The following is a 114613-nucleotide window of genomic DNA, read 5'->3' as shown; positions in this document are numbered from 1 at the left end:
CCCATTACGATCGCTAGCCTTTCTTCCTTGCTGATTGCGTCTGATGCATTTGCCGGTGCTTTTGCTGTTCGTGAGCAATCTGCGTGGTATCAGGGGCTCTCCTTTGCGGGAAATGCAACTGTCTCTAAAAGCCTCTCCAGCATGTACTGGAACCCGGCGACCATGACTGGTCATGATGGGGTGCAGGTGGAAACTTCGCAGACATTTGTGTTCCCACGTGCAACGATTGATCTGGATACGGCGACGATTGATGCGCTGAGCATTCCTGTAACCGGCGTGCCATATTCCTCAGGTGACATTGGCGTGGATGCCTGGGTGCCAGCAGGATATGGCACTTGGAAGATTAATGACCGCCTTACTCTTGGCGTCAGTTCCAATGCACCTTATGGCTTTGAAACCAAACCTCAAATTGAATGGGCGGGGCAGGTCTATGCGCGGTCTTCCCGTGTGCTTTCTGTCAATGTTACGCCGATGGCGGCTTATGAAGTCACCGAAAAATTCTCTGTTGGGGTTGGGTGGCAGCTTCAATATTTGCAAGTGAGGCTGAAGTCTGCGACGGGTGTTCCGCCAATTGCTGCGAATTCACCAACTGCGGAACTGCGCGGCGAAGACTACAATCTCGGATTTGGGGCAACCCTTGGAGCTCTTTTTAAGCCGTGGGAAGGCACTCAGCTTGGTATTGGGTATCGCTCGCCCATTGAGCACAACCTTAAGGGGCGGCTTGTGGTCGGTGGTGGCACGCCAACTCCAATTCGTTCCAACATCATTATGCCAGAGACTGTGACAGTTTCCTTCCAGCAGGTATTGAATGAGCGCTGGCGCGGGATGGGCACGTTTGAATGGACGCATTGGTCACGGTTTAGCACTTTCCCGGTGTTCAATCTGCAGGATCAGGTGGTTTCCGAGTTACCGTTCCAATACAACGACGGCTACTTCATCTCGCTTGGTACGGAGTATGATTTCACTCAGAACATCACTGGTCGGTTTGGGCTGGCTTATGAGTGGTCTCCAATCGACGAAGCGAACCGGACACCACGACTGCCTGATTCAAACCGGTTCTGGCTGAGTGCCGGGGTGAGTTACTTCTACGAGGACTGGCTGGAAGTTGATTTTGGCTACTCGCATATCTTTCCAGAAAGCTCAAACATCAACATCAACCCGGACCACCCGTTCTATGAGGGCATTACCATTCAAGGGCCGGTCAATGACACCAATGTTGACATCATCAGCTTTGGTGCACGTTTGAAGTTCTAAGACGCCGCAAAAGCTAAATTGGTTTGCCTCCCTGCAGGGTGACTGCGGGGAGGCTTTTCGTTTTTAGAAAGCGCTTGGGTAGAGGCCGCCGTCGAGCAGGAGATTCTGGCCTGTGATGTATCCAGCATGGGCTGAGCACATGAAGGCGCAGGCTTTGCCGAACTCTTCCGGATTGCCGAGACGCCTTGCAGGGATCTCTTCTGAAGACAGGCGTTTGGCTTCTTCGATGGAGATGCCGGTCTGCTCTGCCTGACGCTCGAAACCACCTTTCAGGCGGTCGGTGTCGAACTTGCCGGGCAGCACATTGTTGATGGTGACATTGTGCTGGGCGTATTGGCGGCAGACGCCTGCCAGGAATGCGGTAAGACCTGCACGGGCACCACTGGACAGGTCCAGCCCCTCGATTGGCATCTTCACAGACATGGAGGTTATGTTGACGATGCGGCCAAAACGGCGCTCTGCCATGCCATCAATGACTGCTTTGATCAGTTCGATCGGGGTGATCATGTTCTGGATGACACCGTCCTGAATTGCCTGACGATCCAGCTCTTTGAAGTCTTTGCGTGGCGGGCCGCCGTTGTTGTTGACGAGGATGTCCGGGTTTGGGCACGCTTTGAGAACGGCTTGCTGGCCTTCTGGTGAGGAGATATCTGCTGCCACGGGAATGACTGAGATATTGTGTTGTGCTGCCAGTTCGCTCGCGATTTGGTCTAGTCGTTGCTCGTTGCGTCCGTTGATTACGAGATCACACCCAGCCTCTGCCAGTGCTTTTGCTGTTCCCAAACCCAGCCCGCGGCTGGATGCGCAGACAATGGCTTTGCGCCCCTCAATACCCAAGTGCATTTCAACATCCTAATGAATCGGTGAATTGTGAAGGGCAGCCTACATTCTCAGAAAGGTTTGAGCCAGTCAGGATCAAGCTTAGCAAGCAAATAGAATATTCACTTGAATTGCAGGCACTTGATTTTCTCTCCCCTAATAAACGGGGAGTAATGTTACTTGAGGTTCAAGCAAGAAGCTGACAGGTTTGAGTATATACATCCTGTCATATTTGTTTCTTGTGAATCAATTTAAAGGAAAGAAGGTTTTCTTATTCCGGAGGCTTTGTGGTGACCGGGGATTCTACTAGTAAAAAATACAGAAGCTTGTTTTTGTCTGATGTGCATCTGGGCACACGCGGATGTCAGGCTGATCTCTTACTGGACTTTTTGAAGCAAAACGACGCTGACACGGTTTATCTTGTCGGCGACATTATTGATGGCTGGCGGCTGAAACGGTCCTGGTATTGGCCTCAGCTGCATAATGATGTGGTGCAGAAGCTCTTGCGCAAAGGTCGCAAAGGGGCACGGATCGTTTACATCCCCGGCAATCATGATGAGTTCCTGCGGGACTTCTTCGGCATTCACTTTGGGGGGGTCGAGGTTGTTGATCAGGTCATTCATGAAGGGGCCAATGGCAAGAGGTATCTTGTCATTCACGGTGACCAGTTTGATGTGGTGGTGCGCCATGCAAAGTGGCTGGCCTTCTTTGGTGACTGGGCTTATGTGAGTGCGCTCAATCTCAATACAGTGTTGAATTATTGCCGTCGTAAGCTTGGGCTGACCTACTGGAGCCTTTCTGCGTGGGCGAAGCTGAAGGTAAAGAACGCCGTCAACTTCATTGGCAAGTTTGAGGAAACGCTGGTTTCGGAGGCACAGCGTCAGAAGGTGGATGGGGTGATCTGCGGTCATATCCATCATGCGGCTGATCATGAGACCAACGGTATCCATTACATCAACACTGGTGATTGGGTGGAGAGCTGCACTGCCGTTGCTGAGAACTTTGATGGAACGTTTGAGGTTATTCATTGGGGCGATGGCAAACGGGGCGAGAGTGAGACTACCAGCGAGAGTTCTGACGGACGGGTGGCGGCATGAGCTCGATCCTGATTGTCACCGATGCGTGGAAGCCTCAGATCAACGGCGTTGTGCGGACGCTGGAGCGACTTTCAGTCGAGCTGCGCTCTATGGGTATTCGGGTTGAGTTCCTGACGCCGCAATCGTTCCATAGCATTCCTATGCCGTCTTATGGTGAGATCCGGCTGAGCCTGACGCTGCCGCATATCGTGCGTGGGTTTATTGAGAAGTATGACTGCGATCATCTGCATATCGCGACCGAAGGACCGTTGGGTCTTATGGCGCGGCAGGTGGCAAAGCGAGACGGGCGTGTCTTCACCACCAGTTATCACACGCGCTTTCCTGAGTATTTGCAGGCACGCTATCCGGTGCCGCTGTCCTTTAGCTATTCCTGGTTGCGCCGTTTTCATAACAGCGGTCAGGGGTGCATGGTTGCGACGAGTACTCTGGAAGCTGACCTGCGTATGCGTGGGTTTGACAATCTGCTGCGCTGGTCGCGCGGGGTGGATCATCAGCGGTTCCGACCAATGCGGACCAGCCTGCTGGATCACTTGCCAGGGCCGCGATTTTTATATGTGGGACGTGTGGCTGTTGAGAAGAATATCGAGGCGTTTTTGCAGCTTTCTTTGCCGGGAACCAAAGTGGTTGTTGGCGGAGGCCCGCAGCTGGAGGAGCTCAAGGTTGCTTATCCGGAGGTGTTGTTTACCGGGCCTGTCGTTGGTGATGAGCTGATTGAGTATTATGCAAACTCGGATGTGTTTGTGTTTCCGAGCCAGACCGACACGTTTGGCAATGTGCTGCTGGAAGCGCTTGCTTGCGGGACACCGGTGGCGGCCTTTCCTGTGATGGGGCCGATTGATGTGATTGGCAACAGTGGGGCAGGTGTGCTGAAGAATGATCTTCAGGCGGCGGCACTGGAAGCGCTGGAGGTCTCGCGGGATCATTGCCGGGATGTTGCCCTGCGATTTACGTGGCGGGCAAGTGCCGAGCAGTTTCTGGCCAATGCTGAACATGCCTATGACCCTGCATTTACTGCAGGATTCCGGCAGGACCTGTATGCGGGCGAAGGCTCTGTTGGAAATCACCTGAATGGTTGAGTGGATCTCCTTGAGCTGTGATCAGAATATCTGAAACCCTCGTAGATTTGCGTGCTATACAGGGCGGCATATTGCTGTTGCCGAGGTTCTTATGGTTTTAGATGTTTCCAGTCCAGTCGAACTCACTTTTTCCGAAATTGAAAAAGCAAGAACAAGGCTGCAAGGCTATGCCAGCCTGACACCGCTTCTGAACTTTCCGGTGTTGGATGAACAGGTGAATGGCCGTGTCTTTATTAAAGCGGAAAACCTGCAGCGCACCGGGTCTTTCAAGTTTCGAGGTGCGTTCAATCGCCTTTCCCTGATCCCGCAGGAACAGCGGCCCGCTGGTGTGGTTGCGTGCTCTTCCGGAAACCATGCGCAGGGCGTTGCAGCTGCTGCGAAGATCCTTGGTTTTCCGGCGGTGATTGTGATGCCTGAGGATGCGCCTCAGCTGAAGATCCAGCGGACGAAAGCGCTGGGGGCGGAGGTTGTGCTTTACGATCGTGAGAGCGAGGACCGCGAGGCGATTGCCCGTGGTCTTTGTGAGGAGCGCGGTGCGACGTTCATCCACCCTTACAATGACAGCGGTGTGATTGTGGGACAGGGTACGACCGGGCTTGAAATTGCGGAACAGTGTGAGGTTCTGGGTGTCACGCCTGATGTGTTGATCAGCTGTACTGGTGGCGGTGGTCTGACCAGCGGTATTGCACTGGCGCTGGAAACGAGCCTGCCTGAGTGTCAGATTTACACGGCAGAGCCTGCTGGTTTTGATGATTATGCGCGCTCACTTGAAGCTGGGACACGTGTTCGCAATGCTGCTCTGGGTGGTTCTGTGTGCGATGCGGTGCTGACTGAAATGCCGGGGGACAAAGGCTTTTCAGTTTTGAGCAGGCGTCGGGCAAAAGGTCTGCGTGTCACAGATGTCGAGGCGATGAAAGCGGTTGCCTTTGCATATTTTGAACTGAAACTGGTTGTTGAACCGGGCGCAGCTGTTGCTCTGGCTTCTGTGTTGTTTGGCAAGATTGACCTTGCCGGGAAGACGGCAGTGATCACGATCTCCGGCGGCAATGTGGATCCTGCTGTCTTTCAGAAGGCATTGAAGCAGTACTCTGCAGAGAAAGCGCCTGCATAAGAAAAAAGCCGTTTGCGCTGAAAAGGAGGCAAACGGCTTTCGAAATTCTGGTTTTCTGTCTCAATCACGAGAAGAGTGCAAGGCGCTCTCCTGTTGAGAGGTGATGGAGCGGGTCGGAATTGCTGCCTCTTGGGGAGGTGAGCGGAGGAGACTGCCCCTCGATCTCGATTGGTGCATCGTCCTGCTCTGTCGCGGTGTCCGTTTCGACTGGCGTGTCGTCGTTGGTGACGATGAGGTCGTCGTCCTCGATCAACGCGACCTGAGGCGTTTCAACAGCGTTCAGCTCGTCTTCCACATCATCAAGCTCAAAGACTTCAGCAGGTTCCTCGGCCGGCTCTTCTGCTTTGTCCTCTTCCTGATGGGCTGCTTCTGCTCGTGTTTCAGCAGCAAACTGAACGACATTTTCGTTCAGTGCTTCTTCGGTTGAGGCAGGTGTTGTGTCAAACATTGCATCGATGTCTGCCTGATCAACGCCTGCACCATCCATTTGCGGGCCGTTGAGCAAGTGGGCGTCCGGGCGCTTGTCGATGTGACGATCATCTTCATCACGCGGCTCATCCAAATTGATTTCCGGGCGATCTTCATCAGCCAGGTTTACACCCCAGATGCGGATCATCTTGGAGATGCGGCCTTCAAGGTAATGAAGGGCCTTCACCACTTTGTTGATGCGCTGCCCTGTCAGATCCTGGAAGGAACACGCCATCAGAATTTCCATGGCCATTTCTTCAATGGCATCGCATGGGGCATCTTCTGCGCCGGACGCACGGAGCTTGTCCACCAAATCCTGAATAGCTTCGGAGGACTCCAGAATGACCTGTGTTGCACTTTCTGTGGATGTGACGATTGCATCTAGCTCGTCAGAAGCGGCTGAAAAGCGATTATTGTCGGCATTTTCCAGCTTGATCTTTGAGATTTCGTCCTTCGTTCGCTCAATTGCCTCATACATTTCATAGGTGTGCAGGCGATATGTTTCCATCTCAGATGGCAGTTCGCGCTCAACCAATGTTTTTTCAAGTCGCCGCACAGCTTCCAGAAGGTCTGCTGTTTCGGCGGATCTGTTTAGTGTGAGGTGATCATGAAGGAAAGCGCGGCCTCTATCAGTCTCAGAGAGTGCGCTTTTGATGGCATCAAATTCCTCGGGGCTCAAAAGGACCTTTCGGTTGTTGCCAGCCATAAGTGGCTCCTTCATAACTAACTAAGATAATACTACAAGTTTATATAACAGATTCTACGGCTAATAATTGGTTTACATTGATTTGGATAGTCCCTATTAGCACAAGTGATAGGAGTATCCCTTCCCATCCACTTCCCCGGGTACTCTCCACCCCCATTTGTAGTGTTTTCCAATGACTATGCCCAGAAGAACTTCCTCATTAGGGAAAGCCAGTAACCTATTCTGGATTGCAACAGGCGTAAGTGGTTTGTTTGCAGCGTTTAATTTTGCGAACGCCTTCTTTCTTGCGTACTTTCCGCTTTTTCTAAAGGATATTAACTTCACCCCTGTGCAGATCGCATTTACGATAGCTTTGCCCAATATCGTGCGGATTTTTGCAACGCCGGTGATGACGAGTATTTCTGATCGTGCCGGTCGCAGGCGACATTCCATGGCCCTTTTCAGTGTCATTGCATTGATCTCGTTCTGGGTGCTGATCTACTCAAATGACTATTGGGTGGTCATCGGGCTGGTTGTTTTTCTCTCTATTTTTTACACGCCTATTCAGCCTTTGCAGGATGCATACGCATATGAAACTGTGAGCACACTCGGCCTGAATTATGGACCGATGCGGTCTTGGGGTTCTATTGCGTTTGTGGTGGCAACACTGATCGGTGGTTGGTATCTGACATTCGGAGAGCCTGCTGAACTGTTGTTTCTGACTGTTGGCAGCCTTGGAGTGTTGGCGCTGACGTCTGTTTTGTTGCCGGGCATGCCGTCCGAAAGCCGAAGCTCAAGCAAAGAAAGCGTTTGGGCCGCCGAGGAATTGCGCGATCCGCAGTTCCTGCTTGTGGTTCTGTCTGGCGGTTTGTTGCTTGGCAGCTTCTCTGCGCTTTATGCCTTCGCCAGCATCTTCTGGCTTTCTGTGGGTATCAGCGATGCGATGGTTGGTGGATTGTGGGCGATCGGTACTCTGGCAGAGATTGGGATCTTTGTTTGGGGGGGCTTCTTTATGCGCCACCTGGGAGCCTGGGGATTAATGGTCACTGGCGGTGTTGCCAGCATCATCCGCTGGATGCTGTTCCCTTATGCAACAGAGACGTGGTCCGCTGTTTTGCTTCAGCTTTTGCATGCTGGTAGCTTTGGCATGGTGTTTCTGGGCATGGTTGCCTACACGTCCAAACTGGTATCAAGCAAACGCCTTGGCACGGCTCAGGGGCTGACACAAACAGCCTTTGGTGTGGTGATGGGCGTGAGTGGTATTGCCAGCGGCTGGCTCTATGCGGTTGAACAAGCCTATGCCTTCTATCTGATGGCGGGGATCTGCTGTGTCGGTGTGCTGACGCTTATGCTGGTTACCAAGCGCGTTTAAAAACAAGGCGGCCTCGATTTGAGAACCGCCTTTTTCATGCTTGTGATTAGCCCCAAAGCTGCGGAGACGGCGGGTGCATCAGGCTGCCGTCAAACTGGATTGCGTGCTTGCGATCCTTGGCAAGTAATAGAGGCCCGTCCAAATCAACAAACTCTGCATTTTGCGCCAGCAGCATGGCAGGCGCCATGGCGAGAGATGTGGCGAGCATGCAGCCGACCATGATGACGTAGTCCATCTCTTCCGCCTTGCGCAGCAGTTTCAGCCCTTCTGTAATGCCGCCGGTCTTGTCGATCTTGATGTTGATGGCTGAGTAACGATTGCGGAGGCTCTCCAAGTCTGCAGAGGTGTGCAGGCTTTCATCTGCGCAGATCGGGATGAGGTGCTCTATTTCCGCCAGAATACCATCTTTGCCCGCTGGCAAAGGCTGTTCCACCAGCCCAACACCTGCCTGCTGACAGGCTTTGATGTTGGCTTCCAGATTATCTTCTGACCAGCCTTCGTTGGCATCGACGATTAGCTTGCTGTTTGGTGCGGCCTGTCTGACAGCTGCGATGCGTTCAACATCGCCATCACCTGCGAGTTTGACTTTGAGGAGCGGGCGGCTTGCTGCTTTTGCAGCGTCGGTCGCCATCTTCTCCGGTGTGCCGACGGAGATGGTGTAGGCGGTTTCCAGAATGCGCTGGGACTTGATGCCCACCAGTTCAGCTACAGTGGCGCTCTGGCGTTTGGCCGTGAGGTCCCACAGGGCGCAGTCCACTGCGTTGCGGGCTGCACCTGCGGGCATAAGGCTTTGCAGCTCTTCGATGGAGACACCCGCTTCAATAGCTCCACGCACCGCTTCTATTTGAGCGGTGACGCTCTCGACGCTTTCACCATACCGTGGGTAAGGGACACACTCACCGCGTCCTGTGTGACCGTCCTGTGTGAGTGTGGCGGTGAGGACGTTTACTTCCGTGCGTGAACCGCGGGCAATGGTAAAGCTTCCCGCAATTGGGAATGTTTCAGCTTCAATAGACAGGCGACAGGTCAAACCAGTTTAAACTCCGCGCAAATATGATCAATGATTGGATCTGTCCCAAAGCGGACAGGATCAGTTGCGGGCAGTTTATGCGCTTCCCCCAGCTCTTCAATCAGGTTTTTTGCATGATTTTCAGAAAGCATCATGGTGTTGATGGCTAAGCCGACACAGCGGATGTCCGGATTGGTAAGGCGGCCCAGTTGTATTGTCAGGTCAATGACGTCCTGAATGGATGGAATGGGTGCTGACACACCGCGCATGGTGGAGCGGGTTGGCTCATGACAGACTACAAAAGCGTCTGGTTGTGAGCCATGGAGCAGGCCGAGCGAAACCCCGGCGAAAGACGGGTGGTGCAGGGCTCCCTGACCTTCAATCACATCCCAGTGGTTGTCTTTGGTGGCCGGGCTGATGTGTTCTGCCGCACCTGAGATGAAGTCCGATACCACAGAGTCGATGGCAACGCCGCGTTCGGCAATGAGGATGCCTGTCTGGCCGGTTGCGCAAAAGTCAGAGCTGATGTTGCGGTCAGCCAGCCCTTTTTGCAGAGCAAGAGCGCTGTATTTCTTGCCAACGGAGCAGTCGGTGCCAACGGTCAGCAAACGCTTTCCGGAGCGCTTTTCGCCTTTGCCAGTTGGGAACGTGAGGTCCGTAAAGCGCAGGTCGTGAAGCTTGCGCTTGTTCTTAGCTGCAGCCTCTACAATGGCAGGGATGCTTGCCAGCTCGATATGCAGGCCTGCTGCGATGTCGAGGCCATGGTTGAGAGCGTCGACAATGGTTGCAATCCAGTGATCTGGCAGGACGCCACCGGCATTTACGCAGCTGATGACCATGGTCTTTGCACCTGCCTCGGTGGCGTCAGCAAGGCTCATTTCTGACAGGGTCGTGTGGGCTTTGCAGCCCGGAAGTGTAATTTGGCCAAGGCACCACTCTGGTCGCCAATCAAGTACGCCATGGGCAGTTTTTGCTGCCAACTCGTCTTTTACGTCCCCAAGAAATAATAGATATGGCTTAGAAATAGACATAATTTTTTCCGTTGTACTTGTGGCTGAATGAGGATTACTAGACGACACACTACAGAAACCTGTATAGGATCAATAGGATTTTTGGATTATAGGGCGCAGGGTCCCGTGATGAAGCTGACTGATAAAATGGATGCGCCGGACCTGGTAACTGCTGAAGACGGGGCGTTACTTTTGCTTACGGCTTCCGGTGCTTGGGGTATCCGGCAGGGATCTACTTGCGAAAAACTCATCAATCAAGCCGCGTCCAGACTGCGCCATTCCGTAATTTGCGTGGATTTAAAGGCGGTTAGTTTTCTCGATACGGCTGGTGCCTGGTTGCTGCAGCGGTTCCAAATGGAGCAAGCCGAACAGGGGCGAGAGGTCAAGTTCATCTATGAGGATGAGCGTTTTGACATTCTGCTGAAGGAAGTTGACCGGCAAGACGTCGACAATCCCACCGAAGAACACTCTGGTAACTCTTTCGTCAATTATCTGGAAGCCGTGGGTGAGGCGACACGCCAGCTGGGCCGTGATACGCGCGATATTCTGGCCATGCTGGGTGGGTTGACCGCGACAATCACAGCCGCCGCGACGCATCCAAGCCGGTTGAGGCCTATTTCCATCGGCGTTCAGTTTCAGCGCTCCTGCATGGGGGCGGTTCCGATTGTGTGCCTGATGAGCTTTCTGATTGGCGGAATTATTGCGCAGCAGGGCGGGTTTTATCTGAAGCAGTTTGGTGCTGAGATCTTTGTGGTGGATCTCTCCGGCATTCTGGTTCTGCGCGAGATTGGCGTTATTCTGACAGCCATTATGGTGGCTGGCCGGTCCGGTTCTGCTTACACGGCAGAGCTAGGTTCCATGAAGATGCAGGAAGAGATTGATGCGCTTCAGGTGACCGGTCTGCGGGTGACCGAAGTGCTGATCCTGCCGCGTTTGGTGGCGCTGATGATCGCGCTTCCGATCCTCGTGTTTCTGGCGAACATCGCGGCGTTGTTCGGGGCGGGGCTGACCTGTTGGTGGTATCTGGGCATTGTACCTCATTCTTTCATTGCACAACTTCAGGCGGCTGTTACTGTTGACACATTGATGGTTGGCATTGTGAAAGCGCCGTTTATGGCCCTGATCATCGGGCTTATCGCGTGTATGGAAGGTATGAAAGTTGAGGGCTCTTCAGAGTCGCTTGGGCGTCATACGACTGTTTCTGTTGTGAAAGCTATTTTTATGGTCATCGTGGTGGATGGAGTTTTTGCTGTGTTCTTCGCGTCTATCGGGTTTTAACCAGTATGGGACAAGGACAATCAGGACCGGTGAACGGATTGGGCTCAGGTCATCGTGCGGTTGATGATCGGGAGATTTTGCTTCGGGTGCGCGATGTTACGGTCGGCTTTGGAAGCAAACTGGTTCTTGAGAACCTGAACATGGATGTTTACCGCGGTGAAGTGCTTGGCTTTGTTGGTGCGTCTGGTATGGGCAAATCCGTGCTCATGCGTGCTGTGCTGGGGCTGACGCCGCGACGGTCCGGTTCCATTGAGGTGTTCGGGCAGGATTTTGACGAAGCAACTGATGCCATGCGCCGTGAGATTGAGCAGCGCTGGGGGGTGTTGTTCCAGCAGGGAGCATTGTTCTCCTCTCTCACTGTGAAGCAGAATATTCAGGTGCCGATGCGTGAGCACCTGAAGCTGTCGCCGCGTTTGCGGGATGAACTGGCTTTGCTGAAGATTGAGATGGTCGGGCTGCCTTTGGATGCGGCTGACAAGCTGCCCTCCGAGCTTTCTGGCGGCATGATCAAAAGGGCTGCTCTGGCCCGGTCCTTGTCGCTGGACCCTGACTTATTGTTCCTGGATGAACCCACTTCTGGTCTTGATCCGATCGGGGCGGCTGATTTTGATGATCTTATTGTAAAACTGAAAGAAACTCTGGGGCTTACGGTTTACATGGTGACCCATGATCTGGATAGTCTGCATAGTATTTGTGACCGTATTGCCGTTTTGGGCGAACGCAGGGTTCTGGTTGAAGGAACCATTGAGCAAATGATGCAGGTGGAGCACCCTTGGGTTAAGTCCTATTTCCGCGGGGCACGTGCCCTCAAACGGGTGTGAGGAGGATGCATGGAAACCCGCGCAAATAATATCGCTATTGGTGCATTCGTTCTAACTGTTGTTGGCATCGCCTTCCTGTTTACGTTCTGGCTGTTGAGTGCGGGTGACCGCTCAAGCCGTCGTGATATCAAAATCATTTTCCCCGGTGCTGTGACGGGTCTGCCGATTGGCGGTCAGGTGCTGTTTAACGGCATCAAGATCGGCGATGTGAGTGCGCTGACGTACGATCCTGAAAACCCTAAGCTTGTTGTTGCGATTGTGCGCGTTGATGCCAATGCTCCGCTGCGCCGTGACACTGTTGCGTCTCTTGGGTTTACCGGACTGACAGGCGTGGCTTATGTGGATCTGTCCGGCGGATCATCTGACAGTCCGGCACTGTTCTCCAAAGCAGCTGATACTATTCCGGTCATGTATGCACGCAGGTCCCAGTTTGAGGATTTGCTGGAAGGTGCCAAAGACATCATGCGCAAGGCAGATTCCACGCTGGCGCATATTGATGAGCTGGTGATGACTGCGCGGCCTGAAGTGGAAAAGACCATAAAGAACGTAGAGGTCTTTACCCAAGCGCTGGCAAACAATGCCAAGGGCGTTGATGATTTTCTTGCTGGTGTAACTGAGACAAGTAAAGCGCTGACGGGGCTCTCGGGCCGGATTGGCAAACTGGTTGATCGCGGTGAAGACCTGCTGGCGAATGTCCCCCCGGACAAACTGGGTGAGATCGTCACCAATGTTGAGGCCATGACCAAGAAACTGTCTGCCTCTGCAGACGGTGTTGGTGACATCATTGCCAACGGTAAGCTGGCCTCTGATCAGCTGGTGAACTTTACGACAGAGCTTTCCGATGAACTTGATCAGATTGAAGCTGTGATTGGAGCCGTCAAGCCTGAAGAGGTTGAGCGCATTTTGAAAGGTGCGTCTGATCTTGGTGGTGTGCTGACTGAGCGTCGCGGTGATATCAACACCATGCTTTCCTCTGCTTCTGTTGTTGCTGAAAACGCGCGGCAGCTGACTGTTGAACTGACCAAGAATAAAGACGCCATCGACCGTATCGTGAAGAATGCTGAGACGGCCTCCAACGAGATTGTGCTGACCACGAAGAATGCAAACCGTATCCTGAGTATGGTGAAGTCCGAGCAGGTCGGTAATATCGTGACCTCGGTTGAGACGGTGACCAAAACGCTTTCTGACAAAAATCAGGTGATCGCAAAAGTTATTGATGATGCAGGTGCTGCCACAGCGAACATTCGTGAAGTGAGCAATACCATTGCCGGTCGCAATAAAGAGATCGACAGTGTGATCGTTTCGGCCCGTGAAGTTGGAACGAACCTGAGCGCTGCCTCTGATCAGCTGAGTGAGACCATGGACAATGCGAATTCTTTGATCTCCAACACCAACGGTATTGTGGAAGCCATCGACCCTGCGAAAGTCTCCAATATTGTTGCTTCGGCTGACAAGGTGGCGACCACTCTTGCTGAGAAGACGCCTGACCTTGCTAAAGCAATTGATGAAATCCAGAATGCTGCAAAATCCGTCAATGACATGACCATGGAACTGAAGAAGAAGGTGCCGGACGTCGACAAAGTGATTGACCAGGCGAAGAGCATTGCGACAAACCTGAACGCTGCCTCCGTTCGTGTGAACACGATTTTGGAGAAAGTAGACGGTATGGTTTCAGCTGATGGGCAAGGCTTTATCAAGGAAGCGACTGAGGCTGCGGCCTCCATCCGCAAGGTTGCAGATGCGTTTGCCTTGCGGGCGGAGCCAATCTCTGCTGCCCTGTTGAAACTGAGTCAGCAAGGCGGACAGGACTTTACTGCAGCAATGCAGCAGTTAAACCAGACACTTATTGAAATTCGACGTGCTGTGAACAATTTCGACCGTAACCCAAATCGTGTGATTTTCGGCGGATCGGACACACCTGTCTTTAATGGTGCGCAGCGGCGTTGAGTTTTTTGAAATGTTTGACAAAAATGTAGATAAGCGACTCGAAAACGTGCGAGTGGCTAATGGCAGTAGGCTGGAGCTCGGCGTGTTCGGTTCGACACTTAAAAAAATCGTTGTTGGTGCCGTTCTGCTGGGTGGTCTTGCAGGGTGTGGGGCAAGTGGCCCTGAAGCTTTGTATGGCTTGACTGCGCCGCGCGATGTTCCTGTTAAAGTCCGTGCCTCTGATTATCAAATGCTTGTGGCGACACCTGTTGCTCTTCAGGCATTGGATACGAGCAATATTGCTGTGACACAGGGCGGTGGCCCAATTTACTCCTACTTCCCGAAGGTGGCATGGACAGACACACTGCCGCGCGTCTTTCAGGCGAAGCTCGTTGAGACGCTGGAGAACACCGGCAAGCTGCGTGGGGTTTCGCAACCGGGGCAGGGGTTGTTGATCGACTACCAACTGCAAACCACTCTGCGGGCTTTTGAGCTGCAGGTGGACGGTGGTGACAAAGCTTATGTGGAAGTGGCTGCACGCATCGTGGATGACCGGGATGGCCGCTCCATCGGCATGCGTGTGTTTGCGGCGAGTGTGCCGACAACTGGCGATACGGTCACTGATGCAATTCCGGCACTTAATGCTGCCTCAGACAATGTGCTTGCCCAGATCACCAGCTGGTCTATCAACACTGTCGGTCGCATCCCCCGCGCAAAGGCCGCTGCCAAACGCGCTGCACTGAACAGCCAGCAGGACGCAGGCAAGCGGCAAGTGGCTGCTGCTGCACCGGCTGCGATCGAGGTCGCAGGGACGACGAAGTAGGCGGGTTCAAATCCGGTGTTTATCGACGCGCTTCAAGGAGTTCAATTTCGACGAATGCGCATTCGAAGTTGTTGGCGTTGATGACATCGTGCTCTACGCCAATCTCTTTGAAGTATGGAACTCCGTTTTGCATAGCGGCTTCCACTGTTTCCCCATTGCCTAAATTGATTTCCAGAGTGCCATCGAAGAGCGGGACTACGATGTAGTCGTAGGCATGACGATGCCAGCCCGTGTTATCTCCGCGTTGTTTGAACCGCCATTCGGCGACTTTTACGCGGTCATTCTCGATCAGAATTGTTGGTTTTGCCGAGCCCGTTGATGAGCACATGACACTCTCCTTTGTTGTGCATGTGCTCATGGTAGGGACGGGTTGGAAAAGAACATAGGACCAGCGCTTGGTAGCTTGGATGTCAGCTTCGCTTAGGCTGGGCTTCTCTCTTTCTTGGTTTGCCCCGACAAGACATATTGCAAAACGAGATCATCTCGGTGCTTTGCCAGTTCTTGCATGGATGTGTTTTCCAATGAGGCTTTCACGCCGTCTTCCAGTGTATCCACCACCTCTGGTGTGATCCTTGGAGCGCCCAGATCGTCCCACCAGCTTTGGAAAGGACCGCCGAGGTGATCACAGAACGAACGGATACCGCCTTCACCGCCGCCCAGATGCAAGAGTGTGTTTGGACCCATAGCGGCCCAACGGAGGCCGGGGCCGTAAGCAACGGCCTTGTCTATATCCTCGACGCTGGCGACACCTTCCATCGCCAGGTGAATAGTCTCGCGCCAGATTGCTGCCTGTAGCCGGTTTGCAATGTGCCCGGGAACTTCTTTGTTGAGGCGTACGCAAACTTTGCCAATGCTCTCATAGAAGTCTTTTGCTGATTGGAGTACGCCAGCATCCGTTTTCTCATTGTCCATCAGCTCGACCAATGGGATGAGGTGTGGTGGATTGAACGGGTGAGCCAGAATGAAGCGACTTGGATTGTTAAATCCTGCCTGCATCTCAGAGAGCTTCAAGCCGGAGGTTGAGCTACCAATGATGACTTCTGGTTTCAGGTGTGGTTCGATCTGCTGGTAGAGCCCGTGTTTGATCTCCAGCCTCTCCGGCACGCTTTCCTGAATGAAGTCGGCGTCTGATACTGCTGCCACAGGGTCGTTTGTAAACCGTAATTTTGATGTGTCACCGGCATGTTGCCATCCAAGTGCAGCAAGCGTTTCTGCGGCATTTTTTACCAGAGCGGTCACCCGGTCTTCTGTTTCCGGTGAGGGATCATAAACTGTGACTTGCCGACCCGTGGCTGCAAACAGCGCTGTCCAACTCATGCCAATTGTTCCGGCCCCGAGAATTGCGATGTTTGGGTAGTTCATGTCAGCATTCCTTGCGTTGCCCGATGAGAAGGAGCTGCTCAGCTCAATGCGGAGGTGTGCCCGATACACTGACGCAGGTAAGGAGAACTACTATGATGTTGATTTCTGGGTCAATTTAACAATTTGTACCAAGGCGTATGTATCGTGCTCTGGAAAACAGAGATGCTTGTTCAGGCTACTCACATCTGGCCTTAGTCTGCCAGTGCTGATCTTGCTGCCTGGCGTATGGCTGTTGTGAGGGGAGCTATTGTGTGGGCTGTTGCCCGGCTTGTATGCCAGAAAAGTTTTGTGTCGTATGGCGTGTCCGGGATCAGCTCAATCAGCTTCCCTTGCTCAATGAGTGGATCGACCAGAATGCTCGGGTTCATGCCCCAACCGATGTGATTGACTGTGGCGTCGATAAACGCCTGAGGGCTTGGGAGCCAATGGGTGTTTGGGAAAATGCTCTCTCCAAATACTGCGCGCAACCATTCTGTCTGTAGCGTATCTTTGATGTTGTAGGTGAGCGCAGGTGCGAGCTTCAGTGCATCAAGGGTGACGCCTTTCGGGAACCATTGCTTGACGAAAGCCGGACTTGCTGTCGCCCGGTAACGCAGAGCGCCCAAAGGAAAGCAATCACATCCGCGTATGGGGGTAGGTTCCGCGCTGACAGCGGCCTGAACTTCCCCGCGTCGCAACCAGTTTGCGCTGTGGTCTTGATCGTCAATCTTCAGGTCGAACAGAAAACCATCCACCTGTGCGAGTGCATCTATGAACCACGTGGCAAGGCTGTCTGCGTTGACTGCTATCTGGAGGCTGGTCAGGTTGCTGGCCTCGCTCGAAAAGCCAATTTCCTCTTTGACCTGTTTCTCCAGCAATGCAACTTCGTTAGCGTGTCGAAGCAGCACTTCTCCCTGAGTGGTGGTGACACATGGTGTACCTCGTATTATGAGGACGCAACCAAGCTTCTCTTCAAGGGCCTTCAGGCGCTGAGATACTGCGGATTGCGTGATGCCGAGGTGTTGTGCTGCTCTCTCAAATGTACCAGTGGTGAGGATTGATGCGAATGCGGCCAGTTGTGCTCGGTCAAAATCCATTAGAATCTCTAATGTAGAAGAAGGTATTTGAATTTTACTAATGATGAAGGGCGAGGTAGTCAAGTTGGCAATGAGTTCCCAATTCCTCTCTTAGGAAACCCAATGTCAGTCTTATCAGTTGCCTTTTCCGGCTTTTCTCTTGGTCTTAGTTTGATCTTCGCAATTGGCTCACAAAACGCTTTTGTGCTGAGGCAGGGCTTGCGAGGAGAGCATGTTTTCCTGACCTGCATCACATGTGCTGTTAGTGATGCCTTTCTGATTACGGTTGGAATATCCAGCCTCGCGGCAATATCTGCGACAATTCCCGAGTTAGAGCCATTTCTACGGTATGGCGGGGCTGGCTTTCTGGCTCTTTACGGTGCTCGCAGTGCTTTGTCCGCGATCAGAGGAGGGGCGGTTCTCAGTCCGGATGAGGGCAAAACAGCAGGGATTGTCGGTACACTTGTTGTGGTGTTGTCGCTTACGTTTTTGAACCCACATGTCTATCTGGATACAGTGCTGCTTGTCGGGTCTGTTGCCAGTCGCCATGAAGGTGCTGAGTACATTTTTGGCATGGGGGCTGTCGTGGCGTCCTTCGTGTTCTTCTTCTCCCTGGGATATGGCGCCCGTTTGCTGAGACCAATATTTGCAAATCCCGCCTCCTGGCGGGTTCTTGATGGTGTCATCGCTGTTGTCATGTGGGCCATTGCGTTTGCTCTGGTGAGCTGATTGCCGCAACCGCTTCTGACGAGTTCATAGGGCATCTGATCGCTAACAGGTCTCATTCTCTCGTTTGTACAGGGAGGCCCGTGTCAGAGGCATCCCGGAGAAGCTTTTTGTTTTTCGGGTTGCGACGGTCTGGAATATTTGTGCGGAACCGCGTTCAAATGCCAGTGAGACTCCTGCCAGATACAGCGCCCACATTCTGAAGGTTTCTTCTCCCACCAGAGCGATCGCCTCCTCCTTGCGTGACATAAGCCGTGTTGCCCAGTGGGATGTGGTGTAAGCGTAATGTTCCCGCCAGCCTTCTACATCGTGCACTTCAAAGCCTGTGGCCTCGAGGTTGCGGAGGCTCATGCCGATGTGGTCGAGCTCTCCACCGGGAAAGATGTAGCGGATCAGTGCTTTGTATTCGGCAGGCTTTTTCCTGAATTTCTTCTCTGTGCGCTTGCCTGGTCTTGTTATGGCATGGTGCAGGTAGATCCCGCGCGGCTCCAGCAGACGCTTGACGGCTTGGAAGTATCCTTCATGATTGGCAAGGCCGACATGCTCAAACATGCCGATGGACGAGATTTTCGTGAAAGTGCCGGAGAGTTTGGAGAAGTCCTGCAGTTCGATTGAGACACGGTCTTCCAAGCCACGTTCTGCTATGATTTTGCGACCCAGCAGGACTTGCTGCTCAGAAAGGGTCACGCCCTTCGCTTTGACGCCGTAGTGCTCTGCAGCATGGCAAATGAGAGCACCCCAACCACATCCGATATCCAACAGGTGGTCTCCCGGTTCCAGTCGCAACTTTCGGCAGATCATATCCAGCTTGTCGCGCTGTGCCTGATCCAGTGTGTTTTCGGCCTTCGTGAAATAGGCGCAGGTGTAGAGCATTTGTTCATCAAGGAATAACGCGTAGAACTCATTTGAGACATCATAGTGGTGGGCGATATTGCGTTTGTTTGAGGTCTCGCTGCCATCACGGGCACCTTCTCCTTTTACCTCTGAACTAGCACGGCGTTTTGAGGGGGCGAACAGAAAGGGCAGGACTGCTTTTGCGAGTAGGCGACGGTTCAGGTTTTTGGCGAGCTTGCTTGCTTTTCCGGGTGGGCGCAATTCTGCCATCTCAAAGAGGTTTACCCCTTCGATATCGACCCGCTTTTGTACCCATGCATCAACAAGTGTCTCAATCCTGGGGCGTCGCAAAAGGGCCGAGATCACACCGGGATCATTGATTGCAATAATTGCTTGAGGCGGATTGGCAGGAACATGTGTGCCATCCCACAACCGGAACCCGAACTTCAGCTGCATTATTGAGTGGATGTGTTCCAATGCGCTTTTTAAGGAATTTCGCCGCCACGTTGCCTGCATCGCTCTTTTCCGCCTTTGCTCTTGTGAAGCACACCCTATCGCTTCCTCTGAGGATCAAACATCCCCGAGTTGTAGGATGCGATTGAGAGAGTTTTAGGGTCGGAGACCACAGGATCTGAGAGGTATGAGGGGGGGGGGCAAGGGCAACGAGTACGGAGACCGGTGTTATTGTGTCGGCCTAACAAAAAAGGCTCCTGAAAATCTCAGGAGCCTTTTTTGAGTTTGAATGTCAGCAGTGCTTAGTCGAAGCGGCCACTTGCGTGAGCAAGCATGGTGTAGACCTTGCCGGTATCAGAGGTCAGGTAGGTCTGACCGAGCTGATTGTCGCTGTCGCTTCTGGAGACCTGAGACAGGAGTTGCTCGAAGTCCTGAATGTAACGCTCAACTGCGCTGCGGAATTCAGGATCGCGACCGTACTTCTGGCGGATCTCGTCGAAGGTCTGCTGACCTTGCAGGGTGTACAGGCGACGGGTGAAGACATCACGTTCGCCACGCTTGTAACGCTCCCACAGATCCACAAAGGTTTCATGATCAACTGCACGAGCAATGTCCATGCTCAGGGAGTTGAGGGATTCAACCATGTGCTGCGGGGTGCGTGCGTTTGCTGTGTCACGCGGATGTCCGCCCATTGTGTCTTCATCGTCTGAAGCGCGGCGGAGCAGGTCGCTGATCCAGCCCTTGGATGTGCCGTTTCCCTGCGGTGCAGCCGCTGGTGTTGGCTGCGGACGCTTTGCGCGTGGAGCTGGTGCTTCCATGCGGCGAGGGCTTGGCGCCATACGTGCTGGCTTTGCGCCGGTTGCTGCAACTTGCTGCAGGGTTGGTGCTTCAGCTGCTGCGTACTGGCTGGTCGCTGCCACTGCTGCCGGAGCTGCATTGACTGCACGTGCCGGTTCAGCTGGCGTGGACACATCGAACTGAGAGGACTGGCGGGACACGATTGTGGAGAGTTCCTCCAGTGCCTTCACCTGTTCGCTCACGATACGGCGCAGTGCAGAGGTAGATGCTTCTGCTTCATCCGGCAGAGCCAGAATACCTGCATTCAGTTCAGAGCGGGTTGCTTCCAGCTCATGGTGCACTGAACGGGCAACTTCACGCATGCGGGATGTTGCATCGGTAAAGCGCTCGGATGCCTCAGTGACGGTGGACTTCATGTCATGAAGGATATCATCGTGGGCAGCTTTAACTGCATCACGTGCCTTCTGACCTTCCATACCAGCGGTCATGCGCATGCTTTCGAACTGCTCAGTCACAGACTTGGTCGCAGCTTCTGCAGCAGCACGGAGCATGCCGGAAACTTCGCGGGCCTTGTCGTCAGCAACTTCAAGCGTATCACCAAGGGTGTTGGTGTAGTTCGCCATGAGCACTTCAACATCAGAGGTTTTCTTGATCAGCGTGTCTGCAACCATTTCGATTGCCATACGGCGGTCTGTGAAGCGACTGTCAACATGGGTGTTGGTTGCTTCCAGATCTGCAATGGCCTGACCGAGAAGCTGGTTCTGGTCTTCCATGCGGCCCGCGATCTTCGCAGCGTCTGCAAGCACGGTATGTGTTGTGTTGCGGAGCTGGCCGACCTGGTTCTCGATGGTGGCGTTTGCTGCTTCAGTCTCGGTAACAGCACGGTCGATCGCGGTTCTGAACTCACCTGCACGGTTTGCGAGGTTGGTTTCAACTTCAGACAGGTTCTCACTTGCGGATGCAAGGATCTGACGAAGGCTTCCGTTGGATGCGTTGAGGCGTGTCAGGATTTCGGAGACATCTGTTTCCAGACGCTCTTTGGTACCTGTCATCACGTTCACAGCCATCCGGGTGCGATCTTCGATGGTGTTGCCGATGCCGTCGATGGTTTGTGTCAGAGCGTCGGTTGCGACTGCACCTTGACGGGTGACGGTCTCTGCAACTTCCTGACCCTTTGTGGAGACTGCGTTGAGCAGGACGTTCATGTCGGCCTGCATACGCTCGCGGCTGTCGTCCAGACGGGTTGTTGCGATGTTGCTGCGCTCATCGATTGCAGTCACAATCTTGTCGCCAGCTTCAACCAAATCGCGTGTTGCCTGCAGACCGTTCTGTGCAAAGCGGTCAGAGACTTCACGGCCCTTCACAGCAACCGCATCCAGAATTGCGTTCTGGACTTCGTTGACGCGTGTGGTGAGGTCATGAGCACGGTTTTCGATGGCAGTGATCAACTCGCTGCCGTCCTTGCCGATGATCTCTGAAAGCTCAGCAGAGCGGCTGCCGAAGGCATCGTTGAGGTTCTCGGCTTTAACCAGCAGCTCGTCTGCCACGGACTTGACGCGGGTGGACAGAGTGCCTGCTGCTTCTTCGATGGTGGTGAAGACGCGAGCACGAACTTCGTCGGTTTCGCCAGCCAGAAGCTTGCGGACGTCTTCTGCAGATTCTGCGAGGATCGTCTTGGAGCGTTCGCTTTCTGCGGAGAGGCGGCCAGTCACCAGCTCGATAGTCTGGGACAGATCACCACGGACCTTGTCGCTTTCGCCGGTGAGGGCGCCAGACATTTCAGCCAGGGTTGCGGTGTACATGGCGCGGGCGTTTTCGCTTTCCACGGCCAGAGCGTTAGCTGCCTGAGCCACAGTGCTGAGAACGCGCTGTGCGACTTCGTCGCCTTCCTTGGTGAGCGTACCGCGGACGGTTGCCATGGCATCGGAAACAGCTGCTGCTGCTTTCTCGCCTTCGCCTTCCAGAGAGTTGCGGGCTTCGCCGATGGAGTTGGAAACAATTTCCTGCAGACGCTCGCCTTCTTTGCTCAGTGTGCCGGACAGCTGCTCTACGCTGCTGACAACCTTCTCGGTTGTGAGGTCACGTTCCTGAGCAAGACGATCGGATGCCTGACCAACGACTTCGAGGATAAGGTCGCGAACACGGGTGCTTTCAGAGCCAAGGGAAGAGGTTGCCTCTGCCATTGCGCTTGTAAGCGTGGTTGCTGCCTTCTCGCTCTCGTCTCCCATGGTGGAGGAGATTGCTTCGAGGCGATCGTTGAGGATCGTTTCGAGAGCTTTGGAGCGGGTGTCGAGTGTTTCTGCAACTTCGAACACTTTGGAGCCAAGAGAAACGTTGATCTCTGCGACCTGCTCGGACAGAGCGTCGGTGAGGTTCTTGGACTGCTGAACGATGATGCTGCCAGCTTCTTCCAGACGACTGTCGAGCGCTTCGTTGATCTCGGTCTGACCGTCGTGGAATGCTTTGGCAATCTCGCGGGTGCGGCTGACCAGAGTTTCAGAGATCTGCTTGGCGCGTGCGTCCAGAGCCTGATCGATGCGCTCTGTGCCGGTGGACAGAGAGTCTGCAAGGTGTTCTGCACGGTCAGAGATGACAGTTGCAGCTGCTTCGACCTTGTCGCCGACTGCCTGATCGAAGGTGGACAGGCTTGTAGAGATTGTCTCTTCGATAGCTTCGGAACGCTGAGCGAGGATTTCGCCGATCTTCTCTGCACGATTGGAGAGAGAGACACCAACCTGTTCCACTCGCTCGGAGAGATTGACCGCAATGATGTCGGTACGATCTTCGAGGATTCTGGAGATGGATTGGGTTTTCTCTTCCAGAGTGCTTGCGATGATGCCAGTGCCCTGTTCGACCGCGTCTGCCAGCTTGGTAGTGCGGCTTTCGATGGTCTCAGTGAGGGCTGCTGCGCGTGTATCGAAGCTCTGCTCAAAGGTGTTGGTGCGTTCTTCGAGTTTCGCGTCGAGTGTCTCGATGCGGTTGTCGAAGGATTCGCCGATGTTCTGACTGCGCAAATCGAGAGACTGAACAAGATCGGAACCGCTTTCGGTAACAACCTGTTCCAGTTCTGCCAGTTTGCTGGCTAGACCATCGTTCAAAGCGCGACCACGGATGTCGAGGGTTTCGGTAATGCGATCGCCGATTTCGGTCAGATCAGCTGTTACGCGCTCACCACGAGAGCCGATGAGGTATGCAAGCTGTGTACCGGTGTCAGCCAGTTTGTCAGCCAGTTCCTCAGTGCGCAGGCCAAGTGCGCCGGTGATGTCAGTTGTTGTGCTTTCAAGAGCGGTCTTGAAGGCGGATGTCTGTTTGCTGATGGTGTCAGCAACTTCTGCACCGCGCTCTGCCAGACGCTGATCCAGCTCAGCACCGTTGATGGTGATGCTCTCATAGATCTGAGTGCTGACGTTGCCAAGACGGTCAGCCAGCTCGCCGCCGCTAACTGTGATTGTGGTGCCGAGTGTGTTTGCCGTGTCATCCAGACGGGTTGCGATGTCACCACCACGCAGAGACAGATCCGCAATGATGCTTTCACCAGCACCGCGCAACACTTCGGAAACCTCAGTGGAGCGGTGGGACAGTGTGTCGATGAAGTCGGTGCACTGAACAGCGATTGCTTCATTGATCTCGCGACCACGGTTTGCAATGCCTTCTGCTGCCTGTTCGCCGGTTGAGCGCAGGGCAGTGTCCAGATTGGTCACACGCTCATCAACGACACCCATCATCTCTTCGGTGCGGCCTGTGATCGTATCGATCAGGCGGCCACTTGTAAGAGACAGGTTGGCGTTGATTTCTTCACCACGGGTAAGGATCTCGTCGGAAAGACGTGTGCTTGCGGAGGTGAAGTGATTGGTGATGCCAGAGATAGAAGTTTCGAGCGTTTCATGCAGCTGCGCGTTTGCACTGCCGAACTGATCGGAAACTGTTGTGACTGTCAGGTTCAGCGTATCTGTCAGCTGAGTATTGGCGGTGTTTACAGTCTCGTTCAAGCTGCCAACACCGGTTTCCATAAGCGTTGAGATTTGTGTGCTTGCGGAATTGACGGTTTCGTTGAGGCTGCCGACGCCTGTATCCAGCGTTTCGGAAATGATCGTGTTTGCAGTTTTGACCGAGTCGGTCAGGCTGCCCACACCGCTGTCCATGATCGTTGAGATCTGGGAGCTTGCTGCATTGACGGTTTCACTGAGGTTGCCGACGCCTGTGTTCAGCGTTTCGGAAATGATTGTGTCTGCAGTTTTGACCGAGTCGGTCAGGCTGCCCACACCGCTGTCCATAATCGTAGAGATCTGGGAACCTGCAGCATTGACGGTTTCGCTGAGTGTGACAACGCCGCCCTCCAAAGCCTCGGAGATATGCTCTTTTGCACCAGAAACAGTGGTGCTGAGACTGGAGACGCCATCTTCCAGAGCTTCTGTGATGTTGGCGGTCGCGCCGGATACAGATGCTGTGAAGTTGGATGCGCTGGTGTCCAGTGTTTCTGTCAGCTGTGCGGATACGCCGTAAACACTCTCGTTGAGATTAGCTACGCCGCTTTCCATTGTCTCAGCCATAACAGAGGTTGTGTTGCTAACCGTTTGAGACAGAAGCTCAACGCCGCTGTCCAGAGACTGGGAGAGTTCGCCGCTAACGCCATCCACTGTACGGGTGATGGTATCGATGCCACCCTTCAAGGTCTCAGTCAGGTTGTCGTTTGCTGTGGTGATCTTCTCAGTGACTTCGCTGGAAGCGGTGAGAAGTGTCGTTGTCAGCTCGGAACCTGCGGTCTCGACACTCTGGTTAATGGAAACAACGCCAAGGTTCATTGTTTCTGTCAGGGTGTCGTTCGCACTGTTGATCTGATCGGTCACAGTGGAGGTTGTTGTTGCCAGAGCTTGTGAGAGTTCGGAGCTTGCACTTGTGACGCTTGTGCTCAACTCTGTAACGCCGTTTGAAAGAACAGCACCAATCTGCGAGCTTGCACCCTCAGCAGCAGAGCTGATGGACTGAACGGAAACATTGAGCGTATCGGTGAGGGACGCATTTGCTTCGGTCAGCTGCTCGGTGACGGTTGATGTGGTGATCACCAGTGTCTGTGCCAGCTCGCCGCTGGTTTGCGAAACGCTGGATGTAAACTCGGACAGACCGTTGGTCAGTGTGGAGTTGAGTTCTGTGTTTGCTGCACTGATCTGGCCAACAACTTCACCGGATGTGGTTACCAGAGTTTGTGTCAGGTCAGAGCTTGCTCCAACAAACTGTGCCGTTACAGAAGAGACGGTCTCTTCGATAGAGGCAGTCAGCTCAGTACCCTGTGCCTGCAGAACGCCTTTCATGGCCTCTGTCTGGTCTGTGATGGTTGCAGACAGTTCTGCGCCAGCAGCGCCGAGTGTTGCGTTCAGAGCGTCGCCACGTTCTGCCAACAGGTCGCTGATTTCATTGCCGCGAGTGGAAAGACCCTCAACAATTTCAGTTCCGGTGGAGGACAGGGATGCCGTGATTTCATCGCTGCGGCTTGCCAGATTGTCAACGAGTGCTTCTGAGGTTTCAGAAAGACGGGTGTTGAGGTCTGTACCGCGCTCGGTCAGGTTATCAATGAAGGAGTTTGCAGTAGAGGAGAACTCTTCATTGATAGAAGATCCGCGCTCGTGAAGTGTTTCAGAGAGCTTGGAGCCGGTGTCGGAGAGTGTTTCAACCAGCTCAGAGCCGGTAGAGGTGAGGCGCTCGACATAATCATCGGAGCGAACGGTCAGCGAGGAGACCATTTCGCTACCAGCTTCAGTGAAGCTGTCGGTCGCTTCTGTGACGCGATTTTCGATCTTGCTTGTCATCTGCTCAAGCGTAGCGTCGATCGAACCGGTTAGGCGTTCCCGGGCACGATCAACAGAGGAGGCGAATTCCTCTGATGTGTTCGCGAGCTGTGATGCAAGATTTTCGTGGGAGCCGGAGATGGTTTCACGAACCAGCTCTGCGTTTGCCTGAATGGCTTCACGCTGGCTGACAAGTTCTTCCACCAGACGACGAATTTTCAGTTCGTTGTCATTATAGGAGTTCTCAAGAGAAGAGACCTCCTTATGAATGAGCACTTCCAGCTCGCTGGCACGTGCAATCGCGCGTTCGATGCCGTCGCCCATGGCGGCAGCTTCGCGGCGGATTGCCTGACCAACGTTCAGGATGCTTTCTTTTGCAACATCCTCAGGCTCAGCAAGACGAAGAGCAACTTCTGTCATGCCGCGCGCGACGTTGCGCATTTCCTGTGCTCGCCAGAACAGGAGAGCCATAACCCAGACAAATGCGATTGGAACAACAATAAAGACGGAGATGAGAACCAATGTCGGGTTTTCAAATACGCCTGAGAAGGAGGATGATTTTTCAAGTTGAGCAGCGAATGAGCCCCAGGACATCGCCAAGCCAAGGCTGGCCCAGACAACGGAGACTGCAAATGCGAACCAGAATGGAGCTGCAGACGGCTTGCGTTGCAGAGCAAACATCAGTGAGCCAATGGACTGGCGGTCATCATTACTTGCTGTGGGCGGGCGGCCACCACGGCCACGTTTGCGAACCTGTCTCGGAGCTTGATTTTCTTCTACAAGCTGAGCCAGTTTTTTATCAGAGGAAGGAGCTGTTGTTACAGACTCCGTTGCAGGGCTAGCAGACATTTGCGGGGGTTCCGCAGTGGTGCTCTCCTGTTCACTGGATAAAATAGACTCTTGTGGAGCGCCAAAATCAGCCTGAAGGGCTTCTTCTACCGCTGACAGAGCCACTTCCGATGGAGCTTTCGCCTTCGGGGTGTTCGCCATATCTCGCCTCGCGTCCGTACTCTCTACTTGCCGGTCGTCAGCACATTTTTCGCCTTTTGTGCCGGCGCCGTCACCACAAGGTGTCCGTCCTACGCGAAATACACTCCTCCCAAACAAGAACGCATTTCAGACAACAATAGGTTTGGCCCCATGCAATCCAACAGCTCTGAATTGAGAGCACCGTCGAACTTCTAGGGCCAAAAACAGGGAGTTTTCAGAATCAAAGCGGACCGTTAATGTTAACGGTACCTTAAGATTTAGATTTCCCCACCTTGCAGCTACCCTTAACCTAATGGCACAATCCGGTGGACTGTACAACAGAAGTTGCCGGGATTTTTAGGTGCCCTACGATAAGTCACAGGCAGCAATTTTGGGGGGAACTCACTATGACTAATCGCGAAAATTCTCCAGTCAGTTCTAAAGGTTCCAATCGTCCGAGTCCCACACAACTCAAATGGTTAAGGCGAGGTCTTAACGAAGCAGGTGGAAAGTTACCGCTGTTCGATGAGAGCGGTCGACAAGTGCCAGCTGCAACTGTGCGGGCGTGTATTGCAGCAGGGTGGGCGGAGCCTTGGTTTTCCAACCCGTTGAAGCCGGATTGGCTCGTTTGTAAGCTGACCGATACGGGACGTGCGATGCTGGAGCGTGATGGTAATTCGAAAAATCTTGTTAACCATCTTTAACAGAGCGTCTTGTCAATTTTAACGTGTAATGGCAGTGAGAGCCGGTGACGGGGTCACGAGTCTAGATTTGAATCTGGGCGGTAGGATCTTGTTAACCATGAAATAAAAACCTGTGTTTTCTTTTGGGGACTAGATTCCGTTGCCTATGGAAAATGAGGGGTAGAGTCACTGCAGAGTCTTGGTGGTGGCAGGGTTTGAGTCACTCAAGCGAATCAACTTTCAGAATATCGCGATAACTTTGAGTCACTTGGCTGTATTTGGAGGCCTAACGTAAACTTAGCTATGGAACTACATAAAACTACAAGTGCTATATGTAGGTATCACTTCTCTTCTGTGACGTTTGATGACCCGGATTTGCAAGGTCAGATTCTGAAGATGTTTGCTGATCAGATAGAAGAGTTCCGTCGGGGATTGCACGAGACAATGGGAACAGAAACCCTTTGTGCTTTGCTGCATCGGTTTAAGGGTTCTGCACGCGGTGTTGGTGCGTTTGCGCTTGGGGAGGCTCTGGAGCAAGCTGAGCAGGAAGCTGCGAACGGAACTGTGCCATTGCTAATGACTGTTGAGAGTTGCCTTGCCGAGGTCTCGGCGGATCTCTCAGAGCTGCAGAATTCGTGAAGTATGATTGGCTGCGCGGGTTTGACCATAAGGTCTGGTCCAGAAGTTCTTGAATAGCTGGGCGCCTACATGTATCTGAAGGCAACAGAATAAGCCAATCAGGGTCGGGACGACTTTAAATATGCCAAAGATTACTTTCATCACCTCATCAGGTGAAAGCCATGAGGTGGATGCTGCTGCCGGTTCTACCGTTATGGAGAACGCGATTAAGAACATGGTTCCTGGAATCGAAGCGGAATGTGGTGGTGCCTGCGCTTGCGCGACCTGTCACGTGTACGTGGACCCAGCCTGGAATGACAAGACTGGCGATCCAGAGCCTATGGAAGAAGATATGCTCGACTTTGCTCAGGACGTTCGTGACACGTCTCGCTTGTCCTGCCAGATCCGTGTGACGGACGAGATGGATGGTTTGGTGGTTCACATCCCAGAGAGCCAGAGCTAATCAGCTGTAGAGTTTAAATGAAAAAGGCTGGTCCGATTGGGCCAGCCTTTTTTGTTGTGTGATTGGAAGCGTTTACTCAGCGCCAACTGCTTGTGGTTGACGGGTTGGAACCCAAACGGTTTCCATGCCAGGTTCCGGATTGCGCGGGATCATGCGGCTCAGGATCAGGCTGATGGCAGCCATGGATGCGCCTGCAATGAACACCAGTGCAGGGGAGAAGAGCCAGATCGTGCCGAAGACCACCGGAATCACCACAGCTGCGATGTGGTTGATGGTGAAGTCGACAGCGGAGGTTGGTGCGATGTCTGCCGGGTCTGCAATCTTCTGGAAGTAGGTTTTCATTGCGATGGCCATGGCGAAGAAAGCATGATCGATCACGTAAAGAGTGCCAGCCACGTAGACGTTGGTGACGAATGCGTAGGAGAGGAAGACGATGATCAAACCGACATACTCGCAAGTCAATGCAGTCCGCTCACCAACCCGACCGATGAACGCACCGATCTTTGGAGCGAGGAACATGTTGATTGCGCCATTCAGCAGAAACAGCGCTGCAACTTCATGCACTTCGTAGCCAAAGCGTTCGACCATCAGGAAGCCTGCGAAGACTGTAAAGATTTGACGGCGGGCACCACTCATGAAGGTGAGCGCATAGTAGAGCCAATAGCGTTTGCGCAGGATCAGCTTTTTATGCTGTTCCACGTGTGCTTTGTACTTTGGGAAGGCAAAGGTGGCAAAGATGGTCAGGGCCATGCCTGCCATGCCTGCCCACAAGAACACTTGCTCATAGGATAGGTCAAACGTTTTCCAGCCGATCATGATCGAGCCGTAGATGCACAGTGAGACCAGTGATGAGACCGCAATAATTTGTCCGAGCAGTGCTGGGGCATCCTTCTTTGGCAACCACTGTAGGGATAGAGACTGCTTGAGCGTCTCGTAGTAGTGGAAGCCGAAAGACATGATGAGGGTGGTGGCGTAAAAGCCGATCGCGGATGGGAAATATCCGGTGATTGCAATGCCGAAGCCCATCAGGCCCAAAGAGATCAACGTGAACGTTTGTTCTTTGAAGATCAACAGCATGAAAATGACTGTGAATGCCAGCAGGCCAGGGATTTCGCGGATGGACTGCTGAATGCCGATTTCCTGCCCCGTGAAATCGAGCGTGTTAACTGCAAAGTTATTGATGAGGTTCCACCACACAGAAAATGAGAGCTGTGAGGCGACGGTGAGGACCAACAAAAATACAAAGGGTGAGCGCCAGTCGGCTCTGATGTCTTTAATGATATTCAACATGGTGCTTCGTTCTTAGAAATGAGTTTTGCAATTAAGTAAGCGAAAAGTTTGTTTACGTGATAGCACTAGTTTGCCAAAAAATATCTTGAAGTCGCCAAGAGGTGTTTGATGCCCATTCATGCTGATGTTTTTGCAGACCCACATGAGGTGGATCGTCCGCAACCCATTGTTGCTTATGCGGTAGATATGCCCATCGGCGGGCAGGGGGAGCCGCATGCGCATTCACGCGGGCAGCTGGTTCATATCATGCAAGGGTCCACGACTGTGTTTACTGAGGAGGGGACATTTGTTGTACCGCCAGAGCGTGCAGTCTGGGTTCCCGGAGGTATGATGCATCGGACTGTCTATCCGATCAAAACACAGTTTCGGAGCCTGTATCTGCGAGAGGACTGGTCTGAGCGACTCTCTGATAAGCCTGTTGTGGTGCAAGTGACGCCGCTCTTACGCGAGCTGATACAGGAGATTATGGCAGCGCCCCGGGACTATGCGCTTGATGGGGCGACAGCGCGGATTGCGCAGGTGATTGTTGATCAATTGAAGAGTTTACCAGATGCGCCGCTGCAATTGCCGATGCCAGTCAACCACGTGCTTTTGAAAGAGCTTTGCCAGTCTATCCTGTCATGCCCTGCGCACCTGCCGAGCCTTGCGGATGCTGCGGAGCGGACGCTTATGTCCCAGCGCACGTTTGAGCGGCGGTTCTTTGATGAGACGGGCTGGAGTTATCGCAAATGGTGTGGGCAGGCCAAGCTGTTTCGTGCTTTGGAGCTGCTCTCAGCAGGCCGAAGTGTGGGTGATGTGGCTTTCAAACTTGGTTATGAAGGGCCAAGTCCGTTTATTTCTCAGTTCCGCAAAGCCTTTGGCACGACGCCGGGCAAATACTTCAAGACTGCGTAGCCTAGGTTATTTGCTGGCGCTGCATGCGCTGATGAAGTTGCGAACGTGCTTAGCGCTGCCTTTGAGGCTTACGTTGTAGATAGCATAGCCGCCCAGATTGATCTTCAACTCGTTGTCTCGCACCATTCGGTTCCAAAGTGAAGAGCCATTGTTCAAAGTGAGGAGTGGCAGGGAAACACCGGCTTCCTGATTCAACGAACTGCCGACGCCAACATAACTTTCCTTGAACCGTCTTGTGCTTAGCGAAATCAGGATACTATCGCCTTCCTGCAAAGCAGGGACGGTTGACTGAAACATGATCTCGATATCACCGCTTCCAGCCAGACAGCGGGCGTAAAAGTCGGTATCGTCTGTTTCAGGTACGCCATGAGCCAAAACTGCGCTCTTGTCGCCTGCGCCTGTTGGGAGGCCAGACACCCAGACATAGGGACCGTCAAATCCATTCAATGGAGCTTTTTCCTGAAGGAACTTGTCAGAGTTTGGCAGAAGGTCCTGTGTTATGAGGTCTGTGTTTTGTTCATGGAAAACAAAATGTTGGGCGGCTGTTCCGTTGCTGTTGAGCGCGCAGGAAAAGTTGAAGGGCACGTACATGCCCTGACTTTGGTAAACGCCGCGACCAGCGAGTTTGTCCCCTGTCCGTACCAGTACCGGTTTCTGGTTCATTTGCTGATTGGTGAAGGTGCCGAGGCCCAAATAGACAGGCGGCAACTCTGACAGGGAATTCTTGGTTGCAATGATCTTGCTGCCCAGTGTGGAGCAGGCGCGGCGGGCCTTCCAGAGTGGTTCGGCCACATTGATCGCCAGATCATCTTCCGGTGCAATCTGGCTGTTTTCCAATGGCGGCAAGTCTTGTGTCACAACTTGCGTTGGAGGCGCAGCCTGTGGAGATGTGCTATCCCGCTTCAGCTTGTAATAGCATGCTTTTTTCGAGGCAGGATCTGGGTCTCCGAAGAAATCGGTCCGGCAATGAACATCACCTTTCGCAGACTTCTCGTAAAATGCGCCGGGCCTGCCGAAGCGAACGGTTGTTGCGTAGGGCAGCTCGCAAACCTGAAATTCGAGAGCGCATTTACGCCATCCGTCCTTCGTAAATTCAGGAAGCTGCGGAATGGGGGTGATCAAACCACCTGAGCTGGCTGACTTGATCTGCTTCTTTAGAGAAGATGAACTGGCGCTTACCGTGTTTACGGTTTTGCGAGCGTACGGTTTGTTGCCAACATAAAAGATGCCAGAGCAGCCTTTATCCGTCCAAAGATGCGATGGGACGACGCCCCAGCTTTCATTGAGTTTGCAGAGTGCTGAGGAGGTCTGGCGCAGCAACTGGACGTAATTGCGGTTGGCGTTCGAGATCTTGCACTTGGTGTAACCAGCGTTCTCTGAGGCGCAAACAACCACGTTGGTGCCATCCAGACGATCTGGTGAGTTGGCGACATGGTTCGCTGTTGAAGGCCTGTGCGTCGGATCGCTGCTATGTATGTTATCGCCCTCAGGTTGTCTGGTGAGGGTGTTGGTCAGGCAGTCGATGAATTCCGGGCTATCCAATGCTGCGTCGGTTTTGTCGAGGCAGCTTTCAATTATGAGTGCTGGAATAAGCGAGTTAATCGGCGGAATAGTTGTTGCGTTGGCATTGGCAGCAAGGAACGGGGCAATGAAGGCGATAGTGCCTGCCGATGTCCTTGTAAGCAGTTGCCACAAAATAGATTTGCTCACAGCATAGCCTCTCTTAGCTCTTCTGGTGCACTTGTTGCCTAACGCAATCAGCTTGCGCCCAGCTGAAAGCTTGTTGCAGCTTCTTCCTTGATACAGGTGTGAGGCATGCTTTTTGCCAAGCGCAGTTGCTGTCTAGATCTCAATGCTACTTGCAGTCTAGTTGTAAAATTACAAAAAGGGGAGGTTAAATGCTCTGTGTTGTTAGAACTCGCTCTAGCGTACAAGTTCCTTCATGGCAGAATCCATGCCTTCCAGAGTGAGAGGGTACATGCGCTGATCAAACAACTCTTTCATCATGCCGATGGAATGAGTGTAATCCCAGTGCTTTTCCCGTACCGGATTGAGCCAGACTGCTTTTTGATAAAGGTCTGTCACGCGTTTTACCCAGACGTTGCCTGCTTCTTCGTTCCAATGTTCAACTGAACCACCGGGATAGGTGATCTCATAGGGGCTCATTGAAGCGTCGCCAATAAAGATCACTTTGTAATCGCTTGGATATTTATGAAGCACGTCCATCGTGTTGATGCGCTCAGTGTGGCGGCGATGGTTGTTTTTCCAGACGAACTCATAGAGACAATTGTGGAAGTAGAAGTATTCCATCACCTTGAACTCGGTTTTGGCAGCAGAGAACAATTCTTCGCAGACGCGGATGTGATCATCCATTGAGCCGCCGATGTCGAAGAACAAAAGCACTTTGACCGAATTGCGTCGTTCGGGACGCATTTGAATATCTAGCAGGCCTTTGTGGGCCGTGGATTTGATGGTGTTGTCCAGATCCAGCTCATCAGCAGCACCGGTTCTGGCGAACTTGCGCAGGCGTTTCAGGGCAACCTTGATGTTGCGGGTGCCCAGTTCAACTGTGTCATCCAGATCCTTGAACTCGCGCTTGTCCCAGACTTTGACCGCTCGGCGATGGCGGCTTCCGTCCTGTCCGATACGAATGCCTTCAGGGTTGTAGCCATACGCGCCGAACGGGGATGTGCCACCTGTTCCGATCCACTTGTTGCCGCCCTGATGGCGTTCTTTTTGCTCTTCCAGTCGCTTTTGTAGCGTTTCCATGAGCTTTTCAAAGCCGCCCATGGATTCGATAAGCTTCTTCTCTTCTTCAGAAAGGTGCTTTTCTGTGAGCTTGCGCAGCCACTCCTCTGGAATGTCTGTGGTTGCCACTTCGCTCATCAGGTCCAATCCGTTGAACGTGTGACCAAAGACGCGATCAAACTTGTCCAGATTGGATTCGTCTTTGACCAGCGTTGCACGGGCGAGGAAGTAAAAATCCTCCACCCGTTTGCCGGCCAGATCAGCGTCCAGCGCTTCCATAAGCGTAAGATATTCGCGTACGGATACGGGTAAACCAGCGGATTTTAGCTCTTCGAAAAACTGAATAAACATGGGGTCACATTATGCGATTGGGCGGTGCAGTGTCGAGAGTGCAATTGACACCTTAGGCAAAAGCATAGGGATCAATAAGAGCCTCTGGCCCAGTCAATCGCTTTGGCGAGATGAAGCTCAACAAAATCATTCTTGCCTTCTCGATATCCCTCGACATCTCCGTTGACCTCCTGTGCTGTTTTCTTCTTTAGGTGGGCATATTTCTCACGGATCTCAGGATGAGCTTTTAAGTAATCACGAAAGGCTAGATGCCTATAAACGTGCGGATCTCCTGATTTAAACGCGTGAAGGTGATGGGTGCGGTCGTCTCCACCTTTTTCAAAGTAGCGGCGGCCTGTAATGCCGTATTCACCTTTGGCGACATAGCCAAGATTGATCAGCTTTGCAGATTGAGCATCGAGTGCTGGGATGCTGGAGACTTCCAGCAGGATGTCGATAATTGGTTTGGCGGCGAGAGCTGGTACGGAGGTGCTGCCAATGTGGTGAATGTCTTCGACAATATCTCCGAGTAGCTCACGCAAAATTTCTTGCTCCAGCTGGAACCCCTCGGCCCAGTTGTCTTGTGCATCTACCACTTTGACTTTGCGTGTGATCATAGCTGTGTCTGCCGCCTTTGTTTTATCAGCCCTTTGAACATACCAAGAGATTGGGGGAAACATAGGGCTGGCGTGAGATATTCGTTAATCCTGATCTGCAATCTCATCTGGGGCAGATTTCGTGATCTCGCTCATGAGCTCCGTTAGTGATGGGCCTTTTGTGGCGATGAATGGTGCAGGGCGGCAGGTTTGAATTGCAGCAACGCCAATGCGTGCTGTGAGGAAGCCATTGACCAATCCTTCGCCAAGACGTGCGGAAAGTTTTGCTGCTAAGCCCTGACCAATGAACTGTTCCAGCAGGCTATCTCCTGCGGCCATGCCACCTGTGACGGCCAGGTGAGCCGCTATATCTCGTGAAAGGCGCCAGAAACCGAGTGCGCCGGGGCGGGCTCCGTAAAGACGGGAGATGCGGCGAACAATGCGCAGGTTTTCGTAAAGTACGATCAGGATATCAACGAGTGCACGAGGCGATAGTGCGGTAACTACAGAAACACGTTTTGCGCTTTCCATGACGATCAGGCGCGCACGGGCGTCCATCGGTGCCATCAGCTCGCGTTCTGCCAGTTTGACGAGATCTCGCCCATCGATGATTTCCTGCATATGACCTTTTAGCTGAGCGCGGCCATGAGCTGTTTCCGGACGGTCCGCGTAGAGCGCCATTAGCTTTTGTAGAGCTGCACGGGCTTCTTTATCGCTATCGTTGTCTGCAGCAGTTTGGAGGTCATCGCGTATATGGTCGATTTGCTCCAGTCGAGAAAGTGCCCGCCATTCTTTGAAAAACAAACCGATCAGTCCGAGAAAGCCGAGAGCGGTGAGGCCAACAGCTGTCCAGCCCAACCAGTCATAGCGAGCAAAGAGGTCTCTGATTAGGCTATCGACAGCCAAGCCAACGGCAAGTGAGACGAGGCCGCCACCGCCAATGGCGATGATCTTGCTCCAACGACTCTTCGCTGGTTTTGGCTCTGGGGCAACATTGTTCTGTGGCAGGGCCAACGCGTTTTCATCTTCTTCTGACACAACGGCTTCAGAGGAAAGTGGTTCGTGGGCAAACTCCCCCTCCAGCCGGACGGAGCTGTCATCCAGTTTGAATGCTTTGGGAGCGCGGCGTGCCTGAGGCTTATGTTGCTGTGTTTTCTTGTTGGTCATGCGAGTTTATCTCCCAGCAAGAACTCCATTGCGCTGTCCAAACGGATGTGAGGGAGAGATAAGGTCAGCCCCTCTGCCGTGCGTTCCAGCTTTGGAGGGCGGAAGCGCACATATTTCAATGCGGTCTGATCTTCCGGTGTGCCGTGGCTTTGCTCTGTAGAGAAAAGGTCGCTCAGATCGTCAGGAAGATCGCCGGGGAAAATGGCGGCTTCTTCTTCGCCGTCAAACCTCATGGAGCCAATGGTTTCTTCCGGCATTGGTGTGCCGAGGAGTGCAGGGGTTTCTGCACCATCGTGATGAACGGTTGCCTGCCTGGTGGCTCTGACGGATGCAAGGGCGAGCGTTTCAACTGAAGCGCCTGAGAACTCTGCACGGTTGATTGCCCGTTCAACCAGCTGCTTGAGGAGTAACTCCAAGTGATCGTGATCCTCGCGTCGCAGATGGTCTGCCTTTGTGGCTGCAAACAGAATGCGATCGATCTTGCGAGACACTATTGAAAATAGCCAGCTTGCTTTGCCGGGTCTGAACGCGCCCATAATCTCAGTGAGGGCACCGCTCAAATCATCCAAAGCCTCAGGGCCAGCGTTGATTGCCGTGAGTGCGTCCACCAGCACAATCTGTCTGTCCAGTTTGGCAAAGTGGTTTTTGAAGAACGGTCTGACCACGTGCTTGCGATAGGCTTCGTAGCGGCGCTCCATAATGGCGAGGAGCGTGCCTGCTTTGGGTTTGACCTGCGTATCACCCAGATTAAGCGGGGCGAAGGTGAGGGCTGGTGTGCCCTTCATGTCGCCGGGCATCAGGAAGCGACCAGGAGGCAACATGGATAGTGCGTTCTCATCATCCCGGCAGCGGCTCAAATACGTGGTGAAGGTGCTTGCCAGATCCTTTGCGATGTCCTCTGAAAACTCATCGTGCAGCTTATCTTGAAAACGTGCGAGTGTTGACAGAAACTCTTCTGACAAATCTGGCCTTGCTTTAGCGCGTCTCAGGGCTTCCTCTGAGAATTGCCGGAAATCCTGTCGTAGTAAAACAAGGTCGAGGAGCCATTCACCAGGGTAATCCACGATGTCGAGGTGCAGCTTGCCACCGCCTAACTGGCGGTTCAGGAATGTGGCTGACTCGTATTCAATGGTCAGGCGAAGTTCGGAGATCTGATGTGTGGACTCCGGCCAAAGGCGATCCTTTGTCAGCGTTTCGACATGCTGCTCATAGTTGAACCGTGGAACATTGTCATCGGGCTGAGGCTGAAGATATGCTCGCGCGAGCCGTCCTGTGCCCGCGGCATCCAGCAGAGGCAGGCGACCTCCGGCAATGAGATTGTGAACGAGGGCTGAGATAAAGACGGTCTTACCGGAACGTGCCAATCCAGTGACACCCAGACGGACAGTGGGGACTGTTAGGTCAATCGCTGATCCCGTTAGATTGTCCAATGCTGTTTGTGCATCAGTTAGGGCCAGCTTAGCGTTTTTAAATAATGAATTCAGTGGGCTCACAGATCATCCTCCAAGGAACGATGTGGTGCGTTCTTTGGAGGAATGCAATCGCAAATGCGCCAATAAATGTTGAATTGCGCAAAATTTTCCTAGTCAGGAGCCTGAAACAGCTTGCAGGTGCCGAGGCTGGAAGAATGAGACGATCCTTCCTTTCTTGCAGTCAATTTCTGACCAGCGGTGCTCTTCAAAGTCTATTACAGCGAGAGCTCCGGTTGGGTACTTGGATTGCATCTGGTGTATGTACTCAGGGTTGCCTTTGCCAGTGAGTTCAAGAGCTGTGTCCTGAATAGCTGTGTTGTGGCCAACAATGAGGATAGTGTCGAAGCCGCCGCCATAGGCGCGGATTGCATCTATGTAGTCACCTTCGCTCGAATTGTAGAGATCCCTGAGCAGTTGAATCCGCGTATCACTGCGCAAGTATGGCATTACTTCCATGAGTGTTTGCCGTGTCCGTAGAGCCGTAGAACATAAGATCAGTTTTGGATGCATGTGATGTTGGTGGATATGGGCTCCAACCCTTGCTGCGGCTTTCCAACCGCTGGTGTTAAGGGAGCGATCATGATCGTGAGCACCCTCATCACTCCAGTCGGATTTTGCATGACGTAACAACATCAGGCGAAGCATATGTTATCCTCCAGATATGCTTTATTACTTTATGTTCCTAAGAGGTAGAAACATTCTAAGTTGTATTTGTGCTGCTATGCGATATTGCGATGCAGCATAATCGGATGGACTTGTTTGTTTATTACTTGCTTTGTCTCTGTTTGAAACCTACATGTTTTCGATTGAATTTGGAAGGTGATAGTATTCCCCTAATAGTATGGGGTTTTTATCTCATAATTACTGAAATATTTATAAGTGATGCATGCATTCGTAACTGAGTTCATTTCAGTCGTGCCTATAAGATATTTAGTTGGCAGAATGGTTTAGGCAGCTGTTCTGGTCACTTACGACGCGGTGTGTTGTAATATGAGGGTTGCACTGATGTAGGTGTGCTGGGCGATCCGCCAATTTAGCCGCGCTGCGTTAGTTGCGGCGCTGTTCCTGCTCGACGCGAAGAGTAAGCTTTTTGAAAAGAATTCGGATCTTCTCAAGCTCGCTTACAGGAAGTTCATCTGAAATGGATGCCCAGACCGTATAGTCAGCGCTTGGGGCTGTGTAGGCGGTGAAACTCTCGACGCGGCCCATCCGCATTGTTGTTTCGGTTCGGAACGCAACCTCATTTTGCGGTGTCTTCAGATCCAGTGGTTTGAAGTGGCTTTGACGATATCCGCTTTTGAAGTTGTTTATGAGAGTTGTCGCCGTGTCTTTTTTGTGCCGGCGGAAGATGACTTTGATCTCGCCGTTCTCGGTTGCGTAAATGCATCCGATACCGAGTTCCTTCAGATCGGGAACGAGAGCTGATCGGGAAAGTTTGCTGATATAGTCCGGGCAAAACATGCCGGTGAAGTGCGTTAGTGCGTCCACATCTTTGCGCCAGCCGTTGTGCAGTGTATGCGGCTGGTAGAGGAGGCTTTCCGAGATGGTGCTGTTTGCTTGTGCGAGTAAGCTGCCTGTAAGAAGCAGGCAGCTTGCGAGAACTGCTTTTGATGCACTGGAAAGTATGTGCTGGCTCAAAAAACTGGTTTTATTGTTTTGCTTCATTTTCATGCCAGGCAATGCAGATACTAGCGACGATTCATAAAGGCGAGGCGCTCGAACAGATGAACGTCCTGTTCGTTCTTGAGGAGTGCGCCGTGCAATGGCGGGATAACTTTCCGGCTTTCGGTTTCGCGGAGGGTTTCCGGGGCGATGTCTTCGTTCAGAAGCAGTTTAATCCAATCCAGAAGCTCAGAGGTTGACGGCTTCTTCTTCAGGCCCGGCAAGTCTCTGAGGTTATAGAATGCGTTGAGTGCTTCCTTAAGTAACCGGTCTTTGATTTCGCCGAAATGCACATTGACGATCTCTGTCATTGTTTCTGCATCCGGAAACTTGATGAAGTGGAAGAAGCAGCGGCGCAAGAATGCGTCTGGAAGATCTTTCTCATTGTTTGAGGTGATGATCACGATTGGACGCTGTTTTGCTTTGATCGTGTCGCCAGTCTCGTAAACAAAGAACTCCATACGATCCAGCTCTTGAAGCAGATCGTTTGGGAACTCAATGTCAGCCTTATCAATCTCATCAATCAGAAGAACCGGGCGTTCATTCATTTCAAAAGCAGTCCAAAGTTTACCTTTGCGAATGTAATTGCGAATGTCTTTTACGCGCTCATCGCCAAGCTGGCTGTCGCGGAGACGGGAAACCGCGTCGTATTCGTATAGGCCTTGCTGAGCCTTTGTGGTCGACTTGACGTTCCACTCAAGGAAGGGGACGCCTAAACTCTGAGCGATTTCCTGCGCTAGGACAGTTTTGCCGGTTCCGGGCTCGCCTTTTACAAGCAGGGGGCGCTCAAGGGTAATAGCCGCGTTGACTGCGATCCGAAGATCTTCTGTGGCAACGTATTGGGAGGTCCCTTGAAATTTCATCGCTAAATCCTGCTTGAGTATCGTGATTTGGCGAAAACACTAATCTCTCGATTGGCAATGAGCAATCCCTGCAGGGTTGCGCCATTGGGCTTATCTAGTGGTTTCGATCTTTGCTCGGTTTCTTTTACTTCTCTGGGAATTATGTGCCGGGTAAGGCGAGTTATTTGCCGGGTTCAGGCAGAAAATCCTATGTTTAACAATAGGTTAAAATTTTAAATTATTGAAATAGTTGAGTAAATTGGGTTTTTTAGTTTGGCACGTAAGTTGCTTCTAGTGATCAAAGATCTGCGCAAGCATGAGCGAATTTGAATTCTAGGTGGGCTCGATGAGTATTTATGGTGCTATCAACGCTGCAACGACCGGTTTGGACGCACAGTCCAAGGCGTTGGAGAACATTTCCGGTAACGTGGCGAACTCTTCGACCACTGGCTATAAACGCCTTGATACAAGCTTCTCCGACCTTGTTTCCAGTACAGGTAGCCGGCAGGCCGAACAGGTTTCCGGTACTGTAATTGCGACTTCTCGTGCCACTAACTACTTGTCTGGCGATGTCACATCCGCTGACCGGAACACCTACATGGCGATCAATGGCCCTGGGTATTTTCTGGTCACCAATAGAGATGGTCTTACCCAGCAAGCGCCTGAAAGTTACTACACCCGTGCAGGCGATTTCGAGTTAGATACTGAGCGTAATCTCGTTAACTCTGCTGGTTATTTTTTGCAAGGATACCCGATTAATCCGGCCACAGGTGCTGTTAGTGATCGTCCTGAACCAATTCAGGTTTCTGACGCGCCGATGCCTGCAAAGCCATCTACTCAGATTGACTATCAAGCAAATTTGCCGTCTACGCCTACCACAGACAACTATGACACAACTGATGGTGTGCCAAATTCTCAGTATGTCGATCTGAGTGTGTTTTCAACGCCAGATACGCAAACAACTCCTGCGTTGGTGGATGCTGGCCCAACAGCATTGACGGAAACGAGTAAACTTACTGACTCAACGCAATTTGATGCGGGTGACACTCTTACATTGACAGTAGGCGGACACGCACCTGAAGTTTTCACTGTTGGGGCTGACACAACTGTTCAAGATTTGTTGGACAAGTTGAATGGTATGCATGGCGTTACAGCTGAAATTCTGGCTTCTGGTGAAATTAGCATTTCTTCCTTTGAGGATATGACTGTTGTTGAAACCGGCGGTGCGACTCCGATTAATATGACTCTGTCGGCGCAGCCGATTCCACCAGCTGCCGCGGTGGATCGTTCAGTTGTAACCGGCGATAAAGCTGATGATTTCATCAAATCATCAATCGCTGGCGGGCAAGAAACCGTCTACGATGAAAATGGTACGCCGGTTAATGTTGAGCTGCGTTGGGCTCTTAATGCAGAGAATAAATGGTCGCTCTACTACAATACAGATACCAAAGCGACAGGCGATGAAGTGGCTTGGAAGAAAGTAAGTGATATGTCGTTTGATGCGGCAGGTCGTTTAACTTCTCCAGCTTCGGGTGTTGTTGATATCACTGATCTGGAAGTAAATGGTGTTGGCTTGGGTGATATTTCTTTTAAGTTCGGCCAAGACAATCTAACTCAGTATGAAGACACGATTGGCAATGCGACTAGTATTGATTTGTCTCAAGATGGCTTCCCTTCAGGCACATTGCAGGATGTTTCCATTGATGCAGAAGGCAATGTGATTGGGAAGTACTCCAATGATAAGTCTCAGAAACTCTTTAAAATTCCAATTGCGACTTTTGCAGCTGAGCAAGAACTTCAGCGAGTTGATGGTGCTGCATTTTCTGAGACCTCTACGTCTGGTGAGCCAGATTTCCGCAATGGGGGGACTATTCGAGCCAAAGCGCTAGAGAGTTCCAACGCGGATATTGCAAAAGAGTTTTCCAAGCTGATCATTACGCAGCAGGCTTATTCGGCGAACTCTAAAGTTTTGTCGACAGCTAATCAGATGCTGGATTCAGTTCTTAATATCGTTCGATAAATTGTTGCTGAGGTAGGTTTTTGCCTACCTCAGCGCGTTTGGGAGTTTAGGGTATGAGTCTTGGGGCAGCTCTGAATGCGGCGATGTCGGGATTGTCGCTTACGAAGGCGCAGCTTGCGGTTGCATCGAAGAATGTCGCGAATGCAAATGTTGATGGGTATACGCTGAAAACGATTGTGGGCACTGAAGTCCACAATACATCGACTGCATCTTCTTCTGTTCTGACCAATCAAGTTCAGCGGCAAGTCAATACCCAGCTCCAGTCAGCTTATTGGGAAAGCCTGAGCGATACGGCTTATGCAACTCAATATAATGACTATATCACGCAGCTTGATCAGATGTTTGGGAAGGTTGGAGATCCTAGTTCGATCCCAAGCCTGATGAATAACTTCACAAATGCGCTGACATCTTTGGCTACCGATCCTAGCTCTCAAAGCGCTCAAGAAGTTGCTGTGAACGCAGCTGATGAACTTTCCAGAAGCATCAATAGTTCTGCAAAGCAAGTTCAAGAAATGCGCCGTGATGCGGATGCAGCAATCACTGATGAAGTGGGGCAAGTTAACTCTATTCTAAAGGAAATTGAGAGTTTAGAAGACAGCATTATTGTCGAGCGTTCCGCTGGTCGGGAGACAGCCCATTTGCAAGATCAAATGGACCGACAGTTGGAAGCTTTGACCGAAAAGATGGATGTGGATATCAAGCAGGGCAATGACGGCTTGCTGAGCATATCTACTAAGTCGGGAACAACGCTCTACAATGATCGCGCATCTGAGTTGCAGTTTACTCCAAGCCCAACGCTAGGTGTGGGAGTTGAGGGTAATCCAATTGAAGTAAAGTCGCGATCAGGCGCCGTTATGAAACTTTCATCGGCTGATTTAAAAAGCGGCAGTATGGGTGCTCTCGTGGAACTGCGGGACAATACTCTTCCAGAGACGCAAGCGCGCCTGGATGAGCTTGCAAGTCAGATGGCGCTGTCTTTGTCGCAGCAGACGTCTGAAGGTGTTGCCGCTGATGATGGTGGGGCACCACCCGCAGCAACGGGTTTGAGCGTTGATACGTCTAAACTGCAATCTTCTGGCGATACGATTGAGCTTGAGTTTGATGTTAACGGAGAAAGTCGGAAGGTCACTTTTGTTGCTGTGACTGACCCAAGTTTGCTTCCGCTTTCTTCGGATGTAACTGCAGACTCCAATGACATTGTGCATGGTATTGTAATTCCGGCAACTTCGACTGCACTGGAAAGTCAGATTTCCAGTGCGCTGGGTTCTGGTTTTGATGTTTCCGTTGATGCTGCTGGTGAGTTGAAAGTTCTGTCTCCGACCAGCCCAGGGACTATTGAGATTACTGGCCTTACAGCGAAAAACACGCGGACTGTCACGGCGGCTGATGGGGCAGAGATACCGCTCTTTTTGGACTCCAACGATGGCGGAGTGCCTTATACAGGAGCTCTTGAGGATGGTGGTCAGAAAACTGGATTTGCTCAGCGGATGGTTGTCAATAAGGCCGTCTTAGATGATCCAAGTCTGCTTGCTGGTGAGCCTGACAAGCAGAGCTCCGAGCGTGCAAACCTCCTGAAAAGTCGCCTGACTGAGACCGAATATACGTATGCGCCTAGCTCGGGGATCGGAGCAAAGAATGCTCCATATGTTGGGACGATCTCCGACTTTGGCATTGAGACTGTGGTTAAACAAAGTCAGATTGCGAGTGCGGCAACGTCAGCTGCGAGTAACTCAAAAGCTGTCACGAGCATCGCTAAGAATGCCTATGAAAACAGTTATAAGGTCGACGTAGATGAAGAGCTCGTTAAGCTAACTGAATTGCAGAATGCTTATGCTGCGAACGCTCGCGTACTATCCGCCATTGACGAAATGTATGATACACTTTTTAGAATCGCATAATGCTGCTTTAGGGATTGAGTTATTCAAATGAATACAATCGGTTATTCTAAATCTCATAGTTATATGCTTGATCTCCTTATGCAGCAAAAGACGCAGCTGGAGAATAAGTCTATTCAGCTGACTTCTGGACTGAAGTCGCAAACCTATGGTGGCATTAGCTCAGATTCTCGCATGGCTTTGGAACTGCGCCGTGAGATCTCGAATATTGAGGTTTATGAAGACTCTAATGCGATTGCGAGTATCCAGCTCGACTTAATGGGTAAGTCCCTTGAGCATATGGAGAAAATGCGCTCTGAAAGTGTGAGTGCAATTGATGAGAATAACTACACGCTGACCACCGACGGTCAGACGACCAGTCAGCAAGCGACCGAGATTATGTTGCATGAGACGATCTCGCAGCTGAATTCTGAAGTGAACGGATACTATCTGTTTGGCGGTAAGGATGCGACTGAACCACCCGTTGCCTCACTTGATGCCATAATGGACGGGCAGGGCGGTAAGCTTGGGCTTAAGGAGCTCATGAAGCGTTATGAGAATGCTCATGTTGGTGCGTCTGAAAATGGTCGCATCGAGTCGAGCGTAACGAGCCCACTCGGTGTTCCTACTCTCACTCTTCAGCAGGATAATGTTGAGGGATTTGGTTTTGAGATCACTTCCGTCTCTGCATCCTCTGCTGATGTCGCAGCAACGGTTACTCCAGAAGATTTGACGGATCCGTTTAATCCTCAAGGGAAAAAAGGAGCCTTCGCGTTCAATGACACCCCGGTGGTTGGGGATACCATTGAGGTTGAGCTGGAGCTTCCTGACGGTACCAAGTCTGTTGTAAAGCTGACTGCAACGGATGATCCTGATGCCGGTAACGGAACGTTCTTGATAGGGACGGGCGCTAATCCTACTCTGGAAAGTGCTCAGAACGCTCAAGCGGCCTTTGATGAGGCAATTAGTGATATCGCCAAGACTGAGCTTCGTGCGGTCGCTGATGTGCAGGCTGGTGAGGAATTTTTTGGTAATCACGGGCGGACTGATCCGGCGCCGAAGGTACCAAAAGCGGATGGCTCTGGTTATGAGACCGCACCTGACCTTCTGCTTGACTGGTATACCGGTACCGAGAACTCTGATGATCCGCGCTCAGACAAGGTTGTTCAGATTGATGACAATGTGCGCGTGGAGTATGGTGCGCGTGCCAACGAGTCTGCGTTTTCTGAACAGTTGCAGAACCTTGCCGTGTTTGTGGCAGCAGACTTTACAGCAGAAACTCCAGATGATGTTGAGAGTGAGGCGGTCGCAAAATCCTACTATGCTTCGTTAGCGCAGAAGAGTGATGATGCGCTTTCTTTTGCTGGTGACCGAAATTCAGGCATTCAAAGTGTTGCCTCTGAGATGTCGGTGGTAAACACCACTGTGAAACGTACTGCTGAGAGGCAAAAGCAAGCGTCTCTAACCTATCATAACACGTTGACCGGTCTCGAGAACGTTGACAAAACAGAAGTTGGTACTGAGATAGCCGTGCTAAAAACAGATTTAGATGCCTCGTTTCAGGCAACTTCGATATTATTGAATCTTACGATCACCGACTTCTTGAGATAACAAAAAGCCTCCGAAAAACAGAGGCTTTTTGTTATTATAGGCTTGCCTTTTGGCCTCTTAATCCGGATGCAAGAGACTTGTTGATGTTGATCATTGTCTCTAAGGCTTCTGGTTCCGCGCCACCCATCATTTCCATGGTTCTGTTGAACATAAACAGAGCCAGATTTGCGATGTTATTCTGAAGATCCAGAGGCAGTTCGCTGTACTCTGCGGTGGCTTCGGTTACAAAAATTGTCCAAAGTGTGCGGTTGAATATGAGCGTTTCGTTGCGTTCTTCTCGTGAAACTGTATCCCACTCACGTTGCAGCACAGAAAGGCGTGCTGCAGCTTTCATCAGGGCTTCAGCTTCCAGAGCCCTCGGATCCGCTGAGGCCGAGGTGTTTGCGGACTGCTGATATGCCTGAGTTGCTTGTTGATACATGACTTATCAAAGTCCTTTCATATTCAATCAATTTCTTGGCGAGCTTCAAGGCGCGATAGAGCTCTTCTCGCAAAATTGCTGTGCTAATCTCGCTGATAAGGTCGCGTGTGCTTGGTGCGGCCTGCAGGATCTTTCCGATCACATCGAAATACTCTTTCTGAGTAACCGTGATATCCTGCTTTAAATACATGACCTGCACTGCAAGGTAGACCTGCTGTGCCATGGTGCTGGCGTCTTCCGGAAGAAGGATATCCTTCTCTCGGAGAATAGGCGCATCTCCCTGAATGAAAAATCGTGCACGTTGCTTATCGTTAGTGATAAGTGTCTCACCAACAATCAATTTTTCTCCGGGTTTTAATTCGACCTTTAGTGCCATGCAGCCTCCTTCAAAGCACTCTTAACTATGATGGCAACCAAAAGGTTAATCTAGTTAAATCTTACGAGTTATTCAGCGATTTATTTCTAATTTTGCTTAAGTTTAGAGCTCTTCTGAATTGAATATGTAGAGTCGGCAATTCATGCAGCGCAACTTAAGCTATTGGATGGGCTGTGAAAGTACAAATAGGCGGAAATATGCACAGACAATATTACGTAGCTGTCTAGCTACCGTTGTTGAGTAAGTTTTTGACTTAATTATATAAAATTAAATTTATTTGCGAACTGGTGAGTGTGGTTGCTGCAATCCCTGATTTATTAAGTGCTTGTTAACACGTTCCCCCTTTACTCGCAGGACGGGTAATTGTACCCAATTAAAACTCAGTAATAATTTGCTGCGTTTGTGACCCAGGAAGGGTCATTCATTATCCTAGAAGGGACATATAAAATGGCTGATATTACACTCACCGCTGCGGTACGTTCTAACCTTGGTACTCTGCAGAACACAGCTACTCTTATTGCTGATACTCAAGAGCGCCTTTCCACTGGTAAGAAAGTTAACTCAGCTCTTGATAACCCGAATTCCTTCTTTACCGCGTCTTCTCTGAACTCTCGTGCTTCTGACTTGAGCAATCTTCAAGATGATATTGGGCAGTCTGTGTCTACCCTTGAAGCTGCTGACAAAGGCATTGAGGCGATTGATAAGCTTCTTGATGCAGCAAAAGGTAAAGCAAATCAGGCTCTTCAGTCCGAAGATGCTGAGACACGCTCAAAGTATGCAGCTGAGTTCAATGAGTTGCGCACTCAGATCGAAGATATCGCAAAGGATTCTGGCTATAAAGGTAAGAACCTACTCGGTGGTGATGGCAATGATCTGCTGGTGAAGTTCAATGAAGATGGTTCTTCAAAGCTGAACATTGGTGCGGTTGATTACACTGATCTCGATTCTGAAGATGCTGCGTTCCAGCTTGGAAAAATTGGTGAAACTGTTGCTGAACAGGACGCTGTTGACAACAAGGCTTCCTTTGATCTTGGCTTTGTTGCAGATGTCGATTCAACAAAAACCGTTGCTTTGGCTGGTTTAGCTCCAGGTGATGATACTTCTAAAACTTTCGATAGCTTAACGGACTTCGCTAACGGTGATACCATCACGCTTGTCAAGGAAGACGGCTCTACGGTTGATTTTGATATTAACTCTACTACAGTCGCTCTCGATGACTTCCAGACCTTTCTTCAGACTAATGTAGGCGCTTCTGCAAGTGTTGATGTTACCGGTGATGGCAATCTGAAAATTTCAGGTTTGGCTGAAGATGTTTCATTTAACTTTACTAGTGGTACGACTACTAGCGGTGCAGGGATCAACGGTCTTGAAGTCAAAAAGAGCCTTGTTGGCGAAACTGCGCTTTCTGACCTGGCTGCGTTCTCTGTTGGCGATCAGCTCACATTCAAGTTTGGCGATGGTCCTGCGACTAGTTTGACTGTAAGCGCAACCACCGATGTTGATGATCTTGTTGCAGCTATTGCGGGTACCGATAGTGACGTTACTGCAAGTATTGTTGACGGCAAGATTGAGATTGATAATGCTAGTATCGATGATCAGCTGACCTCAGAGATTGATGAAGGTAAAGAACTTTCTTTTACTTTCACAGGTAATGGTACCGGCGCTGAATTTGCGGATGATAGTAAAAACACTATTGGTGCGGATTTGGGCGTTATTGCTGGTCAGGGTTGGGGTTCCGATGAGCTGATCGAATCTTCTCTTGATCAGGTTCGTCAGGCTCAGCTTGATCTTCGTTCACAGGCTTCAACTTTTGGTACGAACCTTTCTGTTGTGAGTAACCGTCAGAACTTTACTGCTGATCTGATCAACACTCTGGAAGTTGGTGCTGGTAAGTTGACGCTGGCTGATTCCAACCTGGAAGGTGCGAACCTTGCGGCTCTGAACACTCAGAACCAGATTGCTACTTCTACTCTGTCTCTGGCAACTCAGGCTGGTCAGTCTGTGCTGCAGCTTATCCGATAAGCTTTGTTTCAGATTTAGATTTTGGGGAACGCGCTCTTTGGAGCGCGTTTTTCTTTTGTCTTTTTGGCTGTGCCATTGGTTGCGTTGGTATGCGTTTTTGTGGTGATGGGCACGTTGTTATGTGGTGGCCATTGGGCAGACAAAAAAAGAGCCATGCTGCGGGGGCGGCATAGCTCAAGGGGGATAAGTCTGGTTTGCAGGGAGGATAAAGCCTGTGTGGCTTAGGCCTGCTTTGCTTGTGTTGGCTCGACCTGCTTAGCTTCGTAGATCGCAGGATCAATATCCTTAGCTTCACCGCCCAGGCTGCGCTTTTCTTGTGCCTGAAGGACTTCATCCAGGAATGCGCGAATGCGGCGAGCTGTTTTGGATGGCAGCTCATAAATGACGTCGCCTTCTGGCTCTTGCGTCATTGAATAGATGAGCTCATCTGACTCTTCATCATAATTGTAACCGCGCTCAATGCGGCTCTGGTCGTCCTTAGGTTTGCTAGGGATGACGCCGAGACGGGAGTCTGAGAGGTAGGACTTTTCGGTGGCGGTTGAGTTATCCTCTGACTCAGAGGATGCAGTGACGGCCCGGGCGCCGGAGAGTTCGGTTTTGACCTGTTCGGTCTCCGATTTTACCGGTGCTGCCTGTGTTGTCAGTGCCTGATGTAAGAGTGTTGGTCTTTGTGTGACTATTTCCATAATGTCCCCCACGTGTTCAATCTCGGACAACTTTATGGGGAATGTTCTTAAATAAGATTAATCTTAACGCTCGGAATTTACTAAATATTTAGAGAAATGCGACTGAAAACCGCCAAATACCCCTATTTCTCAGGGAGGCTCCGGGCGGTCTTCAGGCTATTTCGTTAATATGCACGCTTAATATCGTGCCGTTCAGAGGGTTTGGTTAACGGCGATGCCCTGAGCGGATCTCTGGGGCGAACTCATCATTCCGTTGGCGCCGTAACCTCTTGTCTTCATTTGAGAACCAACGGCTTTGGCAACGGTCTCGATGACGTTGTCTGTTACTGAACGTGCCGTAGAGACCACTTGCAGGTTGGTTTGAAGAATTGGCCGCAGATTACCGTGGCGTTCGCGCATACGTTGAATGGACAGCGGAGCGAGGTTGCCAAGCGCGATGGCGTTTGCACTCGCGACGCGGATGCCGGAGAGATATGACTCGATGGCTGCATGTTTTTTGGGGGCAACGGTTGGCAGCTCAGAAATCTGCCCTTCGCGTAGCAGCTCTGTTTCTGCCTCGATGATGTGGACCAGATTGTCCATTGCTGTTTCAAAGCTTTCGCAGAAGACCTCGGCTTGCATCCGTGTCTGGATAGGTTCTTCTTCAAACGATACTGTACTTGGAACAGTTTCAGCGTCGTACTGGTTGGTCATACTGCGTTCTCTTGAAGTTGTAATAATTGCGAGTGAACTGAAGCTGCAATACCAATGCCGCCAGATTGAGACATTGTGTTGGCGTACTCGTTGATCAGCATGGATTTCCACGCTTCTGAGCCTTCGCCGTTGCCATAGGTCCCGCCTTCATCAAGGCCGGTGAACATGTTTTGCAACATCTCATTGAGGAATACGGTTTCAAATTCCTTGGCCTTTTCCATCAGCGGATCTTTGGCAGCTGATGGTTTGCCTGCCTGATTGGCGCCTGCGATCAGGTCTGCTGAGCTTGTCAGGGCAGGTGAGGGCAGTTGTGCTTGTTGGAGCATTAGAGGACCTCAATTTCTGCCTGAAGGGCGCCTGCGGCTTTGATGGCCTGTAAGATGGAGATCAGGTCTCTTGGGCCGATGCCCAGAGCGTTTAATCCATCAACAAGCTGCTGCAGTGTGATTGTTTCGTTGACGAGTGCCAGCTGGCTATTGTCTTCAGTCACCTGCACGTCTGTACGAGGCACCGCAGCCGTTTGGCCCTGTGCGAATGGCAGCGGCTGAACCACCTCTGGTGATTCTGCGATGGTGACTGTGAGATTGCCCTGTGCGACTGCGACGGTGGAGACTTTTACCTGCTGACCCATGACGATGATGCCGGAGCTTTCGTCAATCACGATCTTGGCTGGTAAATCAGGCTCTACGATCAGCTGTTCGATGTCAGTGATCAGATCGACAATGTTGCCATCGAACTGTTTTGGAAGTGTGAGGCGAACGGTGGATGGGTCGAGTGGTTCGGCAGTCGGTAGGCCAATCAGCTCGTTAATTGCCACAGCAATACGACGGGATGTGGTCAGGTCCGGATTGCGCAAGGCCAGACGAATGGTGCTGAGAGAAGAGAGTTTAAATTCAACCTCCCGCTCCACAAGAGCACCATTAGGAATGCGGCCAGATGTTGGGACGCCGCGCACAACAGAAGCCGCGTCGCCCTGTGCTGCAAAGCCTGCGATTGCCACCGGGCCTTGCGCAATGGCGTAGGCTTCTCCGTCTGCACCCATCAGTGGGGTCACCAGCAGTGTTCCGCCCTGAAGGTTCTTTGCATCGCCAAGTGCACTCACGGTCACGTCGATGCGGGTGCCTTGTGTTGAGAACGCTGGCAGGTTGGCAGTCACCATCACGGCGGCGGTGTTTTTTGTGTTCAGGTCTGCTTCGTTGGTGTTGACGCCAAGGCGTTCCAGCATTGCCTGCAAAGATTGCCGGGTGAATGGTGAGGCATTGAGAGAGTCACCTGTGCCCTGAAGGCCGACGACGAGACCGTAACCAATGAGCTGGTTGTCCCGGATGCCTTCAAAGTCAGTGATGTCTTTGATCCTTGAGGCTGCGTTTCCCTGAAGGGTCGCGCCCATAAGGACGATCAGTGCCGCTGCGGCGATTCTACGTAAGTTTGCGAAAGAGCGCATTGGTACCCGGCTGTTCAGTTCACACATGCCGGAAATATGCGAATTTTGTGCCAGTTTCAGTGTTGCGTTTGCTAATTTTTAACCTGCTGAATTTACTGGGTATTTTTAGTAGGGGGTGGATAAAAGTTAAAGCACTGCAAATTTTAATGCGGCAATTGTTGCCTGCTTGGTAAAGTTTTACGTGATCAGCTCGGCAAATGCGTTCGGGTTTAAGCTTTTGTCCAGTTCCACAGCTCTGAGGGTAAGGTCTTGCTTGTACGCAGCACTCCAGTTTCTGGTTTGAACTCCACGAGTAAAGTGGGCACGAAACGTCGCAAAGGTTCTGAAGGCGAGCAGGCGGGTGCGTTTGCCGTTGAGGAGGAGACCACCAGCGTTGCGCAGTCGCAGGCTGGTGTTCCAACACCGTCGCTGCAAGGTGTGGATTCTTTGCTGGCTCTTCAGCAGATGGAAGTGCAGGTCGATGACAAGCAGCGCGCTGTGCAGCATGGAAATAAACTTCTGGATCAACTAGATGCGCTGCGGATCGATTTGCTGCAAGGCAAAGTGCAGCCAGAGCGCCTTGAGCGGCTTGTTGGTAACCTGTCCATGCAGGTCAAAAGTGGTAACCCCGGTCTCGACAGAGTGGTCGAAGATATTGAATTGCGTGCAAGAATCGAGCTCGCAAAGCTGGGTCACTACGTAGAATAGCCTATCCATTTGCGATAGTATCAAAGGTTTCCAACCGTATAAGTTGCTGAATACACTGAATAATTGTGTTCTTAGACAATTTCATCTTTTTAGTAGATTGTTGTTTCAGGTTCCTCTCGCTATATTCCAGCCGCCCATATAAATAGGCGGAGTTTCAGATGGCAGTTGATGTCGCAATTGATTATCGTCCAACACAGGATGAACCATTCATGAACGACCAACAGCGCGAGTACTTTCGTAGAAAGCTTCTTGCGTGGAAGGAAGATATTCTGAAAGAGAGCAAGGAGACCCTTGCTGCGCTTCAAGAAGAAAGCACTAATCACCCAGATCTGGCTGACCGTGCTTCTTCTGAAACCGATCGGTCGATTGAATTACGTGCGCGTGACCGGCAGAGAAAGTTGATTTCCAAAATCGACGCTGCTCTTGCTCGCATTGAAGACAAATCCTACGGCTACTGCGAAGAGACTGGCGAGCCAATCTCTGTTCGTCGTTTGGATGCACGACCTATCGCAACGCTTTCTATTGAAGCCCAAGAGGCTCATGAGCGGCGCGAGAAAATCTATCGGGATGACTGATCCTCAGGGAGACAGGATATCGCCTTTCAAGCTGTGGTCCTAAGTTTTTAGGCTCTAGTACTTGAAGTATGACTTTACGAGGGAAGCACGGCTTAGCTGTGCTTCCCTTGTTTTGTTTTGGCCGGACGTCGGTGTGCGGTGTTCTGGTGCACAAAAGAAAACGAGCCCGGCATGCTGGGGAGCATGTTGCCGAGCTCGCTTTATGTACCGCTCAAGCTGGGGAGCTTATTAAGCGGTTTTGGGTTCTTTGATTTTTTGGAGCACGCCGCGTTCATTTACAGTCACGCATCGCGCTCTAACATCTTTGTTGGAGCGAATTCTTGCCGTTTGACTGAAGCCAATCAAACGGAACACGCTCTAAAACGGAAGCACGATGTCCAGCACCTGACTGCCGTATTTAGGTTGTTGGGCAACGGAGATCTGGCCGCGGCCGCCGTAGCCGATGCGTGCCTCTGCGATCTTGGTGCTCTCAACAGTGTTGTCGGATGCAATGTCCTGCGGACGAACGACGCCCGCTACGATTAGCTCACGGACTTCGTGGTTTACACGCACTTCCTGACGGCCCTCGATGACGAGGTTGGAGTTGGGGAGTACCTGTGTCACGACAGCTGCGACGGTGGTCTTCAGGCTTTCTGTGCGGTCGATAGAGCCTGTGCCCTGAAAGTTGTCGGAGCTGTTGATTGATGCCAGAGCGTCAGCTGAAGCGCTGGCAGGAAGTGCCAGTGTGTTGATCGCGCCGCCGAGTGCGCCACCAGCTCCTGAGTTCTTCGCATCACTGCGTGAGCTCTTCGAGGTGTTCTCAAAAGCTGCTTTGTCGGAAATGGTGACGTTTACCGTTACGATGTCGCCAACACGTTTTGCGCGCTGGTCCTGAAAGAAGGCTCTGTTGCCGGTGCGCCAAAGAGAGTTCGCGTTGTAGCGCTCTACTTCCTTAATTGGCATTGGCATTTGTACCGGGCGATAGCCTGGCTGCGTGCGTGGGTCCTGAATCGCGGTCAGAACAGGTTCTTGACCAACTTTGGAAAGTTTGTCGGCTGTCTCGCAGCCGACGAGTGCAAACAGGCCAATCGTGAGCGCAGCATATTGCTTGATTTTGGTTGCTGAAGGTATTCTCGGCATCAGCGGTTCTCCAATACGGCTGCGACCTGCGTTTTTGCGGTGGTCACGATGGCGATGTCTCTGCCGATGACTTCAGCAAGGATCGTTTTCTTTGAAATTGGGTTCACAATCTCAATCAGGTCATTTTTGCCGCCTTCAGACTTGGCTTTGCCCTGAGTTGTGATGTTCATGCCGGGGATCTTGTAGATCACTGTTACTTTTGCGCCGCGCTTGACGAGGATCGGTGCGCTTACATCCCTTGGGGTGATGGTTGAGCCAGAGCGCATGTTACGGCGCACTTCCATTCCAACAAGATCAGCAGCTGCAAGAAACTCACGTCCGGCATAGCGGGAGGCTGGCTTGCGCTCCTCGCGAATGTCCTTGGCTGTGATGACCGTGCCGCGTTGCAGATTGCGAGCCAGAGTGGTGATGGGCACCATCTGAGAGGCGTTGCCAATGACAGAGATTGGCTTACTTTGGCCTTCCTGCACCACATTGAGGATGGCTTTGAAGCGTGCGGTGCGCGGTGACCAGTTGATGTGCCCGATGGTTAGCGGAGAAATGGAGTTGGCGTCTGCCTGCATGTTCACCGGAAGTGGTGAATGGTAGGAGATTTCAATCTCGTCCGGCTGCACGCTTGCGCGCTCCGCAAGTGCATTGCGCAGGATGTCTGAGATGAGTGTTTCATCTACCGGGATGGAAAGGCGGTGCACACTCACAGTTGTCAGGCCGTTGGTATCGGCCTGAATAAAGCCAGCGGCCTGTGCCTGCTGTGCGATGATCAATGCAGACACGTTGCCAGTGGTGCCAAGGTCCGGGCTGCGAAAGATTGGTGTTTGAGCCAGCTCTCCCGCTTCGGTGTAGAAGTCACCAATGGTGACGACTGGTCCGGTTACGTTGACCGTTGGGCGCAGGGTTGAGGCCGCAAATGCGCTGCTGGCTGTCAGGGCCAGTAGTCCTGCAATGAGTGTGGTTGCCAACTTTCTCATCAACTCAACTCCTTAGCGAAGATTCGTTGTGGTGGAGTACATCTCATCGGCTGCTTTGATGATCTTGGAGTTCATCTCGTAAGCGCGCTGAGCAGAAATTAGATTGGAAAGCTCGGTCACAGCATCGACGTTAGATGATTCAAGATGGCGCTGAAGGATGTTGCCAAAGCCTGCGTTGCCTGGGTTGTCGGTCTGTGGCGGGCCGCTTGCCGGAGTTTCCAGGAAGAGGTTGTCGCCGATTGCCTCAAGGCCAGCTTTGTTTGTGAAACGGGCGATTTCGAGCTGTCCAAGGTTGAGGACCTGGTCGTTGTCGTCCATGGCCTGCACGAGGCCTTGGACGTTGATTGTCAGATCGCGGGCGTTGTCCGGAATTGTGATTCCAGGCTGAACTGTATAGCCGTCTTTGGTGACGAGCTGGCCTGTCTGGGAGCGTGCGAAGGAGCCGTCACGGGTGAAGCCGGTTGTGCCGTCCGGACGCTGGATCTGGAAGAAGCCTTCGCCGCGAATTGTAATGTCGTACTCGTTGCCCGTTTGGGTCACTGAGCCCGGTGACATGATGCGCGTGGTTGCTGCTGTGCGTACACCGGAGCCAATTTGCACGCCGTTTGGAACGATTGTGCCTGCGTCTGAGGTTTCGGTGCCCATGCGGCGCTGGTTTTCGTAGAGCAGATCCTGAAAGTCTGCGCGCTGGCGCTTGTAGCCAGTGGTGCGCATGTTGGCCACGTTGTTCGAAATAACTTCGACATTCAGTTCCTGAGCTTTCATGCCGGTTGCGGCGATGTGAAGGGCTTTCATTGGGCTGTTCCTTAAGCTTCAACCGATCCAAGTTCGCGGATGGAGCGCTGACGAAGTTCGTTGCGCTGCGACATCATCTTGGACACGCTTTTGTATTGACGGGTGATTTCAATCATGCGGGAGATTTCCTGAATGCCTTCCACGTTGGAGCCTTCAAGGGCGCCCTGGACGACAGTCGGGTTATTTGCTGGGATTGGGTTCAAGCCGGAAAACAGGTTTGTGCCAACGTGCAAAAGCTCTTGGCGGTTGTCGAAGGTGTAAACATCCAATCGGCCAAGTTGAGCCTGTGGGGTGGAGATCACGCCTTCTTTGGTGATGGTGATTTCACCATCTTCTGGATTGATTTGGATTGGAGCGCCGTCAGCGAGAACTGGCAGGCCTGCATCTGTTACGAGCGTGCCCTCAGGATCAATGGCAAGGCTGCCTGAGCGAGTGTAAAGCTGCTCACCGCCTGCACCAGTCACAGCCAGATAGCCGTCACCTTCAATTGCGACGTCGAGCGGATTGCCTGTCAGCTGGATCGAGCCCTGTGTCAGAACTGTTGCTGTCCCTACATCCTGCGTAAAGGACAAAGGGCGATCCGGGCGCTGAAATTCAGTCGCCTGCGCGGTTGGCATCAAGAATTCTTCAAAGATAAGCCTTTGAGCCTTGTAGCCAGTCGTATTGATGTTAGCCAGATTGTTGGCCACCACATCCAAGTTCCGACGAAGGGCACTTTGGCGTGATAAGCCGATCAGCTGTGCGTTTTCCATTTTATGCTCCCCAGCATTGCAACAGGTCTCCCCAGACCCGCAGCGCCAAGGTTCTTGCAGGAGTTGTGCCAGTTTGAAACTTTGGCTGAATTCTGCTGTTTTGATGGAGGGAAGCGCAAATTATCTGTTAAGTATTTGATAAAATATGCCTACTTTAATTTCCTAGTGGGCAAAAATTGCTTAGTAATGACGTATTAACCATTCGGTAATCAGTGTTAACCAACTAGGTTGCATTATTAGTTACTAAACTTTTAATTGCGATTCACCGGGACGCAAAAATGGCAGATGCGGAACTGCAAAATACTGAGGATGACGGCAAGTCCGGCAAACGCAAGATCGTTATAGGAGCGATTGCTGGCGTCTTGCTGTTAACCCTTGGTGTGGGCGGTGCATATGTAATGGACTGGATCAATCTGGGCAACACAGCCACTGTCAAGCGGGCGGATGGCACTGTTGAGCAGATCCAAACCAAGCCTGTCGTTTTTTACGATCTGCCAGAAATGACGGTGAACCTTTCTACCCAAGGCCGCACGACCTACCTGAAAGTTCGCATTGCTCTTGAAGTTGAGAGCGACAGCATGGTTTCTCAGGTGGAGCCTTATCTTCCGCGCATTCTTGATGCTTTCCAGATTTATCTGCGTGAGTTGCGCCCTGCTGATCTGGAAGGATCTGCCGGACTGTTCCGCTTGAAGGAGCAACTTCTGCGCCGCATCAACTCTGCAATCTATCCAGCCAAGGTTGAAGGGGTTCTCTTTAAAGAGATCCTGATCCAGTAGGGGGGGCGGCATATGTCAGATACCGATACTCTCCCTGAAAATATGGATGATGCCTGGGACACCGCTCTTTCTGAAGCTGAGGGTGGTGACAGTGATGAGGATCTTGCCGCGGCCTGGGGCGCTGCGCTTCAGGAGCAAGGCGTAGAAGGCGGTGAAGAGGCCGCAGCTCAATGGGCTGCGATGATCGACGACAGCGAGCCGGATGTAGAGAGCGCGTCTCGTGGTGCTGACCGTATTCTGAATCAGGAAGAGATCGACAACCTTCTGGGCTTTACGCTAGATGGGTCTCTGGCTGGTGATGAAGGCGGTATTCGTGCGCTGATCAATTCGGCAATGGTGTCTTATGAGCGCTTGCCGATGCTGGAGATCGTGTTTGACCGTCTCGTACGTCTCACCACGACATCGCTGCGTAATTTCACATCGGACAATGTTGAAGTCTCTTTGGACTCCATGACCAATGTGCGTTTTGGTGACTACCTGAACTCAATTCCACTTCCTGCAATCCTTGGTGTTTTCAAGGCCAAAGAATGGGATGGGTTTGGGCTTGTTACTGTTGAGAGCTCTCTGATCTATTCCATCATTGATGTGTTGCTTGGTGGTGGTCGTGGATCTTCACCAACGCGCGTTGAGGGGCGGCCATATACCACGATTGAAAGCAATCTGGTGCGCCGGATGATCGAGATTATCCTGCTGGATGCGGAGCAGGCTTTCGGTCCTCTGTCCCCTGTGAGTTTCCCGCTTGAGCGTTTGGAAACGAACCCACGCTTTGCTGCGATCTCCCGTCCTGCGAATGCTGCCATTATGGTTGAGCTGCGCATCGATATGGAAGATCGCGGCGGTAAAGTTGAGATTGTGCTGCCTTACGCGACCCTTGAGCCAATCCGTGATCTGCTTCTGCAGATGTTCATGGGTGAGAAGTTCGGGCGTGATCCTATTTGGGAAGAGCACCTTGCCACCGAGGTTTATTCCTCAGAAGTACAGGTTGATGCTGTCCTTTATGAAAACACCATCCCGCTCCAGCGGGTGTTGAATCTGGAAGTTGGTCAAACCTTGCTGTTTGATACCGGCCCTCGTGATCCTGTTCAGGTGAAGTGCGGGGGCGTGGCTTTGACAGAAGGCCTGATGGGCCATGTTGATGACCGAATTTCCATCGAAATTTCAAAGAAGCTGAAGCAACCGAAAATGACGCTCGCCGCTTTTGAAAAGTCCCTGCAAAGCGAACTGGAGACAAACTAAATGTCCCTAGGTCTTATTATTGAATGCATCGTTGCGGTTCTTCTTGTGATTACCATTGGGTATTGCTGGACGCTCAACCGTCGCCTAAGTCGTCTCCGATCTGACGAAGAGTCCTTGCGCGCAACCATTTCGGAGCTAATTACAGCGACTGAAATTGCAGAGCGTGCGATTATGGGTCTCAAGTCGACGTGTGGAAATGCGGACCGTACTCTTGGTGTGCGTTTGGGCGAAGCTGAGGCGGTTTCCCGCAAACTGACTAATCAGTTGGGAGCAGGTGAGGATGTGCTGGACCGCATTGGCGGTGTTGCAGATCGTGCACTTGCTGATCGTGACACCCGTGTGGCCGCACCAGCAGGCCCGGTGTCCCGCACGTATGAAACCGCAGCGGAGGGACTTGCTGCCGGGATCATTGCGGAACAGGAAACGATGCATCCGGCTGAAACACGTAGCGCTCCAGCCCCTAAAGCTGCGACCCGCTCCGTGACCCGTGACATTCGTGAAGCTGCAAATGAATCAGCTGCGCGCCTTGAGCGCTTCCGTAGACAAGCGCAGGACCGCGTAGCATGAAACTAAGGCTCCTTCCGATTGTCGTATTTGCTGGTAGCGCCCTTCTGGTTTTGAAACTGCTTGGTTTGTTTCTGGGTGATACTTATCCAATTGGTGCTGTTCGGGTTGCTGATGCGCAGCAGTCGGAAGTGGCGAAGGCTGAGGAAGAGGCACCTGCTACTCCAAACGTTCTTCCCAATCCATCTGGCGCACGGAAGATCCAGGTCGCTCAAAATACAAGTGGTGTGAAAGAAAGTGGTGTTCCAACGAACTCCGTTTCAGAACTTGCCGTTCTCAATAGTCTTGGCAATCGCCGCGATGTGCTGAACCAGCGTGAAAGTGATCTGGAGCTTCGCGAGCAGGTTCTTGCAGCTGCTGAGGCGCGTTTTAATAAGCGTTTTCAAGAACTTAAGGCGCTTGAAGCGAAGATCAATTCTGAAGTTGAGCGCAAGGAAAAACAGGCTGCAGAAGAGATCCTGGATCTGGTGAAGATCTATGAAAGCATGAAGGCCAAGAATGCAGCACGAATCTTCAACCGTCTGGACCTGGACATCATGCTGAAGGTGGTGAAGGAGATGCAGCCGCGGAAGATGGCGGATGTGCTTTCTGAGATGGATCCGGAAATGGCAGAGCAGCTGACAATTGCACTGGCAGCAGGCGAGAGCCGCAATGTGAAGACGACTTCCACAATTCTTCCGAAGATTCAGGGGAATTAACTGACCAAATTGGCGGTTTTTCGCTCTTGGCTCAGGAGTCTGTAAGCTTGCGTTAATAGCCAATTGTTACAGATACCTAATTAATTTTAGGAGTAAGACTCAGGCATGGGCGATTTTGGGGGCGACCTTAAAGATAAGCAGAAGCGTTCCTTTCTGCGCGCCACTTTACCTTTTTTGCCGCGCCGTGCATTGCATGGAGCACGCATTGTGAGGGTAAAGGGTAAGGCTTGGCTTGTCTCCTTCATGCTCGCCACAACTGCTTTGGGTGGCAGTGTTTTAAGTGCCTGGGCCGAGCCCGCTTCTGCTGTGCTTGAAGTTGAAGACACCGGCAACTTTGCCCGCATGGTGATCACGTTTCCGGATCGCTCGTTGTTGCCGCCCTATGAAGCTTCCATTTCCACCAGTGTTTTGCGCATTTCCTTTCCGGAAGGGATTGCAGCGGATGTTGATGATGTGCCGGAAGCGTTGATGGATTACGTCTCCATTGCTCGTGCTGATCCTGATGGCGCTGCGCTGCGTTTCGCATTGCGACAGCCGGTTAACATCAACAGTATGGAAGCTGGAGAGAAGCTCTTTATTGATCTGCTTCCAGCCAGTTATGAAGGTCGGCCTCCATCCTTACCGCAGGATGTGGTTGATGAGCTCGTCCGGCGGGCTGCGGAAGCGCTTGAGCGTATTCGTGTGCTGGAAGAGGCGAACGCGCTTGAAGATCAGGAGATCAAGGTCAAGCTGCGGGTTGGTAGGCATCCAACATTTACGCGCCTGATCTTCGATTGGAATGTGCAGGTTGGTAGCGCGTTTGAGCGCAACGGAAACAACATCCGCGTCAAGTTTGATCAGGCTGCTGATCTGGATTTGTCTCAGTTCAAAGCAAGTCTACCGGGTACTGTGTTGGATGTTGGCTCCCAAACCCGTGATAATGATCTGATCTTCAACATGATTGTTGATCCGAGTGTTGATGTGCGATCTTTTCAGGAGGGGAAGCAGCTTATTGTTGATGTCACGCCTGAAGACATCGGCCAGCTGGATCCGCGTGTCACCGAAGTTAGAGATGAGCTTTTTGGCAATGATGATGTGCCGCAAGGTGTGTCAAATGTTATAAATACGCTTGGCACTAAAGATGCTGCACCTTCTGCAATTGCGCCTGCCGTGTCTGCTGTTGTTGATCAGGCTCCGGTTGCTGCTCCGGGAAGTCTGTTTCCGACGCCTCAACCTGTTCAGACGGCTCAAACCAGCGTGAATGATGGCCTTGATTTTCCGCAGATGCCGTTGCCGGTTGCAAAGCCGGAATTGGAACGCATTGGTGATCCGGTTGACCGGCTTGCTCCAGCTGACATTCCTCAATCAAAGCCTTCGGAAGAAGACTTGCAGGCTGAGGTTGGCAAGGAGCCTGAGCCCGTTGAAGCTGTTGTTGTAAATGCGCAACCTGTTCGCCGTGTGAAACCTGAGCCAGCGCCTGAAACTGATGTGGCACCTGTTGCTGAGGTGATTCCAGAGACTGATCTCATTGCTGAGGTTGTGAATGCAGGGGGGCAGACCTCGATACCAGTAACGCCTGCTTCTGAGCAGGATGCACGCGCGGCTGCTGCTCCGGCTGCCGCAGCTGTTGTTGCTGATGCGGAAGAGGAGTTGCCGATTGCGCGTCGTGCTTCTGCTGAAACAATTATTCAGGAAGAGAACGACGCTGCAGCGCGTGTTGTTGGTGTTGAGACGTATCGTATTGGTGATACTGTTCGTCTGGTGTTTCCGTTTGAGCACGAGGTTGGTGCTGCTGTTTTCCGCCGAGATGAAAAGGTCTGGGCGGTATTTGATAGTGAGGAGCATCTGGACGGGCGCGGTATTCCAGCCGTTTTGAGTGATCTTGCGCGCAAGGTGGAACTTGATGAAGTTGATGGCGCGCAGGTGCTGCGGTTTGACCTGAAGCGGACCACGTTGATCTCCATTGAGTATCAGGATGATGCATGGGCGATCACTCTAGGGCCGTCGATCTCGACAAAGACTGAACCGGTTGATGTTGAGCGGAATGTGCAGGGTGATGGCTCGAATGTTCTGCGCTTGCCATTTGGTGCGAGTGGGCGATTGCATGTGCTGACTGACAAGAGTGTCGGCGACCGGATTTATGTGGTCAGCGGTCCTGCGCCTGTTCGTGGAATTTTGAAGTCGCACCGGTTCCCTCAGGTTCAAATCCTGCGCAGCTCTCAGGGACTTGCCGTCGTTCCGAGTGCTGATGGTATTGATGTTGAATTGTCGGGCGAAGATCTTGTGATCTCCAGGCCTGACGGATTGAAGATTTCGAACCGTGGTCTTTCCAAAGGCACGACGATTGGTGCTCATGTTAAAGACCCGACACAGCCCGGCCTGATTGAGTTTGCACAGCTGGACCAGCAAAAGCCTGAGGATTACATGCAGGGCCTTCGGGCGCATGAGGATGCGATTGCGAAGGCTGATCCGGAGCAGTTGAGTGGCCCGCGGCTGGACATGGCACGGTTTTTCCTCTCCAGCGGGTTTGCGCAGGAGGCTATTGGCACCTTGCGCATCATGGAAGAGGATGATCCTCTCATTGAGAAAGATGCCACTTTCAACGTGATGATGGGTGCCGCGCAGATGTTGGCGTCGCGACCGGGTGAGGCACTCGAGTATCTTGCGGCTCCTGAACTTGCCAGCAGTCCTGATGCTGCGGTATGGCGGACCTTTGCGCATTCCTCACTGGGGGACTGGCAGGGTGCTCATGCAAATCTTGGGCGTGGGTTGGCTGTTATGGCCAATTATCCGGTGATGTTGCAGGTGTACTTCAACCTTGCAGCTGCCAAGACGCATCTGGCTCTTGGCAACTATGGTCGGGCGCTGGGGGCTTTGTCGCAGATTGAGCCTTCTGATGTGAATGAAGAGCAGGCCATTCAGTATGACTTGCTGCGCGGGCGGATTGCCGATGCTTCTGGCCGCTCACAGGAAGCGCTGGATGTGTATGATCTGGTGGTGCGCTCCAGTGATGGGCCGGAGGCTGCTGAAGCCAAGTTCCTGAGTGTGAAGCTGCGGTATCGGGATGGTTTGATTGATGCGGATGAAGCTCTCTCCGAACTGGAGGGGCTTGCTGCGTCGTGGCGTGGTGATGAAACTGAGCTGAAGACTTTGCGGCTGATGGCTCAGCTGCATGCGCAGGAAGGCAATTACCGCCGGGCCTTTGAGGCGATGTCTCAGGCTGTGCAATCTGATGCAGGCGCAGAAATCACCTCGAACATTCAGCAGGAAATGGGGTCTGTCTTTGCGACACTGTTCCTTGAAGGCAGGGCGCAAGCTCTGGAGCCTGTGAAGGCGCTTGCGCTGTTTTATGATTTCCGAGAGTTGGTGCCAGCTGGCCGTCAAGGTGATGAGATGGCGCGGATGTTGGCCAGCCGTCTGATTGATATGGACCTGCTGGATCAGGCTGCTTCTGTTTTGCGACATCAGATCGACAAGCGTCTGAAAGGTGCTGCGCGGGCGCAGATCGCTGCTGATCTGGCTGTTGTTTATCTGCTGAACCGGAAGCCGGAAGAAGCGCTGCGGGTGCTTTCGCAAACGCGTCAGGGGCAATTGCCGGCTGCTTTGCAGCGCCAGCGAAACATTGTTGAGGCGCGTGCTCTGAGTGAGAGCGGGCGTCCTGATCTTGCTCTGGAGCTGGTGCGTAACATGTCTGGCTCTGACGTGGATCGTTTGCGGGCTGATACGCTTTGGTCGGCACGATCCTGGCGGAAGGCTGGTGAGCAGCTGGAACAGATGAACGGCAGTCGCTGGTCTGATGAAGTGCCGCTTGCCGACCATGAGCGTGTTGATGTCATCCGCGCGGCGATTGCCTATACGCTGGCTGAAGATAGCTTAGGTCTTGAGCGGCTGCGGCAGAAATACTCGCAGAAAATGAGCGAGTCTCCGCAGGCTGAAACATTTGAGATTGTGACGCGGCCCATTGATGACCGCGGCGTTGAGTTCCTGAATGTTGCCAAGTCGATTGGTGGCGGGGATAGTCTGGTGTCCTTCCTTGAGGAGTACAGACGCCAATACCTCTCAGCGACGCCGATTATTCCGACTGAGGAAGCTTTCCTCTATCCCGAAGATACCAAAGAGGGATCTGCATAAGCAGCCTCGTCGTGAAGCAGTTTTAACACCGCATGACCTTTCATGCGGTGTTTTTGTTTGGTGTCTGACTGATCGGGGAAGAGGCTAACCGCCGAAACTTCGGACCAGGCTGCCTGCGATCAGTTGCCAGCCGTCTACGAGCACAAAGAAGATGAGTTTGAATGGCAGCGAGATCACGATTGGCGGCAGCATCATCATACCCATGGACATCAGGACTGATGCAATCACGAGATCGATGATGAGGAATGGCAGATAGAGCAGGAAGCCGATTTCAAAGGCGCGGCGCAACTCGCTGATCATGAAGGCTGGTACGAGAACGCGCAGGCTCAGCTCTTCAGGAGTTTCCGGGGCAGGGGCCTTTGCGAGTTCCTGAAAGAGCAGGAGATCAGTTTCGCGTACTTGTTGACGCATGAACTCGTGAAAGGGTTCGGATGCCCGATTGAATGCTTCTTGCGGGTCGATGGTGCCTTCAATCATGGGCTTTGCGCCCAGATCCCATGCAGTTTCAAAGGCTGGGGCCATGACGAAGGCTGTCAGGAACATGGCAAGGGATAACATGACCGCATTTGGTGGTGCAGTCTGAAGCCCGATTGCAGAGCGGAGCAGTGAAAGAACCACAACGATACGTGTGAAGCTTGTCACCATAATCAGGATGCTCGGTGCCAGTGAGAGCACTGTGAGCAGCATGACCAGCTGAACAGCACGCTCTGTTACCGAGTTGCCTTCTCCGCCTCCAAAATCAATTGAAATGCTTTGAGCAGCAGCAGGACCGAACCAGAAAAGCAAGAGAGCGAAACCCAAAAGCCCCAATCGGCCTTTGTTTTCGCTCAGCTTTGCTTTCACCATTCCTGCTAAATTATTTTGTGTTGGCCTCAATGTCATCTAGCAGGTCTGCCATTTCCTTTGCGATGCCATCTACAGCTTCGCTGGGATCATCTTTAGGTGATGTTTTCTCTGCTTTTTTAGGAGCAGCTTCGGAAGCTACCGGCTTTTCTGCCTTCACTTCCTGCTTTGCTGGTTTCTCAGCTTCAGGTGCCTTTTCCGGCTTAGCTGGCTTCTTGGCTTTTGCTTTGCTGGCGGCTTTTTCCTTTGCCTTGGCTGGCTCGGGCTTCTGCTCTGCAGCAGGTGTTGGCGTTGCCTCTGCTTTTTCAGCTGGAATAGCTGCTGGTGCTGCGTCAGCTTTTGTCTCTTCTGGCTTCAGCGCAGGCTTTTCAGCAGCAGCTTCAGCTTTTGCGACAGGCTTTTCGGCAGCAGCCTCAGGTTTTGGCGCGTCTTTCTTCTCTTCCTGCACTTTGGCTGGCGTCTCAGTTACCCGAGGGCGCATGAAAGCACTTGCTGCGTTCGCTGCCGGACCGTTCAAAGGCGGTTTCATTGCCGCTTTTGGAATAGGCTTGGATGCTGCCGGTGCTTCTGGCTGTGGCGCTTCCGGTTTAGGCGCAGACTTTTCTGCAGGTTTCTCTGCTACTGGTGCGATCGGCTCCGCCTGCTTCACGGCTGGGCTTGGCTGAGAGGGGCTGAGTGAGCGTGGTGAGGCTGGACGAGCTGGAGACGGGCGTGCTGTTATTGGGCGTGCCGCTACTTTTTGAACGCCGCGTGCGCCGCCAATGGTTGGCGTCTGCAAAGCAGCTGGTCTTACCGGACGCGCAGATGCCATGTGCCCTGCTGCTGCAGCTTGAGGAATTGGCGCTGCCTGAGGCACTGCAACAACTTTTTCTTTGATTGCTGCTGGCGCCGGGGCAGGTGCTGTCGCTACAGGTTGTACAGGTGCCTTTACTTCAGGCTGCTGCTTTGGAACAGGGCGACTTGCAGGTGCAGGTTTGACCTCTGCCGTTACTGGTGCGGTGTCTTCACCCCAGTTCAGGCGTGCTGTTGGTTCTTCTGAAGAGGGCGTTTGTTCTGGTGATGCCGGTGTGGTGCCGACTTGCCCATTGCCTGTAAACATCTGTCCGCGAGGCGGGGCCGAGACCGGCATGCCACGAATGATGCCTTGCTCAACAACAACGTCATTAGCGCCCCCGATCATGATGAGGTGCTCAACATTGTCTCGGCGGACAAGCAGTAATCTGCGCCGCGCGTCGATATCGGTCGCATCCATGATTGCAAGACGAGGTTGGCGACTTCGCGACCCCTTGTAACTGGTTCTTGCTAAGCGCTTCAAAAGCGGAATGCAGACCGCGATGAGAACCGCGATAATCAACATCGCCAGTACGACAGCAAGAAGCTGTGCGCTTCCCTGCGACATACCAGTGGTTTGGGCCAGCCAGTCAGGCATGAATGTTCCTCAACTCGTATTCAGCATTCAGCGGACTGCTCTTTTGATAAAACAGCCCGGAATTGGGGTACGAATCCCCGCATTAACTCATGCGCGCATTTGTAACCTATAGTTTATGTAGAATGAACAGTTCACAGGGATGAAGTTGGTGGCGTTACCCGAGTTTTTACGCGAAAATCACGAAATTGCACTTTTGGACGGGTGAATTTTGCTGGCTCGGCAAAATTTTCCACTTCTCAGGCCACAATTCTTAATAGGTGCTAAAGCCCATGATTCTTTTCAGTGCTCTGATGTGCTCGGAATTTCGGTAGTGCTCTGCTTTTTAAGGATTCTTCGGTGCGTAAATATTAATAGAACCTTAATGTTAACTTTTTGTTAACCATTGCCTAGGCACTTTCTACCTAGTTTAATTTACCAAATCTGTTCTCATAGGTTGTGCTGTCAGATGGCCTTAACTGATCTTCCGATGTTTCAGGCGTTGCGCCAAAAGATGCAATGGCACCAACAACGTCAGGGTGTACTGGCTGAAAATGTTGCCAATGCAGATACGCCTGGTTACCGCAGCAAGGACCTGAAGGATCTGAGCTTTGGTGACATGGTCCAGGCCGAGGCTGGATCTGGTGCGTTGCGTCCTGTGGCGACAAATGCCGGGCACATTACAAGTGGCGGGATCAGCGCTGGTGTCGGGACGAAAGTAAGCAAGGCTTCCAGCTTTGAAAGAACTCCAGACGGCAACAGTGTGGTTCTTGAAGAGCAGATGATGAAGATCGCCGAGAACCAGATCGACTATCAGACAGCAACAAGCCTTTATACGCGCAGCCTTGGCATGTTCAAGACCGCGCTGAGACGATGAGTGAGAGCAGTTGCCTTGGTGTGATGAGCACTGAGGTTAATGTGGGAGGAACCCATGGATTTTATTAAGTCGATGTTTATTGCGGCGTCCGGGCTGAAGGCTCAGACAGGTCGCATGCGGGTGATCGCAGAGAACATTGCCAACGCTGATTCCACCGGCCAGACACCGGGTGAGGATCCGTATCGCCGCAAGGTTCCCACATTCACAAACAGTTTTGACAGCAAGGTGGAAGCTGAGCTGGTGAAGCTTGGCAAGGTGCGTGAAGACCAGAGCGAGTTCAAGCTTCGGTATGAACCGGACCACCCGGCTGCGAATGACAAAGGCTACGTGAAGATGCCGAATGTGAGTACGCTGGTTGAGATGGCGGATATGCAGGAAGCGACCCGCTCTTATGAAGCGAACCTGAATGTGGTGAAGTCTTCACGTTCCATGATGCAGAAAACGCTCGATATTCTTAGAGGTTGATGACCGGTTGGCTGATACCGGAAGGAGATACAATCATGTCTAATGCTTCTATTGCTGCAAGTGCTTATGCAAACACAGCAAAACTGAGCAATCCACTTGAAGCTGCCAGTGAGAGCGGTGACAAAAGCGGTGCTTTTGGCAATATGGTGCAGTCTGCGATCAGCGAGATCAATGAGGGTGGTCAGGTTGCTGACGTGCAGTCCCTTAACCTGTTGCAGGGCAAAGCCAATGTGGTGGATGTGGTGACAGCGGTTGCCGAGACTGAGCTTGCTCTGGAGACCGTTGTTTCGGTTCGTGACCGCGTTATTTCTGCGTATGAAGAAATTATGCGGATGCCAATCTAACAGCTTGGCTATATGTGTCAGTGCCAAGGTGATGAGCGAGAGGGTGGTTAAAGCAGGATGAGCGGAGCAGAAGTGCTGGATATTGCCAGCGAGGGCATATGGACGCTTATTCTGGTGTCGTCTCCTGTGATGCTTATCGGGCTTCTGGTTGGTGTGATTGTAGCGCTGTTTCAGGCGCTGACACAAATTCAGGAACAGACGCTGGTGTTTGTTCCTAAGATCCTGAGTATCTTTATTGCGTTGCTCGTGACACTTCCTTTCATGGGGGAGTTGATGAATTCTTTTACAAACCGCATTGCCGGGTTGATTATCTCCGGATATTGAGCGAGATACAGCGCAGGGCGGCGCGCATTCTGGGGGCAAATTTGTGACGGTCAATCTGGATTTTCTACCGGTGATCGTTATGGGTTTCCTGCTGATGTTTGCGCGCATCGGCACAATGTTTATGCTCGTGCCCGCCTTTGGCGAATCCTTCATTCCAGTCCGTGTCCGCCTGACCATCGCGCTTTTGATGACTTACGTGCTAGCGCCCATCAATGCTGATCTTTATCCGCCAGATGCCATGAGCAGTCTGCCACGTCTGCTGGGTTTGCTGGGCGGGGAGCTTTTGGTGGGGTTCTTCATCGGTCTGTCGATGAAGCTGATTTCCTACGCCCTTTCTACTGCTGGTACGATCATGGCCAACCAGTCGGGTCTTGCCTTTGCGATGGGCGGTGATGCGACGAACTCTGGTCAACAAGGCGCGCTGATGGGCAACTTTCTGAACGTGCTTGGCATCTGCATGGTGTTTGTCACCAACCTGCATTATGTGATGATTGCTGCCATGCAGGACAGTTTCACGCTGTTTCCTCCCGGTAATCCGTTGCCGGTTGGGGACCTCTCAGCGCAGGCGATTGCGACGGTGTCGCACATGTTCTCTGTTGCCCTTCGCATGGGTGCGCCGTTCATTGTTGTCGGGATCGTGTTTTACTTCAGTCTGGGCCTGCTGAATAAGCTGATGCCACAGATGCAGATCTTCTTCATCGCCATGCCGGTCAATATTCTGATCGGGTTTGGTATCTTCCTGTTGCTGCTTTCAACGCTGATGGGTTTTTACCTGACGGAGTTCCGAAATGCGCTTCAGCCGTTCCTGCTGAATTAACGAGGGATGTGATGGCTGAAGATACCGACGATTCGGAGAAAACCGAGGACCCCACCCAAAAACGGCTCGATGATGCATTCGAGAAAGGGGACATACCGAAATCGCAGGAAGTGAGTGCCTGGTTCTCGTTGCTGGGGACCGCTTTGGTGATTTCTTTCCTCGCGCCTGCGATGGTTGGGGGCATTTCTACCATTTTAAAGGGCTTTTTTGCCCATGCTGACACGATTGCTGTTGATCCGGGTGCTCTTGTTTTCCTTTTAGAAATAACTGGGCCTGAAATACTTGGTGTGGTGGCACTGCCTTTGCTCACACTTCTGGTGCTCGCCGTTGTTGGCAATGTGGTTCAACACAAACCACTTTGGACAGCTGAACGGTTGAAGCCGAAGTTGAACAAGATCTCGCCGCTTTCAGGAATGAAGAGGTTGTTCTCTAAAGACAGTCTTGCGAACTTTCTGAAAGGGCTCGTAAAGATCATCGCGGTTGCTGTGGTTGTCTTTCTGGTGCTGTGGCCGGAAAGAGACCGTCTGGATACTGTGGTGTTCAGAGAAACGGGCCTTGTGCTGGAGGAGGTCCGCGAACTTGCTATTATGGTGATTGGAGCAATTCTTGCGCTTATGACTGTTGTTGCCGGAGCCGATTTGGTGTGGCAACGGAAAAAATGGTTCGAAAAGCAAAAGATGACCCAGCAGGAAGTTAAAGAGGAATACAAGCAATCTGAGGGTGATCCCAAGATTAAAGCCAAAATTCGAGAGTTGCGCCTTCAGCGTTCACGCAACAGAATGATGGCAAGTGTGCCGGATGCGACGGTTGTTATTACAAACCCGACCCACTACGCGGTTGCCCTGAGTTATGAAGAGGGCATGGGAGCACCGCAATGTGTTGCGCTTGGGGTGGATGAACTGGCGCTCCGCATACGAGAGGTTGCGAAGGAATCCGATGTGCCGATCGTGGAGAACCCACCGCTGGCACGTGCGTTGTATGCAACGATAGAATTGAATGATTATGTGCCTGAGGAGCACTACGCCGCGGTTGCGAAGGTGATTGGTTATGTCATGCAACTGCGTAAAAAGAAGAGCTGGCGGTCTTAACGGCACATGCGTGCCGGAGTGTCGGCTTTGGAGCGGACTATTCTCATGGCGCGATGGAGTCAAATCGTCTGCGGGGCAGCCGTAGAGAGGGTAAGATGACGAAGACCGAAGCGCGGCGACCTGAGCCGGTGATAGACAGGACAGACAAGGGAGGCAGCCTTGGGGCCTTGATGCTGCTTGCATTAGGACTTGTTGCAGCGACAGCCGCCTTCGCGTTGATGCGCAAGGAACAGGCGGAGCCCTATATTTTGGGGCTCCTGGGTGTTCTGGCCGTTGTCGGGGTGTTCTCTCTCTTTGCTATGGCCATTGGCCTTTTACGGTTCATCTCCAAAACCCATCGCAATCCACTTGCTGAATCCTTCATGAATTCGCTGGATGATGGTGTTCTGCTTGCTGATCATAATGGCCGTATCATCTATGCCAACCAGTCCTATGCTGAGTTGACGGGTGCGCGTGGACCTGCGGATGTGCGCACGGTGGAGCGGGTGTTTTCGTCAGACCCGGATGCTGCTGATGCCATATTCCGGCTGTCGCAAGCGGTGCGGAGCGGACGATATGCAACAGAAGAAGTGCGCCTGCCGAATGCGGTTGGTGAGGTTGCCAGCGGGGCTCGTTGGTATCGCATCAGTGTTCGGCCACTGGATCAGGATGCAGCGGTTGGCGTTGAAAGCGGCATCACCATCTGGCAGGTCTCTGATATTACGCGTGACCGAACCGAACAGGAAAACTCCTTCCAGGAGCTGCAGAGAGTTATCAACTTCCTTGACCATGCGCCCTGCGGGTTCTTCTCCTCTGACAGCACAGGCAAGCTGGTCTACTTGAATGCGACACTTGCTGACTGGCTTGGCTATGATCTGACCCAATTCATCTCCGGCGAACTGTCTTTGAAAGACATCGTGCGCGGAGAAGGGGCAGCTCTTGTTGAGGCGCTGCTGGGCTCTGAGGGTGAAGTTAAGACCGAGAGCTTTGATATTGATCTGGTGACCCGCAATGGCACCGGTCTGCCTGTGCGCCTTGTGCACCGTGTTCCGTTTGGAGCTGATGGGCTTGCTGGTGACAGTCGTACGCTTGTGATCAATCGCTCTGCGGGCAATGATGATGAAGAGGCGCTGCGGGCTGCAGAGGTTCGCTTCTCACGCTTCTTCAACAACACACCTGTCGCGATTGCCTCTATCGACAAGAATGGCCTTGTGGAGCGCACCAATGGCCCGTTCATGCGTTTGTTCGAGCAGGGTGAAGGCCTTGGCAAGGATGTGAAGCTCACCGAGTTCGTCGTTGAAACTGACCGCGTTGCTCTGCAAAGTGCGCTGGAGGAAGCTGCGCTGGGCAAGAGCGAGATTGCGCCGCTTGATGTCTCGCTTAAAGGAAATGGCGATCCGCGCTCCGCGACCTTCTACGTTTCTGCAGTGCAGGACAGTCAGGCCGGTGAAGATGCTGCGGTGATCTATGTTCTGGAAACCACCCAGCAGCGCGCGCTTGAAGCTCAGTTTGCCCAGAGCCAAAAGATGCAGGCGATCGGTCAGCTGGCGGGTGGTGTTGCGCATGATTTCAACAACGTTCTGACTGCTATTATCGGGTTCTCTGATCTGCTGCTGGCAAGCCACCGGCCTACAGATCCGGCGTTCCAGGATATCATGAACATCAAGCAGAATGCGAACAGGGCCGCCGGTCTTGTGCGTCAGTTGCTCGCGTTCTCCCGCCGTCAGACCTTGCGCCCGCAGGAGCTCGCACTTGCTGATGTGCTTGCTGATGTTTCTATTCTTCTGGACCGTCTGCTTGGCGAGAAGATTGAGCTGAAGTTGGTACATGGCCGGGAGCTGTGGCCTGTGATGGCGGATGTGAACCAGCTTGAGCAGGTGATCGTCAACCTTGCTGTGAACGCCCGTGATGCGATGGAAGGTGGAGGCGAAGTCTCCATCCGCACGCTTAATGTGGAAGAGGCTGTTTCCAAAACCTATGAGAACACGCGCGGTATGCCACCGGGTGAGTATGTGCTCATTGAAGTTGCCGATAATGGCCATGGCATGTCGCAGGACGTGATGGACAAGATCTTTGAGCCGTTCTTCTCGACCAAAGATGTTGGTAAAGGAACGGGTCTTGGGCTTTCCACTGTTTATGGCATTGTGAAGCAGACTGGTGGCTATGTGTTCTGCACCAGTGAAGTTGGTGTGGGTACGACGTTCCGCATCTTCCTGCCGCGTCACATCTCCACTGAAAAGGAAGAGGTGGTTGAGGTTAAGCCGGAACAGGAAGTAACAGAGGCTGACCTGACTGGTTCGGCAACCATTCTTCTTGTTGAGGATGAGGAGGCTGTGCGAGCCTTTGCTGCGCGCGCATTAGGTGGCCGCGGCTATGAGGTTTATGAAGCAGGTTCCGGCACTGAGGCATTGGAAGTGATGGAAGAAACAGGCGGGGCGATTGACCTTGTGGTTTCTGACGTGGTGATGCCGGAAATGGATGGGCCAAGCCTGCTTATTGAGCTGCGCAAGACGCGTCCTGACCTGAAGATCATCTTTATCTCTGGCTATGCTGAGGATGCCTTTGAGAAGAACTTGCCTGCTGAGGAGAGTTTCACCTTCTTGCCGAAGCCGTTCACACTCAAGCAGCTTGCAACAACCGTGAAAGAAACTCTGGAAGCCAAGACGCAAGAACGCGCCTAAAGCAGTTCGCATTTAAGTTGAAACATCTGAACTGCTTTAGCCTTTGTTTTTGCGTATCTTTATCCGAAAACCGGTTTCCACTTTTCGGAGATACGCTGTAGTTTCTTACTCTTTAATGCAAAAGGCCGGAGAGCTGTGAAGCTTTCCGGCCTTTTTTTGAATTCTTGATGCTTAGCAGCCTGCAGATGATTCCGCATTGGACTTCAAACGTTGAAGGCTCTGCATGGAACCCGGATTTCCTGGAAGTTGGAAAGACTGTTCTTGCGGGGTGTAGATGTTGTTGACCAGTGCAAGGTCCTGAACAACATTTGTACGGCACTGTGCGCCAGAGAAGCGCACACGAATGCGGTAGGCGCGCTCACCGGAGTCAGAGGCGCCGAACTCGTTATCTAAAACAGCGTTTTCGCCGCGTACATAGCTTTCCATCACCACCATGTTTTGTTCGTTCTGCTGCACGATGGTGCCGCGTGCGCTTGCGCTATCGACCAGTGTTTTGCGAACAGTTTCAGGAGACGCGTTGATCTGAATGGTTTGAGAATCTGCGTCCGCGCGAATAGTTGGCTGACCACTGCGATTGGATGGGCCGCTTTGGCAAGCCGCGAGAGCTGCAGTTAATCCGATAAAAATGAGTTTCTTCATAGCGTAAATCCTGCGGGTGACAAAAACAGAAGCAGCTGCCGCCAACCGCGCAATTCTGTTTGGCGTGATTTCAATGGAGCCACCCATTAAATGGGATCGGCCTTTCTCGCATATGCCCGCCTGATGGCGTTTTGATGAGCACTATATGACCACAAGATGCAGATGCGCCAATAGAAACACAGAGATGTAAAATTCTATAGCTTTAGAACACCTAAAATAATCGGGACCGAAAAACAACGGAATCTTTCGATCAAAGAGATGTGAAAGCCTCTGCATGATTTGAGTTGACTACACGTGTTGAGGTGCTTTTGAAAAATGGTGCTGATCGTACATAAAAAATCCGGGCTGGAAGGACCAACCCGGATTTGCATCATTGCTTAATTTGAGAGCTGCTTACGCAGTCAAACCACAAGCGATTTTCGTAGCAAGCTTTGCGTTGTTTTTAACCAGCGCAATGTTGGTTGCGAGGCTGCGGCCATTGGTGCGCTCGAAAATGTCTTGCAGCACAAATGGAGTGACTTCCTTGCCGGTGATGTTCTGCTCTTCTGCTGCCTGAATGGAGGCATCAATGAACACCTGCATTTCGTCAGATGGGATTTCATCTTCAACAGGTACCGGGTTGGTGACGAGCATGCCGCCGTGGTCGCCAAATGTTTCGCGGAACTTGATGAGCTTGGAGATGTCTGAAGCATCGTCCAGGCTGTAAGGCGCTTTGATCTTTGAATCGCGGGACCAGAAAGCAGGTACGTTTTCACAGCTGAAACCAATGACTGGCACGCCGCGTGTTTCCAGAACTTCCAGTGTCTTTGGAATGTCGAGCAGGGCTTTTGCACCTGCGGAAACAACACAAACTGGAGTGCGGGACAGCTCATCCAGGTCTGCTGAGATATCGAAGCTGGTTTCTGCGCCTTTATGGACACCGCCGATGCCACCGGTTGCGAACACGCGGATGCCAGCTGCGTGCGCCGCCATCATGGTTGCTGCTACGGTTGTGGAGCCGTTTTTACCCAGCGCCATAGCGAAGGAAAGGTCTGCGCGGGAGCACTTCATGACGTCTTTGGCGTTTGCCAGTTCTTCCAGAGTGCTGTCTTCCAGACCCACATGCAGCTCGCCATTCAACACAGCGATTGTCGCAGGGACTGCGCCACCGTCACGGATGATCTGTTCTACTTCGCGGGCAGTTTCAACGTTTTGCGGGTACGGCATGCCATGGGTAATGATGGTGGACTCCAGCGCAACAATAGGGGCGCCATTGCTCAGAGCATCTGCAACTTCTTTTGAATGATGGATTTTAATTGAACTTCCCATGGTTTTCCCAGTCTTTCGTATGTTGTTGGTGCTTAGGCATGTTCTAATAAACGAGCTTTAAGCGATTGGGGTGAAAGCGTTTCTGGCGCAGCGCCGGTCGCTTCCACTGTAATTGATGCAGAGGCAAGACCGCTTTTTACTGCTGAAACCGGGGCTTCATTGAGGCAACTTGCATAAAGAAAGCCTGCAATGAAGGCATCACCGGCACCGGTGACATCTACGGGAACAACAGAAAATGGAGTGTGCGAGCTTGTGCTGTCTGCACAGTGAAGAGCCAGTGGCTTGTTGGAATTGCTGACCAGAACAGTAGGAATGCCCGCAGCTGCCAGCTTTCGAGCTAGTTCTTCTGCTGAGAATTCTCCTGGTTTGCACTCCAAAAGAGCTGTGGCTTCATCTGTGTTGGTAAAAAGAATGTCGATGTTTGAGAGGAGGGGACGCAGTTTGGGCGCCTTCGCAATCGAGACAGTGTCTGCTGCGAGAAGGTGATGCTCCTTGGCATTGGCAAGTGAGAGAAGCGTTGCTTCTTCCAGATTGGTTTCACAGAGCCAGATATCGCAGTCCAGCAGAGCCTGCGGGATTGGATTTGCTTCTGAGAAACTTACCTTTGCTGTGATCTCACTGTCTGAAATTGCGGAGAACAATGTGCCATCCGGATTGTGAAGTGCCAGATAGGATCCTGTTCGACCGTCTGCGACAGTGGTGATACTGGAGGTATCAATCCCGCAGTCTGTCAGACTTTTTGCGAGGAATGCTCCGTCTGCATCGTCCCCCAGACATCCATGCATTGTTGGTTGCATGCCCAGCCGGGCCATTGCGCGTGCAATGTTTGCTCCAACACCTCCAGCACGGGACATAATTTTCCCGGGTGTTGAGGTGTCCGGCTTGAATGGTCGATCTGCATGGGCAATCCTGTCCAGATGGATTGCTCCGATTACTCCGACCTTTTTAGTGGACATAACCAATTCTCCTCCCGACATCGAAAGACAGTTGATATGCAATGTGGTTGGCCAAAGCAAGCTACGAGCAAATACAGACTGTGGGTGATGTATCAAAAGTGCATTTTGCTGTTTGATTCCAGAAGCGGTCCTCCAAACAGGTGTCGGGAAAAGTTATCTACATGTTGAACAATAAGAGAACACATTGAAATTAATCCATTTTTATTAGTTAGTTATCAGGTATTGCGAAGTTGGAACAAAATGAGTACAAATAACTGACTTTGAAACTACGCGTCCATCGTGGAATAAGGGATGAGAACGTATGGCACAAACTTCACTTCGCCTTGTTGAGGGCAATCAGATGGACAAGAATAAAGCACTGGATGCAGCGCTTTCCCAAATTGAACGAGCCTTTGGTAAAGGCTCCATTATGCGCATGGGCCAGGGGCAGGCCGTAGAAATCCAGAGCGTCTCGACTGGTTCTCTCAGTCTTGATATCGGCCTTGGAATCGGCGGGCTCCCAAAAGGGCGTATTGTTGAGATCTATGGACCTGAAAGCTCCGGTAAAACCACGCTGGCTTTGCACACAGTTGCCTGTGCGCAGCAAGGAGGCGGGATTTGCGCCTTTATTGATGCTGAACATGCGCTGGATCCGATTTATGCACGCAAGCTTGGTGTGAATATTGATGACCTGCTCATCTCTCAGCCGGATGCTGGTGAACAGGCACTTGAGATCGCCGATACGCTGGTTCGCTCTGGTGCGATTGATGTGCTGGTGATCGATTCCGTTGCTGCGCTGACGCCAAAAGCAGAACTTGAAGGTGAGATGGGCGATTCGCTTCCTGGCCTGCAGGCTCGTTTGATGAGTCAGGCACTGCGCAAGCTGACCGCTTCCATTTCCAAATCCAACACCATGGTGATCTTCATCAACCAGATCCGCATGAAGATCGGTGTGATGTTTGGTTCGCCTGAGACGACAACCGGTGGTAACGCGCTCAAGTTCTATGCTTCTGTGCGTTTGGATATCCGCCGTATCGGTGCGATTAAAGATCGTGACGAAATTGTTGGTAACCAGACCCGCGTGAAAGTGGTGAAAAATAAGCTGGCGCCTCCATTCAAACAGGTTGAGTTTGACATCATCTACGGTGAAGGCATCTCCAAAATGGGAGAATTGCTGGATCTTGGTGTGAAAGGCGGCATTGTTGAGAAGTCAGGTGCGTGGTTCTCCTACAATAGCCAGCGGCTGGGGCAGGGGCGAGAGAACTCGAAAACCTTCCTGAAAGAGAATCCTGAACTGGCGGATGAGATTGAACTTGCTATCCGACAGAATGCAGGTTTGATCGCTGAAGCGATTGATGATCCGGAAAAAGCTGCGGAAAACCAATAGAGTTTAGAGGGGCTGGATTTATCCAGCCTCTTTTTTTGTAGGGTTTTATGGACAGATTTGCTGCATATGGCTAAAACGCGGCAGATACTAATTTTTTGTTGCATCGTTTTTGATGCGCATACCCTGCAATTTGGCGGCTGTGATTGTTGAAGTAGCTGCCCACTAGAAAACGAGACGGACATCAATACCTATGAGTGGCGTCAACGAAATTCGGTCGGCTTTTCTCGACTACTTTGCAAAGAACGGACACGAAGTTGTTCCTTCCAGTCCACTGGTGCCACGCAATGATCCGACATTGATGTTTACAAATGCGGGTATGGTGCCATTCAAGAACGTATTCACCGGTTTGGAAAAACGGGATTACGTGCGTGCAACATCTTCGCAAAAGTGTGTCCGCGCTGGCGGCAAGCACAACGATCTGGACAATGTTGGCTACACTGCGCGCCATCACACCTTCTTTGAAATGCTGGGCAACTTTTCCTTTGGAGATTACTTCAAGGAAAACGCTATTGAGCTGGCATGGAATCTGATCACCAAAGAATACGGGCTGCCGGCTGACAAGCTGTTGATCACCGTTTATTCCGAGGATGAAGAAGCATTCAAGATCTGGAAGAAGTTGACTGGCTTTGCTGATGAGAAAATCATCCGCATCCCAACCTCAGATAACTTCTGGGCCATGGGTGATACAGGTCCTTGTGGCCCATGCTCCGAGATCTTCTACGATCACGGCGAACATATCTGGGGTGGCCCTCCAGGATCTCCTGAGGAAGATGGTGATCGCTTTATCGAGATTTGGAATCTCGTGTTCATGCAGTACGAGCAGCTGCCAGAAAAGCGCATTGATCTGCCGCGTCCATCCATCGATACTGGCATGGGTCTTGAGCGTTTTGCTGCGATTATGCAGGGCGTGCATAACAACTATGAGATCGACCTCTTTAAGGCTCTGATTGCGAGCTCTGAGCATCTCACTGGTGTTGAAGCTGTTGGCAAAGCACAGGCGAGCCACCGGGTGATTGCAGATCACTTGCGATCCATGGCCTTCCTGATTGCTGATGGTGTTCTACCGTCCAATGAAGGTCGTGGTTACGTTTTGCGCCGCATCATGCGCCGCGCGATGCGCCATGCAAACCTTTTGGGTGCACAAGAGCCGGTCATCTTCAAGATGCTGCCTACTCTGGTTCGTGAAATGGGTCAGGCGTTCCCTGAGCTGCCACGTGCGGAAAAGCTCATTGAAGAGACAGTTCAGCTGGAAGAAAAGCGTTTCATCAAAACTCTTGAGCGGGGCCTTGGCCTGCTGGAAGATGCGACCAGTTCTTTGGGCTCCGGTGATCAGCTTGATGGTGAAACAGCGTTTAAGCTATATGACACCTTCGGCTTCCCGCTCGATCTGACACAGGATGCATTGCGCAGCCGTGAGATTGCGGTTGATACCGATGGGTTCAACACTGCCATGGAGCGCCAGCGTGCTGAGGCTCGTGCGGCGTGGTCAGGTTCCGGTGATGCTGCAACAGACGCCATCTGGTTCTCCATCAAGGAGAAAGCAGGCGCGACCGAGTTCCTCGGTTATGAGACTGAGAAGGCAGAAGGCGTTGTTTTGAACCTTGTGAAGGATGGTGAAGAAGTTACTTCTCTGAAGCAGGGTGAAGAAGGGTCTTTGATCCTTAACCAGACGCCGTTTTATGGCGAATCTGGTGGTCAGGTTGGCGACTGTGGTACCATGGTTGCAGATGGTGTTTCCCTTGCTGTCACCAACACGCAGAAGAAAGCTGACGGTCTGTTCGTCCATTTTGTTCGTGTTGAGAGCGGTGAAGTTAAGGTGGACGATGCGCTTGAGTTGGTTGTTGACCATTCTCGCCGCAGTGCTATTCGTTCCAACCACTCCGCAACGCACCTGGTTCACGAAGCATTGCGTGAAGTGCTTGGTACTCACGTTGCTCAGAAGGGCTCTCTGGTTACGCCAGAACGTCTGCGTTTTGACTTTTCGCATCCAAAGCCTGTCAGTGCTGAAGAAACTGTACGAGTTGAGGCTCTGGCCAACGAGATCGTGCTGCAGAACGGTGCTGTTGAGACTTCTTTGATGGAAGTTGATGAGGCGATTGAAGCTGGCGCGATGGCTCTGTTCGGTGAGAAGTATGGCGATGAAGTCCGTGTGGTTTCCATGGGTACGGCAACCACTGGCGAGAAAACCGGTAGGTCTTACTCCGTGGAACTTTGCGGTGGTACGCATGTGAAGCGCACTGGTGACATTGGTCTTGTGACTGTTGTTTCTGAAGGTGCTGTTGCTGCTGGTGTTCGCCGTATTGAAGCGCTTACTGGTGATGAAGCACGTAAGTATCTGGCAGAGCAGGATGCGCTGATGCGTGAGAGTGCTGGTTTGCTTAAGGTTGCTGCAGCTGACGTTCCTGCTCGCATTGCAAGCTTGCTGGATGAGCGCAAGAAGCTTGAGCGTGAACTGACGGACGCGAAGAAGAAACTTGCAATGGGCGGTGGCAGCTCCGATGGGGATGCCGGTGTTACTGAAGCGGGTAAGTTCAAGCTTATGGCTCGTGTTCTTGAAGGCATCAATCCGAAGGATCTCAAGTCTGTTGCCGATGAAGGCAAGACTGCGATTGGTTCCGGTGTTGTCGTGCTGATCAGCAAAGCGGAAGACGGAAAAGCTGCGATCGTTGTTGGCTCGACCAAGGATGTGAGTGAGACGGCCAGTGCGGTTGAGCTTGTTCGCATTGGTTCTGCTGCTCTTGGTGGTCGTGGTGGCGGTGGCCGTCCGGACATGGCGCAGGCTGGTGGCCCGGATGCAAGCAAGGCTGATGAGGCGATTGCTGCGATCAAGGCTCACCTTGAAACGCTGTAATACCGAACCAAAGATCTAAGAGTTGCAAAGGGGGGATTTAATCTCCCCTTTATTTTTTGCCAGTTAGTTTCGCCGGGTACCTCTTTTTACGGTTTGCGTGGGCCTGCAAAATGGTGAAGGGAGGTTTGTTGCTGTTGGGATTGCTTTATCTGTTTCTTCAAGTGCCTGGGAATTTTATTGGGGGCGTTGGTGGCACACTCCATCAAGTTGAAAGTTTATAATCTGCTGGAGCGCAGCAGTGCTGGTAACCGGCTTGCCAAGCAGATTGATGCTATTCTCATCATCTTTATTGTTGTGAATGTGGGACTTGCAGTCCTTGAGACGGAGCCAAGCATCGGAGAAGTGTATGTCTGGCAGATTTTTCTGCTGGATTTCATTGCTGGCTCAATCTTTGCCGTTGAATACCTGTTGCGGCTTTGGGTTTCAGACCTGCATCCTCCTTTGAGGAAATATGGTCCGTTCAAAGCGCGTGCTGTTTATGCGATGCAGCCGCTCTCGCTGGTTGATTTTGTGGCTGTTCTGCCTTTCTGGCTTTCGCTGTTCTTCGCCAGTATCAGTTGGAAATCGCTTGTTATTTTGCGTCTGTTGCGATTCCTGAAGATCGCGCGATACTCACCTGCTGTACGCTCTCTTATTTCTGCAGTTGTTGCTGAGCAGAGGGCGATTGTTGGCAGTCTGGTGCTGATTTTCGGGGTTGCTCTCGTGTCTGCAACGCTGCTTTACAGTGTTGAGCATGCCGCGCAGCCGGAGCATTTTGGTACTATTCCGAGTGCATTGTGGTGGGCGTTTTCAACTCTCACTACGGTTGGTTATGGTGACGTTGTGCCTGTCACAGCGATGGGTAAAACCATTGCCAGTCTGGTGATGTTGATGGGGTACTGCCTGTTTGCGCTGCCAGTTGGAATTGTTGGCACTGCGTTTGCGCGTGAGATCCATAGCAGAGATTTTGTGATCACCTGGGGTATGGTGGCCACCATACCGCTGTTTGAGCGCCTGTCTGCGATTGAGATCGCTGCAGTGACGGAGCTTTTACATTCGCACAGTGTGCCTGCTGGACAAACCATTTGTGAGAAGGGCGAGGATGGAGACAGCCTTTACCTGATTGCATCTGGTGAAGTGGAAGAAGTGTTTTCTGACCACCGTATTTTACATGGTGAGGGTGAGCATTTTGGCGAGGCATCGTTGTTTGCTCACCGCAAGCGAACGGCCAGCGCTGTTGCGCGAACACCCGTTCAGCTCATGGTCCTCAAGATGGAAGACCTGCGCCGCTTCATGGACCGTAAACCGGCTATAGCAAAGAAGATTATTGATGAAGCCATTGATGAGCGGAAGAGCCATCATACGGATGTGGAGTTCACTTCGTAATCTGGCCTTGGATGTACGGTGCGAGCACTTCGATTTTGTCCGTCCAGATGTATCCGTCGAAACTATCTGGCACCGCAGCAAGTTGTTCCGGTGTGTCTATGCCGCCACCGACCCCCTGTAATGTGAATGGGCCGGATGCGATGACCTCGCTGCCATATTCTTTGAGCCTTTGCTGGAACTTATGCGGCCAGCCCCATACAGCCCATGTGTAATTTGAGGGAACGCCGATGACCGTGCCTCTACACTCTTGCGGGACGTAACCACTCCAGCCGAGAGCAATGTATGCTTTTAAGCAGGCTTTGGTTTGGCGTTTGTCGAAGCCTACGATTTCCTCCGCGCTGTCTGCAATGCTCCAGGTGGGGGCGGATGCCCCATAGACGCCCCAGACTTGCGCTTTCCACTCAGGGTGCTTGTCAAGCTTCTCCTGCAGGAGTTCTGCCGAGAGCAGTTCTTTCTCCTTGAAGTTGATCAGGAATTTCTTGCCGGGAAGAGCACGGAAAACCTCTTCAAGTTCTGGCATTGCACCTATGCCGGTTCCTCTTAGAGGGTAGGTTTCTCCGCCATCTGCGGTGTAGCCATAGGCGATGTCCAGTGCTTTGAGTTTTGCAAGTGAATGAGATCTGGTGATGCCCAGTCCATTGGTGCGGCAATCCAGTGTCCAGTCATGAAAGACGGCAAGTTTGTTATCTGCGGTTGGATGTACATCCAGCTCGACAATATCTGCGCCAGCTTCAAATGCAGCCCGCATGGAGGCAATTGTGTTTTCCAAAAAGGAATGGGTAGGCGTGTTAATGCGCTCTGCTGTGCAAGTTTGGTTGGTCAACTCGTTGCGATGATAGGTCTGGTGGACGCCGCGATGAGCAATGAATCTGGGTTTGCCGGATGGAGTTTGGCTTGAAAGCCATGAAGCGTTGTAGAGATAGACCCCAGCAAATGCGAGGAGGAGCAGCAGAACAATCTTTTTAAACATAAGAGGCGCCGGATTGGAAACAGTGACCGTCCGCCTAGGTTGAAAGCGTAATGTGTTCTCACTTAGGCGTTGTTTTGGCGTACTCAAGATTTCGGCAGCGAGGGGCCGGTGAAGTCATGGGGAGCTTTGCGGCAATCAGGCAGATGCATGTCGAGATCTGGCAGGGAGCGTCAGAGCGGCTGTTCCGCTCCCTGTGAGCCTTATTGGTCTGAAGCGCAGCTTAGGGTCACTTGCTTATCTGCGGGGGAGTAGAAGTAGTTGCAGTGTTCGAAAAACAGCTGACCGCTGTTAAATAGCATCGGGCTAACATCCTGATGCCCTAAGGACCATCTGGCTGAGTGGCCGAGAGCCTGATTGCTCCCATAGCTTAGTGTCACCAGCGGTTCTTTGCTTTGCTTATTTACGTAAAGCTGCATCTCATAGTCTGACGTTTCAATCTGTCCGCTGTTAGGGCTGGTAGTGCAACACGGAGGCGTGGTCTTAGCTACTGAGACTATTCCATATGAAATACCAGTATCGGGGAGAACGCGGGTTGGTTGGGGACCGGTTGGCGGATAAACGACCTCGCCATTGGATTTGCTTGTGATTGCAAAGGGGAGGATAGGTGCGACCAAAGCCGTTGGATTTGTTGGTGATGCCGATAATGGAAGCGTAAGCGTTTTGCCCAGATTGGGGAGCGGGTTTTGAGTGGATGCCAGATAGACATCTATGCTGCTGTTGTTTGAGTACGTGCTTGTGAGGGCATAATTCTGGTTCTCGAAAGGGACGCCGTTGTCGTCTACCAGGTTAAGGAATGGATTTGTGGGATTGGCTTGATCTGCATCCACCTGGGAAATGCCATGGGGACTGTCAAAACCAACTCCCATCATGAAAACCTTAGGGTTGTGGTTACAGGTGGGGGCAGGTGTCTTTGAGCAGGTGGGCTTGTTCTTACTGTTTGGGCAATGCTGTACGGCGGCAAAGACCGGAAAGTTTTTGAGGTGTTTTGTAAGAGCCTTACCGGGCGTGCCAAACGAGAGATCACGATTGATTATGTATCCAGCATAGGTGTTCCCTGAGCTGGAGTAGGACAGGGTTGAGCAGGTGGAGCTGGCCAGCTCTTCAGCTGTGGGAATAAAAAAGCCAGCGGAGCCAACGATGCCGGTTGATCCTGTATCCATCACAAAGATCGAGTTCTTTTCTTCTCCTGATGGGGCTGTTGTTTGTATTTCCAGCTGGAAATACGGGCCAATTTTCTTGGCGGTTATGGCGTCATTATCCTGAGCTTGAGCAAAGTTTGCCAATCCCGCGCCGAGCAGTAACAGTAAGAGTTGTGGTTTCATCGACTGGATCCTTTTTGATTACGGTAGGGCCGTATTCGTGAAGGATGCATTGTTCGGTACTCCCTTGATTTAAAGGGAGTAGCAGACTTTCAATCGGTTTGCCCGACTGGCCTACGCAATTGTTTCGCCCACAAAAAAGGGTGCCTGGAGGCACCCTTTTCATAAATCAGCGCTTTGGCAGAACTTACGCAGCCGCCATAGCTTTCTGAAGGTTTTCGTCGACTTTGTCGAGGAAGCCAGTGGTGGTGAGCCACTTCTGTTCTGGACCTACGAGAAGAGCCAGATCTTTGGTCATGTGACCGCTTTCAACTGTATCGATACAGACCTGCTCAAGAGTTTCAGCAAACTTCTTCAGCTCAGCATTGTCGTCGAGTTTCGCGCGGTGCGCAAGGCCACGGGTCCATGCAAAGATAGATGCGATAGAGTTTGTGGAAGTGTCTTCACCTTTTTCATGCTGACGGAAGTGACGGGTCACTGTGCCGTGTGCAGCTTCTGCTTCAACGGTTTTGCCGTCTGGTGACATGAGAACGGAAGTCATCAGGCCAAGGGAACCGAAGCCCTGTGCAACGGTGTCGGACTGAACGTCGCCGTCGTAGTTCTTACAAGCCCAAACGTAACCACCGGACCACTTCATGGATGCAGCAACCATGTCATCGATGAGACGGTGCTCGTACCAGATTTTTTCTGCTTCGTACTTCTCTTTGAACTCAGCGTCATAGATTTCTTGGAAGATGTCTTTGAAGCGACCATCGTATACTTTGAGGATGGTGTTCTTGGTGGACAGGTAGCAAGGTACCTTACGGCCAAGAGCATAGTTCATGGAAGCACGGGCGAAGTCGCGGATGGAATCATCTAGGTTGTACATCGCCATTGCGATACCCGCTGAAGGAGCATCGAATACTTCGTGTTCAATCTCAGCGCCGTCGTCACCAACGAATTTGATGGACAGCTTGCCTTTGCCAGGGAATTTGAAGTCAGTCGCGCGGTACTGATCACCATATGCGTGACGGCCAACGATGATTGGCTGTGTCCAGCCTGGAACCAAACGTGGAACGTTAGACATGATGATTGGCTCGCGGAAGATAACGCCACCCAGGATGTTACGGATGGTGCCGTTTGGAGAGCGGTACATACGCTTCAGGTCGAATTCTTCAACGCGTGCTTCATCTGGAGTGATGGTTGCACACTTAACGCCAACGCCGTGTTCTTTGATTGCGTTTGCAGCATCAACGGTGATCTGATCGTCTGTTGCGTCGCGGGACTCAATGCCGAGGTCGTAGTACTTCAGATCGATGTCCAGGTAAGGATGGATCAGCTTGTCCTTGATGAACTGCCAAATGATGCGAGTCATCTCATCGCCGTCGAGCTCGACGACTGGATTTGCTACCTTGATCTTCGCCATATTAGTAGACCTCGTGTTTTTAGGTACATGAAAATGGAGCCTGAAGCGGCTCGAATTGCCATGTGTATACACATGTGCGCAATTTAATGCCAGTGGAAATGCTAGCTCGGTTGGCTTGTAATACCAAATTCGTATGCTGCACAGAAGTGGTGTTTGCTAACAAACTGCAATTTCAACTGTAATTGCTCTCATGCATGGTGTGAGATGCTGTCCATAATCTTGCTGTACCTTTCTCCTTTCCGAGTGGATTGTCGAACATTCTGCTTAGGGCGCAAAAACTGATTACTCCGCAATCCCAAGATGTTATCCACTATGAGTTGCAATTGTGCAGTTTGTTCTTAACTCTCAAAACATATCCAATTACTCTGGCGACCTGATGGCGTCATAATTGGGACGCGAGCATTTTGTAGAGCGCGCAGGAGTCGGTTGCTGCGTTCTTTGACTTAGGAGTAAGGGAAGATGCGGATTGTTGTAACCGGTATGGGGGTTGTTTCGCCCCTAGGTGTTGGGATCAACCCGTTTTGGAAGAGACTGGTAGCTTCTGAAAGTGGTATTCGCGCTCTTACCAGATTTGATGGAAGCGAGCATGCTTGTCAGGTGGCAGGACAGGTTCCAACCATCGACGAAGATGAATTTGGCTTTGATGCCAGTGTTGCTATTCCTTTTAAAGACCAGAAGAAGATGGATTTGTTTATCCATTATGCTCTGGTTGCAGCCAAAGAAGCCGTTGAGCAAGCTGGCTGGCGTCCTGAAACGGACGAAGAGAAGGAGAGTACCGCGACGATCATTGCATCCGGAGTTGGTGGCTTTCCAGCGATGACCGGAGCTACACGCACCGTTGAGACCAAAGGTCCGCGGCGTTTGTCGCCGTTTATTGTGCCGAGCTTTCTTGCAAACCTTGCAGCGGGTCAGGTTTCTATTGCCAATGGGTTTAAGGGCCCGTTGGGAACGCCTGTGACCGCATGTGCTGCCAGTGTGCAGGCCATTGGTGATGCGGTACGCATGATCAAGAGCGGTGAAGCAAACGTCGCCCTTGCTGGCGGTGCTGAGGCTTGCATTGACGCTGTCTCGTTTGCCGGCTTTTCTGCTGCCCGTGCGCTGTCGAGCGGGTTTAATGATGAGCCTAGCAAAGCCTCTCGTCCTTTTGATAAAAACCGTGATGGATTTGTCATGGGTGAGGGGGCTGCGATGTTGGTGATTGAGACGCTTGAGCATGCCCTGGCTCGCGGTGCGACGCCGCTTGCTGAGATCCTGGGGTATGGCACGTCAGCTGATGCCCACCACGTGACGGCTTCTCCTCCGGATGGTGCAGGTGGGCAAGCTGCGATGCGTAAAGCCTTGAAGCAGGCAGGGATTAATCCTGACGACATTGATTATATCAATGCCCACAGTACATCCACACCAGTTGGGGACGCAGCAGAGATTGCAGGCATTCAGGCTGTGTTTGGAGATCGTGGGAAGGATCTGGCTGTTTCTTCAACCAAATCGGCGACGGGGCACCTTTTGGGGGCTGCCGGTGCTCTTGAGGCAATCGCTTCTATTATGGCACTGCGGGAAGGCGTGCTTCCTCCGACACTGAACCTGGAAGAGCCTGATGATGAGGCTTCCCAGTTTGATCTGGTGGCGAATGCATCCAAAGAGAAAGACCTGAAATACGTCATGTCCAATGGCTTTGGTTTTGGCGGGGTGAATGCCTCTGTGATCTTTGGTATGCCGAGCTGACAGCTAGCGACAACATAGTTTTGGAAAAGGCTCAGGGGTCCTCTGAGCCTTTTCTTTTTGCCACATTGTTCTTTTAGCTGCACCTTACTGACTTAATTCAACTCACGTTTCTTGCAGTTTTCGTTGATTGATTTAGGCGTTGCTTATATACGCAGGCTTGTTTGAAGGTCCTGTTCATCCTTCGCGGATAAGATTTTAGTTCCTGCTCATTTTGAAAGTTTGATTGATGCTCAACCGTTTGAACAACAAGCACTATGCTTTGATCACCGTTTTGTTGCTGATCGCGACTGCCGCTATCCTTCTTGCTATGGGGCGGGAACCAATCTGCAAATGTGGGGTGATCAAACTTTGGGCGGGCAATGCCAACAGTGCTGATAGCAGCCAGCATATATCTGATTGGTACACGCCGTCTCACATTATCCACGGCATGCTGTTTTATGCTTTGTTCTGGTGGATGGGCCGTCTCTTTACGGGTGGGGCAGGCTGGCCAATGGGCTTCCGGTTGGTTCTGTCGGTTATTGTTGAGGCGACATGGGAGCTTGTCGAAAACTCCAGCTACATTATCAATCGTTACCGCGAAGCGACCATCGCCCTAGATTACTTTGGTGACAGTGTTCTGAATTCCGTTTTTGATATTATCTGGATGATGTTCGGGTTCTGGCTTGCTGCACGGTTGCCGGTCTGGCTGACTGTTGTGCTCATTCTTGCCATGGAACTGATTGTTGGAGCGATCATCAGGGACAACCTCACACTCAATGTGATCATGCTGGTTTATCCGTTGGATGCCATCAAAGAATGGCAGATGCAGGCCTATTGATTACAAAATTGTGCCGCGCTCATTTTAGATTGCGCGGCACGCTGTTTTTTGAATTCAATCTTCCGATCAAGTTCTCATTTGAAGCGCATTATGCTTTCTTATGCGCGGCCAGCGCGATGGCCACATAACTCCAGCCGTTGAACATGATGGAAATGCCAGCCACAAGGCCCAGAGCCCAACCGGTTGAAGCAGGGAAGTCGAGCAGGATCATCAAGCCAGCTGCGATTGCTATGACGCCAGAGGCCAGAATCCAGCCCCAACTGGTGTGAGGTCGTAAACGGAATGAGAACAGCGCCTGTGCAATGCCTTGCGCTATGAAGACAGCAGAGAGCACGAGTGTCAGCGCTTCTGTGCCGGCGACAGGGTTATAATAGATTGCTACCCCACCAACCAGCGCGATGATGCCGACCAGTGATTGCCCGAGGAAGCCTCCCCATTCTTTTACCTGCATGGCGTGCCAAAGTTGAAGAACCCCGACGACTATCAGAACCAATCCAATAACCAGTGCTACTGCGATGGAGGACGCGTATGGTATGACCAACACAATCGTACCACCAATCACCATCAGTACTCCGAGCACCAGAAACTTCAACCAGTTGTCACGCACTAACTGCGTGAGGTCCGGGACATTTGGAGGCGGGGTGCCACCTGCGTTGGGTTCTTGTCCAGACATTGTCGTCGGGGTCTCCTTCGTAGAGGGTCATGCCATTCAGAGGCTGCATTGAAATGGCTAACACTCTAGGTAACAGCAAAACACAGCTTTACTCTTGATTGAATTCGCCGAATTTTACCCTCTTTACGTGATTGGTCAGAGTTCCTACGCCATATCATGTGACTGAGGTGCAGGTGGTGACTTGTCGCCGAGGGAAAACAGCAGGCTTATTCTGATAGGAATTTGCGTTTGCTGAGACGGCTGGGAGGCAAAACGGCTCTGGTAATTTCCGGTGTGATCGGCTAGAGGATCCGCATGTCTGAAAGCACTCCTGAAACAAACAATGCCATTCCTCCTGTTGTCGTTCTTTGTGAACCTCAACTTGGCGAAAACATCGGTATGGTTGCTCGTGCTATGGCCAATTTTGGTCTGCACGACCTGCGCCTGATCAACCCACGCGACGGTTGGCCGAGTGAGAAAGCACGCTCAGCTTCCAGCCGGGCACATCATGTTATTGATGCAGCACGGGTTTTCGACAGTGTTGAAGAAGCTGTTGCCGATCTGAAACTCGTTTTTGCAACGACCGCACGAAGCCGTGACATTCCAAAACCTGTTGTTGGACCTGATGAGGCCGCGACTGAGAGTGTTGCCCAGGGCGTACGCGGGATCCCGTCCGGTTATATGTTTGGCCGCGAACGCTGGGGCCTGAACAATGACGAGGTGGCGCTTGCAAATAAGATTGTGACCCTTCCGGTTGATCCAACCTACGCGTCCTTGAATATTGCCCAAGCTGTTCTGGTATGTGCCTATGAATGGCGCCGTGTGGCGACTGCTGGTGCACTGCCTTTCTCCTTGGACGATTATGATGGAGAGCTTGCAACACAAGAGTCCATTCAACGGATGTTTGAGCATCTGGAAGCAGGGCTGGATTCTCGCGGGTTCTTTCGTCCTATTGAAAAGAAGCCAGTAACAATTCGTAGGCTGCGCAACATCTTTCAGAAAGCAGATCTCACCGAAAATGAAGTGCGTATCATGCGTGGTGTGATTTCCTGCTTTGAGAAGTATGGCGTGAAGGACAAAGATTGATGCTGACCGGCTCCCCAGTCGTTCCATTTCAGCAAATGCATATGCGGGCGGATACGTCTGGTCGTGTGTTGGTGTTGGATAGTGGTATCGGGGGGCTGTCGGTGCAGCGTGAGATCAAGCGAATGCTTCCTGATGCTGCATTGTTGTATCTGGCAGATCGTGCTGCTTTCCCTTATGGCGACTGGGATGCGGCGGCACTGCGTGAGCACATCTGCGCATTGGTGCAGACTGTCAGTGAGGCGTGGCAACCGAGCGCGGTTGTGGTGGCTTGCAATACGGCCTCGACGCTTGTGCTCAAGAGCTTACGAGAGATGTTGAGCGTTCCTGTGGTTGGGACAGTTCCAGCTATAAAGCCGGCTGCCGAGCAAACACGAAGCGGCGTTTTTGCAGTGCTTGCAACGCCGGGGACTGTGAAGCGCGACTACACGCAGGATCTGATCATCGAGTTTGCGGCTGAGCACCATATTGCACTTGTTGGGGCGACTGGTCTTGCTGCACTTGCAGAAGACAAGCTGGCAGGCCGCGCAGTTGACCTTGATCGCTTGCGGCAGGAAATTGAGCCTTGCTTTGTCAAGAAAGACGGCCAACGCACCGACTGCGTTGTGCTTGGATGCACTCACTATCCTTTTTTGCAGGAAGAGATGGAGCTGGTGGCTCCCTGGCCCGTCACGTGGATTGATCCGGCGCCCGCAATTGCCAGACGGCTGGTTCAGGTAGTGGGGTCGAAATCTGTGGCGACTGGGTGCGAGGATCTGTTTTTCCTGACCAACTGAGGTTCTCTCTTGTAAGCGTATAGGTTGCTGGAGTGTTGCCTGCCTTGGCTCAAATCCTCTCTTATTTAATTGGTTGTTCTAGGCGGATCTTGAATTTGTTTTGATAACCAGTCGGCACCTGCGGATTTGCTGGAGTCGAAGCCTTGGATATCATCAATACTGTTGTCGATTACACCAATACCATCCTTTGGAATTACGTTCTGCTTTATGGCTTGCTTGCCGTTGGTGTGTTTTTCACGTTTCGATTAGGCTTTATCCAGTTTCGTTATTTTGGGCAGTGTTTCAGCGTTCTTCTCAAATCGAGGCATGAAGATCGCAACGGGATTAGCCCGTTTCAGGCTTTGTGTACCAGTCTGGCGTCCCGTGTTGGCACCGGCAACATCGCAGGGGTTGCTGTTGCGTTGACGCTGGGCGGGCCGGGGGCGATCTTCTGGATGTGGATGGTTGCTTTGGTTGGTATGGCGACAGCTTATGCAGAAAGCGCGTTGGCCCAGCTGTATAAGGTTGAAGATGACGACGGCCAGTTTCGCGGTGGTCCGGCGGTTTACATGGCCGCTGGTCTTAAAAGCAAATTGCTTGGTCATATCTTTGCAATTGCTTTGATTTTTGCTTTTGGCATCGTGTTTTCCGCCGTGCAGTCCAACTCCATTGCAGATGCTATGAATAGTGCATTTGATATGCCGGAAATCGTCACTGGTGTTGTGCTCGTTTTAGCCGCTGGGCTGGTCATCTTTGGTGGCCTGCGGAAGATCGCGCACTTTGCAGAGGTTGTCGTTCCGTTTATGGCGATTGCTTATGTGGTGATCGCGTTTGGTATTCTGGCTGCAAATTACGAAGAAGTGCCCGGTGTTCTGTGGAGTATCGTCGCGCATGCCTTTGGCCTTGAAGAAGCGGTTGGCGGGATATCTGGTGGTGTGATGGCAGCGCTGCTGAACGGTGTCCGCCGTGGTCTTTACTCCAACGAAGCTGGCATGGGGTCTGCGCCAAACATTGCTGCGTCAGCTGTTCCTGATCCGCATCATCCTGCTTCACAGGGCTTTGTGCAGGCGCTGGGTGTTTTCATTGATACGATCGTGATCTGTACTGCGACCGCATTGATTATCCTGCTTTCCGGCATCTACGACCCAACAACAGGTGTGACGGGTATATCGTTGACACAATCTGCGGCGGAAGCACATGTGGGCGACTTTGGTGTCTACTTCATCGCTGTTGCGATCCTGTTCTTTGCATTCACCTCGATTGTGGCGAATTACTCGTATGCGGAAAATGCCATGATTTATCTGGAGCATGGCTGGAAGCCGGGGCTCACAATCCTTCGTGTTCTTTCGCTGGCAATGGTGTTTTGGGGTACTTTGCAGACAGTCGATACTGTATTCAACGCAGCGGATGCCGCTATGGCTGTGATGGCGACAATCAACCTGATTGCGATTGTGCTTCTGGCGCCAAAGGTGTCCTTGATTACCAAGGATTACATTAAGCAGCTTAAGGAAGGGAAGGAGCCTATGTTTGATATTGCCGAACATCCTGAACTTGCAGATGGTGTTGATGCTACGATCTGGAGCAAAGAGCGTGGCGAAGAAGCGCAAAGGCGCTATTGATAGTGCTCTTATTTCTCAGCTGTTTGCTGTCATATTCCGTTGACTCTTGCGAGCAATTTCAATAGGAATGCGCTGTTCATGGCGGTTCCTATGGAGCCGCTTTGATTTTACGCACCCGTGTGGTTCGGCATGCGCTATTTGCCAGGACCGCTGTCAGTCTTTGTGAGCCTTTGGGTTTATAAAGGAAAAGGAGGGCGCGTTTCCTTTAAAATTACAGATAAACGCTAAGGAAACTGCGATGTCTAAGCGCCAGAGCGCCAAGTATAAACTAGACCGTCGGATGGGTGAAAACATCTGGGGTCGTCCTAAAAGCCCTGCGAACCGTCGTGAATATGGCCCAGGCCAGCACGGTCAGCGTCGTAAGGGTAAGCTTTCTGACTTTGGTGTGCAGCTGCGCGCTAAGCAGAAGCTGAAAGGCTACTACGGCAACATCTCTGAGAAACAGTTCCGTAAGACTTATGATGAAGCTTCCCGTCAGCGCGGTGATACTTCTGAAAATCTTATCGGTCTTCTTGAGTGCCGTCTTGACGCAATTGTTTACCGCGCAAAATTCGTTCTCACTGTGTTTGCTGCTCGTCAGTTCATCAACCACGGCCATGTGAACGTTAACGGTCGCCGCGTAAACATCGGTTCTTACATGTGTAAGCCAGGTGACGTTATTGAAGTTCGTGAAAAGTCTAAGCAGCTGGCAATCGTACTGGAAGCAGTACAGTCCGCTGAGCGTGACGTTCCTGACTATCTTGACGTTGACACCCACAAGCTGACCGCGACTTATGCTCGCATTCCTGCTTTCGGTGACGTGCCTTACCCAGTTCAGATGGAACCAAATCTGGTTGTGGAATTCTATTCCCGCTAATAGATTTGATCTTGATGATTTGATTTGGGCTGCCCTTTGGGTGGCCCTTTTCATTTGGTGGTGCTATTTCTCGCGCACTAAAAGAGCATTCGCCATTGTATGATTGAGAACGAGTGAAGATAAGATAACGCCATGAGCCAGTTAAGCGCAGAACACGCCACTGATACAGCCGCTGAGGACAAGAGTTTTGATTCACAGTGTCATCCACTTTTCCGTGAGGTGCCAAGTTCGGTTGAGTTCAAAAAACTGCGTAAACGGTTGCTGCGTGAAACTCGTCAGGCAATCTCTGACTATAAGATGGTTCCGGATGGGGCGAGCCCGGAGAAAACCAAATGGCTCATCTGTCTTTCTGGTGGTAAAGACAGCTACACTCTGCTTGCTGTTTTGATGGATCTGAAGTGGCGCGGTCTTCTTCCTGTTGACCTGATCGCCTGCAATCTTGACCAGTCCCAGCCGGATTTCCCGCAACACATCCTGCCCGAGTTCTTTGAGCGCTACCAGATCCCGAACAAGATTGTGCGCGAGAACACCTACGGCATTGTGACCGACAAGCTGCCTGAAACGTCTACTTATTGTTCCCTGTGCTCTCGCCTGCGCCGCGGTATTTTATATCGCACTGCGCGTGAGCTAGGCTGTGAGGCAATTGTGCTGGGGCATCACCGGGACGATGCTTTGGAAACCTTTATGATGAACATGTTCTTTGGTGGTCGTATGGCATCCATGCCGCCAAAGCTGGTGAATGATGAAGGTGACCTGATGGTGCTGCGTCCGCTGATGAACTCCTCTGAAGCGGATATCGAGAAGTTCTCCAAGGCAATGGATTTCCCAATCATTCCTTGCAACCTGTGTGGCTCACAGGATGGCTTGCAGCGTGTTCAGGTGAAGAAGATGTTGCAACAGTGGGAGAAGGAGACGCCAGGCCGGCTGGGCATTATGGCTCGTGCTCTGGCGCATGTGCGTCCATCTCATTTACATGATGCACAGGTGTTTGACTTTGTTGGCCTGCGTCCTAATACGGGTGAGCAGGGAGAGAGTGATCAGGAACCTTGCTCCGCTGCTGCTGCGATGACTGAGAAACTGTTTGGCAATGAGTTTTAGTCATTTGGCTTAACTGCTGTAATTCTAAACCGCTGCATCCTTTGATGGAGCGGTTTTTGCTTTTTTCCGATAGATTGATCAGTTGGATTGGATAGAGACATGACACCACTTCGATTTCGGGCACGCAACACGGCTTTGGTTTTGCAGAACGTCTTTACCGCGCTGATGTTTGTGGTGTTCTCACAGTTGCGAGGGTTTGCAGATCTCTCTCCGTTGCTTGAAGAGGTGTTTGGCATAAGCATCACCACATTCTTTCTGATTGGCATTACCATTGCACTTGGCACTGCTTGCATCTTTCATCTTCCTTCGCTCAATTATACCGAGATTGGAAAAGACGGGATTGTTTATCACCGTGCTCTCATTAAGCGCAGATTGGCCTGGAATGAGATTGAGAGTGTGGATGTAAAGCAACTCAGCTTTATGGGGTTTAAGCTGGCCAAACGCGTTGTGCTCGATTTGAAGGGGAAGCGGAAGTTTCCCTATGCTCAAGCCGTGCGTGGATTGGGCGTTGATGGGGTGTTGCCAGGCACCTACAAGCAATCTCCAGAAGAAATGGCTGAGCAAATCAACCAGTTTCGTTGTCTCAATGGTGTTTGATTTTCAGTGTTCCCGGAGATTCCCTGCAGTATTTTAAATTCTTGTTAGGTAATAAAAATACGTAAATCGTGAGAAATAATTGCAAAAACTACGCGATTTTACCTATTCAATAAAGATTGTATCCAGATCCTGTAACTAAAGTCGAATTAAGACAGAATTTCAGCGATTAAGCTGCGGTTTAACGTGGTGATATTTTTTTAGTTTCTCGATGTGAATTTTCCACGAAAGGCATTGGAGGTAACTATGAATATGGTCATTGATGGCTTGAACGGTATTGGATGGAAAAAGCAGAGAGATACTGCTGATCAATCCTGTCAGTGCGGTTCCTGGAAGTTGCACTGGATCAGGCATTCAAAACGTGACTGGCCATCTACCTGCAGCAATGCAGAATGTCATAAAAAACCCACCCAAGGATCACACCTGAGATGGCTGAGCGGAAGTCGCGCTCAGATCGTTCCACTGTGTGATAGCTGTAGCAAGCTGACTGAGCGCTTTAACTTACGAGACGGTGTTATCACCGTGGTGAAGCAGCAGTATGAGTGCAGCTGAGTTCTCACTTCATCCCCCCATAGTACTTACAGGCGTCAGGGCCGTTTAGTAGAGACGGCTTTTGGAACACGGTTATGTGGTTGCACTCGTAACGGGCGAGGCCTTCCTTCGTGGTTGGCGTAATAGCCGCGGCGACTGCACCCATCGTGGTGCCTGTGATTACGCCTAGGAGCAAAACTCTCAGATAAACTTGCATCTCTCATCCCCCGATGAACTGTTGATGAGACTGTTTTAGCAAGGGGAATGTGAGAGAGCTCTGAGAGGTGTGTTCATTCAGCGTTCAGGAAGGTTAAGCGGTCAGGCTACTCCAGTTAACCTCTAAGCACTCTGCCTGCGCTATTGCTTCTGTGAAGTTTTTGAGGGGTAGGGCATCTGCTTTTTGATCGTGGGGAGCAACATGGAGTGCACTCCAACCTGCTTCGCGGGCGGGCTTGATGTCTTTTTCCAAATTATCGCCAATGAACAGAGCTGTTTCCGCGATAAAGTCGTGTTTGTTCTCAAGCTTGCGAAGAAGGGATACGCTTGGTTTGCATTTCGCCGGGAATGTATCACCACTGGCGTACGCAAAGTCGACGTGATCCAGAATTCCAAGTTTGCTCATGACAGCCCATTGGAAATTTGAAGGGCCATTGGTCATGACACAAATCTGGCAGTCAAAGTTTGCCTCCAAAAGTGCGATTGCTTCAAAAATGCCAGAGAAAGGAGTTTGTGCCTCCGCCCACCTCTGGGTGAACGTTGCCAGTGCATGCTCCTGTTCGTCAGCCCGCATGTCTGGGAAACAGGACTGCACAGCCTCCAACCCGGTGTGCTCGCCATTGTGCAGCATGTGGCGTAGCCAAGTGTCGCTGTGCTTGTTGAACTGCTCACCAAAAATCTCAAAGAACATTTTCGGGTAGGATGCTTTGTGATGACAAATTGTGCCATCCAAATCGAAAACAATGGTCTTAAACATATGCTGCCTGCTTTGGAGGAATGCTTGCAGAATAACCTAATGGTTTTGAGTGCCTGACAACAAAAAACGGGCCTCCGTGTGAAGGCCCGTTTTATAAATTTTATGGTCAGCAGAGATTTATGCAGCTGGTGCGATCTCGATGCCTTTTTCTGAGAACAGAGCCTGAAGTTCCTGAGACTGGAACATTTCACGGATAATATCACAGCCACCAACGAACTCGCCTTTGACGTAGAGCTGTGGGATTGTTGGCCACTGGCTATAATCTTTGATGCCCTGACGGAGGCTATCGTCTTCCAGAACGTTATGACCGACGTATTTTACGCCGATGTAATCCAAAATCTGCACAGACTGGCCGGAGAAGCCACACTGTGGGAAGTTTGGAGTGCCTTTCATAAAGAGCACTACATCGTTGTTTTCTACTTCGTTTTTGATCCAGCTTTGGATATCGCTCATGTCGTCGAGTTCCTTTCGCTCGACCGGGGTCAAAGCCCGGTGACCGTGATTGTATATTGTTCGTAGTGCGGCACTCATATGGGAACTTGCAGGGATAATGCAAGAGAAAGGTCGCACTGCCTTAGTTTTGTTATTCCGGAGCAGAGGTCTGCAACGCCAATGCGTGCAAATCGTCGCCCATTTTACCCTTAAGAGCCTGATACACCAACTGGTGCTGCTGTACGCGGGATTTGCCGCGGAAACTCTCCGAGATAACGACAGCGGCGTAATGGTCGCCGTCACCTGCCAGATCTCTGATTTCCACGTGTGCGTCTGGCAAAGCCTCTTTGATAAGGTTTTGTAGTTCGCCTGCGTCCATGGCCATGGGTATGCCTCCTTGCCCGACTGGGTTGCTTCTGTTTGGCTGCTTCCCTCACCCAAATGAGGAGGGAAGCGAATCTTATTTAGAACTCAGTTTAGCAGTTCGGTGGACGAGTATCAGCTCGCCTGCATAAAATGCGGGAACCATCCCTCGAAAGCATTGTTCAGCTCTTCAACTGATGCACTGATTTTCTCACCAAGAACAAGAGTATCACCTCCAGTCTTACCGATTTCTTCCGTGCTGATACCAGCGTCGATCGCATCTTCCAAGAAGGCAGCGAGCTTTTCCTCTGCCACAGTCACAACATAGCGACTTTGATCTTCGCCAAACAGAATGGCATGAGGATGTTCGCCGGTGATTTTTACAGTAGCACCGAGCTTGCCTTTGATGGCCATTTCCGCAAGAGCAACAGCAAGGCCGCCAGACGAGATGTCATGAGCTGCTGTGATGCGGCCCGCGGTGATGGCTTCACGTACGAACGTTCCGGTAAGCTTTTCAGCTTCCAAGTCCACTGAAGGAGGGGCACCTTCATCGCTGCCCAGAACTTCCTGCAGGTACTGAGATGAACCGAGGTGCTTGCCTTTGCCACCCAGCACGATGATGGTTTCACCAGTGCTGACAAACGCACTGCCAACGCGCTTGGTCACGTCTTTAAGCAGGCCAACACCGCCGATTGCAGGTGTTGGCAGAATGCCTTCGCCGTAGGTTTCATTGTACAAAGACACGTTACCGGAGACGATCGGAGTTTCCAATACTTCGCACGCTTCACCGATGCCTTTCAAGCAGCCAACGAACTGGCCCATGATCTCAGGCTTTTCGGGATTGCCGAAGTTCAGGTTGTCGGTGATTGCCAGCGGAAGGGACCCAACTGCGGACAGGTTGCGGTAGGTTTCTGCAACTGCCTGCTTGCCGCCTTCATATGGGTTTGCGTAGCAATAGCGCGGGTTCACGTCTACGGAGAATGCCAGACCCTTGTCTGTTCCGTCCACGCGGATTACGCCAGCGTCACCGCCCGGAGTTGCTGCGGAGTTGCCCTGAATGAGGGTGTCGTATTGCTCGTAGACCCAGCGGCGGGAAGACCCGTTAGCGCCACCGATAAGCTTCAGCAGAGCTTCTTTGTAGTCTGCTGGCTCTTCAACATTGGCTGCTGCAATTTCTTCCGGCTCAGGCCACTGTGTCCATGGGCGATCATACTCAGGCGCTTCATCGCCGAGTTCCTTGATTGGTAGATCGGCCATGACTTCACCGTGCTGCTTCACAACAAAGCGCAGGGTATCTGTGGTTACGCCGCAGATTGCGAAGTCCAGTCCCCACTTGGTGAAGATGGCTTCGGCTTCTTTTTCCTTGGATGGCTCTAGAACCATGAGCATGCGCTCCTGGCTTTCAGAGAGCATCATCTCATAGGCACTCATGTTCTCTTCGCGGGCTGGGACTTTGTCGAGATCCAGATCGATGCCGAGGTTACCCTTTGCGCCCATTTCAACGGCTGAACAGGTGAGGCCAGCTGCGCCCATGTCCTGAATGGCGATGACTGCGCCGGTCTTCATCAGTTCAAGGCAGGCTTCCATCAGGCACTTTTCAGTGAATGGATCACCAACCTGAACAGTTGGACGTTTCTCTTCAATGGAATCATCAAACTCAGCGGATGCCATTGTGGCGCCGCCAACACCGTCGCGACCTGTTTTGGCACCGAGGTATACGACCGGGAGGCCAACCCCTTTTGCTTCAGACAGGAAGATCTTGTCAGAATCGGCAAGGCCCGCTGCAAATGCGTTGACCAGACAGTTTCCGTTATAGGATTTGTGGAACTCAACTTCGCCGCCCACTGTCGGGACACCGAAGGAGTTGCCGTATCCACCTACACCGGAGACAACACCGGACACGAGGTGGCGGGTGCGCGGATGATCTGGCTCACCGAAGCGCAGAGCGTTCATGGCTGCGACCGGACGTGCCCCCATGGTGAACACGTCGCGCAGAATACCACCAACGCCAGTTGCTGCGCCCTGATATGGCTCGATGTAAGACGGATGGTTGTGGCTTTCCATCTTAAAGACGACTGCCTGCCCGTCATCGATGTCGACAACGCCTGCATTCTCGCCCGGTCCCTGAATAACACGAGGTCCGGTGGTCGGGAGTGTCTTCAACCATTTCTTGGAGGATTTGTAAGAGCAATGCTCGTTCCACATTGCGGAGAAAATTCCCAGCTCGGTGAAGGTTGGCTCTCTGCCAATCAGCTCCAGGATGCGAGCATATTCATCTTCCTTAAGACCGTGGGCCTCAATGAGTTCGGGGGTGATCTTGACGCTATTTTGGATCATCACACTCAGAAAATTTGGGCGCAGTGCGCCGGGGCCAAATGTCACGGGCTGCTTAACAGGATTCATAGGAAAATGGAAACTGTAGACACCGTTTTTTTGGTTTTTTTGCTGCCAGGGCATGGTTTTTTGCAGCTTAACGTCAAGTCGCTTTGTTGGAAAATAAGCAGGTTGTAACTTCTTGAATTGACTGAAAAAATTTTCACCTCTGATTGGCGATTTTGGGGTTGTCAGAAGGTTATTTCGCCCTGAATTGTGGTGACGGACATGGACTTATTGGGAAGGGCCATTCTGCTCCATGTGCCGTTGCCTTTGGCTGTGTCCCATTTTTGATCACCGCCAAGGATTGCCCAGTTGCCGGAGTAGGTTCCACTCTTAACTGTCGTGATTTCATAACTGAGAGCGAAGGGCGTTCCATTCTTATCTTTTAAACTGCAGACGCCACCGCCTTGGACCTGCATGTTTTTGACGACAGCGCCTCCGAAGCAACTGCCTGATACAAAGTCAAAAGGGTCCTCTGGGTTATCGCTTAAGAAGATATAATCAGCGTTGATGCGCTTAAGATTGAGCTGATCCGTCACAATTGCGTTGTTGTAGAGGCCAAAGGTGGCCAACTGGCCTGTGTGGGAGAAGCTTGCGGCTCGAGCATTAACCTGTGCTGCATTGGCGCTGAGTGTTGTCGCTGCAAACGTGGTGGCGAAAACGGTTCCGAGGACGGCAATTCTTTTCGCGAGGGGGGGCATCACAGATAGTCCTTTGCAGGTTTGCCTGACAACTGGGCCAAGCCTATGCGTTTTCGCGATGCAACCACACCTGCTGATCCCCTTTCAACGACGACCTTTTGAACTGGTTAGGTTTTTGTTTCGCGTTCTGCAACGAGCACGTGTAAAAACTTCATATTTCAGAAATCTTCGTTAACTTACTGTATTTACTACCTACTTTGAATTTAGAGGGATGGTTTTCATGATTTTAAAACCCTCATTTGCGATGCTTTCTCGTGCCTCCAAATGGGCGCCTTTTGCCAGTGTTTGACGCTGGTTTGTCTAACAAGAATTCGCCGATACTTATGTTTTGCGTAGTGTCAGGTGAGCGGAGATAAAGGGTGCCTGGAGGCATTTATCATATAAGTGGTCCGATCAAGGTGATCTTAGGCGCATGCGCCTTGATCGGCGCTTATATGATCATAGATTATTTCTTCACCTACACTGCTGATGCTTATGTTTCTGCAGATGTGGTTTTGGTATCTCCTGAAATCTCTGGGTTTGTTACCGAAGTTCCTGTTGACCGGAACCAGAAAGTAGGGGCCGGTGAGCTGTTGATGCAGATTGACCCGGAACCATTCGCTCTGGTGGTTCAACAAGCGCGTGCGGATGAAGCAACTGCTCTTGCAAACCTTCGTCGTTCTGAAGCGGAAGTTCAGGTCGCCGAAGCATCTGTGACGGCTGCAGTTGCGAAGGTTGCTAACCTTTCTGCACAACAGCAGCGTTTTGAAGAGCTGACAGACAATGGTTTTGTGACCCAGCAACGTCTCGACAACATTACACTTTCGCTGGAAGAGGCGAATGCAGAAACAGATTCTGCCAGAGATATGCTGCGTGCCGCAACACACCAGGTTGAAGTGATGCGATCCACCTATGACGCATCAAAGTCTGCCACTGCTCTGGCGCAGTATAATCTTCGCAAGTCCTCGCTTTTGTCTCCTGTCGACGGAGTTGTGAGCGAATACTCGGTTAACCCTGGAAACTATGTGCTGGAAGGAGTGCCTCAACTGGGGCTTATCACGAACAGCAACTGGAGAATTGTTGCCAACCTGATTGAACGACATGCTGCACGGCTGACTCCGGGTCAGACGGTTTATTTTCAGGTCTCCAGTGATCCCTATCGTATTCACAAAGGCACTGTGAGGTCCATTGGACGTGGTGTTTCACGGATGGACGAGATGCCGCGTGTCTTGCCTTTTATTCCGTTGACGACAGATTGGATCCGCCTTTCTCAGAGGTTTCCTGTTGAGATTGATATGGGGGAGTTTTTGAAGGGCCACAAACCAATGCATGGGGGAGATGCCCGCATCTTCCTTGTGCATTAAGGAGGCACGATGTTTTTCAACTATGCCTTTGGTATTCGTACAAGTCTGATGGTCACTCTGGCTTCTATCATTGCGCTGTTGGTGGATGCAGATGATCCATGGTGGGCTGCGATGTCAGCTATGACGGTGGCTAATGCAGACTGGACCAATGTGTGGCGTAAGGGCCTGCAACGTGTCATCGGAACCGTTGCAGGCGGGTTCACTGGGTATTGGATCGCGGTCGCTGTTAAAAACTATGAGATTTTTCAGATGATTGCAGTTGGTTCTTTGGCTGCACTTGCAATTTATAAACGTATGGCGAGCCCCAACTATGCCTATGCATGGTTAATGGGTATTGTGACTGCGATGTTGGCTGTTTACATCTCTCTCATCGAGATTGATCGACTGTTCTACCTGATGGTTGATCGAACGATAACGGTTGCAATTGGTGTTATGACGGCTGCTGCAGTCTCCTATTTTTTCCTTGAAGAGACTTCAATAGGTGTTGGGGTTGGTCCTTTTTTGACCCCCAATATCGACACTATGGACAAGAGCTGGGTGTTCGCGTTGTGCCTGAGTGGGGCAGCTGTTGCGATGATTGCACCAATTATTTACGTCGGTCATGACTTGGCGGCCATGGTGCAGATCATCATCACGTCACTTGTTGTGCTTTATGGGCCGGTGGTGTCGGTGAAGAAGTTTGCTCTGAACAGAAGCTTGGGCTGCTTCATCGGGGGACTTATGGGATTTGGGCTCATTGGCCTTGGGCTGCAATCTTTTTTCTGGTGGGCCTTATTGCTGGGAATAGGTTTGTTTTTTCTAGCATCTGTACATCATGGCAAGAGCTATTGGGCCTATGCAGGTACGCAAGGTGGGTATGCGTTTGTTATTGCTGCGCTCGCCTCTGCCGGGCCTGTCGACAACTTCACTCAAGTAATTGACCGGCTCGTTGGGGTCATTCTAGGCGCTGTTATTGCAATGATTGTTCTGGTTGTTATTCGTATTTGGCAGGGAGCGGACTTCCCTGATATTGAACATATAAACCGCAAAAAAGCCCGTAAAGCTGCTGCTAAAAGAACATAAAAAAGAGAGGCTGTGAAATCACAGCCTCTCTGTGCATCAAGAAAAGTGTTTGTGGTACAATTGATTAAAGAGCCCCGGTGTATTCACCGCGAGCGGGATAATCATTCTTGATGCAGAAGTCGAGAGCACCGAGCATTGGTTTAAAGTCAGGACGTGCAAATGGCATAGTCTGCACATTCCCGAAGTAGAGAGTGCCGTCAGGCTTTACAAAGAACAGGCCTGGTTCAGCAAAGAGACCTGGCTCTTCGATACCGATAGACGTTTTTCCGCGACCTGCTGAAATGAACAGGCCCCATTCACGTGCTTTTGTCAGAGTAACGCCATAACCAACGCGCAGTTTGTCTGCTTTAATCGCATTGGAAAATGTTTGGGCACGGTCCTCTGTATCGGTTGAGAGGGCGATGGTTTTTACACCACGTTCCTCAAACTCTGGTGTCAGGCGTTCCAGTTCTTTTAGGTAGGTCGCACAAATGGGACAGTGCAGACCACGGTAAAAAACGACCAGAGTGGCAAAGTCAGAAGCATCGGCTGACAGATCGAATGTACCACCACCAAGAAGGTTCGCAGATAAGCTTGGGACTGGCTTGCGAGGGATAAGCATTGTTATTCTCCTGAGCTAAATTTTCTTTTTGTAGCTTTGCTCAATTCGACTTTTTGAAAGGGCAATTAGCAGTGGTCGATTTCTATTTGATATGATATTGAACGTTTAATTGCTTTTTGTTCGAAATAACTGACTGAGAGTTCGGATATGGCCACTGCACTTGCTGAGGTGAAACCGAGAGAGCTGCGATACGATCGCCTTTCTTCGCTTATTGAACGCTTTAAAGTGGAGGCACATATTCTTAAAAACACTGAGGATGAGGTGCTTCAGGGCAACTTTTTTATTCTTCGGTGTATGCAAGGTTTCCGGAAGCTTGTGTTTCTTCCCGCCAGTCCCAATAACCCCACTGAAGTTAAGCGTATCTGCGAGGATACTGTTGTTCTTGCCGGAGCTCGGGTTGAGTTTGGCGGGCCGGGGTCTCAGCTGAGTACAGCTTTGCCTGATTACGTGGAGATCTATCTCAAGGATGCGCCAGAACTGGAGAGCCTTGCTACATTGGTGGTGGAAGAAGTGCTTTCGCCTCGGTGCGGAAGTGCCGCTGTGATTAATCGCTTGTGTGAAGTGGTGGTGATCCGGCTGCTGCGTCATGCGGTGCGGTCCGGTGTTGCTTGCAGTGGTTTGATTGCCGGATTGGCTCATCCTAATCTAGCGCAAGCGCTTGTTGCCATTCATGAAGATCCTTCCAAGCAGTGGCGTCTGGAAAGTCTTGCAGAAGTTGCTGGCATGTCGCGCACACAGTTTGCTGTGCACTTCAAGGAGGTCATGGGGGAGACGCCAGGGTCGTATTTGAGCAACTGGCGGCTGGCATTGGCTAAATTGGACCTAGAGGCTGGGCGCCCTCTGAAAAGCGTTGCTGCGCGGGTTGGGTTTGCTTCACCAACGGCATTGTCGCGGGCCTATCAACGGCGTTACAATGAGCTTCCTCGTAATGTTGCATTGAAAACAGGTGTGGCTGCTTAAAACGGATGCGTTCTGCGTGTTTGTCCTAATGTCACATCTCTGCTTTATATGCTGCTCCGCTTTCTTTTCAGAATACAATTGAGCTGTGCATGAGTTTTACAGAACGCCCGACCAACCTTCCTGAAGTGCATGCCAAAGGTCATGCGCTGGAGGTTTTTGTTACCTTTCTAAAGCTGGGTTTGACGTCGTTTGGTGGGCCGATTGCTCATCTGGGTTATTTTCGCGAGGAGATCGTGAAGCGCCGGAAGTGGCTTTCCGAAGAAGCCTATGGTGATTTGGTTGCGTTGTGTCAGTTCCTACCGGGACCGGCCAGCAGTCAGGTTGGGTTTGGGCTTGGACTTATGCGGGCGGGACCACTGGGAGCTTTGGCTGCGTTCTTTGCCTTTACTGCTCCGTCAGCCTTGCTGCTCTTTGGATTTGCCTATTGGGCGAGCGCTTTTGAAGGGCCTGTCGGCATGGGGCTGATTCATGGCCTCAAGCTGGTTGCTGTTGCTGTTGTTGCTCAGGCTGTCTGGGGGATGGCACGCAACTTTTGTGCGGATCAGCTCAGAGCCGGGCTTGCTGTGCTGGCAGTGGTTCTTGTTGTTGCCTTCGGTGGTGCCGGAGGGCAAATTGCGGCGATTGTGGCTGGTGGTCTGGGAGGTTTTTTGTTTTGCCGCTCGGAGCCCAAAGCCGTGGTGCATGAGGTTCTATTTGCTCCTAGACGTCGGGTTGGGCTGCTTTCTGTCATTTTATTTGCTGTGCTGCTTTTTGGTCTACCCGTTCTGAGTGATGTTATTGTTGATCCGTTGCTGGGTGTGTTTGCCAGCTTCTACCATTCCGGTTCGCTCGTGTTTGGTGGAGGGCATGTGGTATTGCCACTGCTGGATGCTGAAGTGGTTGGCAAAGGACTGGTGAGTGAGAGCTCTTTCCTTGCCGGGTACGGCGCGACGCAAGCCGTGCCGGGGCCTTTGTTTACATTTGCCGGATATCTGGGCGCTGAAATGCAGACTGGCTATGCAGCGTGGATTGGAGCAAGCATAGCGTTGCTGGGCATCTTCCTGCCAGGAGCGTTACTTTTGATTGCCGGTCTGCCTTACTGGGCTGTGCTGCGTCAGACACCTTCTGCACGTGGCATCATGGCTGGTGCAAATGCGGCTGTTGTTGGTGTTCTTGGAGCGGCCTTATATGCGCCTGTCTGGACCAGCGCGATCTTAGAGGCGAAAGACTTTGCAGCTGCGCTTTGCGGATTTGTTCTGCTGGTTTCTTTCAAATCGCCGCCATGGGTGGTTGTAGTGCTGCTTGGCCTGACCGGGATTGGCTTTGCGTTCATTTAAGGACTTCAGACAATAAAAAACCCGGAGTGCTGAGCATCCCGGGTTCTAAAACTTGTTGGCTTTGTTGATTAAGCAGCGAGGCTTTGCATTACGCTTTCAAACAGAGCGCGGCCTTCGAGGCCACCATGAAGATCTTCGATAAGATTTTCCGGGTGAGGCATCATGCCGAGAACATTGCCTTTGGCGCTGGTGATGCCTGCAATGTCGTTGAGAGAACCATTGGGGTTGGTACCGTCAGCATAGCGGAATGCGACGCGGCCTTCGCCTTCGAGTTCTTTCAGGGTTTCAGCATCAGTAAAGTAGTTGCCGTCATGGTGTGCAACCGGACAGCGCCAAACTTTGCCTTTTTCCATGTGCGATGTGAAGGCGCTGTTGGTGCTGGTGGTTTCCAGCATAACTTCCTTACACACGAAGTGGAGGGATGCATTGCGCATCAACGCACCTGGCAACAGGCCTGCCTCAGTCAGCATCTGGAAACCGTTACATACGCCGAGAACGTGACGTCCTTGATCTGCCGCAGTTTTGAGAGCTGGCATGATGTGGGAGCGTGCTGCAATCGCACCTGAGCGCAGGTAATCGCCGTAAGAGAAGCCGCCTGGCAGGACATAAAGGTCTGCTTCTGGCAGTTCAGTTTCAGTATGCCATACCGTGGCAACAGACTGGCCGGAGATCTGCTCCAGCGCTTTGATCATATCGCGATCCCGGTTGGAACCGGGGAATAGGATCACTGCGGATTTCATGAATGTTTCCTCTTGGATGGAGGGCCGCTTGTTACAGACGAGATTTTACAGAAGTAAAAACACCGCAAGAACAGAGAGGGCAGCGGGCAAGCCAATAAAGATGATCGCTTTGATAACCATGAACCGGATGATCCGGCCTGTATCGTCTTGCACGTTTATGCCCTCGCAGATTCTGCTATCGGATACAACTTACTTTTGAGCGAATTCTTGCCATGTGATTGAGTTCAATCACATGGAACGCGCTCTAGAGAAGCTCGATCGAGTAATTTTCGATGACGGTGTTTGCCAGTAGCTGTTCGCACATGGCTTCAATGTCAGCTTTTGCCTGAGCATCGGTGCGATCCGCCAATTCAAGGTCAAACACTTTACCCTGGCGGATGCCTTCAACGCCTTCAAAACCAAGAGAACCAAGGGAGCCTTCGATTGCTTTGCCCTGGGGATCGAGAACACCGTTCTTAAGAGTGACGGTCACACGTGCCTTCATGGTTCTAACTGGTCCTTCCTTACCAAAATGAGAGATTCAAGCGGTTTGCATTGCGCCTGCCGCGAAAATCCGTTCTTTGCGCGCGTTCATAACGCGGGAATCTATACTGGGGAAGTGAAAATGAGCGCAGGTAGTGAGATAGTTCAATACCCGTGCGGTAGTTTGCTTGCCCCAAAAATGCAAAACGGGCCGCAGGGGCCCGTTCATTGATTATTTGACTAGCACTGGTCCAGAATGTCCCGGGCGGTCGTTGTCGATCAGGATACCAAGCCTGCGGGCTACTTCCTGATAGGCTTCAACCATACCGCCCATGTTCTGGCGGAACCGGTCCTTATCCATCTTGTCGTTTGTGGAAGTGTCCCACAAGCGACAGCTGTCTGGAGAGATCTCGTCCGCGAGGACGATACGCATCATGTCGCCTTCGATCTGACGTCCAAGTTCGATCTTGAAGTCAACGAGGCGAATACCGACGCTCATGAACAGACCGGACAGGAAGTCGTTGATGCGGATGGCGAGTGCCATGATGTCATCAAGCTCCTGAGGAGCGGCCCAACCAAAAGCGGTGATGTGTTCTTCAGAAACCAGCGGATCTCCAAGTTCGTCGTTCTTGTAGTAGAACTCGATAATGGAGCGTGGAAGCTGAGTGCCTTCTTCCAATCCCAGGCGTTTGCACAGAGAACCTGCAGCAACGTTGCGGATAACGACTTCGATCGGAATGATTTCGACCTGACGGATCAGCTGCTCGCGCATGTTCAACCGGCGAATAAAATGGGTTGGAATGCCCATGTTATTCAGATTGTTGAAAATGTACTCAGAAATCCGGTTGTTCAGGACACCCTTTCCATCAACGACTTCATGCTTTTCGTTGTTGAAGGCTGTAGCATCATCTTTGAAGTGCTGAATCAGCGTTCCCGGCTCAGGACCCTCATAGAGAATCTTGGCCTTGCCTTCGTAAATTCGCCGACGGCGGTTCATAGGCACTTACCATTGCGTTTGTAGAACAAGTCGTACGGGTGACGTCGAGGCTTAAACCACTTGCCTTGCAAAACATTCGAGCAAAAATGCTGCGAATGACCCTCCAGCACTGGTTTTCGCATCTTTCGTCATTGCGAAAATCGCGATCCCGCTATGCGGCGCGGAACTTAACCGACTTTTTGATAAAGCACAAATGGGTAATTCGAATGGCGTCAACGCTCTCTGAAATGCTGCTGACTACAACTAATGGCTTTTGACCTGCAAATATAAGTTGCGTACAATGATTTACGTAAGTTATAGCGTGGCTTGTAAGAGGGGAGGGACCTTTTTACATTGTCTGAGCTAGGAGGGAATAGATGAGCACGTTTGACAAACGAGCTGATGCGTTTGAAGGCAGTTTTGCAATGGGTTCTGAGCTTGCTTTCAAGGCTACTGCACGGCGCGATAAGCTGCTGGGCCAGTGGGCTGCTGAGAAGCTTGGTTTGGCCGGAGACATCGCAGAAGATTACGCCAAAAAGATCGTCCAAACGGATCTTAAAGAGCCAGGCGACGAAGACATTTTTGCTCGTATTTCCAAAGATTTTGCAGATGCAAGTGTTGAGCAGTCTGAACACCAGATTCGCCGCACTATGGAAGAGCTGATGGCTGTTGCGAAAAAGGAAGTTGCTGAGGAAGCATAAGCTGCACTCCTTAAGCAGGCTCACCAAGAGAGCCCTTAAACTAGAGAATTTGCCGTCTTCCCTTGATTATTTTCAGGGAGACGGCTTTTTTGTTTGAATGATAGTTTTGTTTTAGAGCTGGTGCTGCGTGGTTGATGGTGCCTGTGCTTAATCAGATGAGGCATTGAATGACTGAGAATAAGTGTCTGGCAGAAAAATTGAGAGCAGGGCAAACCATTGTGAGCGCGTGGGCAAGCCTGCCTTCCCCAATATTTTCTGATCTGTTTTTAAGAGGCGGCTACAAAGCAATCACGCTGGATTTGCAACATGGTTTGCTGACCACCGCTGAAGCGCGTGATTCTATCAAAGAGATCATTAATGGTGGCGGGCATGCTGTTGCACGAATCTGTGTCGACGACTTTAAAAATGCCAGCTGGTTGTTGGATGTGGGCGCTGAAGTGATAATCGCGCCGATGATCAACTCAGTGGACGACGCAAAGAAGCTGGTGGAATTCTGCAAGTATCCGCCGTTGGGTGCGCGTAGCTATGGTGCTGTTGGGGCAACTATGGCAACCGGTGTTTCCATGGATGATTACTTCGCTTCGGCAGATGAAAAGACGCTCGCAATTGCCATGATTGAGACGCCAGAGGCCTATGAAGCGCTTGAAGACATTCTGGCTGTTGATGGTTTGGATGGCATTTTTGTCGGGCCTGCTGACCTATCATTGACTGTTTCTGGCGGGAAGCGCGTGGAACCTGTTTCTGACGCTTCGCTGGAGATGCAGAAAGACATTGCGGAGAAAACCCGTGCGGCTGGGAAGATTGCCGGGATCTATTGTGTTTCCAAGGGGCATCTTCAGCACTCAAAGGCTGTTGGTTATCAGTTTATGACGTTTGGGACGGATTCGACTTTGTTTATCAATGCTGCGGCGGAAGCTGCAAGTTCATTGGATTAGAGCCACCTCATCTACAAAAAAGGCCGCCTTTGGGGCGGCCTTTTCTCATTTCAGGACCAGATATCAGACCTGAGTAGCTGCGCGGATTGCTGCGATGTTTTTGCGGTAGCTCTCTACTGTGCCGCCCTTGAAAACTGCTGAGCCTGCGACCAGTGTGTCAGCACCAGCTTTGGTGACTAATGGAGCGGTCTCAGGAGTGACGCCACCATCAATCTGGATACGGATTGGGCGGTCACCAATCATGCTTTTAATGCGGGCGACCTTCTCGATTTGAGAGTGGATAAACTTCTGCCCACCGAAGCCAGGGTTCACGGTCATAACAAGGATCAGGTCAACGCTGTCCAGAACGTACTCAAGGCAGCTTTCGTGTGTGCCAGGGTTTAGAGAAACGCCTGCTTTTTTGCCCAGATTGCGGATTGCCTGCAAAGAGCGGTGCAGGTGGGTGGTCGCTTCTGCGTGAACTGTGATGTAGTCCGAGCCAGCTTTTGCGAAGGCTTCAAGGTACGGATCACATGGCTCGATCATCAAGTGAGCGTCGAAGACTTTATCGGTGTGAGGGCGGAGTTTTGCAATGACGTCCGGGCCAAAGGTGATGTTTGGAACGAAGTGGCCATCCATGACATCCAGATGGATCCAGTCGGCTCCAGCTTCAACAACATCACGAACTTCTTGCCCCAGCTTAGAAAAGTCTGATGCAAGGACGGAAGGGGCGATAACGAGCGGCTGTGCCATAACAGGGATTCTCCTAGATGTGCCCAATTTGCTGTGCGGCTAACATGGACACACATGAGAAGCAAGTGGTGCGAACAGCGCAGCTTCCCGCACGGCGCTCAGGGGATTGTTGCTTCTGCTTCACGGATGTGTATCGCAGCAGGCTTAAGGATCCATGGAAGCAGATAGATCGGGAACTGGGCAAAGGCAAAGAACAGCCATGCGAGCTCTGGAATTGTACCTCCCAATGCAGCAACCATCAGACCCAGATTGCGGCTTCCGGTGCCGTAGGCGGCGATGAAGGCAGTTTGCCGTCCTGCAGGGTAAAAGATCAGGAAGGTTACGAGCAACTGAAGGGCTGCAATTGCAAAGACACCCACAAACAAGGCGGTGGCTTTGAACGGTGCGGTTATTGCAAAACCAGTCACACCATCCATCGCTGCGACGGCAAAGATAAAGAGCACGATACAGTTTAGGCCGTTGATGTGGTCTGTTACCTCGTTGATCCGTTTTGCGCCAAGCAAATAGTAAAGCAGTCGTCCCAGTCCTGCAGAGCCTATCAGGAACATGGCCAGATTGGTCGCCAGAGACAAAGGGGAGACCTGAAGGGTTTCTGGTAGCAACAGGTAGGCGAACAAAGCTGTGCTGAGAGGGGCAATGATCAATGACAGGGTTGAAATGGTGAGCGCGAGGGCTCCGTTGAGACCAAACATCCAGATAAAGATTGGCGTGGACATAACGGGCGGTGCGGCAGACACCATGAACAAGGCTGTCAGTGCTCCCAAGTCGATCTGATCCAACCCGATAATCAAGCAGGTCACTGTTGCGAGCAGAGGGAGAATGAGCATTTGCCAGAGCATTGCCGCAAACGCTGGCAGTGGGCGTCTGAGCTGATTGGCAATGGCTGCGTTGTCTACGCGGATGAAGCTCAGTGTCAGCAGAATAAAGATTGCGGGCGTTAAGAGAATGCGCAGCGCTTCAGCAATGCCGGGCAGCAAAAGGCCGAGAAAGACAGAGATCGCGACTGCATTGGTGCCATTTCGCCCCAAAAAACGCAGGAGTGTATTGATGGGCTTCAGGCCGCTTAAAACGAATTTGGGGGAGAGCAATGTTTAGTCCACGCGAAAACTTAAGTGCAAGAGATCGCGCGACTAAACCATATCAGTCGAGTTTGAGCAAACATTTCAGTGTTTCAGCGATTACGCGTAAACTAACTGCGATTAGGCTGGTCTGGAAACGTTAGCTGGCAAACTCTTTAAGAGGTAACGCAACTGTTTCCTTAATTGTCGAAACTACAATGCGTGACTGAACATCTGAGACAAGAGCGTTGTCCAGAAGTTTCAAACGAAGGAAATCGTCATAAGACTTTATATCTGTGGCAACTACTTTGATGAGATAGTCCACTGCGCCGGTGATGCGTTCGCATGTAACAACTTCGGGCCATACTCCAATTAGCCTGTCGAATGTTTCCATGTTCTCGCGGCTGGGTACAGTGAGCTTAACAAAGGCATATGCGAGAAAGCCAAGACCGACGGCTTCGCGATCAACCAGCGCAGCCGTCTGTTTGATAACGCCAGACTCCTTGAGTTTCTTAATTCGCCTCCAGCACGGAGTTTGGCTCATACCGGCTTCTTTGGCGATATCTGCGATGGATTGGGATGCATCTTTTTGCAGAATCCGCAGAACTCGGATGTCGGATGGGTCCAATAAGGAATTTTCGCTCATGTGCCCTCTTAGGAATAATTTTTCGACTGAGTACGTATTTGTCGGTAGGATAGCACAGAAAGCACGCAAAAAAAGGATCACTATGGGCTAGGACGAAAGAATTGGTTTTGGCGGGGGGGACCGTCCACAGCCATGATGGGAGAGGAGCTCATTGAATGAACGTAAGTGTGCCACCGATCAGCTTACACGACAAATACACAGCTGAAACAGGCAATGTTTACCTAAACGGTATTCAGGCACTGGTACGACTGGCGTTGGATCGCGGTCGATTGGATCGTGCTAAGGGATTGAAAACAGGCGGTTTTATCTCAGGATACCGTGGTTCTCCAATTGCTGGTTACGATACGGAGCTTCAAAGATCACGTCAATATCTCGATCCGCTGGATATTCAGTTTCAGCCGGGAGTGAATGAGGAACTGGGCGCCACAGCAGTGTGGGGATCGCAAAAAGTCAGACAGCACGGCAAGGGCTCAGCCTTTGATGGCGTCTACGGTATCTGGTACGGGAAGGCGCCAGGTGTTGATAGAGCAGGTGATGTGCTGCATCAGGCAAGTGCTTCTGGAACCGACCCAAATGGCGGAGTTGTGGCACTTGCGGGCGACGACCATCTGGCAAAATCTTCCATTTTGCCCGCTCAAAGTGAGTTTTTTTTCCAGCACGCAGAAATTCCGGTTCTCAACCCGGCTGACATTCAGGAAGTTCTTGATTTCGGCTTACATGGGTTTGAGATGTCCCGTTACACCGGTCTGTGGAGTGCATTGATTTGTCTTGCAGATACGATGGATGCATCTGGTGTTGTTTCTGTTGATCCAAGGCGTATGTCATTCTCACGCCCTGCTGCGTTTGATCCGCGCAAGAATGCTGAGCTGAATCGTGTGCTCTTGCTCGGTAATCGGTTGGAGACAGAGCGTCTATTGCGTGACATCCGCATGCCAGCGGTTCTGGCGTATGCAAAGGCGAATCGTCTTGACCATGTTGCCTATGGTGCGCAAAAGCCGCGTATCGGTATGATTGCGACAGGCAAAGCATTCCGTGATTTGTGTCAGGCTCTTCGTCTGATGGGAATCACAGATCAACGGGCCAAGGAGATCGGGCTGGCGGTGTATAAGGTTGGTATGCCTTATCCGCTTGAGCCAACAGCATTTTCAAGCTTTGCGCGTGGTGTTGAAAAGATTCTGGTTGTGGAGCACAAGCGTGCGTTTATCGAGCCACAAATCAAAGAAATTGCCTATAACTGGCCGAGTGATCAGCAGCCGAAGATTCTTGGTAAGAAAGATGCGCAAGGAGAGCCTTTGCTCTCTGATGTTCTGGAGCTTTCTATTGATGAGATGATCCGTGTGATCATGAATTTCCTGCCTCAGGAATACGTCAATGACGAGATGCGTTCTGTCGCTGATTCCATGATGCGTCAGCAGATGTGGGCTCAGGGAAACGGCGAACTTGCAGCGCGTTCCCCTTACTTCTGCTCTGGTTGTCCGCACAATACGTCGACCGTGGTGCCTGAAGGGTCTCGCTCGATGCCGGGTATCGGCTGTCATGCCATGACCGAGATTAATGGCCGGACCACTGATGGTCAGATTGCCATGGGTGGTGAAGGCTCTTTATGGGTAGGTCAGGCGAACTTTGCGCGTGATGAGCATGTGTTTGCCAATATGGGAGATGGAACTTATTTCCACTCCGGTATTCTGTCGATCCGTCAGGCTGTTGCTGCTCGTGTGCCGATCACCTTCAAGATCCTTTACAATGACGCTGTTGCGATGACGGGTGGTCAGGAGATCGATGGATCTTTGACTGTGCCACAGCTCCTCAACCAGCTTCATGCTGAGGGGGTAGAGAAGGTTGTTCTGCTCAGCGAGACCCCTGAAGACTATTCTGGTCGCCAGGATCTTGCCGTTACCGAGCCTGTTCATCACCGCGATGATCTGATGAGCGTTCAGAACGAGCTCAAAGAGTTCAAAGGTGTTTCTGCGATCGTGTTTGATCAGACCTGTGCTGCTGAGAAGCGTCGTCGCCGGAAGAGGGGTTTGTATCCCGATCCGGATCTGCGTTTGTTCATCAATGACCGTGTCTGTGAAGGGTGCGGTGATTGTTCTGTCCAGTCCAACTGTCTTTCTGTTGAGCCTGTTGAGACGGTGTTTGGTGAAAAGCGTCGGATCAATCAGTCTTCCTGTAACAAGGACTTCTCTTGCGTGAAGGGGTTCTGCCCATCCTTTGTTTATGTGAAGGGTTCGAAACTGCGTCAGGCGAAACCTGCTGATTTTGCTCTTGATGAGTTTGTAAAGCAGCTGCCAGACGTTCAGTTGCTCTCTCTTGAGAACACTCGCAACCTGCTGGTGGCTGGTATTGGCGGTATGGGCGTTACGACCATTTCTGCGATTATCGCGATGGCGGCTCATATTGATGGGATCAAAGCATCTACGCTCGACATGACTGGCCTTGCTCAAAAGGGTGGACCTGTGACTTCTCACGTGCGCTTTGCTGCGGCGAGTGACACAATTGAAGGACCACGTGTACCGCCTGCACAGCTGGATGTGCTGATTGCAAGTGATATGTTGGTTGCAAGTAAGGCTGAGCAGCTTTCTCTCTATCATAAGAGCAGAACGCATGGCTTTGTGAATACAAACGTCACGCCGACTTCTGAGTTTGTGATGAAGCAGCAGCTTTCCTTTGATGAACATAAGATGAAGCGGACGCTGGAGCAGGGGACGCTTGATCTGAGAGCTCATGATCTGGCGAGTATTGCTGAGAAGCTGTTGGGTGATGCGATTTACACCAACATGATGCTCATCGGGTTGTCTTATCAGGCTGGTACTCTGCCGATCTCAGCACAAGCCATTGAGAATGCGATCTCATTGAATGGCGCAGCGGTTGAGAAGAACATCAATGCATTCCATGCAGGGCGTGTTCTTTACTCCAATCCTGATGCTATTTTTGCAGCTCTTCCACGTCAGGAAGCTGTGAAGGTGATGACGCTGGATGAGAAGATCGCCTTCTTCGCGAAAGAGCTTACCACTTACCAGAATAAATCCTACGCCAATAAATATCTCAACAAGATCTCCGAGATCAGAGCGCGGGATGAAGAGTTTGGTCCGGGCTCTCTTGAGGTGACGCACACTGCGGTTGAGATGCTTTACAAGGTGATGGCTTATAAAGACGAGTACGAAGTTGCGCGCCTTTATAGTGAGCCAGAGTTCCGTAAGAATCTTGAGGCTCAGTTTGCAGACCCAGGTGAGTTGCAGTTGATGCTGGCTCCTCCATTCCTGCCCGGTAAGCCGGATCCAAAGACGGGTCGCCCGCAAAAACGGGCGTTTGGTCCCTGGATCTTTAAGGCTTTTGAGATGCTTGTGTCTCTTCGCGGTTTGCGTGGCACTGCTCTCGATCCGTTTGGATATGCGCGGGAGCGTAAAGAGGAGCGGGCTTTGGTGAAGCAGTACCGGGATGATCTTTCATTGGTTGGCGGAAAACTCGGTACAGCGAACTATGGATTGCTTCGCGAGTTTCTCAACTTGCCTGATTCTATTCGCGGGTATGGTCCTATCAAGGACGAGAATCTGAAGTTTGCACAACTCAGACGTGAGGAGCTGCTTGGCAGACTTGAGGAAGACCCGACAACGGTCACCTTTAAAGAAGCTGCTGAATAAGCCTTCGTTATTGGCGGAAAACAAAGGATGCCGGCCCTGACAAGGGTCGGCATTTTGTGTTTCAAATCACAGTTACGTGATTTCATTCTTGATATGCGTTCTCCTACGGGCAGCTATCTCAATTTTCTCAAAATTCGAACTTGTCTTTTTTTAGGTCTTCCTCTAAAACCGACCGGACGGTACAAAAACCGACTGGACGGTACAGAAACCGACCGGTCGGTACAGGCTCCGGTTAGAGGAGAGGGATACCAGCGTGGAAACAACAGCTGAACATATTCTGGATGCAGTCGAGCGTCTGGTTTGCATTGAAGGAACTCGTAAGCTGACCATTGATGCCGTGGCGGCTGAGGCCGGCATGTCCAAAGGCGGGGTGCTTTACAATTTCCGAAGCAAGCATGAGCTGTTGCTGGGGGTGATCCGCAGAGTTGTTTCTGAGGTTCGCGAACGGACTTACACGCTGAGCGACAAGTTGACAGAGCAGGGAGTAGCCTGTCCCATTTTGCGGGCCAGCTTCCAGATCTACAAAGAATACAGAGAGAAGACCGCTCCGAAAGCGTTGTTTGCTCTTGCTGCTCAAGAACCTGAGTTGATTGCTGAATTTCAGGAGATGAGTGCTGAATTTGGAAGAGCAATCAACTGTGAGGTTAGTGACCCGGTTACGGGGCATATGTGTTTGCTCATAATAGACGGGCTTTATTATCGCCAAGCGCTGGGTATTGAACAAAACAGCACTGGTGAAATTGATGAACTTATTGATCGCGTGTTGGAAATCACCTCCCAGAATAACCGGTACGCCGAACTGAACGCTGAAGCTGGAAACTAAGGTAAAATGCAGAAAATAAGCGGAAAAAGTAGAATAGGACGCCTGAGTGCTCCTGTTTTTGTTGGGGCACTTGCTCTGCTGCTTGCAAGTTGTCAGGAGCAGGAAGTTGTTGAAGCGCCGAA

General features: G+C 51.7%; 103 protein-coding genes (2 of these 103 cut by a window edge). 52 read left to right on the top strand and 51 right to left on the bottom strand.

Annotated features, from left to right (window positions below):
* Window positions 1-1254, top strand: partial view of an OmpP1/FadL family transporter gene (locus tag PsAD46_RS23245; protein ID WP_057462662.1) — the 3' portion only. The gene continues 15 nt to the left of window position 1, outside the view; the window shows 1254 of its 1269 coding nt (coding positions 16-1269); its start codon lies off the left edge, out of view; it ends in the stop codon at window positions 1252-1254.
* A gap of 63 nt (window positions 1255-1317) precedes the next feature.
* Here the strand turns inward: PsAD46_RS23245 and PsAD46_RS23240 are convergent, their stop codons facing one another.
* A complete protein-coding gene (locus PsAD46_RS23240) occupies window positions 1318-2097 on the bottom strand; it encodes an SDR family oxidoreductase (protein ID WP_063303439.1) in 780 nt (259 codons plus the stop codon).
* A 302-nt stretch (window positions 2098-2399) separates the two neighbouring features.
* On the opposite strand from PsAD46_RS23240, the gene PsAD46_RS23235 reads away from it, so the two are divergent.
* The 3 genes from PsAD46_RS23235 to PsAD46_RS23225 all read left to right on the top strand — a co-directional run bounded on the left by PsAD46_RS23235 (window position 2400) and on the right by PsAD46_RS23225 (window position 5357).
* On the top strand, window positions 2400-3170 hold the full coding sequence (locus PsAD46_RS23235) for a UDP-2,3-diacylglucosamine diphosphatase (RefSeq protein ID WP_208981997.1): 771 nt from the start codon (window positions 2400-2402) through the stop codon (window positions 3168-3170).
* Window positions 3167-4246, top strand: a complete 1080-nt coding sequence (locus PsAD46_RS23230; protein WP_063307959.1) for a glycosyltransferase family 1 protein — start codon at window positions 3167-3169, stop codon at window positions 4244-4246. The genes PsAD46_RS23235 and PsAD46_RS23230 overlap by 4 nt, the downstream gene beginning before the upstream one ends.
* A 91-nt stretch (window positions 4247-4337) precedes the next feature.
* A complete protein-coding gene (locus PsAD46_RS23225; RefSeq protein WP_063307958.1) occupies window positions 4338-5357 on the top strand; it encodes a threonine/serine dehydratase in 1020 nt (339 codons plus the stop codon).
* Window positions 5358-5421: 64 nt separating this feature from the next.
* On the opposite strand, the gene PsAD46_RS23220 is transcribed toward PsAD46_RS23225, so the two are convergent.
* A complete protein-coding gene (locus PsAD46_RS23220; protein ID WP_208981989.1) occupies window positions 5422-6531 on the bottom strand; it encodes a protein phosphatase CheZ in 1110 nt (369 codons plus the stop codon).
* A 172-nt stretch (window positions 6532-6703) separates the two neighbouring features.
* Here PsAD46_RS23220 and PsAD46_RS23210 point away from each other — a divergent pair, with 172 nt between their 5' ends.
* Entirely contained in the window at window positions 6704-7882 is a 1179-nt protein-coding gene (locus PsAD46_RS23210; RefSeq protein ID WP_208981988.1) for an MFS transporter, read from the top strand.
* Between the two features lie 46 nt (window positions 7883-7928).
* Here PsAD46_RS23210 and dgcA read toward each other — a convergent pair whose 3' ends face one another.
* Both dgcA and dgcN read right to left on the bottom strand, forming a co-directional pair.
* A complete protein-coding gene (gene dgcA, locus PsAD46_RS23205) occupies window positions 7929-8912 on the bottom strand; it encodes an N-acetyl-D-Glu racemase DgcA (protein ID WP_063307954.1) in 984 nt (327 codons plus the stop codon).
* On the bottom strand, window positions 8909-9922 hold the full coding sequence (dgcN, locus tag PsAD46_RS23200) for an N-acetyltransferase DgcN (RefSeq protein WP_063307953.1): 1014 nt from the start codon (window positions 9920-9922) through the stop codon (window positions 8909-8911). The genes dgcA and dgcN overlap by 4 nt, the downstream gene beginning before the upstream one ends.
* Before the next feature lie 108 nt (window positions 9923-10030).
* On the opposite strand from dgcN, the gene PsAD46_RS23195 reads away from it, so the two are divergent.
* Genes PsAD46_RS23195 through PsAD46_RS23180 form a run of 4 tightly spaced genes read left to right on the top strand, consistent with a single transcriptional unit; the run spans window position 10031 to window position 14749 of the window.
* On the top strand, window positions 10031-11179 hold the full coding sequence (locus tag PsAD46_RS23195) for an ABC transporter permease (protein ID WP_057462652.1): 1149 nt from the start codon (window positions 10031-10033) through the stop codon (window positions 11177-11179).
* A 5-nt stretch (window positions 11180-11184) separates the two neighbouring features.
* Window positions 11185-12000 carry an ABC transporter ATP-binding protein gene (locus PsAD46_RS23190; RefSeq protein ID WP_063289629.1) on the top strand — a complete coding sequence of 272 codons (816 nt, stop codon included), beginning with the start codon at window positions 11185-11187 and terminating at the stop codon, window positions 11998-12000.
* Window positions 12001-12009: 9 nt separating this feature from the next.
* Window positions 12010-13947 carry an MlaD family protein gene (locus PsAD46_RS23185; protein WP_057462650.1) on the top strand — a complete coding sequence of 646 codons (1938 nt, stop codon included), beginning with the start codon at window positions 12010-12012 and terminating at the stop codon, window positions 13945-13947.
* 10 nt (window positions 13948-13957) lie between these two features.
* Window positions 13958-14749: an ABC-type transport auxiliary lipoprotein family protein gene (locus PsAD46_RS23180; protein WP_208981987.1), complete on the top strand. Its 792-nt coding sequence runs from the start codon at window positions 13958-13960 to the stop codon at window positions 14747-14749.
* 19 nt (window positions 14750-14768) lie between these two features.
* Here PsAD46_RS23180 and PsAD46_RS23175 read toward each other — a convergent pair whose 3' ends face one another.
* From PsAD46_RS23175 to PsAD46_RS23165, 3 genes are all read right to left on the bottom strand, one after another.
* Window positions 14769-15077 carry a cupin domain-containing protein gene (locus PsAD46_RS23175; protein WP_063292800.1) on the bottom strand — a complete coding sequence of 103 codons (309 nt, stop codon included), beginning with the start codon at window positions 15075-15077 and terminating at the stop codon, window positions 14769-14771.
* 92 nt (window positions 15078-15169) lie between these two features.
* Complete coding sequence (locus PsAD46_RS23170; RefSeq protein WP_063289626.1) at window positions 15170-16111, bottom strand: 3-hydroxyacyl-CoA dehydrogenase NAD-binding domain-containing protein; 942 nt, start codon at window positions 16109-16111, stop codon at window positions 15170-15172.
* 191 nt (window positions 16112-16302) lie between these two features.
* On the bottom strand, window positions 16303-17187 hold the full coding sequence (locus PsAD46_RS23165) for a LysR family transcriptional regulator ArgP (RefSeq protein WP_063307952.1): 885 nt from the start codon (window positions 17185-17187) through the stop codon (window positions 16303-16305).
* 102 nt (window positions 17188-17289) lie between these two features.
* Between PsAD46_RS23165 and PsAD46_RS23160 the strand changes: the two genes are divergently transcribed.
* On the top strand, window positions 17290-17895 hold the full coding sequence (locus tag PsAD46_RS23160) for a LysE/ArgO family amino acid transporter (RefSeq protein ID WP_063292798.1): 606 nt from the start codon (window positions 17290-17292) through the stop codon (window positions 17893-17895).
* A gap of 42 nt (window positions 17896-17937) precedes the next feature.
* Here PsAD46_RS23160 and PsAD46_RS23155 read toward each other — a convergent pair whose 3' ends face one another.
* Entirely contained in the window at window positions 17938-19242 is a 1305-nt protein-coding gene (locus PsAD46_RS23155; protein WP_063292797.1) for a class I SAM-dependent methyltransferase, read from the bottom strand.
* 239 nt (window positions 19243-19481) lie between these two features.
* Entirely contained in the window at window positions 19482-26750 is a 7269-nt protein-coding gene (locus PsAD46_RS23150) for a hypothetical protein (RefSeq protein ID WP_063307951.1), read from the bottom strand.
* A gap of 386 nt (window positions 26751-27136) precedes the next feature.
* On the opposite strand from PsAD46_RS23150, the gene PsAD46_RS28475 reads away from it, so the two are divergent.
* From PsAD46_RS28475 to PsAD46_RS23135, 3 genes are all read left to right on the top strand, one after another.
* Complete coding sequence (locus PsAD46_RS28475; protein WP_057462642.1) at window positions 27137-27433, top strand: hypothetical protein; 297 nt, start codon at window positions 27137-27139, stop codon at window positions 27431-27433.
* Window positions 27434-27766: 333 nt separating this feature from the next.
* Entirely contained in the window at window positions 27767-28051 is a 285-nt protein-coding gene (locus PsAD46_RS23140) for an Hpt domain-containing protein (RefSeq protein WP_063292795.1), read from the top strand.
* 121 nt (window positions 28052-28172) lie between these two features.
* Window positions 28173-28493 (top strand): 2Fe-2S iron-sulfur cluster-binding protein, encoded by a 321-nt coding sequence (locus tag PsAD46_RS23135; RefSeq protein WP_063289619.1) that lies wholly within the window; start codon window positions 28173-28175, stop codon window positions 28491-28493.
* A 72-nt stretch (window positions 28494-28565) separates the two neighbouring features.
* On the opposite strand, the gene PsAD46_RS23130 is transcribed toward PsAD46_RS23135, so the two are convergent.
* Window positions 28566-29783 carry an MFS transporter gene (locus PsAD46_RS23130; RefSeq protein WP_063289618.1) on the bottom strand — a complete coding sequence of 406 codons (1218 nt, stop codon included), beginning with the start codon at window positions 29781-29783 and terminating at the stop codon, window positions 28566-28568.
* Between the two features lie 108 nt (window positions 29784-29891).
* On the opposite strand from PsAD46_RS23130, the gene PsAD46_RS23125 reads away from it, so the two are divergent.
* The gene (locus PsAD46_RS23125; protein WP_057462639.1) at window positions 29892-30677 is read left to right on the top strand and encodes a helix-turn-helix transcriptional regulator; all 786 of its coding nucleotides are present in this window, start codon (window positions 29892-29894) and stop codon (window positions 30675-30677) included.
* Window positions 30678-30683: 6 nt separating this feature from the next.
* Here the strand turns inward: PsAD46_RS23125 and PsAD46_RS23120 are convergent, their stop codons facing one another.
* The 8 genes from PsAD46_RS23120 to PsAD46_RS23085 all read right to left on the bottom strand — a co-directional run bounded on the left by PsAD46_RS23120 (window position 30684) and on the right by PsAD46_RS23085 (window position 39515).
* Window positions 30684-32387, bottom strand: a complete 1704-nt coding sequence (locus PsAD46_RS23120; RefSeq protein WP_208981986.1) for a DUF3011 domain-containing protein — start codon at window positions 32385-32387, stop codon at window positions 30684-30686.
* Between the two features lie 213 nt (window positions 32388-32600).
* Window positions 32601-33776, bottom strand: coding sequence for a VWA domain-containing protein (locus tag PsAD46_RS23115; protein WP_063300912.1), 1176 nt, complete (start codon window positions 33774-33776; stop codon window positions 32601-32603).
* Between the two features lie 71 nt (window positions 33777-33847).
* On the bottom strand, window positions 33848-34372 hold the full coding sequence (locus PsAD46_RS23110; RefSeq protein WP_063289704.1) for a GrpB family protein: 525 nt from the start codon (window positions 34370-34372) through the stop codon (window positions 33848-33850).
* 84 nt (window positions 34373-34456) lie between these two features.
* Entirely contained in the window at window positions 34457-35518 is a 1062-nt protein-coding gene (locus PsAD46_RS23105; RefSeq protein WP_063289615.1) for a TIGR01620 family protein, read from the bottom strand.
* Entirely contained in the window at window positions 35515-37011 is a 1497-nt protein-coding gene (locus tag PsAD46_RS23100; RefSeq protein ID WP_063307950.1) for a YcjX family protein, read from the bottom strand. Before PsAD46_RS23100 ends, PsAD46_RS23105 begins: the two co-directional genes overlap by 4 nt.
* Window positions 37012-37104: 93 nt before the next feature.
* Window positions 37105-37635 (bottom strand): histidine phosphatase family protein, encoded by a 531-nt coding sequence (locus PsAD46_RS23095; protein ID WP_057462636.1) that lies wholly within the window; start codon window positions 37633-37635, stop codon window positions 37105-37107.
* Between the two features lie 402 nt (window positions 37636-38037).
* Window positions 38038-38655 (bottom strand): hypothetical protein, encoded by a 618-nt coding sequence (locus tag PsAD46_RS23090; protein ID WP_208981985.1) that lies wholly within the window; start codon window positions 38653-38655, stop codon window positions 38038-38040.
* A gap of 23 nt (window positions 38656-38678) precedes the next feature.
* Complete coding sequence (locus PsAD46_RS23085) at window positions 38679-39515, bottom strand: MoxR family ATPase (RefSeq protein ID WP_063292790.1); 837 nt, start codon at window positions 39513-39515, stop codon at window positions 38679-38681.
* A 325-nt stretch (window positions 39516-39840) separates the two neighbouring features.
* Between PsAD46_RS23085 and PsAD46_RS23080 the strand changes: the two genes are divergently transcribed.
* The 3 genes from PsAD46_RS23080 to PsAD46_RS23070 all read left to right on the top strand — a co-directional run bounded on the left by PsAD46_RS23080 (window position 39841) and on the right by PsAD46_RS23070 (window position 44999).
* Window positions 39841-41514 (top strand): flagellar hook-basal body complex protein, encoded by a 1674-nt coding sequence (locus PsAD46_RS23080; RefSeq protein ID WP_063292789.1) that lies wholly within the window; start codon window positions 39841-39843, stop codon window positions 41512-41514.
* Between the two features lie 53 nt (window positions 41515-41567).
* Window positions 41568-43412, top strand: a complete 1845-nt coding sequence (flgK, locus tag PsAD46_RS23075) for a flagellar hook-associated protein FlgK (RefSeq protein WP_063292788.1) — start codon at window positions 41568-41570, stop codon at window positions 43410-43412.
* Window positions 43413-43490: 78 nt separating this feature from the next.
* Entirely contained in the window at window positions 43491-44999 is a 1509-nt protein-coding gene (locus PsAD46_RS23070; protein ID WP_208981984.1) for a hypothetical protein, read from the top strand.
* 34 nt (window positions 45000-45033) lie between these two features.
* Here PsAD46_RS23070 and PsAD46_RS23065 read toward each other — a convergent pair whose 3' ends face one another.
* Both PsAD46_RS23065 and PsAD46_RS23060 read right to left on the bottom strand, forming a co-directional pair.
* Window positions 45034-45420, bottom strand: coding sequence for a flagellar biosynthesis regulator FlaF (locus PsAD46_RS23065; protein ID WP_084404518.1), 387 nt, complete (start codon window positions 45418-45420; stop codon window positions 45034-45036).
* Complete coding sequence (locus PsAD46_RS23060) at window positions 45341-45796, bottom strand: flagellar biosynthesis repressor FlbT (RefSeq protein ID WP_063289608.1); 456 nt, start codon at window positions 45794-45796, stop codon at window positions 45341-45343. Before PsAD46_RS23060 ends, PsAD46_RS23065 begins: the two co-directional genes overlap by 80 nt.
* A 447-nt stretch (window positions 45797-46243) precedes the next feature.
* Between PsAD46_RS23060 and PsAD46_RS23055 the strand changes: the two genes are divergently transcribed.
* Window positions 46244-47818 carry a flagellin gene (locus tag PsAD46_RS23055; RefSeq protein WP_063307946.1) on the top strand — a complete coding sequence of 525 codons (1575 nt, stop codon included), beginning with the start codon at window positions 46244-46246 and terminating at the stop codon, window positions 47816-47818.
* A 221-nt stretch (window positions 47819-48039) separates the two neighbouring features.
* On the opposite strand, the gene PsAD46_RS23050 is transcribed toward PsAD46_RS23055, so the two are convergent.
* The 4 genes from PsAD46_RS23050 to PsAD46_RS23035 form a co-directional block, all read right to left on the bottom strand.
* Window positions 48040-48504 carry a hypothetical protein gene (locus PsAD46_RS23050; RefSeq protein WP_063307945.1) on the bottom strand — a complete coding sequence of 155 codons (465 nt, stop codon included), beginning with the start codon at window positions 48502-48504 and terminating at the stop codon, window positions 48040-48042.
* Window positions 48505-48696: 192 nt separating this feature from the next.
* A complete protein-coding gene (locus PsAD46_RS23045) occupies window positions 48697-49197 on the bottom strand; it encodes a hypothetical protein (protein WP_063307944.1) in 501 nt (166 codons plus the stop codon).
* Entirely contained in the window at window positions 49194-49523 is a 330-nt protein-coding gene (locus PsAD46_RS23040) for a rod-binding protein (RefSeq protein WP_063307943.1), read from the bottom strand. Before PsAD46_RS23040 ends, PsAD46_RS23045 begins: the two co-directional genes overlap by 4 nt.
* The gene (locus tag PsAD46_RS23035) at window positions 49523-50641 is read right to left on the bottom strand and encodes a flagellar basal body P-ring protein FlgI (protein WP_057462689.1); all 1119 of its coding nucleotides are present in this window, start codon (window positions 50639-50641) and stop codon (window positions 49523-49525) included. Before PsAD46_RS23035 ends, PsAD46_RS23040 begins: the two co-directional genes overlap by 1 nt.
* A gap of 249 nt (window positions 50642-50890) precedes the next feature.
* Between PsAD46_RS23035 and PsAD46_RS23030 the strand changes: the two genes are divergently transcribed.
* Both PsAD46_RS23030 and dksA read left to right on the top strand, forming a co-directional pair.
* Entirely contained in the window at window positions 50891-51328 is a 438-nt protein-coding gene (locus tag PsAD46_RS23030; protein WP_057462625.1) for a flagellar assembly protein FliX, read from the top strand.
* 158 nt (window positions 51329-51486) lie between these two features.
* Entirely contained in the window at window positions 51487-51903 is a 417-nt protein-coding gene (dksA, locus tag PsAD46_RS23025; RefSeq protein WP_057462624.1) for an RNA polymerase-binding protein DksA, read from the top strand.
* Window positions 51904-52260: 357 nt separating this feature from the next.
* Here dksA and flgH read toward each other — a convergent pair whose 3' ends face one another.
* Genes flgH through flgF form a run of 4 tightly spaced genes read right to left on the bottom strand, consistent with a single transcriptional unit; the run spans window position 52261 to window position 55537 of the window.
* Window positions 52261-53022, bottom strand: coding sequence for a flagellar basal body L-ring protein FlgH (flgH, locus tag PsAD46_RS23020; RefSeq protein ID WP_063292783.1), 762 nt, complete (start codon window positions 53020-53022; stop codon window positions 52261-52263).
* Window positions 53022-53990, bottom strand: coding sequence for a flagellar basal body P-ring formation chaperone FlgA (gene flgA / locus PsAD46_RS23015; RefSeq protein ID WP_063292782.1), 969 nt, complete (start codon window positions 53988-53990; stop codon window positions 53022-53024). The genes flgH and flgA overlap by 1 nt, the downstream gene beginning before the upstream one ends.
* Before the next feature lie 12 nt (window positions 53991-54002).
* Window positions 54003-54785 (bottom strand): flagellar basal-body rod protein FlgG, encoded by a 783-nt coding sequence (gene flgG / locus PsAD46_RS23010; protein WP_057462621.1) that lies wholly within the window; start codon window positions 54783-54785, stop codon window positions 54003-54005.
* An 11-nt stretch (window positions 54786-54796) separates the two neighbouring features.
* Window positions 54797-55537 (bottom strand): flagellar basal-body rod protein FlgF, encoded by a 741-nt coding sequence (gene flgF, locus PsAD46_RS23005; protein ID WP_063292781.1) that lies wholly within the window; start codon window positions 55535-55537, stop codon window positions 54797-54799.
* Window positions 55538-55815: 278 nt separating this feature from the next.
* On the opposite strand from flgF, the gene PsAD46_RS23000 reads away from it, so the two are divergent.
* The 5 genes from PsAD46_RS23000 (at window position 55816) to PsAD46_RS22980 (ending at window position 62921) form a co-directional block, all read left to right on the top strand.
* Entirely contained in the window at window positions 55816-56313 is a 498-nt protein-coding gene (locus tag PsAD46_RS23000; RefSeq protein WP_063292780.1) for a flagellar basal body-associated FliL family protein, read from the top strand.
* Between the two features lie 12 nt (window positions 56314-56325).
* Window positions 56326-57549 carry a flagellar motor switch protein FliM gene (fliM, locus tag PsAD46_RS22995; protein ID WP_063312185.1) on the top strand — a complete coding sequence of 408 codons (1224 nt, stop codon included), beginning with the start codon at window positions 56326-56328 and terminating at the stop codon, window positions 57547-57549.
* Window positions 57550-58116: a DUF6468 domain-containing protein gene (locus PsAD46_RS22990; protein ID WP_063307942.1), complete on the top strand. Its 567-nt coding sequence runs from the start codon at window positions 57550-57552 to the stop codon at window positions 58114-58116.
* Complete coding sequence (locus PsAD46_RS22985) at window positions 58113-58811, top strand: FlaA (RefSeq protein ID WP_063307941.1); 699 nt, start codon at window positions 58113-58115, stop codon at window positions 58809-58811. The genes PsAD46_RS22990 and PsAD46_RS22985 overlap by 4 nt, the downstream gene beginning before the upstream one ends.
* 105 nt (window positions 58812-58916) lie before the next feature.
* Window positions 58917-62921 (top strand): hypothetical protein, encoded by a 4005-nt coding sequence (locus PsAD46_RS22980; RefSeq protein WP_208981983.1) that lies wholly within the window; start codon window positions 58917-58919, stop codon window positions 62919-62921.
* Window positions 62922-63005: 84 nt separating this feature from the next.
* Here PsAD46_RS22980 and fliP read toward each other — a convergent pair whose 3' ends face one another.
* Window positions 63006-63767 (bottom strand): flagellar type III secretion system pore protein FliP, encoded by a 762-nt coding sequence (gene fliP / locus PsAD46_RS22975; protein ID WP_082830714.1) that lies wholly within the window; start codon window positions 63765-63767, stop codon window positions 63006-63008.
* 10 nt (window positions 63768-63777) lie between these two features.
* Window positions 63778-65193, bottom strand: a complete 1416-nt coding sequence (locus PsAD46_RS22970) for a flagellar biosynthetic protein FliO (RefSeq protein WP_063292777.1) — start codon at window positions 65191-65193, stop codon at window positions 63778-63780.
* A gap of 445 nt (window positions 65194-65638) precedes the next feature.
* Here PsAD46_RS22970 and flgB point away from each other — a divergent pair, with 445 nt between their 5' ends.
* From flgB to PsAD46_RS22935, 7 genes are all read left to right on the top strand, one after another.
* Window positions 65639-66046, top strand: coding sequence for a flagellar basal body rod protein FlgB (gene flgB / locus PsAD46_RS22965; RefSeq protein WP_082827033.1), 408 nt, complete (start codon window positions 65639-65641; stop codon window positions 66044-66046).
* Window positions 66047-66100: 54 nt separating this feature from the next.
* Entirely contained in the window at window positions 66101-66511 is a 411-nt protein-coding gene (gene flgC, locus PsAD46_RS22960) for a flagellar basal body rod protein FlgC (protein ID WP_108818255.1), read from the top strand.
* Between the two features lie 35 nt (window positions 66512-66546).
* Window positions 66547-66855, top strand: coding sequence for a flagellar hook-basal body complex protein FliE (locus PsAD46_RS22955; protein ID WP_208860463.1), 309 nt, complete (start codon window positions 66547-66549; stop codon window positions 66853-66855).
* 57 nt (window positions 66856-66912) lie between these two features.
* Window positions 66913-67179 carry a flagellar biosynthesis protein FliQ gene (gene fliQ, locus PsAD46_RS22950; protein WP_057462613.1) on the top strand — a complete coding sequence of 89 codons (267 nt, stop codon included), beginning with the start codon at window positions 66913-66915 and terminating at the stop codon, window positions 67177-67179.
* A 43-nt stretch (window positions 67180-67222) separates the two neighbouring features.
* Window positions 67223-67996 carry a flagellar biosynthetic protein FliR gene (gene fliR, locus PsAD46_RS22945; RefSeq protein ID WP_063289596.1) on the top strand — a complete coding sequence of 258 codons (774 nt, stop codon included), beginning with the start codon at window positions 67223-67225 and terminating at the stop codon, window positions 67994-67996.
* An 11-nt stretch (window positions 67997-68007) separates the two neighbouring features.
* Window positions 68008-69084, top strand: a complete 1077-nt coding sequence (gene flhB / locus PsAD46_RS22940; protein ID WP_057462611.1) for a flagellar biosynthesis protein FlhB — start codon at window positions 68008-68010, stop codon at window positions 69082-69084.
* A gap of 95 nt (window positions 69085-69179) precedes the next feature.
* Window positions 69180-71744, top strand: coding sequence for an ATP-binding protein (locus tag PsAD46_RS22935; protein ID WP_063303470.1), 2565 nt, complete (start codon window positions 69180-69182; stop codon window positions 71742-71744).
* Window positions 71745-71915: 171 nt separating this feature from the next.
* Here PsAD46_RS22935 and PsAD46_RS22930 read toward each other — a convergent pair whose 3' ends face one another.
* The 3 genes from PsAD46_RS22930 to PsAD46_RS22920 all read right to left on the bottom strand — a co-directional run bounded on the left by PsAD46_RS22930 (window position 71916) and on the right by PsAD46_RS22920 (window position 74647).
* Window positions 71916-72383, bottom strand: coding sequence for a hypothetical protein (locus tag PsAD46_RS22930; RefSeq protein ID WP_063303579.1), 468 nt, complete (start codon window positions 72381-72383; stop codon window positions 71916-71918).
* 393 nt (window positions 72384-72776) lie between these two features.
* Window positions 72777-73691, bottom strand: coding sequence for a pseudouridine-5'-phosphate glycosidase (locus PsAD46_RS22925; RefSeq protein ID WP_063292774.1), 915 nt, complete (start codon window positions 73689-73691; stop codon window positions 72777-72779).
* A gap of 32 nt (window positions 73692-73723) precedes the next feature.
* Window positions 73724-74647, bottom strand: coding sequence for a PfkB family carbohydrate kinase (locus PsAD46_RS22920; protein WP_063292773.1), 924 nt, complete (start codon window positions 74645-74647; stop codon window positions 73724-73726).
* 301 nt (window positions 74648-74948) lie between these two features.
* Between PsAD46_RS22920 and recA the strand changes: the two genes are divergently transcribed.
* The 3 genes from recA to PsAD46_RS22905 all read left to right on the top strand — a co-directional run bounded on the left by recA (window position 74949) and on the right by PsAD46_RS22905 (window position 80229).
* Window positions 74949-76013, top strand: a complete 1065-nt coding sequence (recA, locus tag PsAD46_RS22915) for a recombinase RecA (RefSeq protein ID WP_057462600.1) — start codon at window positions 74949-74951, stop codon at window positions 76011-76013.
* 190 nt (window positions 76014-76203) lie between these two features.
* The gene (gene alaS / locus PsAD46_RS22910; protein ID WP_063292772.1) at window positions 76204-78864 is read left to right on the top strand and encodes an alanine--tRNA ligase; all 2661 of its coding nucleotides are present in this window, start codon (window positions 76204-76206) and stop codon (window positions 78862-78864) included.
* 189 nt (window positions 78865-79053) lie between these two features.
* Window positions 79054-80229, top strand: a complete 1176-nt coding sequence (locus PsAD46_RS22905) for a cyclic nucleotide-gated ion channel (RefSeq protein ID WP_063292771.1) — start codon at window positions 79054-79056, stop codon at window positions 80227-80229.
* Here PsAD46_RS22905 and PsAD46_RS22900 read toward each other — a convergent pair.
* The 3 genes from PsAD46_RS22900 to PsAD46_RS22890 form a co-directional block, all read right to left on the bottom strand.
* On the bottom strand, window positions 80219-81199 hold the full coding sequence (locus PsAD46_RS22900) for a glycerophosphodiester phosphodiesterase family protein (protein ID WP_057462597.1): 981 nt from the start codon (window positions 81197-81199) through the stop codon (window positions 80219-80221). The two genes, PsAD46_RS22905 and PsAD46_RS22900, sit on opposite strands and share 11 nt — an antisense overlap.
* 200 nt (window positions 81200-81399) lie before the next feature.
* Window positions 81400-82521: a hypothetical protein gene (locus tag PsAD46_RS22895; protein WP_063292770.1), complete on the bottom strand. Its 1122-nt coding sequence runs from the start codon at window positions 82519-82521 to the stop codon at window positions 81400-81402.
* A 184-nt stretch (window positions 82522-82705) separates the two neighbouring features.
* Window positions 82706-83923, bottom strand: a complete 1218-nt coding sequence (locus PsAD46_RS22890) for an NADP-dependent isocitrate dehydrogenase (RefSeq protein WP_057462595.1) — start codon at window positions 83921-83923, stop codon at window positions 82706-82708.
* 459 nt (window positions 83924-84382) lie between these two features.
* Here PsAD46_RS22890 and fabF point away from each other — a divergent pair, with 459 nt between their 5' ends.
* Window positions 84383-85645: a beta-ketoacyl-ACP synthase II gene (gene fabF / locus PsAD46_RS22885; RefSeq protein ID WP_063307940.1), complete on the top strand. Its 1263-nt coding sequence runs from the start codon at window positions 84383-84385 to the stop codon at window positions 85643-85645.
* Between the two features lie 226 nt (window positions 85646-85871).
* Window positions 85872-86462, top strand: coding sequence for a DUF2585 domain-containing protein (locus PsAD46_RS22880; protein ID WP_063292768.1), 591 nt, complete (start codon window positions 85872-85874; stop codon window positions 86460-86462).
* 88 nt (window positions 86463-86550) lie between these two features.
* On the opposite strand, the gene PsAD46_RS22875 is transcribed toward PsAD46_RS22880, so the two are convergent.
* Entirely contained in the window at window positions 86551-87135 is a 585-nt protein-coding gene (locus tag PsAD46_RS22875; RefSeq protein WP_057462592.1) for an HdeD family acid-resistance protein, read from the bottom strand.
* A 294-nt stretch (window positions 87136-87429) separates the two neighbouring features.
* Between PsAD46_RS22875 and PsAD46_RS22870 the strand changes: the two genes are divergently transcribed.
* From PsAD46_RS22870 to PsAD46_RS22845, 6 genes are all read left to right on the top strand, one after another.
* Window positions 87430-88200, top strand: coding sequence for an RNA methyltransferase (locus tag PsAD46_RS22870; RefSeq protein ID WP_063292767.1), 771 nt, complete (start codon window positions 87430-87432; stop codon window positions 88198-88200).
* Complete coding sequence (murI, locus tag PsAD46_RS22865; protein WP_063292766.1) at window positions 88200-88973, top strand: glutamate racemase; 774 nt, start codon at window positions 88200-88202, stop codon at window positions 88971-88973. The genes PsAD46_RS22870 and murI overlap by 1 nt, the downstream gene beginning before the upstream one ends.
* 152 nt (window positions 88974-89125) lie before the next feature.
* Window positions 89126-90571: a sodium:alanine symporter family protein gene (locus PsAD46_RS22860; RefSeq protein ID WP_193757778.1), complete on the top strand. Its 1446-nt coding sequence runs from the start codon at window positions 89126-89128 to the stop codon at window positions 90569-90571.
* A gap of 238 nt (window positions 90572-90809) precedes the next feature.
* Window positions 90810-91427, top strand: a complete 618-nt coding sequence (rpsD, locus tag PsAD46_RS22855; RefSeq protein ID WP_063307939.1) for a 30S ribosomal protein S4 — start codon at window positions 90810-90812, stop codon at window positions 91425-91427.
* A 132-nt stretch (window positions 91428-91559) separates the two neighbouring features.
* Window positions 91560-92525 (top strand): tRNA 2-thiocytidine(32) synthetase TtcA, encoded by a 966-nt coding sequence (gene ttcA / locus PsAD46_RS22850; protein ID WP_063292765.1) that lies wholly within the window; start codon window positions 91560-91562, stop codon window positions 92523-92525.
* A 99-nt stretch (window positions 92526-92624) separates the two neighbouring features.
* On the top strand, window positions 92625-93122 hold the full coding sequence (locus PsAD46_RS22845) for a hypothetical protein (protein WP_057462586.1): 498 nt from the start codon (window positions 92625-92627) through the stop codon (window positions 93120-93122).
* 553 nt (window positions 93123-93675) lie between these two features.
* On the opposite strand, the gene PsAD46_RS22835 is transcribed toward PsAD46_RS22845, so the two are convergent.
* The 6 genes from PsAD46_RS22835 to PsAD46_RS22810 all read right to left on the bottom strand — a co-directional run bounded on the left by PsAD46_RS22835 (window position 93676) and on the right by PsAD46_RS22810 (window position 98495).
* Window positions 93676-93867 carry a hypothetical protein gene (locus PsAD46_RS22835; RefSeq protein WP_057462584.1) on the bottom strand — a complete coding sequence of 64 codons (192 nt, stop codon included), beginning with the start codon at window positions 93865-93867 and terminating at the stop codon, window positions 93676-93678.
* A gap of 93 nt (window positions 93868-93960) precedes the next feature.
* Entirely contained in the window at window positions 93961-94623 is a 663-nt protein-coding gene (locus PsAD46_RS22830; protein WP_063307938.1) for an HAD family hydrolase, read from the bottom strand.
* A gap of 117 nt (window positions 94624-94740) precedes the next feature.
* Complete coding sequence (gene grxD, locus PsAD46_RS22825; RefSeq protein ID WP_063292763.1) at window positions 94741-95076, bottom strand: Grx4 family monothiol glutaredoxin; 336 nt, start codon at window positions 95074-95076, stop codon at window positions 94741-94743.
* 130 nt (window positions 95077-95206) lie between these two features.
* Window positions 95207-95440: a BolA family transcriptional regulator gene (locus PsAD46_RS22820; RefSeq protein ID WP_057462580.1), complete on the bottom strand. Its 234-nt coding sequence runs from the start codon at window positions 95438-95440 to the stop codon at window positions 95207-95209.
* 113 nt (window positions 95441-95553) lie between these two features.
* Window positions 95554-97758, bottom strand: a complete 2205-nt coding sequence (purL, locus tag PsAD46_RS22815) for a phosphoribosylformylglycinamidine synthase subunit PurL (RefSeq protein ID WP_063292831.1) — start codon at window positions 97756-97758, stop codon at window positions 95554-95556.
* Window positions 97759-97982: 224 nt separating this feature from the next.
* Complete coding sequence (locus PsAD46_RS22810) at window positions 97983-98495, bottom strand: hypothetical protein (RefSeq protein WP_063292762.1); 513 nt, start codon at window positions 98493-98495, stop codon at window positions 97983-97985.
* A 359-nt stretch (window positions 98496-98854) separates the two neighbouring features.
* Between PsAD46_RS22810 and PsAD46_RS22805 the strand changes: the two genes are divergently transcribed.
* Both PsAD46_RS22805 and PsAD46_RS22800 read left to right on the top strand, forming a co-directional pair.
* Window positions 98855-99838 (top strand): HlyD family secretion protein, encoded by a 984-nt coding sequence (locus tag PsAD46_RS22805; RefSeq protein ID WP_208981981.1) that lies wholly within the window; start codon window positions 98855-98857, stop codon window positions 99836-99838.
* Window positions 99839-99847: 9 nt separating this feature from the next.
* On the top strand, window positions 99848-100900 hold the full coding sequence (locus PsAD46_RS22800) for an FUSC family protein (protein WP_063307937.1): 1053 nt from the start codon (window positions 99848-99850) through the stop codon (window positions 100898-100900).
* Window positions 100901-100964: 64 nt separating this feature from the next.
* On the opposite strand, the gene PsAD46_RS22795 is transcribed toward PsAD46_RS22800, so the two are convergent.
* The gene (locus tag PsAD46_RS22795; protein ID WP_057462577.1) at window positions 100965-101501 is read right to left on the bottom strand and encodes a peroxiredoxin-like family protein; all 537 of its coding nucleotides are present in this window, start codon (window positions 101499-101501) and stop codon (window positions 100965-100967) included.
* Between the two features lie 147 nt (window positions 101502-101648).
* Between PsAD46_RS22795 and PsAD46_RS22790 the strand changes: the two genes are divergently transcribed.
* Both PsAD46_RS22790 and chrA read left to right on the top strand, forming a co-directional pair.
* On the top strand, window positions 101649-102461 hold the full coding sequence (locus PsAD46_RS22790) for an AraC family transcriptional regulator (RefSeq protein ID WP_063292760.1): 813 nt from the start codon (window positions 101649-101651) through the stop codon (window positions 102459-102461).
* A gap of 89 nt (window positions 102462-102550) precedes the next feature.
* A complete protein-coding gene (chrA, locus tag PsAD46_RS22785) occupies window positions 102551-103777 on the top strand; it encodes a chromate efflux transporter (protein ID WP_063307936.1) in 1227 nt (408 codons plus the stop codon).
* A gap of 68 nt (window positions 103778-103845) precedes the next feature.
* On the opposite strand, the gene purQ is transcribed toward chrA, so the two are convergent.
* From purQ to purC, 4 genes are all read right to left on the bottom strand, one after another.
* Window positions 103846-104517 (bottom strand): phosphoribosylformylglycinamidine synthase subunit PurQ, encoded by a 672-nt coding sequence (purQ, locus tag PsAD46_RS22780; protein WP_063292758.1) that lies wholly within the window; start codon window positions 104515-104517, stop codon window positions 103846-103848.
* 45 nt (window positions 104518-104562) lie between these two features.
* Window positions 104563-104670, bottom strand: a complete 108-nt coding sequence (locus tag PsAD46_RS28695) for a phosphoribosylformylglycinamidine synthase-associated small membrane protein (RefSeq protein ID WP_193757775.1) — start codon at window positions 104668-104670, stop codon at window positions 104563-104565.
* A gap of 91 nt (window positions 104671-104761) precedes the next feature.
* Window positions 104762-105001 (bottom strand): phosphoribosylformylglycinamidine synthase subunit PurS, encoded by a 240-nt coding sequence (purS, locus tag PsAD46_RS22775; RefSeq protein WP_057462573.1) that lies wholly within the window; start codon window positions 104999-105001, stop codon window positions 104762-104764.
* A 210-nt stretch (window positions 105002-105211) separates the two neighbouring features.
* Entirely contained in the window at window positions 105212-105976 is a 765-nt protein-coding gene (purC, locus tag PsAD46_RS22770) for a phosphoribosylaminoimidazolesuccinocarboxamide synthase (RefSeq protein ID WP_008548091.1), read from the bottom strand.
* A 356-nt stretch (window positions 105977-106332) separates the two neighbouring features.
* Between purC and PsAD46_RS22765 the strand changes: the two genes are divergently transcribed.
* Both PsAD46_RS22765 and PsAD46_RS22760 read left to right on the top strand, forming a co-directional pair.
* Window positions 106333-106656 (top strand): DUF1476 domain-containing protein, encoded by a 324-nt coding sequence (locus PsAD46_RS22765; protein ID WP_063292757.1) that lies wholly within the window; start codon window positions 106333-106335, stop codon window positions 106654-106656.
* A 167-nt stretch (window positions 106657-106823) separates the two neighbouring features.
* Window positions 106824-107591, top strand: coding sequence for an aldolase/citrate lyase family protein (locus tag PsAD46_RS22760; RefSeq protein ID WP_063292756.1), 768 nt, complete (start codon window positions 106824-106826; stop codon window positions 107589-107591).
* A gap of 63 nt (window positions 107592-107654) precedes the next feature.
* On the opposite strand, the gene rpe is transcribed toward PsAD46_RS22760, so the two are convergent.
* From rpe to PsAD46_RS22745, 3 genes are all read right to left on the bottom strand, one after another.
* On the bottom strand, window positions 107655-108323 hold the full coding sequence (gene rpe / locus PsAD46_RS22755) for a ribulose-phosphate 3-epimerase (protein ID WP_063292755.1): 669 nt from the start codon (window positions 108321-108323) through the stop codon (window positions 107655-107657).
* Between the two features lie 98 nt (window positions 108324-108421).
* Complete coding sequence (locus tag PsAD46_RS22750) at window positions 108422-109411, bottom strand: hypothetical protein (protein WP_063307935.1); 990 nt, start codon at window positions 109409-109411, stop codon at window positions 108422-108424.
* 130 nt (window positions 109412-109541) lie between these two features.
* On the bottom strand, window positions 109542-110027 hold the full coding sequence (locus PsAD46_RS22745) for an Lrp/AsnC family transcriptional regulator (protein WP_063289568.1): 486 nt from the start codon (window positions 110025-110027) through the stop codon (window positions 109542-109544).
* A gap of 155 nt (window positions 110028-110182) precedes the next feature.
* Here PsAD46_RS22745 and PsAD46_RS22740 point away from each other — a divergent pair, with 155 nt between their 5' ends.
* The 3 genes from PsAD46_RS22740 to PsAD46_RS22730 form a co-directional block, all read left to right on the top strand.
* Window positions 110183-113668 (top strand): indolepyruvate ferredoxin oxidoreductase family protein, encoded by a 3486-nt coding sequence (locus PsAD46_RS22740; protein WP_063307934.1) that lies wholly within the window; start codon window positions 110183-110185, stop codon window positions 113666-113668.
* A gap of 253 nt (window positions 113669-113921) precedes the next feature.
* Window positions 113922-114491 (top strand): TetR/AcrR family transcriptional regulator, encoded by a 570-nt coding sequence (locus PsAD46_RS22735; RefSeq protein WP_057462566.1) that lies wholly within the window; start codon window positions 113922-113924, stop codon window positions 114489-114491.
* Window positions 114492-114497: 6 nt separating this feature from the next.
* Window positions 114498-114613, top strand: the beginning of a protein-coding gene (locus PsAD46_RS22730) for an efflux RND transporter periplasmic adaptor subunit (RefSeq protein ID WP_063292752.1). Its footprint extends 976 nt past the window's final position; the window shows 116 of its 1092 coding nt (coding positions 1-116); the start codon lies at window positions 114498-114500; its stop codon lies beyond the right edge, outside the window.

This window comes from Pseudovibrio sp. Ad46 (genome assembly GCF_001623065.1).
Lineage (GTDB): Bacteria > Pseudomonadota > Alphaproteobacteria > Rhizobiales > Stappiaceae > Pseudovibrio.
The sequence above is the reverse complement of the archived record's forward strand: the minus strand, read 5'-3'. Positions and strand labels throughout refer to the sequence as shown.

What these genes read in the sequence shown, in the direction of transcription:
- PsAD46_RS22985 (WP_063307941.1), top strand. Translation starts at nt 58,113, where the DNA reads ATGAAACTAAGGCTCCTTCCGATTGTCGTATTTGCTGGTAGCGCCCTT.
- PsAD46_RS23175 (WP_063292800.1), bottom strand. Translation starts at nt 15,077, where the DNA reads ATGTGCTCATCAACGGGCTCGGCAAAACCAACAATTCTGATCGAGAAT.
- PsAD46_RS22760 (WP_063292756.1), top strand. Translation starts at nt 106,824, where the DNA reads ATGACTGAGAATAAGTGTCTGGCAGAAAAATTGAGAGCAGGGCAAACC.
- PsAD46_RS22930 (WP_063303579.1), bottom strand. Translation starts at nt 72,383, where the DNA reads ATGAAGAAACTCATTTTTATCGGATTAACTGCAGCTCTCGCGGCTTGC.
- grxD (WP_063292763.1), bottom strand. Translation starts at nt 95,076, where the DNA reads ATGAGCGATATCCAAAGCTGGATCAAAAACGAAGTAGAAAACAACGAT.
- PsAD46_RS22980 (WP_208981983.1), top strand. Translation starts at nt 58,917, where the DNA reads ATGGGCGATTTTGGGGGCGACCTTAAAGATAAGCAGAAGCGTTCCTTT.
- chrA (WP_063307936.1), top strand. Translation starts at nt 102,551, where the DNA reads ATGAGTTTTACAGAACGCCCGACCAACCTTCCTGAAGTGCATGCCAAA.
- flgA (WP_063292782.1), bottom strand. Translation starts at nt 53,990, where the DNA reads ATGAGAAAGTTGGCAACCACACTCATTGCAGGACTACTGGCCCTGACA.
- PsAD46_RS22820 (WP_057462580.1), bottom strand. Translation starts at nt 95,440, where the DNA reads ATGGCCATGGACGCAGGCGAACTACAAAACCTTATCAAAGAGGCTTTG.
- PsAD46_RS23095 (WP_057462636.1), bottom strand. Translation starts at nt 37,635, where the DNA reads ATGCTTCGCCTGATGTTGTTACGTCATGCAAAATCCGACTGGAGTGAT.
- PsAD46_RS23170 (WP_063289626.1), bottom strand. Translation starts at nt 16,111, where the DNA reads ATGAACTACCCAAACATCGCAATTCTCGGGGCCGGAACAATTGGCATG.
- PsAD46_RS22800 (WP_063307937.1), top strand. Translation starts at nt 99,848, where the DNA reads ATGTTTTTCAACTATGCCTTTGGTATTCGTACAAGTCTGATGGTCACT.
- PsAD46_RS23070 (WP_208981984.1), top strand. Translation starts at nt 43,491, where the DNA reads ATGCAGCAAAAGACGCAGCTGGAGAATAAGTCTATTCAGCTGACTTCT.
- PsAD46_RS22830 (WP_063307938.1), bottom strand. Translation starts at nt 94,623, where the DNA reads ATGTTTAAGACCATTGTTTTCGATTTGGATGGCACAATTTGTCATCAC.
- PsAD46_RS28475 (WP_057462642.1), top strand. Translation starts at nt 27,137, where the DNA reads ATGACTAATCGCGAAAATTCTCCAGTCAGTTCTAAAGGTTCCAATCGT.
- PsAD46_RS22765 (WP_063292757.1), top strand. Translation starts at nt 106,333, where the DNA reads ATGAGCACGTTTGACAAACGAGCTGATGCGTTTGAAGGCAGTTTTGCA.
- rpsD (WP_063307939.1), top strand. Translation starts at nt 90,810, where the DNA reads ATGTCTAAGCGCCAGAGCGCCAAGTATAAACTAGACCGTCGGATGGGT.
- PsAD46_RS22745 (WP_063289568.1), bottom strand. Translation starts at nt 110,027, where the DNA reads ATGAGCGAAAATTCCTTATTGGACCCATCCGACATCCGAGTTCTGCGG.
- flgF (WP_063292781.1), bottom strand. Translation starts at nt 55,537, where the DNA reads ATGGAAAACGCACAGCTGATCGGCTTATCACGCCAAAGTGCCCTTCGT.
- recA (WP_057462600.1), top strand. Translation starts at nt 74,949, where the DNA reads ATGGCACAAACTTCACTTCGCCTTGTTGAGGGCAATCAGATGGACAAG.
- flgH (WP_063292783.1), bottom strand. Translation starts at nt 53,022, where the DNA reads ATGCCGAGAATACCTTCAGCAACCAAAATCAAGCAATATGCTGCGCTC.
- PsAD46_RS22895 (WP_063292770.1), bottom strand. Translation starts at nt 82,521, where the DNA reads ATGAAACCACAACTCTTACTGTTACTGCTCGGCGCGGGATTGGCAAAC.
- PsAD46_RS23080 (WP_063292789.1), top strand. Translation starts at nt 39,841, where the DNA reads ATGAGTATTTATGGTGCTATCAACGCTGCAACGACCGGTTTGGACGCA.
- PsAD46_RS23090 (WP_208981985.1), bottom strand. Translation starts at nt 38,655, where the DNA reads ATGAAGCAAAACAATAAAACCAGTTTTTTGAGCCAGCACATACTTTCC.
- fliM (WP_063312185.1), top strand. Translation starts at nt 56,326, where the DNA reads ATGTCAGATACCGATACTCTCCCTGAAAATATGGATGATGCCTGGGAC.
- PsAD46_RS22845 (WP_057462586.1), top strand. Translation starts at nt 92,625, where the DNA reads ATGACACCACTTCGATTTCGGGCACGCAACACGGCTTTGGTTTTGCAG.
- PsAD46_RS23065 (WP_084404518.1), bottom strand. Translation starts at nt 45,420, where the DNA reads ATGTATCAACAAGCAACTCAGGCATATCAGCAGTCCGCAAACACCTCG.
- PsAD46_RS23110 (WP_063289704.1), bottom strand. Translation starts at nt 34,372, where the DNA reads ATGATCACACGCAAAGTCAAAGTGGTAGATGCACAAGACAACTGGGCC.
- PsAD46_RS23045 (WP_063307944.1), bottom strand. Translation starts at nt 49,197, where the DNA reads ATGACCAACCAGTACGACGCTGAAACTGTTCCAAGTACAGTATCGTTT.
- fabF (WP_063307940.1), top strand. Translation starts at nt 84,383, where the DNA reads ATGCGGATTGTTGTAACCGGTATGGGGGTTGTTTCGCCCCTAGGTGTT.
- PsAD46_RS23225 (WP_063307958.1), top strand. Translation starts at nt 4,338, where the DNA reads ATGGTTTTAGATGTTTCCAGTCCAGTCGAACTCACTTTTTCCGAAATT.
- purQ (WP_063292758.1), bottom strand. Translation starts at nt 104,517, where the DNA reads ATGAAATCCGCAGTGATCCTATTCCCCGGTTCCAACCGGGATCGCGAT.
- PsAD46_RS22890 (WP_057462595.1), bottom strand. Translation starts at nt 83,923, where the DNA reads ATGGCGAAGATCAAGGTAGCAAATCCAGTCGTCGAGCTCGACGGCGAT.
- PsAD46_RS23060 (WP_063289608.1), bottom strand. Translation starts at nt 45,796, where the DNA reads ATGGCACTAAAGGTCGAATTAAAACCCGGAGAAAAATTGATTGTTGGT.
- PsAD46_RS23210 (WP_208981988.1), top strand. Translation starts at nt 6,704, where the DNA reads ATGACTATGCCCAGAAGAACTTCCTCATTAGGGAAAGCCAGTAACCTA.
- PsAD46_RS23150 (WP_063307951.1), bottom strand. Translation starts at nt 26,750, where the DNA reads ATGGCGAACACCCCGAAGGCGAAAGCTCCATCGGAAGTGGCTCTGTCA.
- purS (WP_057462573.1), bottom strand. Translation starts at nt 105,001, where the DNA reads ATGAAGGCACGTGTGACCGTCACTCTTAAGAACGGTGTTCTCGATCCC.
- PsAD46_RS23135 (WP_063289619.1), top strand. Translation starts at nt 28,173, where the DNA reads ATGCCAAAGATTACTTTCATCACCTCATCAGGTGAAAGCCATGAGGTG.
- PsAD46_RS23180 (WP_208981987.1), top strand. Translation starts at nt 13,958, where the DNA reads ATGTTTGACAAAAATGTAGATAAGCGACTCGAAAACGTGCGAGTGGCT.
- PsAD46_RS22925 (WP_063292774.1), bottom strand. Translation starts at nt 73,691, where the DNA reads ATGGGAAGTTCAATTAAAATCCATCATTCAAAAGAAGTTGCAGATGCT.
- fliQ (WP_057462613.1), top strand. Translation starts at nt 66,913, where the DNA reads ATGAGCGGAGCAGAAGTGCTGGATATTGCCAGCGAGGGCATATGGACG.
- flhB (WP_057462611.1), top strand. Translation starts at nt 68,008, where the DNA reads ATGGCTGAAGATACCGACGATTCGGAGAAAACCGAGGACCCCACCCAA.
- PsAD46_RS22810 (WP_063292762.1), bottom strand. Translation starts at nt 98,495, where the DNA reads ATGCCCCCCCTCGCGAAAAGAATTGCCGTCCTCGGAACCGTTTTCGCC.
- PsAD46_RS23125 (WP_057462639.1), top strand. Translation starts at nt 29,892, where the DNA reads ATGCCCATTCATGCTGATGTTTTTGCAGACCCACATGAGGTGGATCGT.
- PsAD46_RS22835 (WP_057462584.1), bottom strand. Translation starts at nt 93,867, where the DNA reads ATGCAAGTTTATCTGAGAGTTTTGCTCCTAGGCGTAATCACAGGCACC.
- purC (WP_008548091.1), bottom strand. Translation starts at nt 105,976, where the DNA reads ATGAACCGCCGTCGGCGAATTTACGAAGGCAAGGCCAAGATTCTCTAT.
- PsAD46_RS22955 (WP_208860463.1), top strand. Translation starts at nt 66,547, where the DNA reads ATGTCTAATGCTTCTATTGCTGCAAGTGCTTATGCAAACACAGCAAAA.
- PsAD46_RS23035 (WP_057462689.1), bottom strand. Translation starts at nt 50,641, where the DNA reads ATGCGCTCTTTCGCAAACTTACGTAGAATCGCCGCAGCGGCACTGATC.
- flgB (WP_082827033.1), top strand. Translation starts at nt 65,639, where the DNA reads ATGGCCTTAACTGATCTTCCGATGTTTCAGGCGTTGCGCCAAAAGATG.
- flgC (WP_108818255.1), top strand. Translation starts at nt 66,101, where the DNA reads ATGGATTTTATTAAGTCGATGTTTATTGCGGCGTCCGGGCTGAAGGCT.
- PsAD46_RS23000 (WP_063292780.1), top strand. Translation starts at nt 55,816, where the DNA reads ATGGCAGATGCGGAACTGCAAAATACTGAGGATGACGGCAAGTCCGGC.
- PsAD46_RS23185 (WP_057462650.1), top strand. Translation starts at nt 12,010, where the DNA reads ATGGAAACCCGCGCAAATAATATCGCTATTGGTGCATTCGTTCTAACT.
- PsAD46_RS23230 (WP_063307959.1), top strand. Translation starts at nt 3,167, where the DNA reads ATGAGCTCGATCCTGATTGTCACCGATGCGTGGAAGCCTCAGATCAAC.
- PsAD46_RS23165 (WP_063307952.1), bottom strand. Translation starts at nt 17,187, where the DNA reads ATGGATTTTGACCGAGCACAACTGGCCGCATTCGCATCAATCCTCACC.
- dgcN (WP_063307953.1), bottom strand. Translation starts at nt 9,922, where the DNA reads ATGTCTATTTCTAAGCCATATCTATTATTTCTTGGGGACGTAAAAGAC.
- PsAD46_RS23085 (WP_063292790.1), bottom strand. Translation starts at nt 39,515, where the DNA reads ATGAAATTTCAAGGGACCTCCCAATACGTTGCCACAGAAGATCTTCGG.
- PsAD46_RS22920 (WP_063292773.1), bottom strand. Translation starts at nt 74,647, where the DNA reads ATGTCCACTAAAAAGGTCGGAGTAATCGGAGCAATCCATCTGGACAGG.
- flgK (WP_063292788.1), top strand. Translation starts at nt 41,568, where the DNA reads ATGAGTCTTGGGGCAGCTCTGAATGCGGCGATGTCGGGATTGTCGCTT.
- PsAD46_RS23240 (WP_063303439.1), bottom strand. Translation starts at nt 2,097, where the DNA reads ATGCACTTGGGTATTGAGGGGCGCAAAGCCATTGTCTGCGCATCCAGC.
- rpe (WP_063292755.1), bottom strand. Translation starts at nt 108,323, where the DNA reads ATGGCACAGCCGCTCGTTATCGCCCCTTCCGTCCTTGCATCAGACTTT.
- PsAD46_RS23115 (WP_063300912.1), bottom strand. Translation starts at nt 33,776, where the DNA reads ATGTTTATTCAGTTTTTCGAAGAGCTAAAATCCGCTGGTTTACCCGTA.
- PsAD46_RS22740 (WP_063307934.1), top strand. Translation starts at nt 110,183, where the DNA reads ATGAACGTAAGTGTGCCACCGATCAGCTTACACGACAAATACACAGCT.
- PsAD46_RS22880 (WP_063292768.1), top strand. Translation starts at nt 85,872, where the DNA reads ATGCTCAACCGTTTGAACAACAAGCACTATGCTTTGATCACCGTTTTG.
- PsAD46_RS22795 (WP_057462577.1), bottom strand. Translation starts at nt 101,501, where the DNA reads ATGCTTATCCCTCGCAAGCCAGTCCCAAGCTTATCTGCGAACCTTCTT.
- murI (WP_063292766.1), top strand. Translation starts at nt 88,200, where the DNA reads ATGCTGACCGGCTCCCCAGTCGTTCCATTTCAGCAAATGCATATGCGG.
- PsAD46_RS23040 (WP_063307943.1), bottom strand. Translation starts at nt 49,523, where the DNA reads ATGCTCCAACAAGCACAACTGCCCTCACCTGCCCTGACAAGCTCAGCA.
- PsAD46_RS22790 (WP_063292760.1), top strand. Translation starts at nt 101,649, where the DNA reads ATGGCCACTGCACTTGCTGAGGTGAAACCGAGAGAGCTGCGATACGAT.
- flgG (WP_057462621.1), bottom strand. Translation starts at nt 54,785, where the DNA reads ATGAAAGCCCTTCACATCGCCGCAACCGGCATGAAAGCTCAGGAACTG.
- PsAD46_RS23190 (WP_063289629.1), top strand. Translation starts at nt 11,185, where the DNA reads ATGGGACAAGGACAATCAGGACCGGTGAACGGATTGGGCTCAGGTCAT.
- PsAD46_RS23105 (WP_063289615.1), bottom strand. Translation starts at nt 35,518, where the DNA reads ATGACCAACAAGAAAACACAGCAACATAAGCCTCAGGCACGCCGCGCT.
- dksA (WP_057462624.1), top strand. Translation starts at nt 51,487, where the DNA reads ATGGCAGTTGATGTCGCAATTGATTATCGTCCAACACAGGATGAACCA.
- PsAD46_RS22900 (WP_057462597.1), bottom strand. Translation starts at nt 81,199, where the DNA reads ATGTTTAAAAAGATTGTTCTGCTGCTCCTCCTCGCATTTGCTGGGGTC.
- PsAD46_RS23155 (WP_063292797.1), bottom strand. Translation starts at nt 19,242, where the DNA reads ATGCAGGCAACGTGGCGGCGAAATTCCTTAAAAAGCGCATTGGAACAC.
- alaS (WP_063292772.1), top strand. Translation starts at nt 76,204, where the DNA reads ATGAGTGGCGTCAACGAAATTCGGTCGGCTTTTCTCGACTACTTTGCA.
- PsAD46_RS23050 (WP_063307945.1), bottom strand. Translation starts at nt 48,504, where the DNA reads ATGGAAATAGTCACACAAAGACCAACACTCTTACATCAGGCACTGACA.
- PsAD46_RS22990 (WP_063307942.1), top strand. Translation starts at nt 57,550, where the DNA reads ATGTCCCTAGGTCTTATTATTGAATGCATCGTTGCGGTTCTTCTTGTG.
- PsAD46_RS22970 (WP_063292777.1), bottom strand. Translation starts at nt 65,193, where the DNA reads ATGCCTGACTGGCTGGCCCAAACCACTGGTATGTCGCAGGGAAGCGCA.
- fliP (WP_082830714.1), bottom strand. Translation starts at nt 63,767, where the DNA reads ATGGTGAAAGCAAAGCTGAGCGAAAACAAAGGCCGATTGGGGCTTTTG.
- PsAD46_RS22875 (WP_057462592.1), bottom strand. Translation starts at nt 87,135, where the DNA reads ATGTCTGGACAAGAACCCAACGCAGGTGGCACCCCGCCTCCAAATGTC.
- PsAD46_RS22870 (WP_063292767.1), top strand. Translation starts at nt 87,430, where the DNA reads ATGTCTGAAAGCACTCCTGAAACAAACAATGCCATTCCTCCTGTTGTC.
- PsAD46_RS23220 (WP_208981989.1), bottom strand. Translation starts at nt 6,531, where the DNA reads ATGGCTGGCAACAACCGAAAGGTCCTTTTGAGCCCCGAGGAATTTGAT.
- PsAD46_RS23195 (WP_057462652.1), top strand. Translation starts at nt 10,031, where the DNA reads ATGAAGCTGACTGATAAAATGGATGCGCCGGACCTGGTAACTGCTGAA.
- ttcA (WP_063292765.1), top strand. Translation starts at nt 91,560, where the DNA reads ATGAGCCAGTTAAGCGCAGAACACGCCACTGATACAGCCGCTGAGGAC.
- PsAD46_RS23055 (WP_063307946.1), top strand. Translation starts at nt 46,244, where the DNA reads ATGGCTGATATTACACTCACCGCTGCGGTACGTTCTAACCTTGGTACT.
- PsAD46_RS22935 (WP_063303470.1), top strand. Translation starts at nt 69,180, where the DNA reads ATGACGAAGACCGAAGCGCGGCGACCTGAGCCGGTGATAGACAGGACA.
- PsAD46_RS23160 (WP_063292798.1), top strand. Translation starts at nt 17,290, where the DNA reads ATGTCAGTCTTATCAGTTGCCTTTTCCGGCTTTTCTCTTGGTCTTAGT.
- PsAD46_RS23130 (WP_063289618.1), bottom strand. Translation starts at nt 29,783, where the DNA reads ATGTTGAATATCATTAAAGACATCAGAGCCGACTGGCGCTCACCCTTT.